This window comes from Streptomyces sp. NPDC006516 (genome assembly GCF_040611875.1).
In the GTDB taxonomy this organism is placed as follows: Bacteria; Actinomycetota; Actinomycetes; order Streptomycetales; family Streptomycetaceae; genus Streptomyces.
In genome coordinates this window covers 221,802-323,363 of sequence record NZ_JBEXPD010000006.1, presented here as the reverse complement: position 1 = coordinate 323,363, position 101,562 = coordinate 221,802, and the positions used below count along the sequence as shown (strand labels likewise).

The 101,562-nt window shown below is 67.7% G+C and carries 79 protein-coding genes and 17 pseudogenes (1 of these 96 cut by a window edge); 47 read left to right on the top strand and 49 right to left on the bottom strand.

What is annotated here, in order from left to right; genetic code table 11:
* The first annotated feature begins 308 nt into the window (after window positions 1-308).
* Window positions 309-518, top strand: a complete 210-nt coding sequence (locus tag ABZY45_RS19790) for a hypothetical protein (protein WP_356741564.1) — start codon at window positions 309-311, stop codon at window positions 516-518.
* 374 nt (window positions 519-892) lie between these two features.
* Window positions 893-1,210, top strand: coding sequence for a hypothetical protein (locus ABZY45_RS19785; protein ID WP_356741563.1), 318 nt, complete (start codon window positions 893-895; stop codon window positions 1,208-1,210).
* Between the two features lie 38 nt (window positions 1,211-1,248).
* Here ABZY45_RS19785 and ABZY45_RS19780 read toward each other — a convergent pair whose 3' ends face one another.
* Window positions 1,249-3,960, bottom strand: a complete 2,712-nt coding sequence (locus ABZY45_RS19780; RefSeq protein WP_356741561.1) for a hypothetical protein — start codon at window positions 3,958-3,960, stop codon at window positions 1,249-1,251.
* A gap of 297 nt (window positions 3,961-4,257) precedes the next feature.
* Between ABZY45_RS19780 and ABZY45_RS19775 the strand changes: the two genes are divergently transcribed.
* Both ABZY45_RS19775 and ABZY45_RS19770 read left to right on the top strand, forming a co-directional pair.
* Window positions 4,258-4,449, top strand: a complete 192-nt coding sequence (locus ABZY45_RS19775; protein WP_356741559.1) for a hypothetical protein — start codon at window positions 4,258-4,260, stop codon at window positions 4,447-4,449.
* A gap of 108 nt (window positions 4,450-4,557) precedes the next feature.
* Window positions 4,558-4,713, top strand: coding sequence for a hypothetical protein (locus tag ABZY45_RS19770; RefSeq protein WP_356741558.1), 156 nt, complete (start codon window positions 4,558-4,560; stop codon window positions 4,711-4,713).
* A gap of 216 nt (window positions 4,714-4,929) precedes the next feature.
* Here ABZY45_RS19770 and ABZY45_RS19765 read toward each other — a convergent pair whose 3' ends face one another.
* Entirely contained in the window at window positions 4,930-5,832 is a 903-nt protein-coding gene (locus ABZY45_RS19765; protein ID WP_356741556.1) for a zeta toxin family protein, read from the bottom strand.
* Between the two features lie 81 nt (window positions 5,833-5,913).
* Between ABZY45_RS19765 and ABZY45_RS19760 the strand changes: the two are divergent.
* Together ABZY45_RS19760 and ABZY45_RS19755 are read left to right on the top strand one after the other, a co-directional pair.
* A pseudogene (locus ABZY45_RS19760) lies at window positions 5,914-8,085 on the top strand (helix-turn-helix transcriptional regulator).
* Between the two features lie 3 nt (window positions 8,086-8,088).
* Window positions 8,089-8,646, top strand: a complete 558-nt coding sequence (locus tag ABZY45_RS19755) for an XRE family transcriptional regulator (RefSeq protein WP_356741554.1) — start codon at window positions 8,089-8,091, stop codon at window positions 8,644-8,646.
* On the opposite strand, the gene ABZY45_RS19750 is transcribed toward ABZY45_RS19755, so the two are convergent.
* The 6 genes from ABZY45_RS19750 to ABZY45_RS19725 all read right to left on the bottom strand — a co-directional run bounded on the left by ABZY45_RS19750 (window position 8,612) and on the right by ABZY45_RS19725 (window position 10,982).
* Window positions 8,612-9,082, bottom strand: a complete 471-nt coding sequence (locus ABZY45_RS19750) for a hypothetical protein (protein WP_356741553.1) — start codon at window positions 9,080-9,082, stop codon at window positions 8,612-8,614. The genes ABZY45_RS19755 and ABZY45_RS19750 overlap by 35 nt on opposite strands.
* Window positions 9,083-9,089: 7 nt before the next feature.
* Window positions 9,090-9,350 carry a hypothetical protein gene (locus tag ABZY45_RS19745; RefSeq protein WP_356741551.1) on the bottom strand — a complete coding sequence of 87 codons (261 nt, stop codon included), beginning with the start codon at window positions 9,348-9,350 and terminating at the stop codon, window positions 9,090-9,092.
* A gap of 50 nt (window positions 9,351-9,400) precedes the next feature.
* Complete coding sequence (locus ABZY45_RS19740; protein WP_356741550.1) at window positions 9,401-9,559, bottom strand: hypothetical protein; 159 nt, start codon at window positions 9,557-9,559, stop codon at window positions 9,401-9,403.
* Between the two features lie 201 nt (window positions 9,560-9,760).
* On the bottom strand, window positions 9,761-9,991 hold the full coding sequence (locus ABZY45_RS19735) for a hypothetical protein (protein ID WP_356741548.1): 231 nt from the start codon (window positions 9,989-9,991) through the stop codon (window positions 9,761-9,763).
* Between the two features lie 72 nt (window positions 9,992-10,063).
* On the bottom strand, window positions 10,064-10,525 hold the full coding sequence (locus ABZY45_RS19730) for an RRQRL motif-containing zinc-binding protein (RefSeq protein WP_356741547.1): 462 nt from the start codon (window positions 10,523-10,525) through the stop codon (window positions 10,064-10,066).
* A gap of 316 nt (window positions 10,526-10,841) precedes the next feature.
* Complete coding sequence (locus ABZY45_RS19725; RefSeq protein ID WP_356741546.1) at window positions 10,842-10,982, bottom strand: hypothetical protein; 141 nt, start codon at window positions 10,980-10,982, stop codon at window positions 10,842-10,844.
* Window positions 10,983-10,991: 9 nt separating this feature from the next.
* Between ABZY45_RS19725 and ABZY45_RS19720 the strand changes: the two are divergent.
* Window positions 10,992-11,677: pseudogene (locus ABZY45_RS19720) on the top strand (IS5 family transposase); the annotation flags it as partial.
* A gap of 76 nt (window positions 11,678-11,753) precedes the next feature.
* On the opposite strand, the gene ABZY45_RS19715 reads toward ABZY45_RS19720, so the two are convergent.
* Window positions 11,754-12,161 carry a hypothetical protein gene (locus tag ABZY45_RS19715; RefSeq protein ID WP_356741544.1) on the bottom strand — a complete coding sequence of 136 codons (408 nt, stop codon included), beginning with the start codon at window positions 12,159-12,161 and terminating at the stop codon, window positions 11,754-11,756.
* Window positions 12,162-12,234: 73 nt separating this feature from the next.
* Here ABZY45_RS19715 and ABZY45_RS19710 point away from each other — a divergent pair, with 73 nt between their 5' ends.
* A complete protein-coding gene (locus ABZY45_RS19710; protein ID WP_356741543.1) occupies window positions 12,235-13,473 on the top strand; it encodes an IS701 family transposase in 1,239 nt (412 codons plus the stop codon).
* A gap of 265 nt (window positions 13,474-13,738) precedes the next feature.
* Entirely contained in the window at window positions 13,739-14,608 is an 870-nt protein-coding gene (locus tag ABZY45_RS19705; protein ID WP_356741641.1) for a squalene/phytoene synthase family protein, read from the top strand.
* A 128-nt stretch (window positions 14,609-14,736) separates the two neighbouring features.
* Here ABZY45_RS19705 and ABZY45_RS19700 read toward each other — a convergent pair whose 3' ends face one another.
* The 6 genes from ABZY45_RS19700 to ABZY45_RS19675 form a co-directional block, all read right to left on the bottom strand.
* Window positions 14,737-16,011 (bottom strand): beta-ketoacyl-[acyl-carrier-protein] synthase family protein, encoded by a 1,275-nt coding sequence (locus ABZY45_RS19700; RefSeq protein ID WP_356741541.1) that lies wholly within the window; start codon window positions 16,009-16,011, stop codon window positions 14,737-14,739.
* Window positions 16,012-16,234: 223 nt separating this feature from the next.
* Window positions 16,235-17,206, bottom strand: a complete 972-nt coding sequence (locus tag ABZY45_RS19695) for a beta-ketoacyl-ACP synthase 3 (RefSeq protein ID WP_356741539.1) — start codon at window positions 17,204-17,206, stop codon at window positions 16,235-16,237.
* Window positions 17,203-18,423: a cytochrome P450 gene (locus tag ABZY45_RS19690; RefSeq protein WP_356741537.1), complete on the bottom strand. Its 1,221-nt coding sequence runs from the start codon at window positions 18,421-18,423 to the stop codon at window positions 17,203-17,205. Before ABZY45_RS19690 ends, ABZY45_RS19695 begins: the two co-directional genes overlap by 4 nt.
* Complete coding sequence (locus ABZY45_RS19685; RefSeq protein ID WP_356741535.1) at window positions 18,420-18,710, bottom strand: acyl carrier protein; 291 nt, start codon at window positions 18,708-18,710, stop codon at window positions 18,420-18,422. Before ABZY45_RS19685 ends, ABZY45_RS19690 begins: the two co-directional genes overlap by 4 nt.
* A gap of 60 nt (window positions 18,711-18,770) precedes the next feature.
* Window positions 18,771-20,477, bottom strand: a complete 1,707-nt coding sequence (locus ABZY45_RS19680) for an AMP-binding protein (RefSeq protein ID WP_356741533.1) — start codon at window positions 20,475-20,477, stop codon at window positions 18,771-18,773.
* The gene (locus ABZY45_RS19675; RefSeq protein ID WP_356741531.1) at window positions 20,474-21,508 is read right to left on the bottom strand and encodes a 3-oxoacyl-[acyl-carrier-protein] synthase III C-terminal domain-containing protein; all 1,035 of its coding nucleotides are present in this window, start codon (window positions 21,506-21,508) and stop codon (window positions 20,474-20,476) included. The genes ABZY45_RS19680 and ABZY45_RS19675 overlap by 4 nt, the downstream gene beginning before the upstream one ends.
* 694 nt (window positions 21,509-22,202) lie before the next feature.
* Here ABZY45_RS19675 and ABZY45_RS19670 point away from each other — a divergent pair.
* A complete protein-coding gene (locus tag ABZY45_RS19670; protein ID WP_356741530.1) occupies window positions 22,203-22,436 on the top strand; it encodes a hypothetical protein in 234 nt (77 codons plus the stop codon).
* 34 nt (window positions 22,437-22,470) lie between these two features.
* Complete coding sequence (locus ABZY45_RS19665) at window positions 22,471-23,910, top strand: AarF/UbiB family protein (protein ID WP_356741528.1); 1,440 nt, start codon at window positions 22,471-22,473, stop codon at window positions 23,908-23,910.
* A gap of 147 nt (window positions 23,911-24,057) precedes the next feature.
* Here ABZY45_RS19665 and ABZY45_RS19660 read toward each other — a convergent pair.
* From ABZY45_RS19660 to ABZY45_RS19650, 3 genes and pseudogenes are all read right to left on the bottom strand, one after another.
* Window positions 24,058-24,255, bottom strand: a pseudogene (locus ABZY45_RS19660) (integrase core domain-containing protein); the annotation flags it as partial.
* Window positions 24,256-25,503: 1,248 nt separating this feature from the next.
* Entirely contained in the window at window positions 25,504-26,034 is a 531-nt protein-coding gene (locus tag ABZY45_RS19655) for a GNAT family N-acetyltransferase (RefSeq protein ID WP_356741526.1), read from the bottom strand.
* Window positions 26,031-27,284, bottom strand: coding sequence for a helix-turn-helix transcriptional regulator (locus ABZY45_RS19650; protein ID WP_356741524.1), 1,254 nt, complete (start codon window positions 27,282-27,284; stop codon window positions 26,031-26,033). Before ABZY45_RS19650 ends, ABZY45_RS19655 begins: the two co-directional genes overlap by 4 nt.
* Window positions 27,285-27,511: 227 nt before the next feature.
* On the opposite strand from ABZY45_RS19650, the gene ABZY45_RS19645 reads away from it, so the two are divergent.
* The 6 genes and pseudogenes from ABZY45_RS19645 to ABZY45_RS19620 all read left to right on the top strand — a co-directional run bounded on the left by ABZY45_RS19645 (window position 27,512) and on the right by ABZY45_RS19620 (window position 32,817).
* The gene (locus ABZY45_RS19645; RefSeq protein WP_356741522.1) at window positions 27,512-28,432 is read left to right on the top strand and encodes a hypothetical protein; all 921 of its coding nucleotides are present in this window, start codon (window positions 27,512-27,514) and stop codon (window positions 28,430-28,432) included.
* 45 nt (window positions 28,433-28,477) lie between these two features.
* A complete protein-coding gene (locus ABZY45_RS19640; protein ID WP_356741520.1) occupies window positions 28,478-28,657 on the top strand; it encodes a DUF5999 family protein in 180 nt (59 codons plus the stop codon).
* A 100-nt stretch (window positions 28,658-28,757) separates the two neighbouring features.
* A complete protein-coding gene (locus tag ABZY45_RS19635) occupies window positions 28,758-29,354 on the top strand; it encodes a hypothetical protein (RefSeq protein ID WP_356741519.1) in 597 nt (198 codons plus the stop codon).
* A gap of 438 nt (window positions 29,355-29,792) precedes the next feature.
* A complete protein-coding gene (locus ABZY45_RS19630) occupies window positions 29,793-30,980 on the top strand; it encodes a transcriptional regulator (protein WP_356741517.1) in 1,188 nt (395 codons plus the stop codon).
* 214 nt (window positions 30,981-31,194) lie between these two features.
* Window positions 31,195-31,335, top strand: coding sequence for a hypothetical protein (locus ABZY45_RS19625; RefSeq protein ID WP_356741515.1), 141 nt, complete (start codon window positions 31,195-31,197; stop codon window positions 31,333-31,335).
* 265 nt (window positions 31,336-31,600) lie between these two features.
* Window positions 31,601-32,817: pseudogene (locus ABZY45_RS19620) on the top strand (IS110 family transposase).
* A 173-nt stretch (window positions 32,818-32,990) separates the two neighbouring features.
* On the opposite strand, the gene ABZY45_RS19615 reads toward ABZY45_RS19620, so the two are convergent.
* Window positions 32,991-33,251 carry a hypothetical protein gene (locus tag ABZY45_RS19615; protein ID WP_356741513.1) on the bottom strand — a complete coding sequence of 87 codons (261 nt, stop codon included), beginning with the start codon at window positions 33,249-33,251 and terminating at the stop codon, window positions 32,991-32,993.
* Window positions 33,251-39,955 (bottom strand): polymorphic toxin-type HINT domain-containing protein, encoded by a 6,705-nt coding sequence (locus tag ABZY45_RS19610; protein ID WP_356741511.1) that lies wholly within the window; start codon window positions 39,953-39,955, stop codon window positions 33,251-33,253. The genes ABZY45_RS19615 and ABZY45_RS19610 overlap by 1 nt, the downstream gene beginning before the upstream one ends.
* Before the next feature lie 541 nt (window positions 39,956-40,496).
* On the opposite strand from ABZY45_RS19610, the gene ABZY45_RS19605 reads away from it, so the two are divergent.
* The 3 genes from ABZY45_RS19605 (at window position 40,497) to ABZY45_RS19595 (ending at window position 48,015) form a co-directional block, all read left to right on the top strand.
* Window positions 40,497-44,660 (top strand): FG-GAP-like repeat-containing protein, encoded by a 4,164-nt coding sequence (locus ABZY45_RS19605; RefSeq protein WP_356741510.1) that lies wholly within the window; start codon window positions 40,497-40,499, stop codon window positions 44,658-44,660.
* A gap of 262 nt (window positions 44,661-44,922) precedes the next feature.
* The gene (locus ABZY45_RS19600; protein WP_356741509.1) at window positions 44,923-46,443 is read left to right on the top strand and encodes a N,N-dimethylformamidase beta subunit family domain-containing protein; all 1,521 of its coding nucleotides are present in this window, start codon (window positions 44,923-44,925) and stop codon (window positions 46,441-46,443) included.
* Between the two features lie 237 nt (window positions 46,444-46,680).
* The gene (locus ABZY45_RS19595; RefSeq protein ID WP_356741508.1) at window positions 46,681-48,015 is read left to right on the top strand and encodes a VanZ family protein; all 1,335 of its coding nucleotides are present in this window, start codon (window positions 46,681-46,683) and stop codon (window positions 48,013-48,015) included.
* A gap of 124 nt (window positions 48,016-48,139) precedes the next feature.
* Here the strand turns inward: ABZY45_RS19595 and ABZY45_RS19590 are convergent, their stop codons facing one another.
* A complete protein-coding gene (locus ABZY45_RS19590) occupies window positions 48,140-48,661 on the bottom strand; it encodes a WD40 repeat domain-containing protein (protein ID WP_356741507.1) in 522 nt (173 codons plus the stop codon).
* Window positions 48,662-48,784: 123 nt separating this feature from the next.
* On the opposite strand from ABZY45_RS19590, the gene ABZY45_RS19585 reads away from it, so the two are divergent.
* A complete protein-coding gene (locus ABZY45_RS19585; protein WP_356741505.1) occupies window positions 48,785-49,114 on the top strand; it encodes a helix-turn-helix transcriptional regulator in 330 nt (109 codons plus the stop codon).
* Window positions 49,115-49,277: 163 nt separating this feature from the next.
* The gene (locus tag ABZY45_RS19580) at window positions 49,278-49,523 is read left to right on the top strand and encodes a hypothetical protein (protein WP_356741504.1); all 246 of its coding nucleotides are present in this window, start codon (window positions 49,278-49,280) and stop codon (window positions 49,521-49,523) included.
* Window positions 49,524-49,620: 97 nt separating this feature from the next.
* Here ABZY45_RS19580 and ABZY45_RS19575 read toward each other — a convergent pair whose 3' ends face one another.
* The gene (locus ABZY45_RS19575; RefSeq protein ID WP_356741639.1) at window positions 49,621-49,818 is read right to left on the bottom strand and encodes a hypothetical protein; all 198 of its coding nucleotides are present in this window, start codon (window positions 49,816-49,818) and stop codon (window positions 49,621-49,623) included.
* A 118-nt stretch (window positions 49,819-49,936) separates the two neighbouring features.
* Here ABZY45_RS19575 and ABZY45_RS19570 point away from each other — a divergent pair, with 118 nt between their 5' ends.
* Both ABZY45_RS19570 and ABZY45_RS19565 read left to right on the top strand, forming a co-directional pair.
* Window positions 49,937-50,455, top strand: coding sequence for a DUF2716 domain-containing protein (locus ABZY45_RS19570; RefSeq protein ID WP_356741502.1), 519 nt, complete (start codon window positions 49,937-49,939; stop codon window positions 50,453-50,455).
* 308 nt (window positions 50,456-50,763) lie between these two features.
* Window positions 50,764-50,960 (top strand): annotated as a pseudogene (locus ABZY45_RS19565) (hypothetical protein); the annotation flags it as partial.
* A 15-nt stretch (window positions 50,961-50,975) separates the two neighbouring features.
* On the opposite strand, the pseudogene ABZY45_RS19560 reads toward ABZY45_RS19565, so the two are convergent.
* The 4 genes and pseudogenes from ABZY45_RS19560 to ABZY45_RS19545 form a co-directional block, all read right to left on the bottom strand.
* Window positions 50,976-51,345 (bottom strand): annotated as a pseudogene (locus ABZY45_RS19560) (DUF6415 family natural product biosynthesis protein); the annotation flags it as partial.
* A gap of 44 nt (window positions 51,346-51,389) precedes the next feature.
* Window positions 51,390-51,515: a hypothetical protein gene (locus ABZY45_RS19555; protein WP_356741501.1), complete on the bottom strand. Its 126-nt coding sequence runs from the start codon at window positions 51,513-51,515 to the stop codon at window positions 51,390-51,392.
* Between the two features lie 202 nt (window positions 51,516-51,717).
* Entirely contained in the window at window positions 51,718-53,898 is a 2,181-nt protein-coding gene (locus tag ABZY45_RS19550) for a HEAT repeat domain-containing protein (RefSeq protein ID WP_356741499.1), read from the bottom strand.
* A 203-nt stretch (window positions 53,899-54,101) separates the two neighbouring features.
* Complete coding sequence (locus tag ABZY45_RS19545) at window positions 54,102-54,785, bottom strand: TetR/AcrR family transcriptional regulator C-terminal domain-containing protein (protein WP_356741497.1); 684 nt, start codon at window positions 54,783-54,785, stop codon at window positions 54,102-54,104.
* 128 nt (window positions 54,786-54,913) lie between these two features.
* On the opposite strand from ABZY45_RS19545, the gene ABZY45_RS19540 reads away from it, so the two are divergent.
* A complete protein-coding gene (locus tag ABZY45_RS19540; protein ID WP_356741495.1) occupies window positions 54,914-55,618 on the top strand; it encodes a DUF4386 domain-containing protein in 705 nt (234 codons plus the stop codon).
* Between the two features lie 283 nt (window positions 55,619-55,901).
* On the opposite strand, the pseudogene ABZY45_RS19535 reads toward ABZY45_RS19540, so the two are convergent.
* Window positions 55,902-56,048: pseudogene (locus ABZY45_RS19535) on the bottom strand (fic family toxin-antitoxin system, toxin component); the annotation flags it as partial.
* A 198-nt stretch (window positions 56,049-56,246) separates the two neighbouring features.
* Window positions 56,247-56,603 (bottom strand): hypothetical protein, encoded by a 357-nt coding sequence (locus ABZY45_RS19530; RefSeq protein ID WP_356741493.1) that lies wholly within the window; start codon window positions 56,601-56,603, stop codon window positions 56,247-56,249.
* A gap of 555 nt (window positions 56,604-57,158) precedes the next feature.
* Between ABZY45_RS19530 and ABZY45_RS19525 the strand changes: the two genes are divergently transcribed.
* From ABZY45_RS19525 to ABZY45_RS19495, 7 genes are all read left to right on the top strand, one after another.
* Window positions 57,159-59,459 (top strand): glycoside hydrolase family 9 protein, encoded by a 2,301-nt coding sequence (locus ABZY45_RS19525; protein WP_356741491.1) that lies wholly within the window; start codon window positions 57,159-57,161, stop codon window positions 59,457-59,459.
* Window positions 59,460-60,781: 1,322 nt separating this feature from the next.
* Complete coding sequence (locus tag ABZY45_RS19520) at window positions 60,782-61,522, top strand: DUF1684 domain-containing protein (protein WP_356741489.1); 741 nt, start codon at window positions 60,782-60,784, stop codon at window positions 61,520-61,522.
* 40 nt (window positions 61,523-61,562) lie between these two features.
* The gene (locus ABZY45_RS19515) at window positions 61,563-63,080 is read left to right on the top strand and encodes an ABC transporter substrate-binding protein (protein ID WP_356741487.1); all 1,518 of its coding nucleotides are present in this window, start codon (window positions 61,563-61,565) and stop codon (window positions 63,078-63,080) included.
* Entirely contained in the window at window positions 63,080-64,045 is a 966-nt protein-coding gene (locus ABZY45_RS19510) for an ABC transporter permease (protein WP_356741486.1), read from the top strand. Before ABZY45_RS19515 ends, ABZY45_RS19510 begins: the two co-directional genes overlap by 1 nt.
* On the top strand, window positions 64,042-64,920 hold the full coding sequence (locus tag ABZY45_RS19505; RefSeq protein WP_356741485.1) for an ABC transporter permease: 879 nt from the start codon (window positions 64,042-64,044) through the stop codon (window positions 64,918-64,920). Before ABZY45_RS19510 ends, ABZY45_RS19505 begins: the two co-directional genes overlap by 4 nt.
* On the top strand, window positions 64,917-65,717 hold the full coding sequence (locus tag ABZY45_RS19500) for an ABC transporter ATP-binding protein (RefSeq protein WP_356741484.1): 801 nt from the start codon (window positions 64,917-64,919) through the stop codon (window positions 65,715-65,717). Before ABZY45_RS19505 ends, ABZY45_RS19500 begins: the two co-directional genes overlap by 4 nt.
* Window positions 65,718-65,738: 21 nt before the next feature.
* Window positions 65,739-66,479 carry an ABC transporter ATP-binding protein gene (locus ABZY45_RS19495; protein ID WP_356741482.1) on the top strand — a complete coding sequence of 247 codons (741 nt, stop codon included), beginning with the start codon at window positions 65,739-65,741 and terminating at the stop codon, window positions 66,477-66,479.
* Between the two features lie 964 nt (window positions 66,480-67,443).
* On the opposite strand, the gene ABZY45_RS19490 is transcribed toward ABZY45_RS19495, so the two are convergent.
* Window positions 67,444-69,231: a serine/threonine-protein kinase gene (locus tag ABZY45_RS19490; RefSeq protein WP_356741480.1), complete on the bottom strand. Its 1,788-nt coding sequence runs from the start codon at window positions 69,229-69,231 to the stop codon at window positions 67,444-67,446.
* A gap of 987 nt (window positions 69,232-70,218) precedes the next feature.
* Here ABZY45_RS19490 and ABZY45_RS19485 point away from each other — a divergent pair.
* The gene (locus ABZY45_RS19485) at window positions 70,219-70,788 is read left to right on the top strand and encodes a dihydrofolate reductase family protein (RefSeq protein WP_356741479.1); all 570 of its coding nucleotides are present in this window, start codon (window positions 70,219-70,221) and stop codon (window positions 70,786-70,788) included.
* Window positions 70,789-71,021: 233 nt separating this feature from the next.
* Window positions 71,022-71,510 (top strand): hypothetical protein, encoded by a 489-nt coding sequence (locus tag ABZY45_RS19480; protein WP_356741477.1) that lies wholly within the window; start codon window positions 71,022-71,024, stop codon window positions 71,508-71,510.
* A 165-nt stretch (window positions 71,511-71,675) separates the two neighbouring features.
* Here the strand turns inward: ABZY45_RS19480 and ABZY45_RS19475 are convergent, their stop codons facing one another.
* The 3 genes and pseudogenes from ABZY45_RS19475 to ABZY45_RS19465 all read right to left on the bottom strand — a co-directional run.
* Entirely contained in the window at window positions 71,676-72,164 is a 489-nt protein-coding gene (locus ABZY45_RS19475; protein WP_356741475.1) for a hypothetical protein, read from the bottom strand.
* A gap of 144 nt (window positions 72,165-72,308) precedes the next feature.
* Window positions 72,309-72,788, bottom strand: a pseudogene (locus tag ABZY45_RS19470) (IS5 family transposase); the annotation flags it as partial.
* Between the two features lie 136 nt (window positions 72,789-72,924).
* Window positions 72,925-73,044, bottom strand: a pseudogene (locus ABZY45_RS19465) (IS5/IS1182 family transposase); the annotation flags it as partial.
* A gap of 4 nt (window positions 73,045-73,048) precedes the next feature.
* Here ABZY45_RS19465 and ABZY45_RS19460 point away from each other — a divergent pair.
* The 3 genes and pseudogenes from ABZY45_RS19460 to ABZY45_RS19450 all read left to right on the top strand — a co-directional run.
* Window positions 73,049-73,303: pseudogene (locus ABZY45_RS19460) on the top strand (transposase); the annotation flags it as partial.
* A 337-nt stretch (window positions 73,304-73,640) separates the two neighbouring features.
* Window positions 73,641-74,774 carry a cellulose binding domain-containing protein gene (locus ABZY45_RS19455; RefSeq protein WP_356741473.1) on the top strand — a complete coding sequence of 378 codons (1,134 nt, stop codon included), beginning with the start codon at window positions 73,641-73,643 and terminating at the stop codon, window positions 74,772-74,774.
* Between the two features lie 250 nt (window positions 74,775-75,024).
* The gene (locus tag ABZY45_RS19450) at window positions 75,025-76,131 is read left to right on the top strand and encodes a lytic polysaccharide monooxygenase (protein WP_356741471.1); all 1,107 of its coding nucleotides are present in this window, start codon (window positions 75,025-75,027) and stop codon (window positions 76,129-76,131) included.
* A gap of 120 nt (window positions 76,132-76,251) precedes the next feature.
* Here ABZY45_RS19450 and ABZY45_RS19445 read toward each other — a convergent pair whose 3' ends face one another.
* On the bottom strand, window positions 76,252-76,449 hold the full coding sequence (locus ABZY45_RS19445; RefSeq protein ID WP_356741470.1) for a hypothetical protein: 198 nt from the start codon (window positions 76,447-76,449) through the stop codon (window positions 76,252-76,254).
* Between the two features lie 74 nt (window positions 76,450-76,523).
* Here ABZY45_RS19445 and ABZY45_RS19440 point away from each other — a divergent pair.
* Window positions 76,524-76,724 (top strand): annotated as a pseudogene (locus ABZY45_RS19440) (IS5/IS1182 family transposase); the annotation flags it as partial.
* A gap of 281 nt (window positions 76,725-77,005) precedes the next feature.
* Here ABZY45_RS19440 and ABZY45_RS19435 read toward each other — a convergent pair.
* The 4 genes and pseudogenes from ABZY45_RS19435 to ABZY45_RS19420 all read right to left on the bottom strand — a co-directional run bounded on the left by ABZY45_RS19435 (window position 77,006) and on the right by ABZY45_RS19420 (window position 80,169).
* Window positions 77,006-77,203, bottom strand: a complete 198-nt coding sequence (locus ABZY45_RS19435; RefSeq protein WP_356741469.1) for a hypothetical protein — start codon at window positions 77,201-77,203, stop codon at window positions 77,006-77,008.
* A gap of 488 nt (window positions 77,204-77,691) precedes the next feature.
* Window positions 77,692-78,348, bottom strand: coding sequence for a hypothetical protein (locus tag ABZY45_RS19430; RefSeq protein ID WP_356741467.1), 657 nt, complete (start codon window positions 78,346-78,348; stop codon window positions 77,692-77,694).
* Window positions 78,349-78,858: 510 nt separating this feature from the next.
* Window positions 78,859-79,088: pseudogene (locus ABZY45_RS19425) on the bottom strand (AraC family transcriptional regulator); the annotation flags it as partial.
* 340 nt (window positions 79,089-79,428) lie between these two features.
* Window positions 79,429-80,169, bottom strand: a pseudogene (locus tag ABZY45_RS19420) (transposase family protein).
* A 308-nt stretch (window positions 80,170-80,477) separates the two neighbouring features.
* Here ABZY45_RS19420 and ABZY45_RS19415 point away from each other — a divergent pair.
* The gene (locus ABZY45_RS19415; protein ID WP_356741466.1) at window positions 80,478-81,335 is read left to right on the top strand and encodes a MerR family transcriptional regulator; all 858 of its coding nucleotides are present in this window, start codon (window positions 80,478-80,480) and stop codon (window positions 81,333-81,335) included.
* A 350-nt stretch (window positions 81,336-81,685) separates the two neighbouring features.
* On the opposite strand, the pseudogene ABZY45_RS19410 reads toward ABZY45_RS19415, so the two are convergent.
* Window positions 81,686-81,965: pseudogene (locus ABZY45_RS19410) on the bottom strand (transposase); the annotation flags it as partial.
* On the opposite strand from ABZY45_RS19410, the pseudogene ABZY45_RS19405 reads away from it, so the two are divergent.
* Together ABZY45_RS19405 and ABZY45_RS19400 are read left to right on the top strand one after the other, a co-directional pair.
* Window positions 81,965-82,404, top strand: a pseudogene (locus ABZY45_RS19405) (transposase); the annotation flags it as partial. The pseudogenes ABZY45_RS19410 and ABZY45_RS19405 overlap by 1 nt on opposite strands.
* Window positions 82,405-82,558: 154 nt before the next feature.
* A complete protein-coding gene (locus tag ABZY45_RS19400) occupies window positions 82,559-83,914 on the top strand; it encodes a hypothetical protein (RefSeq protein WP_356741465.1) in 1,356 nt (451 codons plus the stop codon).
* Between the two features lie 484 nt (window positions 83,915-84,398).
* On the opposite strand, the gene ABZY45_RS19395 is transcribed toward ABZY45_RS19400, so the two are convergent.
* Window positions 84,399-85,286 carry a serine hydrolase gene (locus ABZY45_RS19395; protein ID WP_356741463.1) on the bottom strand — a complete coding sequence of 296 codons (888 nt, stop codon included), beginning with the start codon at window positions 85,284-85,286 and terminating at the stop codon, window positions 84,399-84,401.
* A gap of 23 nt (window positions 85,287-85,309) precedes the next feature.
* Window positions 85,310-86,182 carry a LysR family transcriptional regulator gene (locus tag ABZY45_RS19390; RefSeq protein ID WP_356741461.1) on the bottom strand — a complete coding sequence of 291 codons (873 nt, stop codon included), beginning with the start codon at window positions 86,180-86,182 and terminating at the stop codon, window positions 85,310-85,312.
* 372 nt (window positions 86,183-86,554) lie between these two features.
* Between ABZY45_RS19390 and ABZY45_RS19385 the strand changes: the two genes are divergently transcribed.
* Window positions 86,555-88,054 (top strand): penicillin-binding transpeptidase domain-containing protein, encoded by a 1,500-nt coding sequence (locus ABZY45_RS19385; RefSeq protein ID WP_356741459.1) that lies wholly within the window; start codon window positions 86,555-86,557, stop codon window positions 88,052-88,054.
* 52 nt (window positions 88,055-88,106) lie between these two features.
* Window positions 88,107-89,048, top strand: a complete 942-nt coding sequence (gene bla / locus ABZY45_RS19380; RefSeq protein WP_356741456.1) for a class A beta-lactamase — start codon at window positions 88,107-88,109, stop codon at window positions 89,046-89,048.
* Window positions 89,049-89,730: 682 nt separating this feature from the next.
* Here bla and ABZY45_RS19375 read toward each other — a convergent pair.
* On the bottom strand, window positions 89,731-90,585 hold the full coding sequence (locus ABZY45_RS19375) for an MBL fold metallo-hydrolase (protein ID WP_356741454.1): 855 nt from the start codon (window positions 90,583-90,585) through the stop codon (window positions 89,731-89,733).
* Between the two features lie 47 nt (window positions 90,586-90,632).
* Here ABZY45_RS19375 and ABZY45_RS19370 point away from each other — a divergent pair, with 47 nt between their 5' ends.
* Window positions 90,633-91,088 carry a MerR family transcriptional regulator gene (locus tag ABZY45_RS19370; RefSeq protein ID WP_356741452.1) on the top strand — a complete coding sequence of 152 codons (456 nt, stop codon included), beginning with the start codon at window positions 90,633-90,635 and terminating at the stop codon, window positions 91,086-91,088.
* A gap of 295 nt (window positions 91,089-91,383) precedes the next feature.
* On the opposite strand, the gene ABZY45_RS19365 is transcribed toward ABZY45_RS19370, so the two are convergent.
* The 3 genes from ABZY45_RS19365 to ABZY45_RS19355 form a co-directional block, all read right to left on the bottom strand.
* Window positions 91,384-91,845: a hypothetical protein gene (locus ABZY45_RS19365; RefSeq protein WP_356741450.1), complete on the bottom strand. Its 462-nt coding sequence runs from the start codon at window positions 91,843-91,845 to the stop codon at window positions 91,384-91,386.
* Between the two features lie 227 nt (window positions 91,846-92,072).
* The gene (locus tag ABZY45_RS19360; RefSeq protein WP_356741448.1) at window positions 92,073-92,834 is read right to left on the bottom strand and encodes a MerR family transcriptional regulator; all 762 of its coding nucleotides are present in this window, start codon (window positions 92,832-92,834) and stop codon (window positions 92,073-92,075) included.
* Between the two features lie 204 nt (window positions 92,835-93,038).
* Window positions 93,039-93,902 (bottom strand): sigma-70 family RNA polymerase sigma factor, encoded by an 864-nt coding sequence (locus ABZY45_RS19355; RefSeq protein ID WP_356741446.1) that lies wholly within the window; start codon window positions 93,900-93,902, stop codon window positions 93,039-93,041.
* A 271-nt stretch (window positions 93,903-94,173) separates the two neighbouring features.
* Between ABZY45_RS19355 and ABZY45_RS19350 the strand changes: the two genes are divergently transcribed.
* Window positions 94,174-94,536: a DoxX family protein gene (locus tag ABZY45_RS19350; RefSeq protein WP_356741444.1), complete on the top strand. Its 363-nt coding sequence runs from the start codon at window positions 94,174-94,176 to the stop codon at window positions 94,534-94,536.
* A 47-nt stretch (window positions 94,537-94,583) separates the two neighbouring features.
* On the opposite strand, the pseudogene ABZY45_RS19345 reads toward ABZY45_RS19350, so the two are convergent.
* Window positions 94,584-94,715: pseudogene (locus ABZY45_RS19345) on the bottom strand (hypothetical protein); the annotation flags it as partial.
* A gap of 163 nt (window positions 94,716-94,878) precedes the next feature.
* Window positions 94,879-96,165 (bottom strand): NtaA/DmoA family FMN-dependent monooxygenase, encoded by a 1,287-nt coding sequence (locus ABZY45_RS19340; protein WP_356741442.1) that lies wholly within the window; start codon window positions 96,163-96,165, stop codon window positions 94,879-94,881.
* Between the two features lie 67 nt (window positions 96,166-96,232).
* On the opposite strand from ABZY45_RS19340, the pseudogene ABZY45_RS19335 reads away from it, so the two are divergent.
* Window positions 96,233-97,164 (top strand): annotated as a pseudogene (locus ABZY45_RS19335) (LysR family transcriptional regulator).
* 83 nt (window positions 97,165-97,247) lie between these two features.
* On the opposite strand, the gene ABZY45_RS19330 reads toward ABZY45_RS19335, so the two are convergent.
* Window positions 97,248-97,433 (bottom strand): hypothetical protein, encoded by a 186-nt coding sequence (locus ABZY45_RS19330; protein ID WP_356741440.1) that lies wholly within the window; start codon window positions 97,431-97,433, stop codon window positions 97,248-97,250.
* Between the two features lie 222 nt (window positions 97,434-97,655).
* Here ABZY45_RS19330 and ABZY45_RS19325 point away from each other — a divergent pair, with 222 nt between their 5' ends.
* Window positions 97,656-98,147 carry a nucleoside deaminase gene (locus ABZY45_RS19325; protein WP_356741438.1) on the top strand — a complete coding sequence of 164 codons (492 nt, stop codon included), beginning with the start codon at window positions 97,656-97,658 and terminating at the stop codon, window positions 98,145-98,147.
* 511 nt (window positions 98,148-98,658) lie between these two features.
* On the opposite strand, the gene ABZY45_RS19320 is transcribed toward ABZY45_RS19325, so the two are convergent.
* Window positions 98,659-99,651 (bottom strand): helix-turn-helix domain-containing protein, encoded by a 993-nt coding sequence (locus ABZY45_RS19320; RefSeq protein WP_356741437.1) that lies wholly within the window; start codon window positions 99,649-99,651, stop codon window positions 98,659-98,661.
* Between the two features lie 137 nt (window positions 99,652-99,788).
* A protein-coding gene (locus ABZY45_RS19315) for a S8 family serine peptidase (RefSeq protein WP_356741435.1) crosses the window boundary here: on the bottom strand, window positions 99,789-101,562 show its 3' end. Its footprint extends 1,913 nt past the window's final position; only the last 1,774 of its 3,687 coding nucleotides appear in the window; the start codon falls outside the window, past its right edge — the gene reads right to left on this strand; the stop codon is at window positions 99,789-99,791.

The window sequence follows — 101,562 nt, the reverse complement described above, 5'->3', positions numbered from 1 at the left end:
CGTACGCGCCGGCCCACCTCACCCAGGCGGATGGAGAGGTTGTTGAGCGACGTAGCGAGGGCGGGCAGGTAGGCGTCCGGGTTGACCTCAGCCAGGGTGCGGTAATGGCCGACGGCCTCCTCGACGGCCGCCAGACCTTCCGCCCGCCGGCCCACCTCACCCAGGCGGATGGAGAGGTTGTTGAGCGACGTAGCGAGGGCGGGCAGGTAGGCGTCCGGGTTGACCTCAGCCAGGGTGCGGCAGTGGCCGGTGAGGGTGTGGGTGAGGTGGGCCGCAGAGGCGGCGAGGCGGTGGCTAGAGCGGGGGAAATGACCGTAGAGAGTGTCGAGAGTGTCGAGCGGGGTCGCGGGGTCGGTGGCGAGGGTGTCGAGGGCAGTGGTGAGAGGGGCCGGGTGGTCCGTGCGGGTGGCGGTGGTGATGATGTGCGCGGCCAGCTTGCGATGATGGCGGATGCAGAGGTCGGTGAGCTGGGTGTCGAGGCGGCTCCGGAAGACGGGGTGGCGGCAGCGCGGCTGTAGACGGTGAGGAGCTGTTCGGTCTGGGTGTCGTCGGCGCCGTCGAGGAGTTGGTCGGCGAGACGGGGGTCGGCTTCGAGGGCGTGGCCGGTGTGGCGTTCGGCGAGTCGGTCGGGCTGCAGCGCACCCCACGGTGGTCCGCCGGGAGCGGCCAGGGTCGGGGGGTAGAGGGTGGTGAGCCAGGCGGTAACGGTGTTGCGGCGGTCGCGGGGCTGGTCGGCGAGTGCGGGCAGGCGTCGCCACAGCAGGTCGGCCTGGTCGCGGTCGGCAGCGCCTGCCAGGTGGGCGGCCGCGAGCGCGGTCTCCAAAGTGGTGATGCTGAGGACGGGAGGGGTGAGGCCGAGGATGGTGGCGCTGCCCTCCCAGTAGCGGCTCTCGTGCTCGAGGAGTCGGTCCTCGACGTCCTGCGCGTCCTCGTCCTCGTCGTCGGTGCGGCTCGTGGGGTCGGGTTGTGTGGTGTCGAGGAGGTCGGCGAGGGCGGTCATATGGAGGGTGAGCGCGTTCCCGTAAGCGCCCTCTCCGAGCCGCCGGGGTGGCTGCAGGTCCGCGGCAGCCGCGCTCCAGTCGCGGCCGGCCAGGCCGGGGACGGTCGGGAGCGCGAGCGCGAGGGCGAGGGCGGCATCGCGGTAGTGGCCGGCGCGCCGGTTGGGCTCGTCCTCCAGCGGGGTGAGACGGCGGGTGCGGGCGCGCCGTGACCAGCACCGGGCAACGAACCGCGAAGTGACAGCTTTGTCTATGGCGATGAATCGGCGGATGGTGTGAGTGGGCTGTACGGAGTATCCACCGTCGGTTGCCAGGGAGTCGTCGGAGTGCCGTCCGGGTCCATACCGTGTGGCCATCGCATGCGGAGCATCGATGCCCAGGCCGTGTGCTCGTATTCGCCAGAGGCTCCGCCGTAGTCGGCAACTTCCCGGGCCAGGATTGTCGCGTTCGCCCGGTCCCCGGCAGACTCCCGCATCACCGCCAGTTGGCTCAAAACGTCGGTGTCGCCGTGGTCGGCGGCCTGCCGGGCCAGGGTTTCCGCGCTTGCCCGGTCCCCGGCAGACTCCCGCATCAGCGCCAGCCGGCACAGGGCGATGGTGTCACCGCGGTCGGCGGCCTGCTGGCTCAGCGCTTCGGCGCCATCCCGGTCTCCGGCTTTCTCCCGCATCATCGCCAACTGACGCAAGGCATCGGTGTCGCCGTGGTCGGCGGCCTGCCGGGCCAGGGTTTCCGCGCTTGCCCGGTCCCCGGCAGACTCCCGCATCAGCGCCAGCCGGCACAGGGCGATGGCGTCACCGTAGACGAGGGTCTTCCGGGCCAGGGCTTCGGCACCGTCCCGGTCCCCGGCAAGTTCGTGTGTCACCGCCAGTTGGTGCAGGGCGTCGGTATCGCCGTGGTCGGCGGCCTGCTGAATCAACGCTTCGGCGCCGTCCCGGTCCCCGGCTTCCTCCCGCGTCTCGGCCAGTTGGCGCAGGGCGTCAGTGTCTCCGAGGCCAGCGGCTTGACGAAGCAGGGCTTCGGCACCATCCCAGTCCCCAGCGAGTTCGCGTGTCACCGCCAGTTGGCGCAGGGCGTCGGTATCGCCGTGGTCGGCGGCCTGCTGAATCAACGCTTCGGCGCCGTCCCGGTCCCCGGCTTCCTCCCGCATCTCGGCCAGTTGGCACAGGGCGTCGGTATCGCCGAGGCCGACGGCTTGACGAAGCAGGGCTTCGGCACCATCCCGGTCCCCGGCTTCCTCCCGCATCTCGGCCAGTTGGCACAGGGCGTCGGTATCGCCGAGGCCGACGGCTTGACGAAGCAGGGCTTCGGCGCCGTCCCCGTCCCCGGCTTCCTCCCGCATCCTCGCCAACTGGCGCGAGGCGTCGGTATCGCCGAGGCCGACGGCTTGACGAAGCAGGGCTTCGGCGCCGTCCCCGTCCCCAGCGAGTTCGCGTGTCACCGCCAGTTGGCGCAGGGCGTCGGTATCGCCGAGGCCAGCGGCCTCCTGGGCCAGGGCTTCAGCACCGTCCCGGTCCCCGGCTTCCTCCCGCATCTCGACCAGTTGGCGCATGACGTCTGTGTCGCCATGGCCAGCGGCCTGCCGGGCTAAGACTTCGGCGCCGTCCGGGTCCCCGGCCTCCGCACGCATCACCGCTAGGAAGGCCAGGGCCACAGGGCTTCCGTGGGCGGCGGCTTGGTGGCGCAAGTGGTGAGCCCACTGCAGCCGAAGGCGTTTCTCGGCTTCATCCGCGATGCGGTTCAGGTGATCGGGGTGAGCGAGATGGGTGAGGGCGGCATGCCAGAAAGACGCAGGTGGGCATAGGTGACGGCGGCTGGTGCGACCGTGTTGCTCGAGGTAGTCGGCGAGCCGGAACTGAGGTCCCTTCCCTGCCTCTGCACCCGTGGTGGCGGCGGAGGCAGGGGCGAGCGGACGTCGCACGGGGCGGGGGGAGGTCTGGCGTAAGGGAGCTTGTTTGCCGTGGACAGGCTTGGCGAGTTCGGCGTATGCCTGTTCTGCCCAACCGTCGGAGAGCTGGTCGTAGTCGCTCTGGCTGAGGTAGTCAGTGGCGGCATCAGTGAGGAAGGCCTGGGGAAGGTGCAAGCCGACGCCGAGGCGGCGCGCGTCCATCGCGGTCTGCAGCACAGCCTTGGCGGCTGGACCGGCATGCTGGTAGCGGTTAAGGAGCTCGGGAGCACCGGCCAGGTCCTGGGTGATCCGGCCGTCGGCGTGTGCACGGGTGAGGGCGTCGGCCAGCAGCCAGTCGCCATCCTTGGCGAGGGCCCTGGCCGCGGCCAGGGCCGGGGCGTCAAAGGCATCGGGTACTGCCAAGAGGTGGCCGGCGAGTAATTCTCGTACTCGACTGTGCAGATCCGGCTCGGCCGGTGTGGGCAGAGCCGTGTATTGGGTGGCGTACTCGGGCCAGAGCGTGCCCAGCACCAGCACGGGCCCGCGCTCCCGGCTGACCAGTAGACGGTGCACGGCTGCTGCGATCTGCTCACCTACTGCCCGGTCGCCGAGGTAATGCTGGGCCTCGTTCAGCCACACCACCGTGCGGGGCCCGACGCGGTGCAGCTGCTCCAACGCGGCCTGCGCTCTGGTCGGGTCGAAGGGATGCCACAACCGCCACCCCTGATCGGCTAGGGGTTGGACGGCCTCCCAGCAGGCCCGTGTCTTGCCCGTCGAGGAGGCGCCCACCAGCACCATGATCCGACTGCGGCCGGCCATGGTGTCGTCGACTGTTTTGTCCAGCACCCGGTCATGCTCGCGACGCACATAGGCGGGCCAAGCCCGCTCTGCAGACAGGTCGGATCCTGCGGCGTTCGGGCCGGGTCCGGCCCGGTGGACCTCCAGGTCATGCGGCGCCCACTCTCCAATGGGGCGGCCCGGCCCTTCGGTCGTACTCATGCCCGCTTGCTGCACCGCGGTGCGCTGCAACGCCAGCATTTCTGCCTCGGGCAGCCGCAGCGCGCGTGACAGGGCCACCACCGTCTCCGCGGACGGCACCGGCTTCTGGGAGAGAGCGCCTCCGAGACGGTGGTCCGTCCCAGACCCGCCCGCCGGGCCAGCTGGGTCTGGTTCAACCGGGCCCGGGCCAGCCCGTCGGCCAGTCTCTCACGCAGTTTGGATAGTTGCGGGCTGTGGCCGGTCTGCTCGTCCATGCACCTTCCCCGAGGCCCAGATGTGTTCGCCGGTGTCCATTCTCGTCCCGGCGAACACCGGCGAACACCGGTTCCATGACCTTCGACCACGTCAGCACTTCACCACTTCCCGGGAGTCCTCGTGGCCGTCGTCCTTCTGTCCATCGCGCTGGTGATCGTCGTCGCACTGCTGGCCGCCGCTGGCGCGGGCAAACTCGCCCGCATGGAGGGGGCCACGTACCCCACCGCGCTCACCCGAGCCGCTGTCGCCTTCACAGCGGTCCTCACTCTCGCCGCGACCGTGACCGCGGCCCTCGCAGCACTGCTCGTCTGAATCGCCAGACGGATGTTGTCCTACTCGTACGGAGCACGTACAGCTCCAGGCCAGCACGCGGCGTCCCTGCGATTCGCGGAGAACGGTCCGTTCACCACGGCGCACGCAGTGGATGCGATGGACTGGAAAGACGTGGACTGGCCATTTGCCCACGCCGCCGCGATCGCCTGGCACGCGGCAAAGGCGGGCGAGCCGCTGACGCTCCTGTCGCTGGAACCCGAGCCGTACGCAGGGACCGACATCATTCCGCTAATCCCCATCTGACGCGTCGGCCTCGCACGCAGGGGGCGTTTCCCGCAGAGGAAGCGGCTTCAGCACCTTTGGTCGATGCGCGGCGTGCAGGTGCGCCCGGTTCGTGCCGGGCCGCATCGCGCGGCGGACCATCCGGGCGCCAGCAGCTTGCCCGCCCCGGGCTGCCCCAGGACGTAGACGGCGCGCGGCTCGTTCCGGGTGACGATGCAGTTGAGGAGGACGGGACGATCAGCTCGTCGAAGACCCACCAGTGCTCCGCGGTGTAAGAGCCGGTGGTAGTCGACGCCCGGGGCGCACCGTCGGAGCTGGGTGATGCGGCGGACTGACGGCGAGCGCGGCGTCCCGCCGCCCGTCCCGTACGACGGCCGGGCGCTCGTCCTCGCCCGGCACGTCGCGGTGCACGCGCACCTCGGCAAGGGCTATCTCCTGCTGGAACACGGTCGTCTCCCGGGCCGTCCAGGCGCGCGAGCGGCCTCGGGCGACCGCCTTGTCGGCGGCGGGCCGGCGCCGCCACGCGCCGTCGACGAGCTCGTTGTCGTACAGCACCGTGCCGTCGCGGGTCACCACGGTGATGCGGTCGGCGAGCTGCTCGGCGTCGATCACCGCGAGCGTCGTGAGCATGTTCTTCGCGCACGAGTCGTGGTTCGCCCAGGTCACGAACCGTCCGCCCGTGCCGACGGAGGTCTCGGTGAGGAAGCGGTCGATGATGCCCAGCTGGCTTAACGCCCCGGGCGTCGCGAGCGCGACTGCCTCGATCCGGTGCTGGGAGCGGCAGGACGCCTCCGACGACGCACGGAAGTCGTCCGGGTTGGCGCGGGCGGATTCGACGACCGTGTCCTGGCCGTGGTTCCGGACGTACTCCTCGACGGCTGCCTGCCAGGAGCTGGTGTCCGGCCGGACCTTCGAGCCGGCGGTCCGGATGTCGACGGCCAGCGCTGCGGCGTAGTGGCTGTGGGCGGCCTGCCGCCGCCAAACACCACGACCGGGCGGGCCTGGGGCACGGCGCTCACGGCGGCTGCAGGCAGGATCACAGCACGGCCCGGCTCTCGCGGGCCGGAAGCACGGCGTAGTCGTCCACGTCGTCCACAGAGCCTCCAGTGCTTCCCGGTCTGGATCGTCCCGGGAGACCACAGCACAATGAGTAATCCATGTGAAATTCAATGTGAAATCCGACGCTCAATTGAGGTATGTGGTGTTGTGGAGGTGAGCTCTGTGCCCACTGAGGACGAGCTGTTTAGCGCCGTCGATGCGCTGCTGGAAGAGGTCGCTCAGGACGATCTCCCGACACCCGAGGAGCGCAAGCGTCTGCGCGAGGCCGCCGGGCTGAGCCAGGAACAGATCGCCAAGGCCTTGAAGAGCCGGCGGGAGACCATCGGGAACTGGGAGTCAGGCGAGACCGAGCCGCGGCCACCGAAGCGCGCCGCCTACGCCCGGCTGCTCGAGGGCCTCGCCGCCCGCTTCCCCGCTCCGGCCGCCGACGCGCCCGCCACTGCCCCGCCGCCGACGGTGCCCGAGGCGTTCACCGGCCCCGCGACCGTTCCCGCCCCGGCGGCCAAAGCGCCGGCCCCGGCTGCTGCCGTACGCCCGCCGCGTCGTCGCGGCGCCCGGGTGCGAAGAAGGCTGAGGCGAAGAAGACCACGGCGACCGCCGAAGCCGACCCGCGCTTCGAGAACGGGCCGCTCGCGGTCATCGACTGCGAGGACGGGCAGGTGTCGGCGTACTGCGTCGGCGGCCTGGTCCTGGACGTGCCCGCCAAGACGATCCCGGCGCTGGTCGACTGGACGCTGACCAAGGCCCGGCTCGGGCAGGCCCGGCTGCACCGCAACGGCCGCGACGCCGACCCGATCCTCGTCCTCACCGCGTCCGCGCTGGCGCGCTTCGGCCTGCCGGTCGCCTTGTCGGAGGAGGAGCGGCACGCGGGCCGCATCCCGGCCGGCCACAAGGTGGTCAAGCAGATCGAACGGGCCGGGCTCAAGATGAGCCAGCGGGGCTTCGGCCCGTGGGCCCGGGTCTACCGCGACCCCGAGGGCTCCAAGCGTCGCTGCGTCCAGCTGTGCATCCTGCCCTGGAACGCCCTGGACGCCCGGGAGTGGGACAAGAAGGACAACCCGCAGCTGTCGACGATGCACCCGGCCGAACTCGTCCAGTACCTCGGTCTGTACGCGGCCCGGGTCATCACCCCACGCGGCTCCACCGCGACGACCGGCCTGGAGCTGATGACCGCGCTGCGCCCGCCCACCCGCGCCCAGAAGGACGAGGCCACCGGGGAGTTCAAGCCGCGTTCAACGATGACGCGATCACCGCCACTACGACGTCGTGCCGTGCGAGGTCCCGGACGAGCACCCGATCCTGAAGGACGCGGGGTTCGCCCGCCACCACATCCGTACTCCTGCAGAGATGCTGATGGAGGAGCCCTACGACTGGTGCCGGCCGCTGACCGATGAGGAGTGCGCCAACCCGTACCTGGTCGTCGTCGACGTCAACATGTCGTTCGCCGCGGCCGCGAACGGGCTCACGGTCGGACTGAACGGGCCGACCCACCTGACTGGCAACCCTCAGTTCGATCCGGCGCTGCCCGGCTCGTGGCTGGTCGACCTCTCCCACGTCGACCTGTCCCGCGTGCGGGTCAACGGCCGTACGGTCGACGGCTCCCGGCTGCCGTCCCCGTTCACGCCGAAGGGCGACTACCCCGAGGGGCCGGCCTGGTACGCCACGCCCACCGTGCGGTACGCGGTGGAGCTCGGCTTCGACGTCGCGCCGATCGAGGCGTATGTGCGAACCCAGACCGGCTGCTACCTCGACTCCTGGTACAAGCGGCTGCGCGACGCGTACGTGGAGACGATGGCCGACATGGGCGTCACCACCGACCTCCAGGGCGAGGAGTTCCTCGAGGCGATGGCGCGGCGCAAGGAGGTCGACCCGACGATGGCGCTGCTGGAGACCGCGATCAAGGCGACGGCGAAGGGCGCGATCGGGAAGCTGCGCCAGCGCTCCCGGGGGCAGGTGCCGTACTACGAGCCGTACCCTGCGCTGGACCGATGGACGTGGCGCCCGGACATCCGGGCCGCCGTGCTGGCAAACCAGCGGACCGGCCTGCACCGCAAGCTGATGAAGACGGCGGCCGCCGACCTGTACCCGGTCGCGATCGGCACCGACGCGATCGTCTACCCCTCTTCCGGGCCGTCGCCGCTGGACGTCCTGCCGCTCACGCCCGAGGGCAAGCCGGCGCCGGGCACGTTCCGGCTCGGGGTCTCGCCGGGGATGGTGAAGCACCAGGGGACGCAAACCGTGCTGTGGGCGGAGCAGCAGTTCGAGGAGCGCGGCGGCGTCTTCAACATCTCCAACCTGATCAAGACCGACCAGAAGGCCGGAGAAGGGGAGTAGGCCGTGGTGGACTCGCTCGGGGACAGCCTGGACCGCGCCCTGGAGGGGGCGTTCACCCGCCGCATCCCGCAGAGCGCCCAGGCGCAGATGAAATACCTCGTCAAGCAGCTCAAGGGCACCAAGGCCGCCGCCCAGGCGCTCGGGATCTCCCAGCGCACCGTGGAGCGGTACGTCTCGGGCAAGCTCAAGCGGCCCCGCCAAGACCTGCGCGGCCGCCTGGAGCGCGAGGTGAAGAAGAGGTGGCAGCCGCAGATCCGCGCGAAGGCGCGGAAGCAGGCAGCGTCCACGGGCGGGCTGGTCGTCTCCACCCGGGCCCGCTTCGGCTTCAAGGCCGCCGGCGGTACGACCGACGACGCCCGCATCCGGGACATCAGCCAGGCCCTGCCGCCCGAGTACGCCGACAAGCTGTTCACCGCACGGGAGCAGGGCAAGACCGAGGACCAGCTCCGGCAGATCGCGGCCGACGGTCTGGCCCGGATGTACTTCCGCGCCAACAACAGCAGAGCGCCCGGCCTAGGAGTGGAGTTCACCGACGTGGAGCGGCTCGACATCGAGCTGTAGGCCAGCTTCCATACGCGCGCAGCGTCCCCGGCATTGGAGCTGTCGGGGGCGTGGCGCTTCGCATCCGGCCCCCGCGGTGCTCGAAGTCCAGCTCGAACGGCTGGCCCAGCACGTCCGCGATCCGCACGAAGACCAGCGCGACGACATCGTCGGGCAGACGGAGGGTGTCGATGCCGGGGTGGTGTGCCTCGATGTCCGCCCAGAACACGCCGGCCAGTTCGCGTACCAGTCCTCGGAAGGTGCCGTAGTCGATCCCGGGCCGGCGTTCTTCGAGGTAGCGGACGAGCAGGTTGCGGACCTGCGTGGACTGGATGTTGTAGGCGTCGACCAGCTCGGCCGTTGGCCGCTGCCCGTGCCGCAGCGCGTCCTTGAGGGTGTCCTTCGAGTCGATGACACCGGCGCCCCGCAGCAGGTCCCAGGCGCTGTGGGTGCCCACGTATGCCTCACCGGTCTCCCGTCGTCCGACGGGCGTAGTCGGCGAGGTTGGAGAGGAGTTCGCGGGCGCCGGGGGTGGTGAGGACGATGTCTTGGACGCGGGGGTGGTGGCCGTCGAGGTCGAGGATGGCCCGGGCGGCGGCGGGGTCACGGAGCCGGTCGCGGACGTCTTCGACCCGGCCGGCGGCGGGCGGGATGGGCTGGCCGTCCGGTCCGGTGGGCAGGTGCAGGTAGCCGAATGAGATCAGGCGGATGGGGTGAACAGTCACGAAGTCTCCTCAGGTTGAAGCACGGGATGGAGCGGCCCGGGGCGTTTCGGTCACCTCTTCGGGCGGGAGCGTGCGACGTACCGCATGCGGCTGCCGTGGCCCTCGATGCGCAGCGCTTGCGGCTCGTCGGCAGCCAGTTGCCGGAGCGTCGCGTAGATCCACTCGTTGGTGCGCTGGAGAGTCAGACGGTGCGTGTCGAGAGCGGACACCCGCAGCTCTACGTCCTCGCCCTGTCGGCGTGTGCCGCTGACCCAGCGGCACATGAGTGCGTGCGCGGCGGCATCGTCCGGTCGGGCAGGAATGTCGCGGGGCAGGGCGCGGCAGGTAGCGGCGTGGTCGTTCGCAGCGGTCGCGGCGGCGGAGAGGTCGAACCGGCAGGCGTAGGAGTGCCGTACGGAGGAGGTGTCGATTTAGTGGCAGCCCAGGCAGACGACCGTGTGGCGGTTCATGGCGATCATGTCGTCGGTGGTCTCGTCGGTGGTCTCGTCGGTGCTGTAGACGAGGACGACGGCCGTAGCGAGGTTGTAGTAGCGCTGGGCGATGGTGACACCCTCGGGCTGCCAGGTCTCGCCGATCGTCGGCCACGGTTGCGGCTCGGGCTCAGCGACGGCGGGGCGGCGGGTGAAGAGAGCGAACGCCATGATGGATGCTCCTTGGTGGCGTGCGAGGCCGGGCAGCAGCTGCTGCCACGGGGTAGTGCTGATGCCCGGGGGTCAGGCGGCCAGGTCGTGGCCGGCCAGGGGTGCGGTGTAGTTGGCCGGGTCGGCCGGGGTGCCGTCCCAGCACTCCAGGCAGCAGCCCAGGGCGCGCAACGGCAGTGTGTAGACGTACCTGCGTCGGCAGGTCGGGCAGGTCTGCCTGGCTGCCATCGCACGGTCGAGCGCCCATTCCTGAGCGAGCCTCGGGGTGCGCTTCGGCTTCGCCAGGTCGGCGCGGAGGAGGTATCCGCGGGTGGGGTGGGTGCACGACCATTGCGGCCGGTACAGGCACCCTTTGCAGTGCAGGACCGCGACCGGGCCGTCATTGTCACCAGGGCTGAGGGACAGGTCCCTCAGCTGTCGCCGGGTGAGCAGCCCTTCGGGGACGGCGCTCCGGTCGTACTCGGGTAACAGGGCCTCGCTGCGCGGTATGCGGATCACCTCGCGGCGGCGCCGGCTCTTCCGGGGGCGGGGCATCACCCGCTCCACGGGGCGGGGAGCCGGCCGGGCCGGTGCGGGTAGCGAAGGCCGGGGCGCTGCGGGCGGGGCCGGCCAATCCGGCGGCGCGGGCATGACGAAAGCACGTGTGTCCTCCAACGGATGGTGGGCAGTGCTACGCCCCGCCACGGTGTCCGTGGCGGGGCGCGGGGTGTGTCAGGTGGCCAGGCCGGTCCTCGACAACTGTGTCAGCTGTCGAGGACCGGGCAGGCCAACAGGTCAAAGGGAAGCGACGCTCTCTGTCGCTTCAGCGACGCTCGGGCGGGCACTATAGGGCGCCTGCCCGGGCATGTGTTCACGGGCTGCCGAAGTTGAATTCCTCTCCGGTCTTCGCGTCGTAGGCGAGGCCGGTGACCGGGGAGAGTCGAAGCTCACGGGATTCTGCCCGCGAGCCCTTCGTCCATGTGGCACCGCCGATCGCAGCCCGGACCGTCACGTCTGCACGGTGATCCTTCACCGGCAAAACGATTGGAAGTTCCAGACGGGATCGCAATGGATCCACCTTCCCGAGAAATTCGGCAACTGGCGAGGTGTCTACAACCGGCTGCGGATGTGGGCGATCGACGGCACCTGGGGGCGGGTGTTCACTGCGCTGATCGCGCAGGCCGACGCCGACAGCGATCTCACCTGGGCAGTCTCGGTCGACTCGACCATCGTGCGCGCTCACCAACATGCGGCCGGAGCCCGCAAAAAAGTGCCCCGGCCGGCGAACCGACAGACCATGCCATCGGCCGGTCCCGCAGCGGGCTGACCACAAAGATCCATCTGGCCTCCGACACTCAGTGCCGGCCCTTGGCCTTCGTGCTCACCGCCGGACAAGCTGGTGACGCACCTGCCTTCGCTCACGTCATGGCTGGTCTTCGCGTTCCTCGACGCCGAGGACGGCCACGCACCAGGCCAGACGTGGTCCTGGCCGATGAGGCGTACTCCTCCCGCGCGATCCGCGAGCACCTGCGCAAACGTAGGATCCGGGCGGTCATCCCCATCCCAGCCGACCAACGCGGCCACCGTCTGCGACGAGGAAGGCGGGGTGGCAGACCACCAGCCTTCGACCGCGAGACATACAAGCAGCGCAACACCATCGAACGCTGCATCAACCGCCTCATGCAATGGCGCGGCCTGGCCACCCGCTACAGCCACGGTCTACCGCGCCGGCCTCCTCATCGCGGGCATCTTCCTCTGGTCCGCCCGCTGAAGAACAGCCGACTCAAGAGCGGAGATATTCTCCCTGCGGATCGAAGCAGACGAGACCATGCTCGCGTGCCAGTTCAGCGGCGTACTCGGACACTTCCTCGGCCTTGCCGTAAGACATGAGCAGGTACACGATCGGTCCCGATGCCTCTTCGATGACCGGTGTCGACGCCCACACGACGTTGTGGTCGACGTCATCGGGGTACTGCGCGACGAGAGCTTCGATGTACGCCACGATGCGCGGCGCCGGAGGCACGACGACATCGTCCGACTCCAGGTAGCGTTCGTAGAGCTCGTCATACATCGAGCCCGCTTGGCGGTTGTCGAATGGACGGTCGCCGTCCCACACAGCAAGGTCAAGACGCATCGTTGCAGGCAGCAGTTCTGCCAACGCGAGCAGGTCTGCACTCGGATCTCCCCTCATGATCCGTAAGAGAGCTCCTAGTAGTGCTTCGTTACCTTGGGTGATCTTGCCTGGTGGTGGGCACTCTTTGGGTGTGAAACTGGGGGATGTCGAGCGACTCCCGGGTGAGTTGGCGGAGTTCGTGGGTGATGTGTTCGGGTCGTTGCCGCGGCGGGATCAGCGGCGGTGGGGTGCGTGTTATCTGCGCGGTCTGATGCTGGACGGCCGACGTAAGTCGATCCAGCCGATGGCCGAGCGGTTGCCGGACGGGAACATGCAGGCTCTGCAGCAGTTCGTGAATCAGTCGCCGTGGGATCCGTTGCCGGTGCGGCGGCGGATCGCCCGGCGGTTGTCCAAGGTGATCACACCGCAGGTGTGGGTGATCGACGATGTGTCGTTTCCCAAGTGCGGCCGCGCCTCTGCCGGGGTGGCCCGCCAATACTGCGGAGCCCTGGGGAAGCGGGCGAACTGCCAGGTCGCGGTCAGTGTCCATGCCGCTACCGACACCGCGTCGTGTCCGTTGGACTGGCAGTTGTATCTGCCCCGGGAGTGGACGGACGAGCCGGACCGCTGCCGCCGGGCAGGCGTCCCTGACGGCATCGTCCGTCAGGAGAAATGGCGGCTCGCGCTCGGGCTGCTGGACAACGTGACCGAGTGGGGGCTGAAGGCCCCCATCGTGGTCGCGGATGCGGGTTACGGCGTCAGCACCCCCTTCCGCCACGGCCTTCAGGAGCGGGGCCTGGCCTACGTCCTGGCACTGACCGGGAAGGAAGTCGCCCACGAGCTGGACATCGAGCCCCACCAGCCGGATTACGGAGGACTGGGCCCGCCGACGCTTGCCCGATACCGGACGGCACCGCGGGCGCTCACCGTCCACGCAGCCACGGCCGCTGCCGCCGGCCACTTTGCCGAGGTGGCCCGGCGGCAGGGCAGTAGAGGCACGATGACCTCAAGGTTCGCGGTCCTGGCTCTTCGGACGGCGGGCAAGCAGTCCCTGGCCGCAGCCCAGACCGCAGGCGGCGGGCGCAACCACTGGGACGGTGTCCTGCCCGCTTCCACCGTGCTGGTCGAATGGCCCGCGGACCAGGACGCCCCGACCGGCTACTGGATATCGAACCTGCCGCGAGACACCCCGGTCGCTGACCTGGTGCGTTGGGCGAAGATGCGCTGGCGCATCGAACACGACTACCGCGAACTCAAGCACGGTCTGGGACTGGACCACTTCGAGGGACGCACCTGGCGCGGCTGGCACCACCACGTCACCCTCGTCACCGCCGCCCAAGCCTTTCTCACCCTCAGGCGGCTCGACCCAAAAGCCCACACGCCGGCCTGACCCTCTACCAGGTCCTGGACCTCCTCCAGGGCCTGCTGAAGGGCTGGACCGGCACATGCACCACCTGCAAGCGACCCCTGCCCCGCAACCGAACCAGACACAGAACCTAACGAAGCATGACTAGGCCGCCGCCCACTACGCAGCAACCTGGGCACCTCCGACGGTACGGAACCGTTGGCCAGTCCACTCGTTGGTTCTCCGTGCCTACTTCGCTCCTTCCGGCTCCGCTTCCCTGTCCGCGCGGGCTGCTGCTGCGCCCTCTGTTGTGGGGGCATGTCCTGTCCGCTGCCGGGGTGCAGAGTCTGGGTCTCCGGCAGGACTACACCCACGCGGCACGGTGTATGGCTCGCCGCGACACCGCGGCGGATGTCGCCGTCCGAAGCCTGCTGCCGGCGGAGCACCAGCCTCACGCCATCGCAACCTTCGTCTTTGGGACCTACACGGACGATTCTGCCGACCGCGGCCCCACCGCCGACCACCGCCGGGCCTCCCTCGCCTGCTGGACTCAGAGAACGCTCACCGCACTGCAGACGCAGCAGTCCGCGTCACCGCTTCTGCGTGCCTTGCTCCACACCCTCCCTCGCGCGACGTAGACCCCCAGGCCGTCGTCGCTGTTCTGGTCGGAATGAGCCGCCACCAGCGCACGGCAGGTTTCCGGAGCGAGGCCGAGTATCAGCAGTTCGTCTCCGACGTCACTCTGCCCGGCACGCTGCTCACCTGGGCACCTATCGACGCAGAAGCACTCCAGAAGAATCCGGGGGCTTGGCGGAGTCTGGGCGACGCGATCCAGCGCCTGGACTTCCTGGACGACCTGCCCCAAGACCTCGCGGACGGTCGGCCGATGCTGATCCACGAGGACCTGGCAGCATATGGCATCGACTACGCATGCCTGGGCGACGCGTCTGGCACCAACGCCTTGCGTGCCTTCGTCCAGCACACCTGCAGCCGGATCAGTACCTCGCTACATGACACCCGCGGCATCATCCCCAGCACCCGCCGCTTCCCCAAAGCCATACTGATCTCCCTCATGGCCCGGACCCGTTCCGTCAGCCGTAAGGGAGCCGCGCTTACCCGCTCCAACTCCGGGTTCGGGTCGGGTTCCGTTCTGCGCGGGCTCCTTGCAGCCCGAACCTGACCAGGCGCCGAGGCCGTATCAGGTACAGCTCCGCGCTCTTCCTTCCCAGCGCTGGGAAGTGAGCTGCCCCGAGTTCCGTAGAGTCCGGTGATCTTGTTTCAGGCGGACTCAACGGAACTCGGGACAGCTCAACGTTCAGGTTCGGTGTCGCTCTTGAAGATGAGGGCGATGTTGTGTCCTCCGAAACCGAAGGAGGTGCTCAGGGCGCTGATTGGACCTGGCGCAAGGGGACGGGGAGCCTGTTTGACGATATCCAGCGCCATGGCCGCATCGACAGCGTTCAGGTTTATGGTTGGCGGGGCGAGTCTGTCAACGAGGGCCAAGACGGTGAAGACTGCTTCGAGCGCGCCGGCTGCGCCGAGGAGATGCCCGGTCATCGATTTGGTTGCGGAGATGGCGATCTTCTGGGAATGGTCGCCGAATGCCTTTGTGTAGGCGAGCGCTTCAGCCAAGTCGCCGGCTGGCGTTGAGGTTGCGTGTGCGTTGGCGTGGGCGATGTCGTGAGGGGCCAGATTGCCTCGGGACAGGGCGAGTTCAATGGATCGTGCCGATTGGATGGCGTGCGGGGCAGGCAGTGCGACGTGGTAGCTGTCGGTGGTGAGCGCTCCGGCGGTAAAGGTGCAGTAGCCCGGGGCGCCTCGGGCTCGGGCGGACTGCTCGGACTCAAGGATGAGAGCCGCAGCACCCTCGCCGATGACGAATCCGTCACGGTTCACGTCGAAGGGGCGGGAAGCCTTAGTGGGATGTTCGTTGTTCCTGGACAAGGCGCGCATGGCTGCGAAGCCTGCGATGGTAAGCGGCATGATGGGTGCTTCCGCGGCGACGGCGACCACGATGTCTGCCTCGTCGGCTCGGATGAGCTGGCTCGCGCGGAGTATGGCTTCGGCACCTGAAGCACAGGCGCTTGCGACGCTGAGGGCTCCGGCCTGCGCGCCGATCTCGATGCTGATGTGCGCCGCAGGTCCGCTGGGAATGAGCATGGTCACGGCGTGAGGGCTGATCCCGCGTGGGCCGACGGTGCGTAGCGTTTCCTGCTGGTCCAGTGTGGTGCTCAGGCCTCCGATCCCGACACCGGCGACTACCGCCACGCGCCGTGGATCGTGCGCTCGGCGGTTGGTGGCGTCTTCCAGTCCTGCGTTTCGCCAGGCTTCGCGAGTGGCGACGATGGCGAGTTGGCTGCATCGGTCCATGCGTCGGGCTTCCACACGGGACAGCGGCAGTTCGGTGGTCACTTGTGCAGCTATTCGTACCTGCAGATCGTCCGCCCATGGTTGGTCAAGCGCGCGTACGCCGGAGTGGCCGGTGAGGGCGGCTCGCCAGGTCGTTTCGACGTCGGAACCAAGCGGAGTGATGGCTCCTAGGCCGGTGATCAGGATCCGAGTGCTAGCCAGGGGGGCCGTCATGCAGGGCTCGCCGATGTCGTCCTGTGAGCGAGGGAAGCGAAGAGGTGTTTTTGGCACCTGGCGTGTTCTTGTAGCCTCGCGAGGGTGGAGGCGAGCCATTCGCGTACGCGTTCGGTTTGGCCGTCCAGGTGCGGCGGGTCGAAGAAACCCCAGTGTCGGAGCCGGGGTTGTATTACGGCGTCGAGGTGCACGGCTTCCTCCTTCTGCTGAGTGCTTCGGGCCGTTATGGCAGTTGCACGACCTGTGCAGCGAATGTGATTCCCGCTCCGTAGCCGAGGAGGAGGGCGAGTTTCCCGGACAGGTCGGGTCGGGTGTGCAGGAGCGTGTCCATGGCCATCGGGATGGAGGCTGCTGCGGTGTTGCCGCTGCGGGTGATGTCGCGAGCCACAGTCACGTGCGGCGGCAGGTCCAAAGCCACACTCAGCGCGGTGATGATGCGGTCATTGGACTGGTGCGGGATAAAGGCCGCGAGGTCACGGACGTCAACCCCGGCTCTCTGCAGCGCTGTCGCGGCGACGTCGGGGAGATGGTCGATGACCCACCGGTACACCTGTGGCCCGTGCATCTGGAGCATGGCGGGTCCGCCGTCATCCTGGGTCGGGTCGGGGCGGGTGATCAGGTGCCGGAATGCTGGGTCGCTGCCCCAGGCAGGAGCCCCTATGCCGGGCTCTGGCGCGCCGTGGAGAAGTACCGCTCCCGCGCCGTCGGCGAAGACGGGTGCGGTGGCGCGGTCGTCGTCGGCGATGATGTCTCTCATCCGCTCGGAGCCGACTACAAGGACCGTGTTGTAGGTGTGCCCTTGGATGAGGCAGCGGGCGAGTTCCAGTGCTACGCAGAATCCTGCGCAGGCGGCATTCACGTCCAGGGCGGCACGGGGCGGTTGCGGCAGGAGATCCGCGATCGACCGGGCCAGGGAAGCGTCGGGGTCTTGGTGCGTCATGGACGCGGCTATCAGGCAGTCCACGGTATCGGCGCCTGGGCCTGCCCGTCGCGTTGCTGCGTTGGCGGCCTGCGCCCCCATGTACGCGAGTGTTTCTTCGTCACCGGCGACTCCTCGTGTGCGGATCCCGGTGCGCCGATGAACCCAGGTTTCGTTCACTTCCAGGTGGGCTACCACTGCTTCGTTGGTCAGGACGCGAGAGGGCCGGTAGGAACCTACTGACAGAAGCCGCGCATAGGTGGAGGCACTGCTCATGGGCTTGTCTGTGTGATCACGGGGAGGGAGTTGATGGTGCGGTCGAGCAGAAGCCCACGCCAGGTGGTCTGTTTATGGGGGTTGATGAGCTGTAGATCCGGCAGCCGCTCGAACAGGGTCTGGAGCCCGATTTTGATCTCCAGACGAGCGAGGTGGACGCCGATGCAGTAATGCGGGCCGCGTCCGAAGGTCAGGTGCGCGGGTTTGGCTGGTCGGTCGGGAATGAGTTCGTCGGGGGCGGGGAAGGCTGCGGGGTCGCGGTTGGCCGACGCGAGCAGGATCAGGACCAGTGAACCTGCCGGGATCGTCGTCGGTCCCACAGGGACGTCATGCGGTGCGAAGCGCCAGGAGGCGAACTGGATAGGGGGATGAAGCCGAAGGGTTTCGTCGATCAGGGACGCGGCGCCCTCGGCCGAGCCGAGCAGGGGACGCAGCACGGCGTGGGTGCACATGAGCGTCGCGGCCGCGTGTCCTAGTCCGGTTGCCGTGGTGGAGATTCCGGCAGCGAAGAGGACCATGAGGGTGGAAGCCGCTTCGCGTCGGCTCAGGTCACCGCGGGCGACCGCCTTTTGCAGGCCGTTGATCACGGTCCGGGGATCGGTTGCTGGGTGGGCGGTCAAGTCGCGCACCAGGTCGACGAGGTCGCTGTAGGCGCGGCGCATGGGCGCGGTGGCAGGGTTTTCGCGGCTGGACAGTTGCCGGCTGAGGCGGCCGATCACGGGCATGGTGTCGTCGGGGACACCGATGATGCGTCCGATGACCAGTTCGGGGAGGGGCTGGGCATAGGTACTCATCAGATCGACCCGCTCCTGCGACGCCACCTTCTCTGAGAGCGTGGCTGCGATCTGCCTGACCTCTGCCTCGTGTCCGGCCGAGGCTTGTGCCGTGAAATAGGGAGCCACGGCGGAGCGGAGACGGGCGTGTTCGGCTCCGTCGCTGTTGAGCACATGACGGCCCTCAACGGCCAGGACGTCTTCGGCGTACCGCTGGCCGGCGAAGCCATGCCCAGGGTCCTGCAGACTGCGCATGTCTTTGACGAAGCGCGGGTCCGTCAGGGCCTTGCGGCCCTCCTGGTAGCGGGTGATGACCCAGACCCGCAGCCCTTCGGGCAGGTCGACCGGCACCACGGCGCCGTGCTTCCTCAGTGCGCGGAGGGCAGCTTCGGCTTGGGCATCCAGATCCGCGAGCTCAAGTCGTATGGACTCGGGGCCGCTCATAAGGTGCCCTCCTGCGCGTTGGCGGTGCGCCGGATGAGGGCGCACAGGTCGTCGCCGGTGCGGACATCGAAGAGTTCCTCTTCGTCAAGTTGGATGTTCCACTGCCTCTCACAGGTAACAACTGTCTGGACCAGGTGCAGGGAATCCATTCCCGGCAGAGCAGTCAGCCGCTGGGTCATGTCCACCTCAGTGGACGGGCGTTGCAGGACTTCTGCGAGGAGGGTGCGTACGCTTTCGCTGACCTGTTCCGCGGTTGGGGGCGGACCGGGGGTGGGGGGAGTGGGCATGGCTGATGGGCCTCCTGGCTCGGGGGTTTGCTGAACCGGTCTGCTAGCAAGGGGACCGTGTCAGCGCTCGGGAGAGTCTTCGGCTTGGGCAGGCGGGGCGAGCACTTCGCGTACGCGGGAGCGCTGCCATTTGCCGCTGGTGGTTTTCGGGAGGGTGCGCGGAGCGACCAGATACACGCGGACGGCGGACAGGCCCAGCTCCGTTGTTACCGTGCCCTCGATGGTGCGCAGGAGTTGTTCATGCTGCGCAGTGCCTGGTCGGGCGGTGGATTCGGCGACCAGGACTATGTGTTCTGTATCCGGGTCCGCAATGGCTACGACGCGCTGGCGGTATATGCCCGACAGGTCCCGCACAAGCTCTTCGACGTCGTCGGGGAAGTAGTTGCGCCCCTGGACCACGATCATGTCCTTGAGCCGGCCTGCCACAAAGAGTTCTCCGTGGTGAAAGAAGCCCAGGTCGCCTGTGTGTAGCCAGCCGTGCTTCAGGACTGTCTCTGTGGCCTCTGGTTGGTGCAGGTATCCAGGGGTCACGGGGATGCCCTGGATGCAGATCTCTCCCAGATGGCCCTGGCCGAGGCCGGTAATGCCATCCGGTGCGGTGATTCTGACCTTGATGTCGGTGATGGGAGTGCCGGCACCGACCAGGGCCAAGCCGCTGCCCGGGTGGTCCACGAAGGACACCTGCTGCCCCGGAATGAGCGTGTCCCGGTCCACGTACACACGCCGGGGCGTCGCGCCTGGCTGCGGCAGGCAGACCGCCAGTACCGCCTCCGCCAGGCCGTACGAGGGGTACATCGTTCCCGCGGAAACTCCCAGCGGACCGAATGCCGCCAGAAAGGCGTCCACAGTGCGCGCCTGCACCATTTCGCCGCCGTTGAACGCCACTCGCCACTGCGAGAGTCCATCGGATGCCGTGAGGGCAGGTGACACCCCATCCGAGAGGGCTGCGATCTTGTCGTAGGCGAAGTTGGGACTGGTGGTCACCGTTCCGCCGTGACGGGCAATGTGCTTGACGATTTCGGCTGGTTTGCGGATGAAGGCCATCGGGCTGAACAGATGGGCGTCGGCGTGCGCGTGCAGGGAGCAGAGCAGGGAAACGAGTCCCATGTCGTGGAACAGCGGTATCCACTGGACGAGCACATCTCGGGAGTTCCCCCTAATCCGCTCATTGATCGCGCTCACCCCGGCGAGAAGACCCCGGTGGGTATGCATCACGCCCCGGGGCCAGCTGGTACTTCCCGAGGTGAACTGCACCAACGCCAGGTCCTGTGGCCTGGGCGGCGCTCCGCCCGCAGTCGGTTGAACGGCCTTCGTACCCGTCCCCGCCGCGTCGGCCAGCTTGGCGGAAGCGTCCACAAGGCAAAGTTCCGGATGGGCCTTGGCGAGGTGCTCCCCGATCGCCCGCCCGGTACCGTGCACCACCAGATGCCGCATGCAAGCGGTATCCACCATGGGCGCCAGGTGACGTGCGGCGGCAGCCGGATCCAGGACTACCGGGGGCAGGGGCAGGATGCTCACTGCGGCGCCCGCGCAAGTAACTGAGAAGAAGGCGGGCAGGAACTCCGGCGTCGTGGGCATGAGCAGGCCCACGACGTCCCCGCGCCGTACCCCCTTTTCGAGCAGCTTCCGGGCGAGCCTCTCGGCCTGCAGCGGAAGAACTCTGTGCGGCAGCACCGTGTCCTGCTCCGGGAACACCACCTTGGCGGCACTGGTGTGAAGGGAGTCGAGCAGCGTGCTGAGAGTTGCCGAAGTGCCATCCCTGTTCATGACGTCGCCACGCCCTTCTGATGTAGTTCTGCGTCCGTGAGCGGGGATACCGCCTGCACTACCAGGCAGGTGGCCGTGAAGCCGCTTCCCACACTCACCAGAAGCGCGTATTGGCCCGCCTCCAGGGCATCCTCCCGCAGCAGGTGATCGAGATTGGCCGTCATGTCGCCGGCGAAAAGGTGACCGGTCCGCGCAGTGAGGCGCAGTTGCTCCGCCTTGAGCGCCTCAGGCAGCAGGCCGGTCATCAGAACGTCCAAGAGCCACGGCGCCAGACGTGGCAGCATCACTATTCGCAGCCGCGCATCATCGGTGTCCAACCCGGCATCAGCCAGCGCTCCCTGCAGGGCATCGCGGACGCAGCGGCGCAGGAGAAACGATCCGCTGCCAGCTTTGGCAGGTGCAGCCGACGCTGATAGCGGGGGGGCGAGCAGCGGATTGACCGTGGGAAAATCGGCCTCGTGGTCGCAGTGGCCACTCGATGCGATGGATCTCACCGCGAGGCGCCCCCGGGTTCGCGACAGCAGCAACGCCGTAGCTGCGTCGCCCATGAACGCGCCCTCCCCTTCGGCCCACCGCCCTGGCGCATCCGGCCCGAGCGCATCCCCTGTCAGTACGAGCGCTGCCCGGAGCGACGCTTCCGCCGTCATCTGCGCAGCTGCGATCTGCACCCCCATGGCACCGCCGTTCGACAGCTGACGTACGCCGATGGCCACAGCACGCCTCGCCCCGGCTTTGCGTGCGAGACGTGGGGCAAGTTTCCAGTCGGTGTCGGCGTCGAGTACCCACGCACAGACCACGAGCCCGACGTCCTGTGCCGCACGGGGACTCGCGAGGACATCATGGGCGGCAGCCAGCGCCATCGACTCCCTGCATTGCGCATGATCAGCAACGGAAACCTCTGTCACACCTGACAGTTCCTCGGCCTGTTCCAAGGGCAGGCCCCCCAGTCGGACGGCCTGGCGGACCGTCTGACGGCGAATGGGCAGAACGACGCTTGTAGCTTCGACGAACACCTCGTCGTGTATTCGCAAAGCGCGCTCCCTTCGCAGCGACTCGATACCCTCTGTGTGCCCACTGCCAGGCGCCTGCAAAGGGGCGTGCGAAATCACCAAAGCCAGTGCGAGGTACACCGGCGCTCGTCAAAGTGCGGGCCAGCGCCAAGCGGGCGCCCAATCATGCCGCTGAGTCGCTTGTAAGTGAGGGATGGTGTGAAAGTGGCTGGGCAGTGGACAGCAGTGAAATCATCTGCCGGATGATGGACGCACCGGAAAAGCCCAGCCGTGCAGGCGCTGTAGATGCCGTAATCGTGCGGTGACTGTCACCCCGGTGCTCGGCCAGCCGCTTTCGGGCGTCCGGGCCGCGCTCCTCCTATGCGCCGGAGCGCACGGCGTGTTCAACACCATCCGAGCGCCTCTGTGCTTCCAATTCCCGGATACATCTTCTCCGACTCAAAAGCCCGGGTCCAAAGGTTCTCCTCGAATCTATTCTCCACGTGACCTGGGCCTTCGTGCTCCTGTGTGGTCGCTCGGCCTTCCGTGCGGGGGCAGCCCAAGCCGCACAGGCCCGGTTGACGCTTCCGGATCCGAGCGTTCCTATGAAGGAGTCGCGCGCCGCTCGGCTCAGTTCCCGCAGCACGGCGCGTGCATACCGAGTGCTCGCGCAGGCGCTGCACCCTGCTTCTGCGTGCGTCCCTCTGAGAACACCGATCCCGGCAAGGAGAACCACGTGGGTAAACGCGACAACCCCATCGACCGGCTCGCCGATATGGTCGAGGGCTTCGACAAGACCCTGGTCCGAGGACTGCGCAACAAGAAGGGCAAGGGCTCTACCAAGCGCCAACGCCGAAACGAACGGCAGATCGCCGAACTGAGCACCCAGGTCACAGCACTGACCCACATAGTGGCCGCGCTCACCGGTAACGCCGGCCAGAAGAACCCTCTGCAAACGAGCGGCGAGTAGGTGGCCTGCCTCTTGCCCCGGCAGGCCGCGCCTGATGGCTGACGGACGCGGGCGCCGGGCGACCGGCATCGTCGTGCGGGCCGCCTCGCAAGAGGTCATGCACACCCTGCGGCTCGCACGGCAGCCTCCCGGCGCTGACGCCTTGGGACGCGCTCGCCGAGTGAGGCGAACGCTGGAAGAACTCGGCCCCTTCTACATCAAAGTCGGCCAGATCCTGGCCACGCGCCCAGACTTCGTTCCCGACCACGTTCGCAGCGAACTCGGCCTGCTCAACGACGACGCGACCGCACAACCCTTCAGCGCCTTCTCCCCCGTTCTGGAGCAGGAACTAGGGCCCGCCTGGCGCGAGCGATTCTCCTCGGTACGCACCGAGCGGCCTCTCGGATCCGCTTCGCTGGCCCAGGTCTACCGCGCAACCCTTGCCGACGGCACACCCTGCGTCATCAAGGTGCAGCGGCCCGGCGCCGACCGGGCCGTACTGGGCGACATGCGCGCTCTGCGCAAAGCAGTGAGCGTCGTCACACGCTTCACGCCGCACTTCAACGAAGTCATCGGTACCGACGCCATGATGGAGGTCCTGTTCGACGCCATGCGCGACGAGCTCGACTTCACCCGGGAAGCCTCCAACATGAAGGCTGCCCGCAAACTTGCCCAGGACTATCGGCGCATCAGCGTCCCCAAAGTGCTGCATGCCGCTCCCCGGGTGCTCGTGCAGAGCCTTGCCGACGGCGTCGCCATCAACCATGTCAAGGACGATGCGCTCACCGTCAAGCAGCGCAAGCAGATAGCCCGTCAGCTCATGGAGTTCATGTTCCGTTCCTACTTCGTCACCGGCCGCTTTCACGCCGACCCGCACCCCGGCAACATCCTCATCAGCCAGGACGGCACCGCCCATGTCATCGACTGGGGCATGGTGGGCCGCCTCGACCGCAGCACGCGGATGGCCATGCTGGGGGTTCTGATCGGCATGATGTGCAACGACGCAGAAGCCGTCGCCCGCCAGTGGATCCACATGGGAGCCGCCACCCCGTGGAGCAACATCACCGGCTTCGTCCAAGATCTCTCCCGCAAGGTGCCTCTATGGTCCAACGCCACCCTCGATGAGCTCCACTACGGCGTGGCCCTCATGTCTGTGCTGCAGTACTCCAGTAAACGGGGCATCCAGGTCTCCCCCAGTGTCTCCGTCATTGGCAAATCCCTGGCCAACATCGAAGGCTCCGTGCGCTGCTTGTACCCCCAGCTGAAACTCATCAAGAGCCTCAGCAGCACCCTCAACGGCATCATGCACGACCTGCTGCGGGAGGAAGTCGCACCCGAGCGGCTTGCCCAGCATCTCTTGGACCTCCTCGTCTTCACCAACAAAAGCGCCGGCCACCTGGAAGCACTCCTCCGAGACCTTGCATCTCGCCAGTTCACCGTGCAGGCACGCACCAACCTCGGGGACCCAATCACCGCAGGCCGCTCACACCGCTGACGGGGCGCGGTGCAACGATGCTCGTGACGATGACGCAGCCCGCTGAGGCAGCCGAACGGACGGGTTCTTGATCGGGAGGAGCTGAGTTGCGTCCCCACGGGGGGGGCTGATCATGCCCAGACTTCCGTGCAACCGGCGGTTGTTCTACCACTCGAGCCATGAGGCGGTGGCGTACTGGACGTCCGAGACTGTTCTCCAGGGCCCGTCGTGAAAGACCTTGGTGCGTATGCACTCAGCCTTGTAGAGGCCGTTGATCGTCTCCGCGAGCGCGTTGTCATACGCGCCCCCGACGCTGCCGATCGAGGGGCGGATGCCCTCGATGCTCAGGTGCTCGGTGAAGCGCACACCGCGTTGGCGGTGAAGGCAAGTCGGCGGACCGCGTTCTCGCCCAGTGCGTCGGTCACAGTTCGGGCCGCGGCCACATTGGTCGGGCCTGCTGGGGCACACCAGGCCCGCAAGGTTCGTGCCCCGATCTTCAGCCCTGTCTGTCTCAGAGCGGTGAGGATCGACTCGACGGCATACCCGGTGGCCCGCATCTGATCGGCGAACGCCACGATCAGCGGTTTCGGGGGTCGAGCTCCCCGGCGAAGAGAATCGTCGCGGACTTCAGTACCTCGTTGACCTCGCGCAGGCGCTTGTTCTCCGCCCGAAGCCGACGCAGATACTCCCCGCACGGACTCCCGGGAGACGCCGAGGGATTCGGTGGCCTGGATGTGCAGTGCACGCTCGGAGGAGAACTCCACTCGATGCTCGGTCACCAGCCTCACGGCCTGGCTGCGAAGGGCTGTGTCAATCTTCTTGGGCACGAGACCCATCCTCTCTAATGGCTCACAACGGAGCGGCAGAGACGTTGGATCCGCCACCCAAATCCGGCTACCGTGCTCTCCGCGTGAGCGGAGGCGCGCCACCAGATGAGCGAGTTGGTCCTGTTGCCGCAGCCGCACTCCAGGCAGTCACGCATGTCGCCTGACCTCCGCTCGCGCGGAGAGGACATCGCGCCGAGGTCGGAAACCTTGTCGATCTTCGACTCACCGCCGCTCAAGCGGAGGTGAACCGACGGGGCTGGGCGGGGTGGCCTTGGTCCAGACGTGCTCTCTGCGCGATCGGAGGTGAACCGGCGACGAGCACCCACCACCGCCCCCGGACACACAAAAGACCGGCAACGCCAGGCCGAAGCCCAGACGCCCCCGAGGGGACGCTCGCGAAACGCTGTCGGTCACACCCAGCCACCAAGGCCAGACCACCATGGTAGCCAACCCACCCGCCGACGGAGCTCGCCGGAATCTCCGCCGCCACGAGCCGCGCGGTTGTCTCCAAGGGCAGGTGGCAGGCCCCCGACGACACTGAAGGGCCGGCGAACCGCTGGACCAGCAGGACCGTCACCGCCGCCCTCCAGGGTCGCCGCAGGTACCGACGAGGATGAGGGCAGGACTACGGCTTGTAAGTCGCCCGGAGCTGCACACCCAGCCGTTCCTGAAGGGCCTGTGAACCGGAACCTTCGTGCGGTCGGGTACCGGAGACGGCCTTCAGGCCGACGGCTGACCATGGTGGTGCAGTACCGCGCTCCTGCGGCAGAGATGCGGGGGCGGTCCGTCAGGGGTGCAGCCGTTTCACCATCACCGCGTACACCGGCGAGTCGGCGAAAGGCTGCTGCTCGCCCACCCTTTCGTATTCCCATGTTTCATAGAGGGCTTGTACTTTCGGATGAGCGACGTCGACCAGGAGCACGGCAAGGTCCTCACTTCGCTCCTCCAGCAACGCCTCGTGGAGGCGTTCGGAGATGCCTTGTTTCCGCCACTGCGGGCGCACCATGACCTCGGAGACGGCAAAGGTGCCTGTGTAGCCGGCGTTTGGCTCGAACTTGGTTGAGCGCCACCACTCCCGGCCCGCTTGAAGCGGCGCGCCGTAGGCGAATCCGGTCGCTTCGTCGCCGTCGAAGGCGACGACACAGGTGAAGCCTTCCATGGTGGACCAGTGGTCGACGAACCAGGGAAAACGCTGGTGGAACTCGTCGTTCATGGCATCGGCGTAGGAGTCGGCGTGTACGTCGATGAGCATCTGCTTGAAGTCTGGCGGGAGGCCTTCACGGCCGCCGTACTGCTGCAGGTCGATCACCCTGTTCACGCTCGACTCCATTCATCTCGCGTACGGTCTGCCCAGTCGCGGGCGTACATCGTTGACGGTGCCAGCCGGAGCAGGTCTCGGTGGAAATCTCCGATCAGGGTCCGCATTCGTCCGGGCATCGGGGCGCCGTCCATGATCGCAAAGACGTTGGATACGGTCTCTGTGGCCTGTTCAGGGTCTCCCTGTCGGAGTTGCGCGGTGGCGAGCTGGCACGTGGCCAGAGCGCGGTTGCGCTTGAACTCGGCTGGGATCTTGGCCAGGGCACGATGTGCCATGGCTTCGGCGTTGGCGGACTCGCCGTTTCGATTAAGGATGATGGCCGCGAGGTGATTCAGTTCAGCCTGCCCGTAGAAGGCGGTCCATCGGGGGCGGGGTTCGTTGCCGGCCTTCTGCAGGGTGTCCTGGGCGGCGCCCAGAGCTTGTTGGGCCGCACGTGGGTCCCCCAGGTAGGCATGGGCCAGGGCGAGGCGGACCCGGCCCATGGAACTGAACAGCGGGTCCTTTCGGGCGGCCGGGGAGGCGCTGGCCGCTTGGGCGGCAGCCAGCTGCTCTGGCCAGTTCTTGCGCTGGTAGGCCAGCATGGCCATGTTGATCCAGACCCGCATGCCCGTGGCGGGGTCCTGAGACAGGCCGGCGAAGGTCGCTGACTCGTTCAGATGCCTCTGAGCTGTGTCCAGGTCCCGCAGGTCAATGCACGCCCAGGCCGCGATGGTGGTGTATTCGGCCGCGAGCGCATACAGGCTGCGGCGCACACGCTCGCTCGCGTTGCGCTGCTGCAGCTCAAGGACTTCGGCTCGTCCGTCAAGGGCTTCGGCCGCAAGGGTTGCGTGGCCGCCCTGACGGTCGTCGGCTTCTACGAGCTGATCGATTCCTGCTGCGGCACGAGTCACGTCGGTCATGCCCACCGCGCGCCGCTGTTTGGCGAGGGGGATGGCAGCCGCTGCCGTTCCAGTTGTGGAAGCGATGAAATCGCGACGCCGCACGGGGTCCTCCGGGGGATGCTGCATGGAGCTGGGTGCACTGAGCCCTAATTCAGCCACTGGGCAGCCGAACACACGCTCAAGTGCAGCGCAAGTGCGGCCGATTGGCCGTCTACTTGACCCGTTGAGCAGGTTGCGCACCGTCCGCGATGAGACGTCCCCTGACCGGCCGGTGATCTCCTGAAGCGCCCTGTTGAGCCTTGCAGCCAACTCCTCCTGGGTGAGTCCGAGTTGAGTCATGCGGCTCTGGAGGGCGAGATTGGCTCCCATGTACTGAAAATAGTGCCCTCATCACCCTGACGCCAGATTCTTGGCAATGGCGACGCAAAGTCTTCCGGTTGGTCGGAGCACACAAACTTGGAACCTTCCTGTCGTTGCCTGGCTGCAACTCGTTGACTGGACATCAGCGGCCGGCCCGGGTTCGGTGCGGCGGTTTCGAGGAGAGTCGGCCCTGCCCCCTGTCAGGGCCGGTGCCCCACGCCGGAGGGAATGATCTCGTGACCATGATCATTGAAAGGCCGGGCCTGCAGAGCCCATCCAATCTGCAGCCGACGGCCGACGCGGCTCCGATCGTGGCCGAGTGGTCGGGCAAGCTGCCCACACCCAGCGTTAACGCGGACGTGGCAGCAGCTCAGAGTGCACGTGTGCGCTGCAACCTCTGGCTCACCATCCTCCGGTGGCCCGGCCCCATCGACCATGCCGCGGCCGTCGCGCATGAGCTGGTGCACAACGCCGTGCTCCACGGCTCAACCGAGCAGCACCAGGACGTCACACTCGGGTTCGCGCTTACACAGCACAGTGCTCTGCTCATCGAGGTCACGGACGAACGTCCTCTGTTCCCGGGCTTCGATGCCACAGGCGGCGGCTTGGCTCGGGTACGACAGCGCGGCGCCGCACTCTCCTGGTTTCCCACCCCCATCGGGAAGACCGTCCAAGCGCGATTCATGGCTCCCACGGTGCAGTCACGACACAGGTCGCGGACACGAACACCGGTGGCTCACGGCGCCTCGCTGCCGGCCTGCAATGGGTGGCGCCACCAGCGCTCACCCCCCGAGGTCGTAGAGATGATCGTCGACGACGTCGAGAGCGTGCTCGGCCCCGGTAGCCCCGTTGCGGGTTTCTCCTCCTGGTCCGGCAATGAACGACCCGACACGAGGGCTCAGCAGCCGCTCGCACTCACGGTCGCGGACCTCCGCCTGCGGCTCGACTTCCTCATCTTCGAGGCAGCGTCCTGGGACCCCCAGCCCGCAGCCGAGGAGATCGAGCGGGCCGAGAGCCTCGCGGACACAGACCTCCCGGCCGATGTCGATGAAGCCCATGGACTGCTCAACCTGATGGCTCTTGCCGCCATGGACCTACCCGAGCGGCTTGCCCCATCCCCCCGGACTGCCGTGCTCTGTCGTCGCCTTCCCCCGTAGGCACTTCAGGGCACGGCTCCCCCAACCAACGGAGAGAAACGACAGATGTGCGCCCACACACCTCAGTGCCCGCCAGCCACGGACCCCGACGGGGAGGCCGCCGCGGTCGTCACAAGGGCTGACGCTCAGGGCTGGGCGCTGCTCTGCAACGGTCTGCTCGTTTTCGAGGACACCGGAGCGCTCCTGCCGAACGGCAGCATCCTCGCACCCCACCGTCCCACATAGCCGAGAGACGACCTGACCCGTGCGTTCGACCACCCAGCCGGCCGTCATTCCCTACATCACTCAGCGGAAAGGCGAAGTCGCGGCCCCTGACAATCTGATCTTGAAGCCCGCCAGAAACAGCCGGGGCCGGGCCCGCTCTCGCCTGTTCTACGAGGACGAGGAACCCATGGACCGCGGTCCGCGGTCAGCTCTCTGGAGCCGGGTGTCGTTCAACCCCTACGACGCGAAAAAGTTCCCCACCGGGGAACCCGAGTGGAAGCTCATGCACCCCTTCCGCCAGCGGATCACGATGGAAAGGATGCGCTGCCAGGTCTGCACGAACCCCGCGCGCACCCCCTCGGGCACCATCTTTCTGGCCGGCGCGCGCGACTACCCGGACACGACACCACCGCTGCTCACGAACCAGCCCCCTGTGTGCGCGAAGCACGTCCGCACCGCTACCGCGCTGTGCGACCACCTCCAGGAGGACCCCGTCGTGTTCCTGGCGACGAGCGCCCCCCTGTACGGAGTCCTAGGGACCCTCTACGGCGTGGTCGACGGCGAGGTACAGGTTGTGGCGCAGCCCCAGGAGCCGCTCCCCCTCGCCCACCCGAACCTGCCCACCCTTCTCGCCTCTCAGCTCGTCCGCCGCCTCGCGACCTTCCATGTCCTCACCGTGCCGGAGTTGACCCGGGCGCTGGCCAAGCTGAGTACCTAAACCGCTGTCTGGCAGCCAAACGGATCCGGTCCGCCCGCCAGACTGCACAGACGCCCGGCGCGGGAGCAGCCTGACTCGCTCACCCGCGGCCTGGAAGAACCCCGCGCCGGACTCTTCAGCCCCAGGCCTCGGCTCACGTGCGATCCCCGGCAAGACCGTCACGTGAGCCGCGGCCTGGCCCAGACCACCGTTCGATGCCCCCGGTTGCGCCCTCGAGCGGCTTCGTCATTGTTCGGCAACGCTCGCGCAAGGCTCGTCCCAACCAGGGAGGCGCACAGCCCCATGCCCGCCACACACCGTCATCTTCTGGCATCCGTCCGCGCACTGGCGGGTCGCTCCCTGGCCACCTACGCGGCTGTCCTTCAACAGCACGCACCGACTCTCGGCCACGGCGGAATGGCCTGGCAACGAGCCAAGATTCACCGATGGGAACGTGGAGTGGAGCCCGAACTGGCGGCACAGATCGTCATGGCGGACTTCCACGGGGTTCCGCAGGCTGAGGTACTGGCGCGAGGATGGCCGGATTGGCTGTTACTCGCTCTGCCCGGACCTGACGTTCAGGCACCCTTCACACCGGAGGCCACACTGCTCGCCCTCGACGACCTGGCCGCCGATCCGACCCTCGCCATGAACGCCGGCGCCCCGCTGCTTCCCCCGGAAGTCCTCAGCGATCTCACCACCCGATGGACCACCCACGTCCAGCAGAGCATCGAGAAGGGCTTCACCGGCGCCTACATCGGCGTAGAGGTTGCAGACGCCTTACACGCTCGCCTGGCTGCTCTGTGGCACCTCGATGACTCCATGGGCGGGGCGCCTTGCACCACCACCGCCCGGGCCGATCTGCGCATGGTGACGCGTCTCCTGCGACATGCCCGTCGCTCCCCTCAGCTCACCACCGATCTCCACTACCTCGCTTCCGAGTACGCCCGGTTCATCGGGTGGGCCGAGTTCGACGCTGGGAATCGAGCGAAAGCGCAACGCGGCTGGCACGCGGCGCTACGAGCCTCAGCGGAAGTCCACGACCCTGCCCACAGCGCCTACCTCTTGTCCAACCTCGCGCTGACCGCCATCTACGAAAATGACGCCGGCCGAGCGATCAGCCTGCTCACAACCGCCCGGGACATCGCCGGCACGCGGACCACACCGCTCGTCGCCGCGATGGTCGACACCTGGAGAGTCCGCGCAGCCGCGGCCGAAGGCGACGCGAAGAGCGCCGCACGCCTCCTTCTGCAAGCCGAATCAGAGTTCGAGCGCGTGCGGCACAGCGATGAGGATCCTCCGTGGGCTTACTGGATGTGCCGGCCCAGCCATATGGCCGAGACGGGGCGGGCCTTCCTGGATCTGAACGACGCCGTGACAGCCGAAGCGCTGCTCACCGAAGGTCTGCAAGCGTTGCCCGCGGAGGCCGTTCGCGACCGAGTTCTGTACCTCACGTGGATCACGACCGCGCAGGCACGTCAGCATGCCCTTGACGCCGCCGTCGCCACCGCCAGTACCGCCCTTGACCTCACGCCCCTTGTCGAGTCGGCGCGCTGTGCTGACGTGCTCAACGAGATGGCCGCGGAGTTGGCACCACACCGGTCCGTTCCCCAGGTGGCCGATGTGCTGGACCGCCTGCACGCCTAGCCGACCGCCCGCCCGAACCACGTAGCCCCGGCGCCGTCTGCATCGCGCCGGGGCTCTGCACTGCCCTGTTTCACCAGGTCAGAGGCGACAGAAGCAAGAGGCTACAGCTGTGCCCTTCCTCCGCCGCTCGCACCGGTGTTCCATGGTTTCAGGCCGGAAGGCACCGCGGGCCAGAGGCCAGCACAACACCAATCCCTCACAAGGAAAGGGGTGCGTGATGGACCCCGTTGACGACCTGATCGTAAACGGCCAGTACGTCACTCCGGGTGTGAGTGACCTGCGAACCGTCACCGAGAGCACGCTGGGAACCGCCGGCCTCGACCAGCCAGACGACACCCAGTACTTCGAGGACTGAGCCCTCGTTATGTTCTTCGCGGTCCTGCAAGAGGGCCGCTGGCTTCCGGGCTCGGCATGACTGTGTCCCCCTGTCGAAGGCATGACCTGGGGGGTGGTGTCACCGAGCCCGGGGGTGTTCGTCGGAGACGCTGATCAGAGGTCCGGCCACCGTCCGGTCCGGCGCAATGCCGGACAGTTCGCGGGCGGCAGGTCTGCATAACGTGGATGCGCGAGCACGACACCCGAGCCGAGGCCGGCACCGTCAACACTCCGGAAAGGGACCGATGTTCGAGATCGGAGACGTAGGCGTGTTCCTTGGCCTGGACGTCGGCAAGTCCGCTCACCACGGCCATGGGCTGACACCGGCGGGCAAGAAGGTTCTCGACAAGCAGCTGCCCAACAGCGAGCCGAAACTGCGGGCCGTCTTCGACAAACTGACCGCGAAGTTCGGCACTGTCCTGGTCATCGTGGACCAGCCCGCCTCCATCGGCGCCCTGCCCCTGACCGTCGCCCGCGACGCAGGCTGCCGCGTCGCCTACCTGCCCGGCCTGGCCATGCGCCGGATCGCCGACCTTTATCCCGGCGAGGCCAAGACTGACGCCAAGGACGCGGCCGTCATCGCCGATGCCGCGCGGACCATGCCGCACACCCTGCGCTCCCTGGAACTGACCGACGAGCTCACCGCCGAGCTCACCGTCTTGACCAGCTTCGACCAGGACCTGGCCGCCGAAGCCACCCGCACCAGCAACCGGATACGCGGCCTGCTCACCCAATTCCACCCCTCCCTGGAACGCGTCCTGGGACCGCGCCTGGACCACAAGGCCGTCACCTGGCTCCTGGAGCGTTACGGCTCCCCATCCGCCCTGCGCAAGACCGGCCGCCGCAGGCTCGTGGAACTGATCCGCCCCAAAGCTCCGCGCATGGCCGCCCGACTGATCGACGAGGTCTTCGACGCCCTCGACGAGCAAACCGTCGTCGTCCCAGGCACGGGCACCCTGGACATCGTCGCCCCCTCCCTGGCCGCCTCCCTGACCGCCGTGCACACCCAGCGCAGAGCCATGGAAGTCCAGATCAACACCCTGCTGGAGGCCCACCCTCTTTCCCAGGTCCTGACCTCGATGCCCGGCGTCGGCGTCAGGACCGCCGCAGTCCTGCTGACCACCGTCGGCGACGGCACCAGCTTCCCCACCGCCGCCCACCTCGCCTCCTACGCCGGACTCGCACCGACGACAAAGTCGTCGGGCACCTCGATCCACGGCGAACACGCACCCCGAGGCGGCAACCGGCAGCTCAAACGGGCGATGTTCCTGTCCGCCTTCGCCTGCATGAACGCCGATCCGGCCTCCCGCGCCTACTACGACAAGCAACGCGCCCGCGGAAAGACCCATACCCAAGCCCTCCTCCGCCTTGCCCGCCAGCGCATCAGCGTCCTGTTCGCCATGCTCCGCGACGGCACCTTCTACGAGCCCGGACGCCGAAGGACGTCGAGCTCGCTGCATAACCCCAGCAACCCCGAACCACCCCAAACACGACAGGGGTGCCTTGACGAAAGACATAGAGGCCCCCCGCAGAAGCCCCGCCAGGACTCGCCCGACGGGGCTTTAACTTTGCTACTGCTAACCAGCGCGACGGTTGCAGAATCGAGCGAAGAAGTTACGCCTCGCTTCCCGCTGATCAGTCTTCATCGAGAAGACCAATGGCTTCCGGAAGCCCCAGAATTACCCTCCTGCGCTCCGGGTTCTCTTCCAGTTCGGCGCACTCAAGAACCAGGGAAGTAACTTCCCGACGCCCCTCTTCCGAGAGATCACGAAACAGGGCGGCAGCAGGTTCGAGAATGTCCGTCGCGATATCCGGATCAATATCTTCATCATCCGTCAAGTCGATCGAGACGACGAGGCTTACGAATGCGTGAACCAGGACCTTGTTGACATCCATTAGGGCACGACCCTCACTCGAATGTTGGTGATCAGGAGGCCGCCGAGGACTTTTCGAGCCCGCGCGGCCTCAGCCGCAGTGGGGACTTCCCACCGACCGCTGTAACCGTTCTGCTCAAGTGCCAGAGATTGATTCATGGCTTGTCGGTATGTCTTGTTGAAGGTTGTGACGCTCACCTTTCGGTCGATCATCACGCCATTGGTCGCATCAAACCCATCGAATTTGATCTGAGACAGCCGATTCCCGCCAGCCTTGTAGTACTGCAACGCCGGGGCCACGCCAGCCCTGGAACCCGCCGCCCCAGCATCATAAGCCCGTGCTGCGGCACTCATATTCGCGTTCTCGTTGACCCAACCGACGCTGCCATCGCAGTTGTGAACGAGAATCGGCGTAGCCCCCGCCAGCACATAGTACGTGTGCATGTCGTCGACGGTTAGATTGTACGTGCGCGCCTGCTGGTTGTAACTCCGGTTGCCTGTGACTGTCGCCGTCCCACTCGAGCCGGTAAGCAGTGTCATGCCAGGCTTCAGTTGGTCCGCTGCGATCCAGCGGTTTGCAGACGGGGACCAGAAGGGGTGCTCGTGCGTAGCAGTGAGCTTACTGGCGCCGGAGTTCGAAGTTATCGAGAGCTCGTTGAAGTGTTTGTCGTCGTCCGTGACTATGAGGGCGGTGACCCGACGGGCTCCCGTTTTCCCTGTCTCGGGGTCCGCGGCCTGGACCTCGTCTCCCGGTTTCACGTCCTCGATGGTCTTTGTTGTGCCGTCAGCCATCAGGACTTCGGTTCCCGCGAGGAAGCATTTCCCGCAGCTGCCGCGGCCGAGGACCTTGGCCATGATGAGTTGGAATCCTACGTTCCCACAGATGGGGCATGTGTCAGGAATCGGGATTTTGTCGACATGCTTCCAGCCGTCGTAAAATCTCCTGAATTCCTCGCAGCCGCCACCGACGGCACTGAAGGAGCACTGCTCGCGCAGGAAGAACTCCGTATTGAGTTCAATGCTCATGCCAGGTTGGTAATACTGCCACCTCGTCACCATCCCGAGGAGGTTCGTCAGATCCCTTTTCTTACCGACGTAACGCTGAATATCTTTGAGCGGTGGAAAGCTCGACTCTCCGTCACCAAGGTTAGTGGTCGGCAGGTGCGAATTGTCGATGCCGTCATCTGGGTTAGTGTTGATCGGGAAACCCGGGTCAGGCTTTCCGCCGCTCTTACCTCCGTCGTCCGGCTCGCATCGCCCGTTTCCGGGGTCCATGCACAGTCCGCTGGGGTCGGAGTAGGTGACCGGGTTGTTGTTGGAGTAGGTGTAGCCGTGCATCTGCTGGGCGTCGGCTACGTCCATGACCGGGTCGACGCTGATGAAGCGGCCGGTAGCTGGGTCGTACTCGCGGGCGCCCAGGTGAGTGAGGCCGGTATCGGTATCTCGGGTTCCGCCCACGAACCCCTTGTCGCCGGCCCAGGTCGTCGGCTCGCCGCCACGGGGCGCTCCGAAGATGGTGCTCTGGCGCCGGGTGACTGTCTGATTGCTGTCGGCGGTGACCTGGGTGGTGCTGGTTTGGTTGTGGTCGCTGATCAGGAAGGTGATCTTGCCGCCGGTGCGTATGGCTGCCGTTTCATCGGCGGCGGTGTAGTAGCGGGTGCCGGTGACCTTGCCGGCCTTGTCCAGGTGGAGTTCGTTGCCCTTGGGCAGGTAGAGCGTGGTTCCGGTGGAGTCTCGGCGGATGAGGCGCTGTCCTGCTGTGTCGTAGAGGTAGCTGGTGGTGTCGGTTACCTCGGTGACGGATGCGAGGTGGCCCTCAGCGTCCCACTTGAGGTTCTGGGTGGCGTCGTTGCCGATCTTCCGGGTTTCGGTGTTGCCCGCGGCGTCGTAGGTGTAGGTCTCGGTGCGGGCAGCGGATCCGCTCTGCGTGATGCCGGGCAGATTGTGCGTTCCGGTTTCCGGCGCGGCATAGGTGCGGACGGTGTCGGTTGCAGGTCCTGCGGCGGCGGTGTGCTGGGTTTCGGTCTTTCGATTGCCTACGGCGTCGTAGGAGTACGAGGTCCAGTACGGGTCGGGTCCTCCGACCGTAGTGGCGGTTGCGGGCGCGGCACAGTTGTCGGTTGCGGTCCAGGCTTCGGTGATGCGGCGCAGGGCGTCGAGTGCGAAGCACTGGGTGTCGTTGAGGGCGGTGGCGTCCTGGCCGGTTGCGGTCTGGATGCGTTTGATGTTGCCGGCGGGGTCGTAGGTGTAGCGGACGTCGTCGATGCGCTGGGGGGTGACTTCGCGGTCGGTGAACGCGCGTGTCAGCGCGCCGGTGTGCTGGTCGTATTCGTTGGTCTTCCAAAGGTGTTCGGCGAATGCTCCGAACTGCTGCTCCGCAGGGCGTCCGTAGTGGTCGTACTTGACTGATGCCAGGAGTGTGTCGTCTCCGGCGGAGACTGACATGGGCAGGCTGGATCCGTAGGCGTAAGCGTTGACGACGTCCTCTTCCGGGAGGCCGCCGGCGGCTGGTTGTGCCGTCTCCATGAGCTGCCCGGTGTGGGGGTTGTAGACGTCGGTCCAGGCGTAGGTTCCTGCCAAGGCGCCTTCGGCTGCCGGGATCGTGACGGTGGTGCCTACAGGTGCGTAGGTAGCGTTGTAATTGATGATGGTGCTGGTGTAAGCGTCGGCCCCGTTGTAGCGGGTGGTCTTGTAGAGCTGACCGAGGCCCTTGGTGGCCTTGTCGTACTCCCAGGAGGCGCGCTTCGTGGTGCCCTGCATCAGGGCGGTGAGGCGTCCCAGCTCGTCGAAGTCGGTGTGCAGCGTGATCTTCTTGCCGTCGGTGACGTCCGTGGCGCGGCCGCCCTTGTCGTAGGCGGTTGTGGTCTCGCCTGCGTCGGGGTCGTCCACGTAGTCCTGGCGGCCCGCTGCGTCGTAGCCGTAGACCCATTTGGCGCCTGAGGGGTCGGTGACTTGTTCGAGGCGGCCTTGCTTGTTGTAGGTGTACTTCGTCGACTGGGATGCGGTGCGGTCAGCGTTGGTGTACTGCTTCAGTTCCGCGGTCCGGCCCAGGGCGTCGGCTACCGTCGTGGTGGCGGTTCCTCCGGACGGGGGCACGACGGTGGTGGTGTCTCCGGTGTATGTGGTGGTGGTGCGCTTCGTTTCATCACCGAACTTTTTCGCGATGACGGCGGTGACGCGTCCGGCTCCGTCGAAGAGGGTTTCGGTGGCGGAGGGGTAGTTGAGCTCCTGGCCTGTGACGGGCACCGGCTCGGCGGCTCCGGTGGCGTAGTAGACGCCCGAGTTGTGCCAGGCCTGTCCGCGGCTGTCGTAGGAGGTCTCGGTGATCAGGCGCCCGGCGTCGTCCGGGGAGGGTGCTTGGGTTTCGATCTCCCGCATGAGCCCGTCGTAGAAGGTGTACGAAGGCTGGTAGGCACCGTTGTGGTTGAGTGCGGTGGTGGTGACGAGGACGGGACCGTCGTTACGGATCTGGTAGGCGAAGGTCTGGCTGGGGCTGGCCGGGTAGGTCACTGCGGAGCGGGTGGGCTGCCACACCTTGGTCACCCGGCCCAGGGGGTCGTAGGTCGCAGAGGTGACACGGGCATTGGCGTCAGTCACCTTGAGCGGCTGTCCGCGCAGAGGATCGAGCTCGGTAGTGATGGTGTGGCCGAGCGGGTTGACGACCCGCTTTACGGTCGGTGCCTGTCCTGTGGCGGGGGTGTAACTCGTCTTCGTCGTCTTGCCGTAGACGTCGGTGAGGGAGAGTGGCCGGCCGTAGGCGTCGAAGTCGGCCACGGGCGTCGATCCCACGGTTTCGTAGCCGGTGCCCGCCCCGTTGATGGTTTCGACCTTGGTGGCGTTCCCCTTGGTGGGTGCGGCGGTCAGCGACGTGGCTCCGTCGTAGTAGGTCCGCTGATCACTGATCACGCCGTCGGCGCCTGGGTCAGCGGCCCCGCACAGGGTGGCGACGGTCCTCTTCTGTGTGACGAGGCTGAGCAGATTGGTCGCGGTGTTGGCCGCGTACGTCGTGGTGGAGCACTTCTCGTCGTTCGTCTTGGCCGTGTCACCCGTTTCTGACTCCGTGGTGACTTGCCCGTTTTTGTTGAAGGTCCGCGTGATTGAGGTCTTGTATTCCCCTGTGGCGGTCTTGGTGCGTGTCTCGTCCTTCTCGGTGCCGCTGAGGTATGCCTGCAGGTCGGGCAGGCCTGTGCGGGGCCGGCTGGCCGTCACTGCGGAGCGCCAGGGTGTGTAGGAGATGGCTGAGACGAGTTTGCTGGTGTCGTCGCCGTTGTAGGTGATGGTTTCGCGGGCTCTGCCGGCGAACTGTTCCCGGTCGGTGACCGCTACTCCGGTGGAGTCTTTGACGGCTGCCCCGTCGACTCCGCGGAAGTAGCGTGTCTCGGTCAGGGTCGGGCCCTCTTCGGTTCCGCCCTTGCGTGTCTGCACGCGGCTGTAGCCTCGCGCGACGGAGTAGGTGCGGTCCTTTTCCTTGGTGAATTCGTCGGTGCTCTTCGTCCAGGCGGCACCGTCGAGGTAGGTGTACTGGGTGGTTGTGTCGGGGGTTTCGGTGACGTTGTCACCCTCGAGAACCTTGGTCACCACGTAGGAGTTGAACCAGTCCTCCTTCGCGGTGTCCCCTTCGAAGGCCCACTTGACCGGGTAGCAGCGTGTCTTGTTGGTCTCGTCCGAGGGGGGCAGGGTGCTCGCGGTGCAGCCGGGCTGGGAGTACTCGGCGCCGACTGTGCCGCCGGTCTCGTTGGTAACCTGGTACATGCGCAGGCGGATGAAGGGTGCGAGGCCGTCGCCGGTCTTGTCCACGCGGTTTGCCATCTGGACGCCGGCGAAGGTGATCGGGGGCAGGGCGGTGTTGCCTCCTGCTTTTCCGGTGTGCTGGATGGACTCGAGCCACATCGGGGTGGAGATGCCGTCGCCTGATGCGGGGAAGCCCTGCTTGAGCGTCCAGGTGTCGACCGGTGCGTAGGAGCCGCCGTTGAGGAGGCTGGTGCTGATGCTGGTGAGCCTCTTGCGGGACCAGAAGCTGGGCGAGTACTGGTCCTTGCAGTCGGTCGCGTCTTCCTTGCAGTACAGGTCGAAGGGGACATCGGGCCAGTTGGCGGCGTTCGCTGCGTTGAACGTCCCGCAAGTGGTCAGGCAGCGCTCGGCCACCCCGAAGTCGACGCGGGCCATGGCCTTGGCCGTGTAGACGCTTTCGTCTCGCAGTCCGTACTCGATGTGGTCGAGGTACCCGGCCCGCTGGTAGGGGGTAGCGGTTGCGGTTCCGGTGGTGGTGGAGACGTTGCGGCCGTAGTTGTTGTTCTCGGTCTTCCAGTAGTAGGCCATCGCGTTGCCATGGGGGTCGACTACGTAGTCGAGCTGCCAGCGCCAGGCTTGCTGGCACCAGGCGGAGGCGAAGGACGCGTTGTAGCAGGGTTCCCCTGTTTGGTTGCCGAAGACCGGCATGCTGAGGGTGGCGTTGGTGAGGGGGTCGTCTGCCTCGGTGCCGTGGTCGCTCCAGCCCTTGAGCTTGTTGAGCCCGAAGAAGTACTGGGTTCCGTCGGTGGCGGTGATCTTCCAGTGTTCGCCTACGCCGTCGACGCCGGCTGTTCCCTTGTCGCCGTTGTCTGCTCCGGTGAGTTTTTCGACCTTTTCGCCGTTGTCCTGCTCAGGGTGCCAGCCTTTGGCAGCGTCGTAGATCAGTTCGGTGGTCTTGCCGCCGAGGGACAGGACAGCGTTGTTGTTGTACCAGCACTGGTCGCCGACCTTGGTAGCGCTGCCCTGGTCCTTGTCGTCGTTGCACGACTTGTAGCGCCGTTCGATGTAGCCGGGCTCCATCGACCAGCCGTCGCCGAGCCACCCCGCTTGGTTGTTCGAGGCTGCTGTCCGCCCGTCGACGCTCTGGGAGGAGTAGCTCAGCTCGACTTTGGGCACCAGGTCGCCCGGCACCGCGGGCATTCCGAGGTTCGTGGACCAGTTGAAGGATCCGGTCGAGTTGCCGGCGTTCCAGGCGCCCGACGGCTGCAGGGGGGTCGCCTTGAAGGTGCCGGAGGTTCCTTCGGCGCCGGCGACGGCCGCCAGGACCACGGGGGTGGCAGCCGTCGCTGTGGCTGTTGCGGTGAGCGTCTTGCGTTCCGTGTCGTTCGAGGATTTCAGCGGCTGAGCGTTGCGGCACTCGCTCTTGTCCGGTGTCGTCAGCGAGCAGTTGGGCAGCTGGACCAGCCGCAGTCGGGCTGCCCAGTCTCCGCCGTAGGCGTCTTTGAAGGTGTCGTAGTCGACCGTGACCTTGACGGACTGATTGGGTGCCGTCGTCTTGTCTGGCGTTACGGAGAGCAGCAGGCCGTCGACACCCGCCTGGTCTGCCTTCGACCGGCTTGCCACGGTCACCCTGAGTTTGGAGGGTGCGCTGGTCTCGCCAAGACGTTCTGTTCTCTTGGCAGGCGCGAGGGAGACGGGAAGCCGGCCTGCGGGCGCAGATTTCGCCTTGGCGGGATCCAGTACGACGTCAGCGCTGGCCGCGGTGGGCCAGACGACGTCGGGTGAGCGCCATGGGGAGCGCTCGGCGTCGTTCTTGCGCTTGTTGGACCCGAATTTGACGGGTTCCACTGGCACGGCTTTGGGTTGCTTTATTGCTGCGCGGGCGTTCGTTGGGATCGCGTCAGGGTCTGCCGCGTTCGCGGCTGCGGGCAGCAGCCCCAACAAGAGTGCAGCGGACAATGGCGCAGCCATCAATGACCTGCCGAACCAACGCATGACCCACCCCTTGCCCACCCCGTGAATGACCGTCGGAAACTAACAGAGCCTTCACGAAAAAGTCACTGCCTCCCTCTTGCACCAACGAGCAAAGCGGAACAGGGAGGGGCATAGGGGGGCAAGTTCGGTGCGGCTGACCCGCGTTGACAGCGACCCGGTATGGGGCTTTTCTGGCAACAGGTGCCCTTATTGATTAATTGCATTAATGACCGCCCCTTTAGTTGCCTAGGTGAGCATTTCTATCGGCTCTTGACCCGACAGAAGGCGGCTATATGGTCTGGGGCGAAAATCCTTTACTCCTGGGGGGAGCAAAATGAGTCGATTTACGAGACGGGATGGGCGAAGGCCCAGACCCCTCTTTCAAGCCATATTTTTGGCTTTGGTGACAGCCTTCGGGGCGGTCGGCGTGGTGGTGCCGACGGGGTCCGCGTCTGCCGCACCGCCTCGGTCTGCCGCGGCAGATACGCCGCTGGACGACGGCTCGGTGAGCGAGGAGGACAAAGCGCTTCAGGCGGCGAAGTCCACTGGGAAGCCAGCGGAGTTGGAGTCTGCACGCACCGAGACGTCTGACACCTGGGCGCTGCCTGACGGCTCCTTCTCCGTGAAGCGCTACGGCTCGGCCGTGCGGCTGCTGCGGAACGGTGCTTGGGTGGCGACGGATCCCAGCCTGGTGTTCGCGGCGGACGGCTCGGTCGTCCCGAAAGCTTCCACGGTGAGCGTCACGTTTTCAGGGGGTGGGTCAGGCCCGCTGCTGTCCGGGGTGAAGGACGGCCGCACCCTGACGCTGTCCTGGCCCACTGCGTTGCCCAAGCCCGCTCTCGCTGGGAACGTGGCTACTTACAGTGAGGTGCTGCCCGGCGTCGATCTGCAGCTCAAGGCAGAGGTGGAAGGGTTCTCCCAGCTGTTCGTGGTCAAGACTCCCGCAGCGGCCGCCAACCCCGCTCTGAGCAAGCTGACCTACCAGATGAAGACGGTCGGGCTGACTGTCTCCAAGGACGCCGAGACCGGAAGCCTGGCTGCCGTCGACCCGGCCGGCCAGACCGTTTTCACGAGCCCCACTCCCCTGATGTGGGACTCGACTACGGCGTCGTCAGCGCCTTCCGCCAGGTCCTCGCTCAGCTCGCAGGAGAGCCCTCTTCCCTCTGAGCTGTTCGAGCCGCCCCCGGGGTCGACCGACGCGCAGATGGAGACCACCGTCGGGTCCGACACCATTGAGATCAAGCCTGACCAGGCGCTCCTGCAGGCGGCCGACACCACCTACCCCGTCTTCATCGACCCCTCGTGGGCGTGGGGCAAGAAGGAGAACTGGACCCGGATCTACAAGGAGTACCCCACCTCCTCCTTCTGGAACGCGAACGAAGTGGCACGCGTCGGGTACGAAGCTCAGACCTGCTGCCAGAACCGGGTCTCACGGTCCTTCTTCCAGGTCGACACGGACAACATCAAGGGCGCCCTGGTCAAGTCCTCGACGTTCCGGATCAAGAACGTCTGGTCCTGGTCGTGCCAGGCCCGGGAGGTCGAGCTGTGGCATACCACGCCCATCTCGAAGAAGACGACATGGGCCAACCGTCCCGATGAGATCGGGACCGCCCCGCTGAAGACGGTGAACGACTCCAAGGGGTGGAGCAACGACTGCGGCGCCGGCAGCCTCGAGTTCGACATCACCTCCAAGGTGCGCGAGGCGGCCGCCGGCAAGTGGTCGAGCCTCACGCTGGGCCTGTACGCCGCGGACGAGGAAGACACGTTCGGTTGGAAGAAGTTCGACCCCAAGACCGCCGTCCTGGAGACCACGTACAACAACCCGCCCAAGACCCCCTACGGCCTGGGCACGAACCCGAAGTCGTCCTGCTCTTCGGGCGGTCTCATCGGCAACACCAGGGTGAGTGTCCACGCCACCGTGGACGACCCGGACGCAGGCAACCTCACCGCTCAGTTCCAGGTCTTCTCCACCAGCAGTACGACCGCCGTGGTCGACCAGTCGCTTTCGGCGCTCAAGAAGCGCGTCGTGACGCTGCCGGTAGCCGATGGGAAGCTTCCGACCGGTTCCTACACCTGGCGAGTACGGGCGAAGGACGCCGACGGCGCCACCTCGGCGTGGAGCGCCACCTGCAAGTTCTCCGTGGACCGCACGCGCCCCGGACTGCCTCCCACGATCACTTCGAAGGACGGCATCTTCCCTCCGGGTGACAGCGGCTGGCCGGCAGTGACCGGCAAGGCCCGCCAGACAGGCTGGTTCACCCTCGGCGCCAACGGCGTGGCGGACGTCGACCACTACGTGTGGTGGACGGACTCCGAACCGCAGATCAGCGAGGCCGACCCCGGCGTCCCGGTCCCCGTGCTCCCGCCCGGGTACGGCCCGCACTTCGTCTACGCGTACAGCGTCGACAAGGCCGGCAACAGGTCCGACACCGCAAGCTACGTCTTCTACGCCACCCGTTCCGCGGAGCGTGACGCGCCGGGCGATCTGAACGGCGACGGGAACAAGGACCTCTGGAGCATCGACTCCAACGGCACCCTGCTCACCTACTCCGGGCAGCAGAACGGCACCTTCGCCTCAGCGGCCAACGGCGGTCAGGCCTTTAGCGACGCGCAGGTGACCTACCGCACCGACTGGGGCCAGGACGGCTACACTGACCTGGTCGCCCTCGAGTACGACACCGTGGCCAAGCGGAAGAACCTGTGGACCTACACCAACAACGGGCTCGGCATCGCCACCACGGACTACGAGGAGGGCAAGCAGGCGCTGACCGTCAAGTGCCCCGTGATCGACGAGGACTACGGCTGCGTCGGCGAACCGGGGTGGACGGGTAACGACCACTGGAGCGACGCGGACCAGATCGTGGCCCCGGGCGACATCAACTCCGACGGGAAGCCAGACCTGCTGGTCAAGCAGGGCAAGCTGCTGTGGGCCTACTACGGCAGTTACACCAAGCGGCTGAGCACACCGGTTCTCGTGGGAGCCAGCGACTGGGACAAGTACACCGTCATCGCTCCCGGCGACCTCAACGGTGACAGCGTCGCTGACCTGTGGCTCCGCGACAATGCATCAGGAGACATGTACCGGGCGCTGGGCCGCAAGGGGGAGACCGGAACTCTCGACCCCACCACCTGGGGCAACGCTGCCAGCCGCGTGAAGATCGGTGTGGGCTACCCTGCCTCCCTCTACCCGACCGTCGACTCCGTGGGCGACGTCACCGGCGACGGCCTGGCTGACCTCTGGGGCCGCAAACCCGACAACACCATGATCGGCTGGCCGGGCAAAACCCCCGGCGCGGACAACATGTCCTTCGCCTCCTACTTCTCCATCGACGGCGCTGTAGGCGGCACACGCATCCCCGCCGGCACCACCCTCGCCAGCGGACAGTCCTACACTTCCCGATCCGCCACCCTCACCATGCAGGCAGACGGCGACCTCGCCATCACCTCCAAGGCCGGCAGCGTCCTGTGGTCGACCAAGACCGCAGGAAATGTCGGAGCCAAAGCCGTCATGCAGGCCAGCGGCAACCTTGTGGTCATCGGAGCAGACGGCAGCACCGTTCTGTGGGACTCCAAGACCACTGGCGCCGAGGGATACGCGGTCCTCCAGGACCGTGGCAGCCTCGTCATCCACAACGTCAGAGGCCAGTCGCTGTGGAGCAGCGGCACAGCTCAACGGCATGACTACAACGGCGACGGCCGAAGCGACATGGCCGACTGGTACGACCATGCAGACGAGTCGGACACGATCCATACTTTCCTGACGAACTCAGACGGGACGTTCAAAAACCCGCTCACCGGGTGGAACGTGCCAACAGGGTGGACGGCAAGCAAGATGAAGCGCACGACAGGCGATTTCAACGGCGACGGAATCGGTGACGTGGCCGCTGTCTACGGCTATTCCGACGGGCAGGTCGCCCTGTGGACGTGGCTGGGAACCACAACCGGTAAGTTCTCCGCGCCCTCCAAGTCGTGGCAGGTAGCGGCCGGCAACTGGAGCTTTGCGCGGATGACGGTCAGCAGCGGAGACTTCAACGGCGACGGACGGGACGATGTCGCCGCTTGGTACGACTACGCCGACGGCCGGGACACGCTGTGGACCTTCACCGCGAATGTCCGGGGAGGCTTCAACGCTCCGTTCGAGTCCATGACCCGTCCCACCGGCGGCTGGGAAGCCCCCAGGGACAAGCCCGTGACCGGAGACTTCAACGGTGACGGCCGGGACGACATGGCCGTCTTCCATGGCTACACCGATGGCAGCAACAAGATCTGGACATTCCTCGCCACGCCCACAGGAGGCTTCAGCAACCCTGTCGGTTCGTGGAGCAGTACCACGTGGGGCAGTTGGGACCGGACATCTGTGCACGCCGGCGACTTCGACGGGGACGGCCGGGACGACATCGCCGCATGGTACGACTACGCCGACGGACACGACAGCATCTACATCTTCCCGAGCAGCGCGACAGGCACGTTCAGCTCCGTGGCCGAGGCGTGGACCACGCCTGCGGACAGTATGTGGCGAGACCACATGTCGATCGTCGTCGGTGACTACAACGGTGACGGTCTCGACGACCTCGGGGCTCTGTACGGATACGACGACGGCAACATCAAGGCCTGGACCTGGCCGACGACCGCTGGCCGTAAGTTCGCCAAGCCGGTGAGCAGTTGGGGGGCCGCCTCCGGCTACAGCTACCCACGCTCCTACGTGGTGGAGCGGTACGGCAGCTGACCTCGTGGTGGTGACGGGCCTCGTGACACAGGCCCGTCACCACCCCCAGAGCAGGTCGCCCCCGACGCGGCAGCGCTGCCTGTGGCTGAAACGTGGCGTGTGTCTCACCGCACATCTCTGTGCCTGTTCATCATGGCCATTACATACATATGATGAACAGCTGCTGACACAAGAGGCGCACAGGTATCTATGTGCCCTCCAGTCGCACCTTGAATCGACGCGAGAGGCGTGAAGCCTGGCGTCCAGGCTTCGGAGTATCCCTGTGTCGAAGGTGACTCGTCGGACAGCGCTCGGCGCTATCAGCCTCGGAGCCGTCGGCTTCGCCGGCTACCAGCTGCGCGGACAAGCCGACCCCCTCCCCTCTCGCCCGCCCGCCCGCACCGGCAACAACCCTGTCGTGCGGGAGAACGGCGCAGCCGGTTCGGACCAGTGGCCTGTGGGCCGCGACGGCACGAAGGGTGTTACCGACGCCCTCGCCCAGATCCAGGGTTTCGCCTCGACGACGTCAGTCAGCCACGGCGAATCCATCGATTTTCACATTTCGTCCCATACCGCCCAAATGTGCTCCATAGAGGTCTATCGCATCGGTCACTACGGGAGCCTGGGCGCCCGGCACCTACTGACCAGCAAGTCGGTGAGCGTGACGCCGCAGGCAAAGCCGGACCCGATGCCGGAGACCGGCCTCATCGCGTGCGACTGGCCCGTCTCCTGGTCCCTGGAGATACCGAAGACGTGGGTGTCGGGGATATTCCTTGCCGTCTTCACCTCACAGGACGGCTACCGCAGCTACACACCCTTCGTCGTGCGCGATATTCGCCGCAGCTCCGACATCCTGATGATCGTCCCTTTCACCACATACCAGGCGTACAACATGTGGCCGCTCGACGGACGCACCGGGAAAAACCTGTACAAGGGGTACACCGCCGACGGAGAGATGGGCGGAAACCCGGAACGCGCCTACAAGGTCTCCTTCGACCGGCCCTACATGCAAAGCGGCTTCCCCCGCTGGTTCGACATGGACGCCAGCGCCGCCCGGTGGGCCGAGAGCGCCGGCTACGACATCACCTACGCCAGCAGTATCGATCTCCACGAGGGCAGGATCGATCCCTCCCAGTACACCGCGATCATCTTCTCCGGACACGACGAGTACTGGTCCAAAGAGATGCGGGACTGCGCAGAAGACGCCGTGGCTGTCGGGACACACCTGGCGTTCCTCGCCTCGAACAACATCTACTTCCACATACGGGTCGAAGCAGCGGCCAACGGCGCGGCAGGACGCGTGGTGACCTGCTACAAGGAAGCTCCCGATCCGGAGCCTGGTGAAGCCGGACCCACCGTGCGCTGGCGCAACCTCGGCAAGAAGCATCGCAAGGCCGAGCAAGGGCTGATGGGGGTCCAGTACAACGGCATCCTCAAAGAGCCCGCACCCCTCATAGTCCGCGAAAGCAAGCACTGGTTCTGGGCCGGAACCGGACTGCGCGACGGCGACAAAATCCCGGATCTGATCGCAGTCGAGGCAGACGGCTTCAACCCCTCCATGCCCTCCCCTGCCGACAGCCAGCAGACCCTGCTCTCGGCATCCCCCTACATCGACAGCTGGGGACGAGGACGCACCCTACAAAACACCAGCCTCTGCGAAGACTCCCAAGGCACCCTCGTCTTCGTCGCAGGCACCTTCCACTGGCCACTCGCACTCAACGACCCCAAGCACCTCTCACCCCATGTCCAGCGCGCCACCAGCAACCTCATCGATCGCATGCTGACCCCCCGCCAAAAGAAGTAGAGCAGCCGACCACCACAGGCTCCCGCGCGCATGCAGCCGGAAGGACGCCAGTTGCGGCTGCACGCCGACCGAATTGCCAACCTGGTGGAGCACCATTTCTACCTGACACGGCACAGCAGGTCAGATAGAGACCGCCCCTGCCACGACCGCGGCGCCCCTCAACCCGAGCACCTGGTCCGGTGGGAAAGCGCCGGACCACCGGGGCGGGGTGTTCCCGTTTGAAGGTGTTGCGCCACCATGCTGCAAGCTGTTTTCAATGGTCGAGGTGAATTCGTTTTCCTCGCCTTGGCTGCGGTGACCATCGCCGCCCTCGTCGGTTATTTCGCCGCGAAGAGGTTCCTGAATCGTCCGTGGGCATACGCGGGACTCGCTGCCGTCGTGGCAGCGGAGCTGAGCGTCACCGTATTTTTCCCGTCACCTGGGCACGTGTCCGGCCAGTGCGTTGTCAACCGAAACCTCGGGGAACCTTTCGCGACAGAGCAGGGGCTGCTCAATGTGGCAATGTTCCTGCCTATCGGATTTCTTGGAATTGTTGCTGTTCGACGCGTTATCCCGGTCTTTCTAGGTGGGGCGCTGCTGTCAGTGGTGACCGAGCTCAGCCAGGCGCTCGCCCCATGGGTGGGACGGAGCTGCGACAGCAGCGACGTGCTGACGAATGCCATCGGTGCGGGACTCGGGGCACTTGCCGGCTGGACTGTCCTCCGTGCTGTCCGAGGCGAGCTTCACCCCCTACGCTCTGCGATGAAACCGGCCGCCGTCACCTTCGTGACAGCGTTTGTCGTATGCGCGGTGGTGTGGAAAGCCTGGATCACTCCATTGGCCGTGGACTCCACGAGCCTACAGATCGCGGGGGGCGACGAGAGATCTCAGGCGCAGCAGGTCCTCGCTGCCGCCTTCGACGACCACTTCGATATCGCGAACGTGCAGCTCCAGCCCGGGCAAAACGGTGCCTCCGACCTGCTGTTGATCACTTTGGAGACGGGGTTCGCCGAGTTGAGCTGGCCGGACAAAGAGCAGCTCACAGCCAGTCTGGAAAGCTCAAGCGAGCCCGGACCCGGCAGCTTTGCCGTGGCAGGAGCCGGAGCTGCCCCCGAAACCGCCGACGACGCGCTCCGTATCGCCACGAAGTATGCGAAGGAGCGCTTTCCGTGGGGCCTCAAAGACTCGCACGTAAAGTCCTTTCCAGTCGGCGATGACGCGGAGTTCGGCTGGATGGTCAGCTGGCGGAGCCGTGTCGACGGGGTGCTCATGCCGATGCGTCTGGATGTGCAGATCAACCGAGCCGGCCGTCTATCAGCACTGCTGACCCGGCATACGGAGGACGCCGTTTCTCTACCGCCGCGCCGAGTGAGCGAGAAGCAGGCCGCGGCCACCGCGTCCGAGTTCGCGGGTGGGGCAAAGACGGACCCGGGTAACTTGCTGGCCATCCAACGAGGAGGGGAGTGGCGGGCGCAATGGGCCATTCCCGTCTCAGCCGGCAGTGACCTCTACCCGGTCTATGTCGACGCCGAAACAGGAAAAGTAGATGAAAGGGCCTCCCCCACTCAAGGCCTGCCCACCACACCCAACTGACCCCCTCAGCGGTCAAGCCGTGCGATCGGGCCCCCTCCGAAGGAGGCTGGGGGCCCTATGCCGGAGCCGCTAGGGAACCATTGCTCAGAAGCCACCCACGCCCCGTTGTGCTGTGATTGCGGCTCTATATCCCTGGTAGGCGGGCAAGCTCCCACAGCCGCACCGCCTGGGCGCCGTTGGCAATCGCGAGCAGGCGGCCGTCGGAAGAGAACGCCACCGAGCACACGGCGCCGGAGTGACCGACGAGAGGTTGGCCTGCGAGCTGGCGGCTGGCCGGGTCCCACAGCCGGATTGTTTTGTCGTTGCTCGCGCTGGCCAGCAGCTCGCCGTCGGGAGAGAACACCACCGAGCGCACGGCACCCGTGTGCCCGGCCAAGAGCCGGTCCACGCGCGAGCCGGTCGATGTGTCCCACAGCCAGATTCTCCTGGCGTCGTCAGCGCTGGCGAGCAGGCTGGCGGTGGGAGAGAACGCCACCGCTGAGACGCCGCCAGGCATGCCCGTTAGGGGTCGGCCGATGGCCTGGCCGGACTCGGTGTCCCACAGGCGCACCTGCATGTCGTCTCCGCCGCTCGCGAGCAGGCGGCCGTCGGAAGAGAACGCCACCGAGCGCACGGCGCCGAAGTGGCCGTCCGTGGTTTGTAGCAACGTATAGCCCTCCGCCGCAGGCTCCTTGAGGGCTGCAGGGGGGCGACGTCGTGGAACGGGGGCGCCCGGAACCGTCTGGGGCCGGACTATCGGAACAGCCGATGGCGGTGCGACGGTTTCAGCTTGCAGCTCTTTCGTACCCGCCAGGACGTGGCGGCCGAGGCTGGGGTGCATCCCTCCTACCTCTCCCGGATCATCGTGGGCAAGCGGCGTCCGTCCTGGGCGACGGCCTACCGCCTCACCGTGGTGTGCGATGGGGACGTCTCCGCCATCCGGTCCCTGTGGGAAACGGCCGCCTACTCCGACAGCACCCAGAAGGCCGACCCCGCCAGCGTGACGGCCCAGCGACCCTCCACGCTCCAGGACCTGCTGCGCGGCCTGTTCCTCGCCGCGGGACAGCCCACGGAGTGGGCCATCGCCAGACAAGGCGGCGGTGAAGTGGAGGACATCTAGGCCATCCTCGAGGGTCGCGTCGTCAGCTGGGAGCCGTGAGCAAGTTCTCCACCGCGCTCGGTCCTCGATCCCAGCCCCCGTACCCCCTGTGGGCGCTCGCGCAGAGCAGCGAGCCCCGTCCCCCCGACAGTGACCTGCCGGCAGCCGCGGACGGGAAGAGCTGATGACCTTCTACGTCAGTCCCGTCATCGGGGTGCTGTTCGTGCTCAGCGTGCTGATCGGCGTCTTGGTCTACCGCACTGCCTCCCCGGCACCACCGACAGCGTCCGGGCGGCGCACCGGTGATCTGGCCGCGGCCATCACCGCAACCGCGGCGGCCTTCGCCGTGCTGTGCATCGCCTTCACCACGCCGCAGGGAGCCGCACAGCATCAGCCACCCCCCGCACAGCAAACACCCACCACACCCTGACCGCGCCCTGTGCCGACCGACCTGTGGGCACACGCATTGCCCGCAGGCCGCGTACGCCCTGGGAGACATTCTCAACCGGGGCGCTCACGTCTCGGCGCTACGTGCTCGTCCGCAGACCGAACCGGGCATCAGCGGTACCTGGCCCCCTCCAGTGGCTGGTCGTTCCGGTCGACGGCTCAGAGCTGTTGACGGTTACAGAGCCTGTCCGGCCACTGCTGCTGGACAGGCCGACCCGTTCTCCGATCTGCCTGACCGAGGGGCCCTCGCCGTGATCCGCGATCCAGTTTCTGATCACCCGCAGTTTGCCGACCACAAGAGCATCCGTGTCGTCTGTGACCGGCAATGATGCGCGGTGGGGCGTCCGGAACGTACTGGGTCGAGGTCGGCACCAGCGAAGGTCATAGGATCGGCGGATGAGTGATGGGGTGGTTGCCGAACTGAAGGACGCCGAGTACCGCCGCGTCTGGGATCGCTTCTACGAGGAGTTCCGCTTCCGTGCGAGCGTGTATCCGGCCCACTGGCCAGCCATCGTGGAGCCTGCGGACTCAGCCACCTGGAGCTTGAGGTCCCTCCCCGATGAGCCGAGCTATGAGCGTCTCGACCGTCTGGTCGAGGTCGTCAAGCAAGGGTTGGCCTCGTCCGTCGGGCCGCATGGCCGGTTGTTCGCCCTGGACTGGCAGCATCCCTCGTACCAGTTCTCGCCGCAGGACGCTGGTGGCCCCGAACAGCCGGATTGGCCACTGAGCCCTTATCCCAACGGCGACTACTTCATCTTCCTGTCCGAGGACTTCCGCGTCGGAAGCTTCGGACACCCCTGGGAGGAGTCGCTGTGCCTCTTCGGGCAGCAACTGCTGGACGTCGTTTCATCCGATGTTGAGCAGATCCTCGGTGCACCGGTCCGCCGTTCAGGACGACGTCTCTCCTCTCCGTAGAGAGAATCCCTCGGTCTCAAGGGTTGAGGGCCTCGAGGTCGGCGATCCGCCTCTCGGAGAAGCGGAGGTTGGACCGAGCCCTTCGAGTCGTTCTCGAAGTCGGCGATGCTCCTGGGTGAGCTGATGAAACCGGTGCTTCAGTGCGGTGTTCTGGGTGACGAGTCGTTGGACAGATTCGCCTGGGACCATCTGGTCGAAGTCACGCTGGTGTTGCACATGCATGGGCTGCACAGCGGGCAGGAACTCTTCGCGGTGCAGTCGCACCGATTCCCGTCCAGGTGGATCCCGTGGCGCACCAGACTGGTCGCATGACACAGGGGCCGAGGGTGTACGGCAGCGAGCATGACGACCCGGGGCCCGGGCCACAGCCAGGCCGCGACTACCGCGAACTGTCCGGTGGGCCCTGGACGGGCAGCTGATCGAGGTGACCGGCTGAACGGAAGAGCAGATCACCACCGGCACGTACTTGATCACCCCTCACCACGCATACGGGCCGGGCGGCCGGCTGACCAGTTGTGGTCTCCAGGCGGTCCAGGCGTGCGTAGAGGGCACGGACAAGCCGAGCGCGGTTCTGGGCGCAGCCGACGGCGCCCTCGATCGTGGTGGACAGTCGGCCTTCTGCCTCTCGCAGGACGACGTCGGCGAGCGCTTTGGGTCCCCTGTCCTTGGGCAGCTGGTCGGCGCGGCGGCGAACGTCCGCGGCGACGGCGCGGGCGTGGCCGGTGAGCTGGAGGGCCATCTGCTCCAGGTCGCGGGTGGTGAGCATGTCCTCGCCCGTCCATGTCGAGGACGGCCGTGACGAGGCACGCATACGGTCCGCGGTCGAGCGGGAGCTCGGCTTCGATCAGGCCGTCGGGGTCGTGCAGGACCGTGTGGGTGCTGGTGTGCATGGCGGGCCTCGATGCCGGGAGCGTCGCGTGCGGGTGGCCGGCGGTCACCGCTGGGGGTCCTCGCCGCCGTCTGCTCCGTCGTCCTGGTCCTCGCTGTGCTGACCGAGGAACCGGGTGCGGATGTCAGCGTCTGAGGGCGCAGCCGCGCCCTTCTGAATGCGGGTGGGCACGCCGGGCATGCTGCCGACCACCCTTCTGTTCAGCTCGCCGCCCTCCTGGCCGGGGCGGCCTCGGCCGTCACCGAGCTCCACGCAGGCAACAACTCCCCCGCTGCGTCGCCGCTCTGGCCCGCCGTTGTCTCCTTCTCAGACACGTCCTCCCTGTTGCCCTACGACGCTTCGGCTGCTCAGTTGCGCGCAATGGACGAGCGGCTCACATGCCGCTGACTGCCGGGTCCGGAAGGTCTGTCAGGCGGGCGAGGATGACACGGCAGGTGTGCTCGACCTCAAGGTCGAATGCGATGGCGCCTGACCACATCTGGTCGCCGCGATGAGGTTGCTCAAGTGCGGCCTGGATCTGGGGCAGGGCGGGACGTGCGGCCCTACCCATGCGGTCGAGACAGGCGACGATGTCGCGTGCGGTGGAGTCGTTGTGCTTCCAGGCGGCCAGCAGCGCCGGCACGACGATGCCGGCCTCGCTCGTGCCGCCTATGTCCCACAGGGCGGATGCGACGTGGACGAGGGTCCACGAGTCGTTCAGTACGGCCGAGCCGTTCTGCTCGTTGCGCGCGTTCTGCTCGACCCGCTCGCTCAGGATCTGCCGCAGCCGGGGCAGGACGGCTGCGGCGCCAGGGCCGATGCGGCCGGCGAGGTCGATCGCATGAAGGTTCCGGTGGTCGTCGAGGAGGCGCTCCAGCAGCGGCATGACGCTGTCGGGGCGGCGTTCGAGTTCCCAGACGGCGCCCGCCGCAGCAGTGCGGAGGGAGACATCGTCTGCGTCGGTGAGGGGGCGGACGACGTCCAGGGCGGATGCGGCGCGGGGACCGAACGACGCGAGCGCCTTCAGGACAGGCTCCGCGGTACGCCATTGCTTGTGCCGGACGGCGGCTTGGACCGCTTCGGTAAGGGCGGGTACGGCCGCCGGATCACCGAGCTTGGCCAGGACGGAGGCGAGCGTCTCAGGGCTGACATCGGGCCACTCCCCGGAGTGGCCGACGTCGGCGAGACGCCGGATCAGCCGGGGCGTGAGTTCCACGGCGCACTGGGGCAGATGGCCCACCGCGCCCAGGGCGCGCCAGGCATCGGTGTCGGTGTCCAGCGCGGTCAGCAGGCTGGGCAGGGCTCGCGCGTCCTTGAGCCCGGCCAGCGCCACGACGGCCGTCTGGTGGGCTCGGCGCACGGTGCGGTGCGGGCTCGCCCACGCATCCGGCCGGTGGGTGGTGACGTAGGCGGCGAGGGCTTCGCGGGCCGGTTCGGCAAGGGTGGCCAGGGAGCCGAACGCCTCGGCCGCGGCCTCGGCGGTGTAGGCGTCGTCCGGGAGCAGGCAGTTGCCGATGAGCCGCACCAGGCCGGTGTGATCGCCCCGCCAGGAGATGATCACACTGCGTGCCATGGCGATGGCGTCGTAACGGGTCCCCGGGTCCGGGCTGCACAGCTGCGCAGTGAGCAGAGCCGTCCGGTCCTCGACACGTACTCCCAGGGCCGTGTGGAGAGCCGTCAGCAAAGGGGTGGTGGCGGCATGGATGCGCCCATGCCGTTCGAGATCGGCGAAGGCGGCCGCCACGTACCCAGGGACGTCCGGGTCCGGGTCCGGTTCGGCCTCGCACGCACACGGACGGGACGGATCCTGGTGCCCCTGCTCGTCCTCCTCGGGCCGGGGCGCGGGGGTGACCTGGCGAAGCAGTTCGATCGCGGTCGGCACCGTCTGCTCATCGATGGAATCAGGAGCGCAGCGGGCCCGGTGGACGAGCGCCGCCAGACGGGTGTCCGGATCGGTGATGTCGTTGTCGGCCAGCGCATCCAGCCACGCCCGCGCCGGCGCAGCCGCCGCGGGCAGACGGATCGCCAGGTCGGCCATCGTCCGCACCACCAGGCCTCGCTCAGCAGTCCCGCTCTCTGCCACGAGACGGTCCCGCAGGAGCCTTGCCGCCCGTCCCGCGTCGTCCAGGAAGAGCCCGAGACCCTCGATCGACGCCCGGCGCACCCGCGGGTCGGGGTCACCGGCGTAGGCGACGAAGGCGTCGGCGTGCTTGCGCATCAGGTTCGCGGTGTCCGGGTAGATCGTGGACTCTTCACCGTCCTCGCCGCAGATGACGGCGTACATCTCTTCGGCGTCGACCGCTTCCCGCCCGATACTGAGCAGCAGCGCGACGACGTGCCCGCGGTCAGGAGTCGCGGGGTCGTCCGCCATCGCGAACAGGATCGGCACACTGGCCACCGTGCTGGAATACACGCTCCCTTGATGGAGTGCCGCGCTGTAGAAGTTGCCGAACGCTTCCTCGCGTACGTGGGGGTCGGGCGACACCATGCCGCGCAGCCACCCCGGCACGTCGTCGGCCGCCCCGTAGGCGTGCCCAAGGGACGCCCAGTCGGTCCTGTCCAAGTCGTTGATCATGACCGGCACTATGCACGGCAGCACTGACACCCGGGACAGAACCGACCCTGACAACGTCCTGCGGCAGGGACGGTCTGACTCAGGCCCGCGTGACGACGCTTGAGCAGGTGGAAGCGCTGATCCTTAAGGTCTGCACCGTCGGAACGAGGAGGGCCCCGAGGTATTCGGGGCCCTCCTCGTTCCTTCCCTGCCAGCGGCACCCGCTACGCCTTCCGTGCGGACGTCCAGCCTTGGCAGCGGAGGCTTTCGAAACCGTCCAGGAGGAGGTCGAGGGCGAATTCGAACTCGAACTGGTCATCGCAGCCGCCACCGACCAGGGAGCTCCCGTCGTGTGCGGCCGTCGAGGCCAGCTCCGCGATGTGCGGGTAGCGCGCCGCCAGCTCGGGGCTCGGCGGGCCGGAGGGGCCCGGGGTGTCGAACAGTTCCTGGCTGAAGCCGAGCAGGCGGCTGCCCATCGCGTGCATGACGTGGTGCGTAAGGTCGGCGGAGAGGCCGCCGTCCCGGAAGCTCCCGGCCATGGAGTCCAGATACGCCAGCACGGCCGGGGTGGGGCCGGTCCGCGACTCGATGACCCGGGCCGCCCAGGGGTGGCGCAGCAGGACCCGTCGGGCCGAGAGGATCCGCCCGCGGACCGCACTCTGCCAGTCGGGGCCCGTAGCTGGCGGGTCGATCTCGCCGACCACTGTGTCGACCATGCCGTCGAGCAGCTCCTCCTTGTTGGCCACGTGCTTGTAGAGGGCCATCGGTACGACGTCCAGCTCCTGCGCGAGCCTGCGCATGCTGAGCGCGTCGATGCCGGTGGCGTCGGCGAGCGCGATGGCGGCGCGCAGGACGCGGTCCTTGTTCAGGGGGGTCCGGTGCGTGTGTGTGGCTTTCTGTCGGGTCATTCCGGTCGGCCCCTTCCCTTCTCGACGACGCCCTCTCCTTGACGAGTGTACGCCGTACACCTATGCTTCCGCCAGGCTTCCGCCAGGTGTACGGCGTACACCACTACCGAGCGAGAGGTACCGAGAAGATGAGTCCGGATCGAAGAACCGCAGTGGCCACCGGGTCGCTGTTCCTGCTGACCGAGGCCGCCGCGATAGCCGGGGCCGTTCTGTACCGCCCCCTGCTCGGAGCGGCGGACGGCCGGCTCGCGCAAGGTGCCGACATGCGGGCGCTGCTCGGGGTGCTCTGCGAGGTGGTGCTGGTGGTGGCGGTGGCCGGTACCGGGGCGGCACTGTTCCCCGTCCTGCGGCGCCACGGCGAGGGGCTCGCGCTCGGGTACGCCTTCGGGCGGCTGCTGGAGGCGGCCGTCATCACCCTCGGGATCGTCGCCGTCCTGGCGCTCGTCACCCTGCGGCGGGACACGGAGGCGGCGGCAGGGGCGGACGTCGCGCTGGTGGCCGTGCACGGCTGGACGTTCCTGCTCGGACCCAACATCGCCCTCGGCCTGAACAGCGCCCTGCTTGCCTACCTTGCCTACCGCACACGGCTCGTGCCGCGCTTCATCGCCGTGCTCGGCCTGGTTGGCGGGCCGCTGATCTGCACCTCGGCCGTCGCCGTGATGTTCGGGGCCTACCCGCAGCTCTCCCTGGCGGGGGCGGCCGCCGCACTCCCGGTGTTCGCGTGGGAGCTGGCGCTGGCCGGGTGGCTGATCGCCAAGGGGTTCGGGCCCGGCTCAGGCGCCGCGTCCCGGGCAGACGGAGAGGTGGCTGATCCGGCAGGTGTCCGTCTGTGAGGTCGGCCCGAGCTTGACGACAGAGCCGTCCGGGGACGCGCCAGCCCTGCCCGGGCAGGGGAACGTCATGATCTGCGAGAAACAACGACCAACACGCGCTCGAACGGCGTCAGCGGCCGCCGACGGTGGTCAGCACCGGAGGCATGACGAACAAGCTGGATGAGGAGCACCAACTCGGACGCGAAAGCACCGCATCCGCTCCTCACCACTTCCGGCAGGCGCTTGCCGCAGGCGCCTGCCCTTCCGCGCCCCATCCTTGCCTGGAGTGCGCGTCCCGCAAGGGTCAGGTGGCAGTCCAGTCGCACAGTTGCCGGGCGATCCGGGCGACGCCGAGGGCTCCGCAGGCCGCGTCGCCTACCAGCGCGACGGCGGCCTTGGGCGGGTAGTCCAGGGCGTGCGCGTTGAGGGCCAGGTAGGCCTCGGTCGCGTGGGACGAGCATCGGCTCGACAGTCGGGCGCAGAACCATCCCTTCAGACGTCCAGAAGGGCTTCAGTCCGCAACGACCAAGAGCCGCCGGTGCAATCGGGCGAGAAGCGCCCTGCTCCTGCCAGTCGCCCGTACTCCCTGCCCGGTGTCCCACCTGCCGCCGCCCCGGCGGCCGGCATCGCCTTGCTACGGCATGGCTGGTCAGACGGGCGCAGGTCGCGACACATCACGACGCGGCGCCAGAAGTGTCGTCGCCGCGATTCCTGCGGCGAGCAGGAGCAGGGAGGTGGTGGCGGCTAGAGGGGAGGTCGCTTCGTGCAGGGGCCAGGTCCAGGGGAAGGGGCGCCCGCCGGGGCCGAGGCCGATGAGTGCGCAGAGGGCGGGCACGAGGGCGACCGTCAGGGGACCGTACACGTGGCCGGCGAGGTATTGGACGATGAGCCCGGTACCCAGGTATCCGATGAAGTTCCTTGCCGCGGCAAGGGACATGGAGGAGTCAGCCGCGTAAGTGGCACCGAGGCCCATGGTGGTGGCCAGGAGGGCGGCTGCTGCCAGCATGCCTGCCTGGTATCGGGCTACGGGGCGGACGGCGGTGGTGTCGTAGAGGCGGGGAACCCGGTTGAGCGTGTAAAGAGTGAGCGCCGGACCCAGCTCGAACCACGCCCGCCGAGCTCCGGCCAAGGGCGCCCTGCCCCCGCAATTCCCCTCTCGCCCTACGCGCCCCGTTGACAGGGCGGGCCTGCGCTGGCTTCATGAACACGTCCGTGGAAGCGCTCCCACGCCCGTCGCGCCGGACATCGCTCCGGGCTGCCGACGCTTCCGTGCGGGCCGGTGTCACTCCGCCCCGGCCCCGTCGCACGAGCCGCACATCTGCACCGTTCAGCACCCGCGCACGCCACACTTCCGCACGAGCCGCACCACCGCCCCGTCGGCCCGGGCCCGGCATGTCATCCGCCGGTCCGGTACGACCACGGGCGCCACACGCCGCCCGCCGCACCGAAGGACGATCCGTTGCGACTGCCCTCCCTTCCCCGCGCGTTCCACAGATCGATATCCCGCCACTCTCCGCCGAGCACCGCCGGCCGCTCCCGCCTGGGAGTCACCCTCGCCGGCGTGGCCGCGCTGCTCGCCGCCGGACTCCTGCCCCCGGCCGCCACCCCGGCGCAGGCAGCCCCGGCGTTCGCCTACGGCGAGGCCCTGCAGAAGTCGCTCTTCTTCTACGAGGCCCAGCGCTCGGGCAAGCTTCCCGAGGACAACCGTGTCTCCTGGCGTGGCGACTCCGGCATGGACGACGGCAAGGACGTCGGGCTCGATCTGACCGGCGGCTGGTACGACGCCGGCGACCACGTGAAGTTCGGCCTGCCGATGGCCTACAGCGCCACTGTGCTGGCCTGGGGCGGTATCGAGCAGAAGAACGCCTACGCCGCGTCCGGGCAACTGGCTCGCCTGAAGGACAACCTGCGCTTCGTCAACGACTACTTCGTCAAGGCCCACCCCTCCGCCAACGTGCTCTACGGGCAGGTCGGCAACGGCGGCGACGACCACAAGTGGTGGGGTCCCGCCGAAGTGATGTCCATGGCCCGGCCCGCGTACAAGATCGACGCCTCCTGCCCCGGCACCGACCTCGCCGGGCAGACGGCCGCCGCGATGGCGTCCTCCTCGATGCTCTTCGCCGACGACGACCCTGCGTACGCGGCGAAGCTCCTCACCCACGCGAAGCAGCTCTACTCGTTCGCCGACACCTACCGCGGCAAGTACAGCGACTGCATCACTGACGCGAAGTCGTACTACAACTCCTGGAGCGGCTACCAGGACGAGCTGGTGTGGGGCGCGATCTGGCTCCATAAAGCCACCGGTGACGCCTCCTACCTGGCCAAGGCCGAGACGTACTACGACGGCCTGTCGACGGAGCCGCAGACCTCCACCCGCTCATACCGGTGGACGCTCTCCTGGGACGACACCTCGTACGGCTCGTACGTGATGCTCGCCAAGCTCACCGGGAAGCAGAGGTACGTCGACGACTCCAACCGCTGGCTCGACTGGTGGACGACCGGGGTGAACGGCGCCAAGGTGGCCTACTCCCCCGGCGGCCAGGCCGTGCTGGACTCCTGGGGATCACTGCGTTACGCGGCGAACACGGCCTTCGCCGCGCTCTCCTACAGCGACTGGCTCTCTGGTGACGCGACCCGCAAGGCCCGCTACCACGACTTCGCGGTACGCCAGATCAACTACGCCCTCGGGGACAACCCGCGCAAGGCCAGCTATGTCGTCGGCTTCGGCGCCACCCCTCCCACCAAACCGCACCACCGGACCGCGCACGGGTCGTGGACCGACCAGATGACCAACCCCGTCGAGACCCGCCACGTCCTGTACGGCGCACTCGTCGGCGGGCCGGGCGCGGCGGACGACTCCTACACCGACGACCGGCAGAACTACGTCAACAACGAGGTCGCCACCGACTACAACGCCGCCTTCACCGGTGCCCTCGCCCGGCTGTACGCCGAGTACGGCGGCGCCCCGCTCGCCTCGTTCCCCAAGGCCGAGACACCGGACGGGCCCGAGGTGCTGGCCCAGGCCTCGGTGAACGCTTCCGGAGCGAACTTCACCGAGATCAAGGCGTACCTGGTCAACAAGTCGGCCTGGCCGGCCAGGCCGCTGGCCAAGGCCTCGCTGCGCTACTACTTCACCCTGGAGCCCGGGGTCTCGCCGGCGGACATCACGGTGACCACCAACTACAACCAGTGCGGCACGGCCTCCGGCGCCAAGCAGTACGAGGGGAACGTCCACTACATCAGCGTGGACTGCTCGAACAGCGTGATCGCCCCGGCCGGGCAGTCGGCCTACCGCAAGGAGGTGCAGTTCCGGGTCGCCTCCTCGGGCGCCTGGGACCCGTCGAACGACTGGTCGTACGCCGGCCTGCCGGCGGCACCGGGCTCCACCCCGGCGGACGCGCCAAGGCTCGTGCTGCTGGACGGAACGTCACAGCAGTGGGGTGAGCTGCCCGACGGCGATCCCGGTGAGTCTCCCTCCCCGACTCCCACTCCCACGCCGACCCCGACCCCCACTCCGACGCCTACGCCGACTGCGACTCCGTCCGCTGGTGCCGCCTGCTCGGTGACCTACAAGGTCGGCTCGTCGTGGGGCAGCGGGTTCACCGCCGACGTGACCGTCAAGAACACCGGCAGCACAGCTGTGGACGGATGGCGCCTCAACTGGACCTTCAACGGTTCCGAGAAGGTGGCCGGCGCCTGGAACGCCATCGCCACCCAGTCCGGAGCTGTTGTGACCGCCACCGACGCCGGTCACAACGGGAAGGTCCCGCCCGGCGGTTCGGCCTCCTTCGGCTTCCAGGGATCAGGGGCACCCGGTTCCGCGCCCACCGGGTTCACCCTGAACGGCGTCAACTGCTCCTGACAACCAGAACCGTGCGGGGCGGAGTCCGTTCCGCCGGCCTCCGCCCCGCACGATCGCGGTCTCAGGGCACACGGTGCACCGGGACCGCGTAGTCCCCGCCCGGGGTGGGCGGCAGTGCCGTCAGGGCTCCCGACGAGCCGCCCGTCCCGTTCGCCGAGAGGAGGGGCATGCCGCTGGCCCCGCGCCGGCATTGCACCACCGCCCATGCCGGGTCACCACCTCAGCTCGCGTGCCGGGTCCGACCGGCTGGTCCTCCAGCCGGACTTCGGTGTATGTCCTGGTCAACGGCTTGAGTGTGGGGATTGTAGCGGGGTGGTGCCGGGTGCGGGGTGGGTTCGCACGGTCTGGTCCGCGCACGAGTGCTGCGGCTACAGGCGACAGTTCGGCCGCCGTGCCGATGCTGAGTGCCGGCCTCACCATGACCCCGGCGGCGAGTGATCATCATGTGACGGACCAAGACTTGTGGGCGGTGCTTCCGGACGGGGAGCGCGATCAGTGGGAGTACGTGTCGGAGCAAGTACCTGGGCCATTGTATTTTGGGATGAGCTGGACGGACTGCATCGCCGCCATGGCCGGGCCGAACATAACGGGGGTGTTCAAGGTGTTCGCGAGGCGTTCGGCCATGGCGTTTCCGTAACACGGGTCCGCGATGCCCACCGCTGACGGCAGGCCCGCACCCGGCAACGGTCCGAGCAGTACACCGCAGACCTCCACCGCTGCACCCCCACCGTCCCGACCGACCGCAGGCCGGGCACTCCGCATGCTCCCCGCGCTACATCGCAGCCACCCGCTGCCGGGTCCGCTGAAGCCTCCGCCGCTGCCGTGACCTGCACCGACCCGGACAGAACACTGCCTCTGCCGCCATCGTCTGCGCCAGCGGCAGCGGATCACCACACTCCCTGCAGTACCTCCGAGCCGCCCCGCCAGCCCCCACGACACGTCTTGGCGCTCTCCACGCGGTCGACGTCCTGTGCGGCCTGCTTGGCGATCACGGAAGCCTGTCTCGACCACCGGCGTGCCCGCCCTCGCTGCCCGGCCCCGAAGCCCCTACGGAAGGTCATTGGGATTGTCGCCGACGACGGCCAGCAGGTGGTTTGAGGCTGCGGCGTCCGATCTGTCGCCGCTGATGGGGAGTTGGAGAACGCATCCGTTGATCTTGCCTTCTCCGGGACAGGTGCCCGCCACCCTCACCCCGGAGATCCGTCTCACAATGTGGCACGGACGTTTGACATTAGATGAGCTTATGGTCAATAAAGGTGATACTTTGGCCACTTATTCACACCCTGTTGCCCAGGGATTGTGAGGGCTGCCCGCCTAGACGAATGAGTACTGCCGTGTCCCAGCCCGCCCCCGACCACGTATCCATCGACCCTGCGGCGGAATGGGACGCCTGGCGTGCCGAGCGCCACCGCGCGCTCACGTCCCCGACCGGCAATCTAGCCCTGGTCGAAACCCGCTGGGCTCCGGCGGGCGAGCTCCCGGACGCGGCGGACGCGCGGACGGGCCTGGCGGACACTGTGACCGTCACCACACTCCAGCGCACCGACCGGGTCACCGGCGAGGACGAGCACGGTCTGCGGTTCTGGGACGCCGACTCACCCGCCATCCGCCACTTCGACCGGGTCGACACCTTCCCCTACGACCCCGCCTGGGTCCTGGAGGCCTCGTACAAGCCCGTCGCCGATGCCCGGCGCATCGCCTTCGAGCACATCCGGGACAACGGCGGCAGCCGCGACCTGGTCGTCCCCGGCGACATCACGCTCACTGTCGACGGCCGCGCCTACACGCTCAGTGCCTTCGACGACGACGGCACCCTGCTGCTCGTCTTCGGTGACCCGACCAACGGCGACGTCACCTACGGGGCCGGCCGCTTCCTCTTCGTGCGGCGTACGGACGACGAGAGCCGGGTCGTCCTCGACTTCAACCAGGCCTTCGTGCCGCCCTGCGGATTCTCCGATCAGTACAACTGTCCGATGCCGCCGCGGCAGAACCGCTTCCACTTGCCCGTCGAGGCCGGCGAGAAGCTCCCTGTCTTCCGTGACGGCTTCGACGCCCAGCACTGATCGCCCCGCAGCTCACCGCACCGAAAGAGCCCTCACCTCAATGAACATCAAGAAGAACGTCCTGTACGGCACCGCCACCGCCGCCGCTCTCGCCCTGACCCTGACCGCCTGCGGCGGCTCAGGGGGGTCCAGCGCCTCGGGCGGAACCTGGGACAAGGACGCGGTTGTCAACATCGGGTCCCTCTACGAGCCGCAGAACCTCGACAACACCGCGGGCGGCGGCCAAGGGGTCACCGAGGCGCTCAACGGCAATGTCTACGAGGGCTTGTTCAGACTCGCCGACGACGGCAAGGTCGACAAGCTCCTCGCCCAGGATTACGAAATCAGCGCCGACGGTCTGACCTACACCTTCACCCTCCGTGACGGTGTGAAGTTCCACAGCGGCAAGGAACTCACCAGCCAGGACGTCAAGTACAGCCTGGAGAAGGTACTGGCGGACGACTCCCAGTCCGCCCGCAAGAGCAATCTCGAGGTCGTCAAGGACATCGCCGCCCCGGACGCGCGGACCGTGAAGATCACGTTGTCCAAGAAGTCCATCTCCTTCGTCTACAACCTCTCCTACGTCTGGATCATCAACTCCCAGGCGAAGGACCTGAAGACGACCGAGGACGGCACCGGCCCGTACACCCTGAACAAGTGGACTCGTGGTTCCGCGCTGAGCCTGAACCGCTTCGCCGGTTACTGGGGCGACGCCGCAGCCAACAAGCAGGTCGTCTTCCACTACTACAAGGACGCCACGGCGCTGAACAACGCGCTGCTGACGAACGCCGTCGACGTGGTCACGAGCGAGCAGTCGCCCGACGCCCTGCAGCAGTTCAAGAGCAACGGCAACTACAAGGTGAACGACGGCGACTCCACCACCAAGCTGCTGCTGGCGTTCAACGACAAGGCCAAGCCTTTCACCGACGTCAAGGTGCGGCAGGCCGTGGCCGCCGCCATCGACGACAAGAAGCTCCTGGAGTCCGTCTGGGGCGGCTACGGCAAGCAGATCGGCTCGATGGTGCCACCCACCGACCCCTGGTACGAGGACCTCACCGACGTCGACGCCCACGACGTGGCGAAGGCCAAGAAGCTGCTCGCCGAGGCCGGTTACGCCAAGGGCTTCAGCTTCACCCTCGACACCCCCAACTACGACCCGCACCCGACAGCGGCGACCTTCATCAAGTCCCAGCTCGCCAAGGTCGGCATCACGGTCAAGATCAACACGATCACCCCGGACGAGTGGTACACGAAGGTCTACAAGAACCACGACTTCACGGCCACGCTCCAGGAACACGTCAACGACCGCGACCTGGTCTGGTACGGCAACCCCGACTTCTACTGGGGCTACGACAACCCGCAGGTCACCAAGTGGGTGGAGCAGGCCGAGGAAGCCTCCAGCACCACCGAGCAGACCGATCTGCTCAAGAAGGTGAACCGGCAGACCGCCGAGGACGCCGCCAGCGACTGGCTGTACCTCTACCCCCAGATCGTCGTGGCGAACGACAAGCTCTCCGGCTACCCGCTCAACGGCCTGAACTCGCAGTTCTTCGCCTACGACATCAAGAAGACGGGCTGATGGCGCGCTATCTGCTGCGCCGGCTGGCCTTCCTCGCCGTATCGCTGGCCCTGGCCAGCGTGGTGCTGTTCGTCCTGCTGCGCATGCTGCCCGGCGACCCGGCCAACGCGCTCACCGCAGTGGGCGCCAGCCCCGAGCAGATAGCCGCGGCCCGCCACTCCATCGGTTCCGACCGCCCGCTGCCCGAACAGTTCACCCACTGGCTCGGGCAGCTGGCGAGCGGTGACCTCGGCACCTCGTTCGTCAGTTCACTGCCCGTGGGACCCGAGGTCACCGCTCGGCTGAACGTCACCGTGCCGCTCACCCTGGCCGCGTTCGTCCTCGCGGTCCTGGTCGCCGTACCCGCGGGGTTCACGGCCGCGTACAAGCGGCACACCTGGTACGGCGCGCTGCTAAGCGGCGTGTCCCAATTGGGCATCGCGATACCCGTGTTCTGGCTCGGCATGATCCTCATCGCGGTGTTCGCGCTGAACGCGGGCTGGCTGCCCTCCGGCGGCTTCCCGCAGGACGGCTGGTCCGACCCCGCCGAGGCGTTCCGCGCCCTCGTCCTGCCGGTCGTGACCATCGCCCTCGTGATGAGCGCGTCCCTGATCCGTTACGTCCGCTCCGCCACCCTCGACGTCCTCGGCAGCGACTACCTGCGGACCGCACGCGCCCTCGGGTCTTCCTTCGGCCGCGCCATGTGGCGGCATGGTCTGCGCAACGGCGCCGTGCCGGTGATATCCGTCCTCGGCATCGAACTCGCCTCGACGCTGCTCGGCGCGGTCGTCGTGGAGTCGGTGTACGCGCTACCGGGCCTAGGCTCCCTCCTCGCCACCGGCATCGCGCAGCACGACTACCCGGTCATCCAGGGCGTGCTGTTCGTATCCACCCTCGCGGTGCTGGTGATCGGCTTCGTGGCCGACCTGGTCCAGCGGATCATCGACCCGCGGCTGCGCGGCCGACTCTCGGGAGGTGCCCGATGACCGGCGCGGACCTGCTCACCCCCACCGAGCCGCCCACGAACCCCACCGCGAGGAGGCGCTCACGGCGCTCCGCCACCCTCGCCGTCGGGTGCGTACTGGCCGGCCTGATCGCCCTGCTGGCCGTGGTGTCGTTCTTCTGGCTGCCCTACGACGCCGATGACACCTCCGGCGGACGGCTCGCCGGGCCCGGCGGCGGTCACCTGCTCGGTACCGACAAGCTCGGGCGCGACCTGTTCACCCAGGTGATGACGGGCTCCCGCATCGCCGTCGAGGCAGGGCTCGGCTCGGTGACCATCGCCGCCGTCATCGGGGTCACCCTGGGCGTGCTCGCGGCGTTCGCGCAGGGCTGGATCGACGACACGCTCTCGGCGTTCCTGGACATCCTCATCGCCTTCCCGACGCTGCTTCTGGCGATGCTCATCGTCGCCGCACGGTCGGCGACGCTCGGCTCGGCGGTCATGGCGATCGGCCTGGCGCAGAGCGCGGTCGTGGCACGGCTGGTGCGCATTCTGGTGAAGCGGGTGCTGGCCCAGGACTACATCACCGCCGCCCATACCTCCGGCACCTCATGGCCGCGTACGGTCCTCTCTCACGTCCTGCCCAACATCTGGCCCACACTGGTGGTCAACCTCGCCCTGCAGTTCGGCCTCGCCGTGCTCGCCGAGGCCGGGCTCTCCTACCTGGGTCTCGGAGCGCCGCCGCCCAACGCGTCCTGGGGCCGCATGCTCCAGGAGGCCCAGGCCACCTTCACCACGGCGCCGGCCGGTGCGCTCGCGCCCGGCATCCTGCTCGTACTGCTCGTCATCGGTGTGAACCTCGTCGCCGACGGCCTGCGTGACACCCTCGACCCGGCTGCCCGGCGGAGGCGCACGTGACTCTCCTCGACGTACGCGGACTGACCGTCCAGGCCCCCGACGGGCGGACCTTGGTCGAGAACCTGTCCTTCGCGGTGTCCGGCGGCGAACGGCTCGGTCTCATCGGCGAATCCGGCTCCGGCAAGTCTCTGACCACGCTCGCCGTGCTCGGGCTGCTGCCCGACGGCATGACCTCGACCGGCAGCGTGGAGCTGGCCGGGACGCAGACCGTGGGCGCCGCCGAGAGACGGCTCACCGCTGTACGCGGGCGGGACGCGGCCGTGGTCTTCCAGGAGCCGCTGACCGCACTGGACCCGCTGATGCGGCTGGGCCGCCAGATCGCCGAACCGCTCGCCCGCCGTACAGGCCTCAGGGGCAAGCAGCTCCGCGGGGCCGTGCACGCCGCGCTCGAACAGGTACGGCTGCCCGAACCCGACCGCATCGCCCGCGCCTTCGCACATGAGATCTCCGGCGGCCAGCGTCAGCGCGTCGCCCTCGCGATGGCGCTGGCCTGCGAGCCGAAGCTGCTCATCGCCGACGAGCCCACCACCGCTCTGGACGTGTCCGTGCAGGCGGAGATGCTGGAGCTGATCGACGTCCTGGTACGGGAGCGGCAGATGGCCGTGCTGTTCGTCAGCCACGACCTCGCCGTCGTGGCCAAGGTCACCGACCGGGTGCTGGTCATGAAGGACGGCCGGGCCGTCGAACAGGGCGCGGTCCACGACATCGTGCGCGCGCCACGCGAGGAGTACACCAGGGCTCTGGTCGCCAGTGCCCGGAAGCTGGAGTCCGCCTTGGACCTGAGGAGCGCGCGATGACACCGGTGCTGGAGCTGAAGGATGCCTCGGTGCGCTACCGGGGGGGCCGCCACGGACGTGGTGCGGGACGTCTCCCTCGCCGTCGAGGCGGGAGAGAGCCTCGCGTTGGTCGGCGAGTCCGGCGCGGGCAAGACGACGCTGCTGCGCCTGCTGCTGGGCCTGGCCCGCCCCACGGCCGGCACGGTCCGATTCGACGGGGCGGACCTGAACCCGCGCGACCGCGAGCAGATACGCCGCTTCCGGCGCAGCGTGCAGTGCGTCTTCCAGGACCCGTACTCCTCCCTCGACCCCAGCCGGAAGGTCGGCGCGATCGTCGCTGAACCGTTGCGCTCTCTCGGGCTCGCCACCCGCGCCTCGGCGGCGCCCGAGGTGGCCGCAGCGCTGGAGCGCGTCGGCCTCCAGCCGGACGCAGTCGACCGCTACCCGCACGAGTTCTCCGGCGGCCAGCGCCAGCGCATCGCGATCGCCCGGGCCACGGTCTGCGACCCACGCGTCCTGCTGGCCGACGAGCCGGTCAGCGCGCTGGACGTCACCACTCGAGTGAGGGTCGTCGACCTGCTGGCCGAACTGAAGGAGGAGCGGGGGCTGACGATGGTGATGGTCTCCCACGACCTGTCGGTCGTGGCCTCCTTGTGCGAGCGCACCGCCGTGCTGGAGCACGGCCGGGTCGTCGAGCAGGGAGCCACCTCCCAGGTGCTCGGTGAACCGGTGCATTCCTACACCCGCCGCCTGATCGAGAGCGTGCCGCGGCTGCCCAGCTGACCCCCGGACCGCCGGGTCGCCGCACCCGCAACGATCGAGGCGGCCCGCAACACGCAACGCGGCAGCGATCTTCCGGTACTTGTCGCCGCCCTCGAAGCCGACCACGGCCCGGAGCCGGACCCGCTCCCGCGCCGCCCTCCGGCGTCGGCCAAGCCTGAGTCTCCCACCCGTGGGGTCGCAGGTGCTGGTTCTGTACGACCCTCGTCGGCCCGTCGGTCGATGCTGCGGTCGTAAGCGGATGAACACCGGGGATTTCACGACGGCTTGTGGTGCGTCAGTATCGTGGGCGCGATTTACGCCGTAACCCGGTACGCCTGATCGTGGTGCTATCCCGCAGTGCTTTTGCGGGTCCCCGTCCGGGACGTACGCGGGTGCGCCGTTCACTTTTCGTCGGAAGTGGAGAGCTCACCAGCCAACATCACCTAGATGGTACAAGTTCTTAGCGTCACCATTCACAGAAGTTGGCCCAGAACCCATTCTCGTGGGCAAAGCCACCTGTAGGTGTGTCACCAGCCCTGTGGCCCGGATTTCCGGATGGCCTTCTGGTCCGCCATTCGGTCCCGAGCACGTTCTGGGAATCCCGCCACGGGGTCATCCCTTCCGTTTCTTGTTCCAGATCCCGTATCCGAACATGGCAAGGATCCCAACCAGGATCAGGATCGCGACGACGGATCCGTCGGTCCCTTCCGGAATCCAGCTCCCACGACCGTCAGCGGCCAGAAACATCAGAGTTCTCCTCCTTGTGCGAGCCTGCGCGTGTGGCGACTTCGGGGCAACCGGGCGCCGCAGCCGACCGGTTGATGCAGAACCGCAGGGTCGATCAAGGATCGGCACTGTGCGAATGGAGCGCTATTGAGTGGACTCGACGGCCGTGTCGGCATCGCTTGAGGGTTTCACGAACCGGCCTCCTACCCCGCAACTGAGCCCACTCCGCGACAGAACTGGCCCAAAACCAGACGAGGTGCTACTCGTTGTCCTTGGCTTCCGCTGCGTTACGCCAGATGCGCAAGTCGATGGTCACGTACGAGCCTGGGTCGCTCTCGCCCGACCGCCCTCGGTAGGTGGCCACCGCCACATGGCCGGCATCGCTGAGCACGCAGATCTCCGAACCGTTGCTCAGCTGATCCAGGCCGATCTTCTTGGCGTAACGCGTCTCGGTGCGGCAGGTCTCCAGGGATCCCTTCTGCGTGTTGTTCAACAGGACGAGTTTGCCGTTGGCGGTGCCGATCGATGCTTCGTCCAGGAAGCGCACGACGCCGAAGTAGAGATCTCCGCCGTCGTAAGCGGCGTCCTCGCTCTCGAGCGGGCGGGGCGGGCTGTCGGCGAGCATGATCTTGTAGCCTTCTGGCACATCGACGCCGCTGTACGAGAACGGCTTCGGGTCTGCCGTGGGCTGTTTCCCACCTGAGGACTCACCATCCCCCGACCCGCTACTGCTGGTGCTACGCGGAGAGTTCGCTCCGCTGCTTCTGTCGTTGTCTCCGTCAGGCAGAAGAGACCCGATGACTCCCAGCACGACGAGGGCGCCCACGACGGATGCGGCCACGATGAGCCCCGTCCGCTTCGGCTTCCGAGGTGCCGGTGGCACGTAGGGAGCCCCGGTGACGGGGTGCGGTGTGTGATACCCCGGCCCGAGCGGGGAGTACGTCGGCGAGCCGGGCGCCGGGGCGGGGTAGCCGGGGCGCATCGGGTGGCCCGGCGGAGGCACCGGTCCCGGCAGTCCGGGCGCACTCTGGGTCGGGGCGGAGGACATAGTGGAACCGGTCGGTGTGGACGGGGCGCCCGGCGGGGTGAACTCGGTCGGCGTCGGAGCGGCGGCGGGAGGCGGTGGGGTTTTCGCCGGTTCGGGCAGTTGAAGCCTCTCGGTGATCGATCCAGCAACCGCCTGCGGCAGCCAGTCCTCACCCTGGCGCAGAGCGACGGGTGACAACTCGTGGCACAGCTCGATGATTTCGGTCAGGCTCGGCCTGCCGACCGGGTCACGGATGAGGCAACGGGACACCAGCGGCAGCAGCTCTGCGGGCAACTGGCTGAGGTCGGGATCCTCGTGGACGATCCGATAGAGCACCCCGTGTGACGGCCCGTCGCCGTAAGCGGGAGACCCGAGCGCCGCGAAGGCCGTGATCTGTCCGAGGGCGAAGATGTCGGTGGCCGGAGTGATCGTGCCGGCCGAGGCCTGTTCGGGAGCCATGAACGCCGGGGTGCCCACGCTGACGCCGGTGCCGGTCAGCGCGGTGGCGTCAGCCGCGCGGGCGATGCCGAAGTCGATCACGCGAGGGCCGTCGAAGGCCAGGAGCACATTGGCGGGCTTCAGATCCCGGTGGACAATGCCCGCTCCATGGATCACATGGAGCGCTTCGGCCACCCCCACGGTCAGCAACAGTACGCTGCGCAGAGGCAGTCCACCGTGCTGGGCCACGGCGTGCGCGAGGGAAGGGCCCGGCACATAGGCGGTGGCGAGCCAGGGCTGAGCACCGTCGGTGTCGGAGTCGATGACCGGCGCCGTGTACAGACCCTGCACCCGTTGCGCGGCTTGGACCTCCTGTTTGAACCGCCGCCGGAATTCAGGGTCCTCGCTGAACTCGGGCCGGATCACCTTGAGCGCAAGGGGACGGCCGCCCGGCGTGTAGGAGAGATACACCTTGCCCATACCCCCGGAACCGAGCACGGCAGCCAGGCGATATCCGCCCACAACCACAGGATCGCTCTCCTGAAGCGGCTTGAAAAGGTTGGCAGAAGGTGTACTGCTCATGATGGATCATCCTCTGTTTACGCCAGGTCGGCCCCTGCCGAAGCCGCGAAGTCAAGGGGAGCGTATCGACTTCCCTGGGCCCCCTCGGCCGCTTCGCGCAACGTTTCCGCCACGGATCAGCCTGTATCCGGCACCTCGTGTGGGGCTGACGGGCGGTCAGCCTTTCGGCCGGCTGGACGCAGAGCGCTACGACCGCGCCCCTGCTACCGGTTTACCCCTCAAGTGGGGCAGGGGCTGGTGGGTGCGCGGTGACGTTCCAGGTCACGGACATTGCTCCCCGTGCATGTGGGGACACTGTTCGGCCCCGCTGCGATCGGCTGAGCCGCCGAGTTCGCCGGCCGGACCTGGGCACTGGCCGCGCTGAGCCCTGTGCTGTGTGCTGTGGCGTTCCTGAGCCGACTGCCCGGCTGCCCACAGCGCTGAGGCCGCTGCACGCTCACCGTCGGAGTCTGGCCGAGCGGCTCCGGACTGTTCGTCGTCGGACACCTGTTGGTGCTCCCCATCTCCTGGATGGCGATCGGCTGAGTGATAGGGCTGCTGGCTCCCCGCGCCGTAGCCGGGCTGGTCGCCGCGGTCGGCAGCTTGGCATGGCTGGCCCTTCCGCGATCCATGAGTTGACCGCGCAGATCATTACCTCATCCGACGCCCTCAGCCTGCTCGCCGAACAGGGTGGAGCCCGCCGCGTCCGCAACGCGGCAGGCCGACGGATAGAAACGTTCGTCGTTGACGCTTGAGCCGACGGTAGGTGACGCGGCACTGTGCATCGAAGTCGAGCGTCAAAGGCGTCGTCCCGTTGCGAACCTGAACGCCCGAGCGCCGAATCGGTCGCGCGCTCGGTCTGCGGTCTGGTTGCATCACGACGACGTTAGCGTTCGCATCATGACGGCGTCGAAGTAGGTGCGCTCGGGGCGCCGATAAGAAGGGGCGCCGACAGTCGTCGGAGTACAGTCCGGTGAACGCGGGGCGCGCATCGAGGGAGAGCAAAAGATGAGACCACTTCGATACTCGATCAACGTCACGCTCGACGGCTGCTGCCATCACGAGGCAGGGCTCCCCCCGGACGAGGAGTCGATGCGCTACTGGACCGCTGAGATGGAGCAAGCCGATGCCCTGCTATTCGGCCGGGTGACCTACGAGATGATGGAGTCGGCGTGGCGGAAGCCGGCCACGGGCACGTGGCCTGACTGGATGGATGAGTGGCAGATCCCGTTCGCCGAGACCATCGACAGCGCAAAGAAGTACGTCGTGTCGAGCACGCTGAGCGGGGTCGATTGGAATGCCGACCTGGTGCGAGGCGATTTGGGGCAAGCGGTCCAGCGGCTCAAGCAGGAGTCAGGCGAGGGCCTGTGGGTGGGTGGCGTGACGCTCCCCCTGGCGTTGGCAGATCTGGGACTGATCGACGAGTACGAGTTCCTTGTTCAGCCGGTCCTTGCCGGACACGGGCCGACGTTGCTCGCCGGTCTGCGCGAGCGCATCCAGCTCGAGCTCGTGGACCGCCATGAGTTCCGGTCGGGGGCGGTAGCCCTGCGATACCGGTCCACACCAATTACGGCTTGACGTGATTTGTCCTGGCACGTTGGCCGCTCCCTCGCGACGGACGACGGCTCGGGATTGCGTTGCCCCGCGCTGTCCGCGCCCCCGAACGGCGGACATATCGACGGGGACATCGCCCCGAGGTGCCTGTGGCAGACAGGGCAAACGTTGCCTGACGCGGGGCCCTGGCTTGCCTTTTAGCCTCAGGGCCCGGGAGTCCGGGTCGTCAGGGTAGGGCACAGTGGATGGGACATGTCGTGCTGATCGCGTCTGTCAGGTACCCGGCACAGTGTTCGGGCTGCGGCTCGGAGCTGGAGTGCGTCGGCGTACAGGCGTTGGTTGGGCAGAGCCTTGAATGGGACATCGGCTACCACTGCTCCGGCTGCGGTGACGCTTTGTACGAGTGTGGACCAGGAGGAAGCTCCGTACCGGACGACCTGCGCCGGCGTCTTCTGGCCGAGCACGGCGAGGCACGGCTCATACTCAGTGATCCTCTCGCCAGTCCGGTCCACGTGATGAAGGTTCTTCGCGCCGAACTTGCCGGAGATCTGGCTCAGACGAAGAGAACGCTCCAGCAGATCCGGGCTGGCATGTTCGCAGGGACGATGCCCGAGATGACTCTTCTCGTCGACCGGCTGCGTGCCGCTGGTGTCGAGGCTGAGGTCGGGTATCAGCAACAGCCTGATGAGGCGCCAGATGGTCAGCCTGCGGCTGAAATCGAGGTCCGAACGGCCCGTCGTACTTGATCACTCGGATTGGTAACTTCCGTACGTGCAGGCGTCCTTCCGCTGTCCGGCCGGATCCGTTTGCGGGACTGTCACGCTTCCGGGGTGAGTTCCACTCCTGTCTGACCAGGCGTGCCGGCGCGCTGTTCGAACTCGCGGACGCGGTCTTGCCTGCTTGCTGAGGGGCTACAGAGGCGCCAACTCCACCCTGCCTGTGAATCGGCCACCCACTTGATCGGCGAGCCAGTGGACGCGGGCGATCTGGTCGCCGTTCCGATCCCGGACGTGAACGTGGACGGTGTGGTCCCGCGACGGTTCGTCCTGGTAGAGGTCCCGGGAATTCACTGTCAGCGTGAGGTACGCGTACTTCTGCGAGATCGCTTCCAGCCCGGCTTCGGGAACCGCAGGCCATGCGTTCAGATCCCATCGAACAGCCGCGGGGTCCGGCCCCAAAGCGGCGACGAAGGGCTCAGCGCGGTCCAGCGGACGCCCCCAGTCGAACACTCGGATCGGCAGACAGTCTGCAGGGTTGTCGTTGGCCTTCGAAGACCCATGCTGTTCGCCGGCCAACGCCCACCATTCGAGGTCGGGCAGTACGTGACGTACTCGCGCCAGGACGTCCGGCGACCTGATCACGGCTTCGAAGTCGACCTCCCCCTGATCGATGTCTGCCATGCCCAGCAAGGTACGCACCGCACGTACCGCTTCAGATAGATCGGTGGTTGTAAGGACCGCGGCCGCAGCAGAGTTACTCATTCCGGAACCCTAAGACGGCAGCCACAGAGTGGCCCGAGCGGGTGCTGACCTGCCTCGCATTTGTCAGGACCGGAGCCATATTGCAAGTGACGCTGCGGTGCCAGTGCCGAGGAAGACGCAACCGCGCTTGTCGTACCGCGTGGCCACCGCTCGGGACTGCTTGAGTCGGTTGATCGCCCGCTCGACAGTGTTGCGCTTCTTGTAGCGGTCCTCATCAAAGCCGGGCGGCCGTCCACCGCGTGCGCCCTTGCGCAGGCGGGCCGCCTGGCTGTCGGCTTTCTCCGGGATGGCGTGGCGGACTCCCCTCCGTCGCAGGTACCGCGGATGGGGCCGTTGCTGTAAGCCCTGTCGGCCGCAAGACTGTCGGGCTTCTTGCGCGGCCTGCCCAGACCAGATCCAGGCACCCGGATCTTCTCCAGGGACCGGCTTGAACTGAGTGCAGTCCGCCCGCTGACCTGCAGTCACGACCAGGGACAGCGGGCGGCAGCGGCCGTCCGCGCTCAGGTGGAGCTTGCTGGTGAACCCACCGCGCGAGCCGCCCAGGCCCTCGCCTCCAGCACCACCTCCACCAGGCGGGCGACCAGGCTCTGCCAGGGCGTCTCAGCCTGGTGTTCCATCCCTGCTACCCCTTTTGCTCCCGGACGGCGATGTGAAGTCGATTGCCAGGGGTCTGCGGCTGCCTGTTGATGGCCCTCTCGACGGTATTGCGCTTCTTGTACCGCTCCTCGTCAGGGCCCGGAGGCCGTCCGCCTCGCGATCCTTTGCGCAGGCGGGCGGCCTCGCTGTCGACCTTCTCCGGGATCGTCGTCGAGCATGCCGCCACCCCCGGCGGCGTCGACATGGAGATCACCGCCCGCAAGCCCGGGAGCAGGGGCTTCACCCCGATCCCGAAACGGTGGGCGGTCGAGCGAACCTACGGCTGGCTCACGCTCCACCGCCGCCTGGCCCGCTACTACGAAACCCTGCCCATCCGCTCCGAAGCCGCGATCCACATCGCCATGACCGACCTCATGGCCCGCCGCCTCACCAGCGAGAGCACCATCTCCTTGCGCGACACCAAGACAACCACAGAACATGCCATCCCGGGATGCAACATCGGACGAAAACGACCCCTTAACGCCTCAGAGGACAGGTGCCTGCGGCGGGTGGAACAGCGCCGACCGTTAACACCGTCAGTAACGAGGGCCCGCTCGCTCGACCGGCTCAACCCCTGCCCCTGACCTGCCCCTTCGGAAGCCGTTTGCCTCATTCCGTCCCGATGGGTTGTCAGGGACACACCGACGCTCCTACAGTCCCCTACGAACCAGCGGGTGGGAGCGCTCCCAATTGAAAGTGGCTGGGCGCTCCCGATTCCCTGATCGCCCCACCCGGTCATCCCTCCTGGAGAGGCCCCGCATGCAAGCGTCACCGCACGGCCCCAGAACCTCCCGCAGCCTGCTCGGCGCGCTGCTCCTCGCTCTCGCCACCGTGGCGGCTGTCCTGGCCGCTGCTCCGGCGGCCCACGCGGACACCCTGATCTGCGAACAGTACGGTTCGACGACGATCCAGGGCCGCTACGTGGTCCAGAACAACCGATGGGGCACCAGCGCCCCCCAGTGCGTGACCGCTACCGACAGCGGCTTCAGGGTGACCCAGGCCGACGGCTCCGTCCCCACGAACGGCGCCCCGAAGTCCTATCCCTCGGTCTTCAACGGCTGTCACTACACCAACTGTTCGCCCGGGACGAACCTCCCGGCGCAGGTCAGCGGTATCGCCAGCGCCCCCAGCAGCATCTCCTACGGCTATGTCGGTGACGCCGTGTACAACGCGTCGTACGACATCTGGCTGGACCCCACGCCCAAGAAGGACGGGGTGAGCCGCACCGAGATCATGATCTGGTTCAACAAGGTCGGCCCGATCCAGCCGATCGGCTCGCAGGTCGGCACCGCCCCCGTGGGCGGGCGCACCTGGCAGGTGTGGACGGGCAGCAACGGCTCCAACGACGTCATCTCCTTCGTCGCCCCGTCGGCCGTCTCCAGCTGGAGCTTCGACGTCATGGACTTCGTCCGGAACACCGTCTCCCGCGGCATGGCCCAGAACAACTGGTATCTCACCAGTGTCCAGGCCGGCTTCGAGCCGTGGCAGAACGGTGCCGGGCTTGCGGTGAACTCCTTCTCCTCGGCCGTAAACCTCGGGACCCCGGGCACCGGCGATCCTGGTGGGCCCGGGGACCCCGTGACGGCCTGCAAGGTGACCTACGCGACGAACGTCTGGACCGGCGGCTTCACCGCCGACGTCACGGTGACCAACACCGGTTCGACGCCCGTCGACTCCTGGAAGCTGTCCTTCACCCTGCCCTCCGGCCAACGCGTCACCAACGCGTGGAACGCCACCGTCAGCGGGACGTCCGGAGCGGTGACGGCGACCGGCCTCGCGCACAGCGCCCGGATAGCGGCCGGCGCCAGCCAGGCGTTCGGTTTCCAGGGGACCTACAGCGGCACGTTCTCGCAGCCGTCCGGATTCAGCCTCAACGGCGCCCGCTGCGCCTGAGTCCGGCGCACGACCACGTCCCGCCCCCCTCACCTCCCCGCACGTACGGGGCGGGCCCCGCGCTCCCCGCCCGCCTCGCCGCCGACCGCCCCGGGCCTACCGCCTCCCCGGTCCGCGCACGGTACCCCCCCAGATCCCTCGCCTCTCAAGGCGGGCGCCTCCCCCGCCGGGCGAGGGTTTCCTCACCGGACGGTGGCAGAGGGAGACAGGCGCAATCGGAAGAAATCCCCACACAGGCACAGGAGACACCATGGCTCGACGCAAGAGACAACTTGTTTCCCTGGCGGCGGTGTTCGCGACCCTGCTCGGCGGCATCGTCCTGACCCTGCTGGGCCAGGGCAACGCGCAGGCCCACGGCGTGACGATGACTCCGGGCTCGCGTACCTACCTCTGCTGGCTGGACGCCAAGACCAGCACCGGCTCCCTGGACCCGACCAACCCGGCGTGCAAGGCCGCGCTCAACGAGAGCGGCTCGACGGCGCTGTACAACTGGTTCGCCGTGCTCGACTCCAACGCGGGAGGACGAGGGGCCGGTTACGTCCCGGACGGAAAGCTGTGCAGCGCCGGCGACCGGTCGCCGTACAACTTCACCGGATACAACGCCGCCCGCTCCGACTGGCCCCGGACGCACCTGACGGCCGGCCGGACGATCCAGGTCAAGCACAGCAACTGGGCCGCGCACCCGGGCTCCTTCCGGGTGTACCTGTCCAAGCCCGGCTACTCGCCCAGCACCGAGCTCGGCTGGGACGACCTGGACCTGATCGAGACCGTCACCAACCCGCCCCAGACGGGCTCTCCGGGCACGGACGGCGGCCACTACTACTGGGATCTGGACCTGCCTTCGGGCCGCTCGGGTGACGCGGTGATGTTCATACAGTGGGTGCGCTCGGACAGCCAGGAGAACTTCTTCTCCTGCTCCGACGTCGTCTTCGACGGCGGTAACGGCGAGGTCACCGGCATCCGGGGCTCGGGCAGCACCCCGAACCCCACGCCCACACCGGACCCCACACCGACCCCGGACCCGACTCCCACGCCGACCGACCCGCACAGTGGGTGCATGGCCGTCTACCGCGTGACCAACTACTGGAGCGGTGGCTTCCAGGGGTCCGTCGAGGTCATGAACCACGGCACGACGGCGCGTGACGGCTGGGCGGTGAAGTGGACGCCCGGCGCCGGAGCCAAGATCGGCAGCGTGTGGAACGGCGCACTGACCACTGGGTCCGACGGAACGGTCACGGTCAGGAGTCTCGACTACAACCGGTCCATCCCACCGGACGGCAGCGTCACCTTCGGATTCACAGCGACATCGACCGGCAACAACCTCCCGGTCGGCTCGATCGGCTGCGTCAACCCTTAGCCGTGGACAGAGGCAGCGCCGACTCCCGCAACCGGGGAGCCGGCGCTGTCGTGCTTCCCTGCTGACAGCGCCACCGTGACGGCGGCCGGCGGGCGACACCGCCGCCACCGCCACCGCCGGTCAATGTGAGTGAAGCTCCTGGTGGACCCCGTACGTGCCTTCCCGAGGGGTGAGGTCGCCGGTCGCGATACTGCGCACGGCCTTCAGGTTGCCCGAGGTGAGACTGCCGGGGTGCGCGCGCTCACCGAAGCGGATCTCTCCGCTGAACTCCCAGGTGGTGCCGTCGTTCGGTGCGAAACGGCAACGACGTTGCGCCACCGACACGGGAGCCCGGGATGCACCGGCCTGGCTATCCGCGCGCTCGGCCCATGCCTTGAGGGCCTGGGCCTCGGCCGTTCCGCTCCCGCCGAGGCCCCCGTCGACGCCGACCCGGCAAGCTCCACGCCGACACAGGCTACGACTACCACCACCTGCGGCAATGGCTATCCGTGCGTGGAATCCGGCACCGCATCGCCCGCAAAGGCATCGAGACCTCGCCGCGACTCAGCCGAGACCGCTGGACCATCGAACGCACCATGTCTTTCCGGCAACTACTTCTCCGTGCCGGCTGCTGGAACCAGGGCGTGCGGAAGCGCGGGCGCGAGTCCACCTCACAGGCTCACCCCCTTACAGGTCGACGCTTCTACCTGGGAAACGGCCTGGGAACCTCATAGACCTCACAGGCTGGGGCTGGGGCTGACGTGACACAGGTGTGTGTCCGGTGACATCCATACCGGATCGTCTGCGGTCGAAGCCGGACTGCTCGGCAGCACGGCGCGGGAACCTTCTGCACTACGTCCAGCACGGTTCCAGGCTGCGCTGTGCAACAGGGCTCCTACAGACGCGCGTTGCGCTCCTCATTTCGCCGATAGATGTCATGTACCGCCTGAGTGACGAACCCAGCGAGGAAAGCGACCGGGCTGCCATAAAGCAAAGGAGGACCCAGATCGGAAATCCAGTCCCCAATGGCGAGAACAGCGACAACGTCGAGGTAGTAGAACAGGAAAAGTGCCCCTTGGCCGAGCTTCGCCATCGCCCATCCCCCTTGTGGTCACGTCACCGCTCTTTCGCCCATGGCATGCCCGGTCCGTTACGGTCCAACACCGCAGAGGGCAGCCCGCACCACCCTGCCCAGCAGTGTGCCGATCTCGCGAGATCGCTTCTTTCCCCAGCCCACGGCCCCGCCCCTTCGGCATCCGCGATCTTCCTTGGTCACGCCCCGCCAGGGCAGCCCGCGGGGAAGGGTGGGAAGCGGTGGCCCTTCACGTCCGTGCTCCAGTGGTGGGCTGCCCCGCAGGCACACTCGTAACCGGCGACGCCTCGCCACCTGGACAATGCACTCGTCGCCCTCGGAAAGTCAGCGCGCTGCGCCGCCGTCAGCATCGAATAGTCCGTCGGCCACAGCCACGTCTCGCTCCGACCCGCTGGTTCAGCTCGCCCTGGACAGCAGTGAGCAAACTCTCCCTCGTCCGATCAGCCCCCGCAGTCACACAAGATCGCGTCATCCTCTGCAGAGACCGGCTATGGCTTGGTGAACGTCTCTGCGTACGAGTAGACCGGGAGACGCCCCGGGCCTGTAACGCGAAGTACCGGCGCGCCATCGGCCACCGTTTCGCTGTGGGCCTCACCTTCGGAGATCCAGTTGACCTCGACGCTGAAACGGACATCGTGACTCCCCGGCAGCAGCTTCAGGCTGAGCTGCTCCGGATCGCTGTCGGAGACCTTGAGCGGGAAGCCGACGGCTTTGCTGCCGTCTGAGCTGACCGGCCGCAGACGGATCTGTGTGGCCATGAGGTCTACATCGAATACGCGGGGACTCATAGAGCCACCGCACTCCATATTCACGATGGATCCCGCACGCGGTACGGGGCCGGCGGATAGCCGGCGGACCGTGACGCCCGTGACGACGATGGCCTGGGACGTCTTAGCCTGCAAGGTCAGCGCAAGGTCTGCCGGGTCGTCGTCGGAGGAGGTCACGGCAACACCTTGCCGCAGTTTGTCGCTGCTCGGGTCCTGACGAAGCTCATCAAGCGACTTGTCCGTGTAAACGGGGCAAGACCCCAGAGCTGCATGAACCGTCAGCCCAGGCGGATCCGACCATTGCCCTTGCAGCCAACCCCATCCGCCCGTGACCATGGCCGTCGTGACCGCGGCGGCCACGGCGAACACGGCGGGCACCAGATATATGGGATTCCTCAAGTGCGAGGGCCTCCGGGGCGGACGTGTCGGCATGGCCGGTACAGGTCCCAGCCCGGGCGAGGGCCCACTCGGCCTAGTGTTGTTTCCCGGCTGAGATCCTGTCTGTCCGGCCAAGTCGGCACCCCCGAAAAAACGCGGCTGAATGATCGAAGATCATCTCAGCGCACTTTGTGATCTGTTGGCAACCGGGACCTGGTCTCCGCTCAAACCTGCGGACAGGGGCTCAGGCTGACTTTCAGCGAGGACTCTCCCGGACAGCGCCTTCGGTGAGGTCCCGATCAGCGGTTGGGTGGACGGGAGTGGGTGGACGTCAGCTGCGGGCCATACTGGAGCCGTTGAGCAGGAAGCTGGTCAGGCTGGCCGACCGCGGCTGGCTTCGGAACCTGCCCGGCGGCCGGTTCACCACTCGCCTGTGACCAGGGACGCTGCCGCCCTGATGGCACTCATTGAGCCTTTTCAAGGTGGCCACGATCGAGTGACGCCGGGGTCACGACGGCTCATGTACGCCCGCGCCGCCAGCCTCTCCACGTCGAACTGCTCGTGGAGGTGCTCCAGCGCCCAGGCGACGACCTCGGTGAGCGGGTCGGCGCCGATCTCCTTTGGTAAAGAGCTGTCGAGGTAGCGCCCTCCTGACCGCCCGAGCGGCGCGGCGGGACCACCAGTCGGCGGGCCAGGACCCCTGCCGCCTCGTTGCCGCGGTCCGTTCGCATGATGTGGAGAGAATCATCCGGATCGATGGAGGCCCGGGTGAGGCTTCGCGCTGACAGCGGTGGGTACATCCGCACGTATGGACGCCGGCGCATGGATATCGCTGATAGCTACGGGGATCGTCCTGCTCATCGGGGCGGGGCTCATCTGCTACGAGCATTGGGGATCCGGCGCGAACCAGAGCCGGGAGTATGACCTCGGTCCGGACAACACCAGCGGCGGAGGCGGGGGCGGCTGACGCCCACGGTTCGGCCAAACCGCCTCAGCCCGAACCTGCCGCCGATCAGGACCGCGCTGCAGCAGGGCCTGGATCTCGTCGGCCTCCCCTCGCGATAGATCGGCGCCTTGGGTTCAGCGTTGCCGCTCCAGGGTGAGGACGGCTGCAGCGATTGACGATTCGGGCTGCACCTGGCCTTGCGGAAGATCCGCCACGACTTCAGCCGTGCGACACCACGCTCGACCGGAGCCCGTGCCGCGGACAGCGCGCGGTTGACAGTCTGTTGGGTGGGCGTGAGGCCACGGCCCGGTGGGCGCCTGAGGGGCGTGGCCTCACGGTCCGGCTCCCATGTAGGCGCGGTCGGCCAGGACTGGAACGCCCTGACGCTCGCAGATCCGGATGATCCGGTGAGTGCGGGCCGCGGTCAGGTCATGCGTGCGGCCGGGCAGTGCAGGCGAGATCCACAGCAGCCGCCCAACCGGGTCGGTCACCACCTGCACGTTCACCCCGTGCCGGTGGTGCTTGTGGGAGTAGTCGGCCCGGCTGTCGCCGACCCGGTCGCACTCCGCCAGAGTGCCATCGAGCAGAACGTGGTCAGGGTCGGCCTCGCGCAGAGTGCGCAGCAGGCCGGGCGCGTGGTCGACCAGCATGTCGACGACGGCTGCCTCGTGGGCGTGCGCGGTGCCGACGGAGATGCCGAACCCGGCAGCGAGCTGGGCGAGAGTGTCGTGCCGTCGCAGGTACACCAGGCCGACCAGGGCACGCTGGTGCGGCGGGAGCTTGCAGCGGCGGTCACCCTCGCGGGTGGATATGAGCATGGTGACCCACTCGACCAGGGCATGAGGCAGGTCGAGTGCGGCTGCATAGGGAACCAACTCGGCTCCTGAGCTTGTGGGTTGAGACTTCGAACACCTCCCCCAACGGCACGGGAGCCTCGTGCGTTGCGCACACCGCCGGCATCACCCGATCAGTGGCGACTCTGAAACAGCTCATTGACTGAATTCCCCACCCCCTGTTCTGTTCCCAAGTCTGCTCATCCGGGCCGTTTTCTGCCCGTGCAGCAATCCGTACGCCCCTTGATGGTGCGGGAGCGCGGGGCGAGCCTGCGGCAGCGGGGTTTGCATGTGCCGTAGCGGCACGTGGTCCAGTAGGTGGCAAGTACGACATTGAGAGGTTCCCTCGCATGCACTTTCCTGCGATTCCCCGCCGGGTCAAGATCGGCGATGCCGCCGCGTTCGCCGGGACGACACCCCGTGCCATCCGCCACTACCACGCCATCGGGCTCCTCGCCGAACCGGAACGCGGCAGCGACGACCGCCGCCGCTACGGATACGACGACATGATCCGCCTGCTGTGGATCCGCAAGATGGCTGATGCGGGTATCTCCCTGGATGACATCCGGGCCGGCTTTGAGGGCGCCACCGGCATCGAGCAGTCCCTGGCCCGGCTGGAGGAATCCCTTGCCTCCAAGGCGGCCGCCGTCGAAGCCCAGCAGGCCGCCGTGCACCGCCTCCGCGAGGCGGGCAGCCCCCTGGGTCTGCTCTCACCGCTGGTCAGTGGCCGCCTGCACGATCTGCCGCCTGGATCCCTGCGCTCGGCCGATCTCGATACCCTTCTGGTCACGGAGCGTACCTTCGGTCCCGAGGGGGCCGCCGCCCAGGCCAACCGGTTCATCGCCCTGGCCACCCACCCCGAACTGCGGGCCGAGGAAGACCGCCTGGCCGAGGCCGAGGGGGCCCTGGACGACACCATGTCCCCCGACGACCCCGGCATCGAAGACCTGGCTGCCCAGCGGTGTGCTCATGAGACCGCCTTGGGAGCCACCATCGACAGATCCGGCCTGGACGAGGCCCTCGACGACCTCCTGGACCAGGACGGCGAGCTCGCTGGTGAGGAGGAAGGCGAGGCGAGGATGAGCGTGGTGGAGGCCATAGGCAAGATGCCGTACGACTTCTCCCCGGCCCGCGTCCGGTACGAGGAACGTGTCATCGAGCTGCTTTACTCGGCCGATCAGGGCGGCGATACCCCACGGACCTGCTGACTGACATCGGCGCTCGGGGCGAGACCGACAGGAGCAGCCTGGAATGGTGCAACATGAACGTAACGACGGTGCCCCTGGGGGCCGTTGGGCTCTGTGTGAAGAGAGCCGAAGAGCACGCCGAGGGCACCTGCCCGCTTGTCCACCAGTGCCGTCTGCCGCTGTCGACACGCCCCGCCAGCCACCTCGCCGGTCTGCTGCGGCGCCGTCTGAAGGCGATCGGTCCCGGTGGCGGATCCTGCCGCCCGGGAAGATCCAGGTCGATCCGGTACTGCGGAAACTGGCCGCCCGACTGTAGGCGCGGCGGGCGATCACCCAGTGCCTGCGGTCCTCTCGGCGCCAGGGCCGGACACGCGGTCGAGCAGGAACAGGACAGCTGGGTGATCCAGGCGAGGACCTAGGACCCGCTTGAGCGCGGGATGAATCTGCGTCAGCAGGCCACGCAGACGGTTCTTGGTGCGGGTGACCTCGTCGGCCAGGTCGTCGTCGAGGCCCACGAGCATGTTCAGCTCGGCAACGGTCTCGGCGTCCGGCGCCAGGTCCCGCAGTGTGCGGCATGGTGCGGGCGGCATACGCGATCACCGGAGCGTCCCGGAGATCGGTCTTCGACTCACCGGGGTAGAGGTCGGCGATCGCCCGGCAACGTCAACGACTCCACCGTCTTCGACACGGTCATGGACGACCTAAGGGTGCCCCGGACCGGTCCCGGGCGGCCCCGCCGCAGACTCGACCCGAGGCGGTCATCGCGCACAAGGCGCACTCGTCCCGCGCGATCCGCCAGGTCCTGCGCAGGCGAGGCATCCAGGGCGTGATCCCGGAACGGGCTGACCAGACGGCCAACCGCCTGCGGCGAGGGAAGGCCGGCGGCAGACCGCCGGCCTTCGACCGGTAGCTCTACAAAACCCGCAACGTGGTCGAACGCTGCTTCGCTCGGCTCAAGCAGTTCCGGGCGATCGCGACCCGCCCCGACAAGCTCGCCGCTCGTTACCACGCCGGACTTCACCTCGCCGCACTCATCCTCTGGCTCCGCGAGCCGATAACGCAGCCCCGGAGGGTCTCGACTGCTGGTTGAATGTTGGCCGCCCTCGGCAGCGGCAGCCGCGCCCGACTCGGCTACCTCATCGCCCGCTCGGGCATCCTCGACGACCGCACGGCTGACCCGGCGGACTGAAACCGGCCCTCCTCCCCCGTACAACCATCCGCCGATCTCCGCTGTCTTGATCCCCGTGAAGAAGACGCTCATCGCCACCGCCGCCGCACTCGGCGCGCTCGCCGCCGTCACCGGCCCGGCCGCGGCCCCCGCCGCGGCCGCCTCCGACGCCCTGTGGCTCTGGTCCGACCCGTACGAGATCACCCTCGCGGGCCCGTCCGAGGACGGCTCCCCCGCACCGTCGCAGTCGCTGACCGTGCAGATCAGCCACGACAACACGGCGACCACCGTCCCGGCCGGCACGCTCACCGTCGACGCCTCCGGAGTCGCCTCGTTCGCCGAGGTCACCTGGCCCGCGAACTGCCGCCCGGAGAACGAGACCACCGCCGTCTGTACCACCCCCGAACTCCCCGGCGGCGCCAACGCCCCCGCCGCGCGGATCGGCCTGACCACCAAGCCGGGCGCCACCGACGGCAACGACGGCTACGTCCGCTACACCGCCCAGGCCGGCGGCATGAACGCCTACCCGGGCGAGACCTACGTCGCCGTCAACGACGGCCCCGCGCTCGGCCTCACCCAGGCCGAGTACCGCACCGGCATGGCACCCGACCAGCCCTTCGACTCCTCCGTCGTCCTCGGCAACCAGGGCAACCGCACCGCCGACCGCACCCTGCTGACCGTCTTCACCTCCCGCGGCATCCGCCTCGGCATGTCCGTCCCCTCCAACTGCGAGTCCACGAACGCCGTCACCGGCCGTACGTTCCTCTGCGTCCTGGACGAGCGGACGACCCCGGGCTCGTACCACTCCCTCCCGCTGAAGTTCCGCACCAAGGACATGGCCCTCTTCGACCGCGTCGACTATTCGGCGCAGCCCTACTCCGAGCAGGCGCTCGCCGAGGCCCGCGCCGGCCGCGCCTTCACCCCGGGCGCCGGCCCGGAGCTGAACCTCACCCCGACCGCCGCCCCCTCCGACGAGCTCCAGCCGTACCGCAGCTTCACGGTGAAGACCGTCAACCAGGCCGATTACCGGCTGACCGCCTCCACCGTCTCCGGCGCGGCCGGCGACACCGTGCCCGCCACCGTCACCGTCCACAACGCGGGCCCCGCCTGGGTCGCCTCCCTCGGCGCGGGCGAACCCGCCGCGATCGTCGACATCGACATCCCCGCCGGCACCTCGGTCGCCTCCGCCCCCGACGCCTGCTGGTCCCAGTCCGAGACCCGCTACCGCTGCAACACCCCCATCTACCTCACCGAATCCGGCAAGCCCGCCACCCACACCTTCCCCTTCACCCTCCACATCGACGAGGTCATCCCGAACGCCACCGCCCGCGCCGCCCTCTACAACGACGCCTACGAACCCGCCGTCCGCACCTTCGACCCCGACCTGACGAACAACGCGGCCACCCTCACCGTCAACCCCTCGACGAGCTGACGCACGCCCCTCCGGCTGCCCGGCCCGACCCCTGCGCCAGCCCTGTACGAGCCGGGCAGCCGACCCCCACCCCCCTATGCACAACCTCGCCATGACAGGCTGAACCACCAGGTCAAACACCACATCGACCTGCCCACACCCGCCCTTCTGCAACAACTTTTAGTAGGGCTTTGTCAGGGGGTGCCGTATGTCTGCCGAGGGGCGGGTGCCGGCAGGCGGGGCAGGTGCCGGTCCAGGTGGCCGGCAGGTGTCGGAGGATGGCCGGGGCCAGGCAGACAGTCGGCTCCGGAAAGGACTTGTAGGCGAAATCTCTGTTCCCTCAGGAAGATTCGGGCGACGGCGACTGGGCTACGTCGCGGTGCCGACGGGTGAACGAGCGGCCCCCGAAGTGTTCGAGTTCTTCGGCGCGGCAGCCGGTGTCGTCGGCGTGGCGCGGGCGTGGCCCGATGCCCGGCGCATCCCCCGCCACGGCGACTCGCCTCCGTCACGTGCCCTGGCGTCCCCGTAGTTCCTCCACTGCGGCCCGGGCCGCAGCGCCGATGACCGCGTCTGCGCGTGGGAGCTTGTTGTCCGAACGGGCTGCCTGGGTGAGGACGACGGCGGTGTAGGTGGTGCCGTCGGCGAGTTCTACGACGCCCGCTTCGTGGCGCAGTGAGCCGAAGGTGCCGGTCTTGCCGTAGACAGTGACGTCGTCGTAGGGAAATCCGGAGCCGAGCCGGTGTGTCCAGGGCTGTTGGCGCATCACCCCGCGCATGAAGGCGCAGTGTTCCTCGGAGGCGGCCTGTCCGGTCCAGATCGCTCGCAGGAGCCGTGCCATGTCCGATGGTGTGGTGGAGGCCTTGTACGCGGGGTCGTACACGCCTGGTGGCACGACCGTGTCGTTGTCCGCCACGCGCGCCAGGGCCGCGTCCAGGGAGTGGGTGCCTGTTTCGGCGACCAGTTGGCTGAAAGTGTTGACGACGCCTCCGTGGATTCGGGTGTCGGGCATGCCCAGGCTGCGGCAAACGGCGTCGACCACGTCCGGGCCGACCGCTCGGAGTACGGCGTCGGCCGAGGTGTTGTCCGAGATGGTCATCATCAGCACCACCATGTCGCGCAGCGACATGGTGACGGCGTCGCGCAGGATGGAGATGCCGGTCGGCCCGGGAACGCGTTCGCCGGGCTCCAGCGTCACCCTTCGCACCGGGTCGATCAGCCCCGCATCCGCGAGCCGGCAGAAGGCGACCATCACAGGAATTTTGTACACCGAACCCATGGGCAGTTGTTCGTCGGGATCGACCGTCACCCGGGCCGACGGCCGGTGAAGTTCCGCCACATGCAGCCAACCGCGGACACCCGCGTCGTCGAACATGCCGCGGATGGTGCTTTCCACGCCCTTGCCTCGCAGTCTCCCGCTCACGGTGTCGCCTTCCGGGTCAGCGCGCGCTCCAGCAGTTGTGCTGTCCTGGCGGCCTCCTCCGCTCCGGGGCGACGCGGGTCCCAGGCCACCCGAAGGCGCAGTGGCAGCGGTGGGTCCGTGGTCGGCCGCCGTTCGACGCCGGAGGCGGTGAGCGTGTCGTCCGCTGTGACCAGCACTGCCTGGCCGGCCGCGACGAGTGCGAGGCCCGCACGCTCGTCGGAGACCACCACGGTTTCCACTCGGCGGCCGCGGCTGGCCAGGGTGTCGATGAACAGGTCATGGGCCGCAGGGGCTTCGGCGCGGGGACGTACGGCAACGGGCAGACGCGGCGCACATGCGTCACGTACATCCCCGCGACCGGCGGGGGCGAGGATCCAGGTCGGCAGAAGGATCACGCGCCCGGCGGCGAGACCGTGCAGCACGGAGGGGTGCCGGATCACGGCGATGTCCAGCCGCCCGGCGGCGACGTCGCCGAGCAACACGGACGTCGACGCCGTCACCATACCGATCCGCGTCCGCTCGCCTGCGCGGACCGGCGCGGCCGCCACGCCTGCTGCGAGGGGCGTCGGTACTTCGGGAGCCAGCCCGAGCCGCAGCCGTCGGCCGTCGGCCTGCTCGCGAGCCCCGGTCTCACGGAGTGCCACGAGCGCGGCCAGTGCTTTGCGGGCGTGTGGAAGCAGCTGAGTCCCCTCCTCGGTGAGGGAGACTCCTCTGTCACGGTCGAACAAACGGACGCCGAGCAGCGTTTCCAGTCGCCGCAGACCCTGGGACAGCGGCGGCTGGGTGATGCCCACCCTCTGCGCCGCAGCTCCAAAGTGTTCCTCCTCCGCCACCGCGACAAAGATTTCCAGATGCCGTTCTGTCAGCACCCCGCACCCCCTGTCCTGTATTGATACGAGCTGCGAATCGTGTAGTCGCCGAGATCGTATTCGACATGCAGTCCGGCAGCGGGCTTGACTCCTGAAGGAAACCGGTTTCGGCCGCGCCGGCACCGAGCTCTGCCGAGCCGAGGTACCTCGCCCACACCGAGACCGCATCCGGCCGACCATCCGGTGCGGACCGCACGACCCGAGACGGAGATCATCTTGAGGCGTACTCACAGCCCGAACAGTTCCGCCCCGCGCCGCCGCCGAACGCGAAGCGTGCGGCGGCCTCTGGTCGTGGTCCTGTCCGTTCTCGTGCTGGCAGGAGGCGGGTATGCCGCGTTCGGTCTCCGGGGCGGCGACGCGAAGGAAGGCGACATGGACGTGGCGGCCGCCCGCGAGCCCATGGCCGCGTTCCTCGCCGCATGGGCCGGGCACGACGCACGGAGGGCGGCAGGCTATACCGACACACCCGACGACGCCGCGTCGCTCCTCACGTCGGTCCTGACCAATCTCAAGCCCTCCAAGACCACCATCGTCGAAGGCAAGGGGGCGAGGAAAGGTGAGGGGGAGGTTCACTTCCCCTTCACGGTGACCATGGCGGTACCGGGCGCCGGAGACGTCATCTGGCGCTCCGGCGCGCAGGTGGTCGACTCGTCGGGCACCTGGAAGGTCGAGTTCAGTTCGCCAGTGATCCACCCGGAGCTGAAGCCGGGGCAGACCCTTGCGCTCAAGAGCGTGAACACCAGGGCGAAGGTGCTCGACTCCAAGGGGGACCCGCTCCGCGCGGAGAGTCTCACCGGAACCGTCGATCCCGTCAGCGGCAAGGGCACGTCCGGCCTGGAGGCCCGCTACGACGACCTCCTCTCCGGGGGCAGGACCGCAGCCAAGTCCGTCGTGGTCGCGGACCGGCAGAGCGGACGCGCCGTCAAGGACCTCACCACTGCCGCAGGGGTCGAGGGCCGCCCGGTGCGCACCACCATCGATCCTCACGTCCAGGCGGCGGCGGCCGATGCCCTGACCGGGGTCGAGGTCAATGCTGCGATCGTCGCGATAGACCCGCGCAACGGGCACGTTCTTGCCGCCGCCAACCGTCCCGGCGGTTTCAACCGCGCCCTCGAAGGGCGCTATCCGCCCGGTTCCGTCTTCAAGGTCGTGACCGCGGCGGCTCTTCTGGAAGGCGGGATGGAACCCGGCGACTTGGCGGCCTGTCCGAAGTTCGCGCGTGTCGACGGGCAACGTTTCGAGAACCAGAAGCAGTTCGAACTGCCTGCCGGTTCGACCTTCACGGACGTCTTCGCCCAGTCCTGCAACACTTACTTCGTCAACGCCCGCAACCGGCTCTCCGGCACCGCCCTGAGGGACGCGGCGCAGGCGTTCGGCATAGGCGGCAGCTGGGACGTGGGCACGACCACCTATGACGGCAGCGTTCCCGTCTCCACGAGCGACAACGACAAGGCCGCCGCGACCATCGGCCAGGCACGCGTTCAGGCGTCACCGCTGGTCATGGCGTCCATCGCGGCCACCGTCAAAAACGGGACGTTTCACCAGCCCGTACTGGTGCCGGACGCGGTGAAGAAGAAGTACCAGGCACCGAAGACGCTGGGCCCCGAGGTCGCAGACCGGCTCCGCGCCATGCTGCGCACCACCGTGACCGCCGGTTCCGCCCGCGCCCTCAAGGACCTGCCCGGCCAACCGCACGCGAAGACCGGAACCGCCGAATTCGGCAGTGAAACCCCTCCGCGCACCCACGCCTGGATGATCGGTTACCAGGGCGCCACCGACCTCGCGTGGGCGGTGCTCCTCGAGGACGGCGGTTCGGGTGGCGCTGACGCGGGCCCGGTCGCCGCGCGGTTCCTGAGCAACCTCGCGCGGTAAGCAGAGACCGGCCTGCCCGAACGACTGCTACAGAAGGGAACGTCCGCACCTCATGCACCGTCGAATCCATGTCTCTCGTCGTGCAGCCCTTGCCGTGCTGGCCGGAGCCGTGACCCTGCCCCTCGGGGGGTGTACCACCACCCCGGACGGCACCGCTCCCACAACATCCGGTCCGGCGAAGTCCTCCGCATCACCACCGTCCGCCGATTCCCCTGCGGAGCGCGCCTTCACCGAACTGGAGCGCGAGTTCGACGCCCGGCTGGGGGTCTACGCGCTCGACACCGGCAGCGGCCGGACCGTCACCCACCGGTCCGACGAACGCTTCGCCTACGCCTCCACCTGCAAGGCGCTGCTCGCCGGCGCCGTTCTCGGCAGGAAATCGCTGCGGCAGATGGACCGGCTCGTGCGTTACGGCCGCGACGACCTCATCAGCAACTCACCGGTCACCGAGCAGCACCTCGCCACCGGACTGACCCTGCGTGAGTTGTGCGACGCAGCCGTCCGTTACAGCGACAACGCCGCGGCCAACCTCCTCTTCCGTGAACTCGGCGGCCCCCAGGGCCTTCAGGACGCCCTGCGCGCGCTGGGCGACAGCATCACCCGTTGTGACCGCTACGAGACCGCGCTCAGTGACGCGGTCCCAGGTGATCTCCGCGACACCAGCACGCCCCGCGCCCTCGCCGAAGATCTGCGCGCGTACGTCCTCGGCACCACCCTCCCGGCGGACAGGCGTGCCGTACTTACCGACTGGCTCAGGCGCAACACCACCGGCGACCACACCATCCGCGCCGGCACTCCCCGTGGGTGGCAGGTCGCGGACAAGACCGGCTCCGGGGGCTACGGCACCCGCAACGACATCGCGGTCATCTGGCCACCCCACGGCGATCCCCTCGTTCTGGCCGTCCTCTCGCGCCGCGACACCAAGGATGCCGAACGGGACGACGCCCTCATCGCTCACGCTGCCGAGGCCGCACTCCGTGCGGTTGCCCGGTAGGGCGGGCTTTGTCAGGTGGCGTCGTAGGTCTGCCATGCGGTGGGTTGTCGGCAGGCGGGGCAGGTGCCGGTCCAGGCGGCCAACAGGTGCGAGAGAAGGGCCAGGGCCAGGGCCTGGTAGACGGTCAGGCCCTGGCAGGGGCTTTTGGGCAGGATCGTTGTTCGGCCAGGAAGAGGTGGGCGGCGGTGACAGAGGCGATATGGCGGTGCCGGCCGGTGAACGAGCGGCCCTCGAAGTGGTCGAGTCCGAGCGTCGTCTCAGCTCGCGGTAGTCGTGTTCGATATACCAGCGCAGTTTCGCGAGTCGGACCATGTCCCGGGCCGGGACGTCGGCAAGCAGGTTGGAAGTTCAGTACTTGACCGGCTCGTTCTCTCCTTCGGGCCACGGGGCGATCAGCCACCGCAGACCTATGACACCGCCCGGGGCGGGTTGCGGCCGGCGGCCGGCGAGGCGGACCCGCAAGAACCAAAACGGCGGACATGGCAGCCTTCGAGCCCTTGCGCCAGGTGACCGCGACTGCTTTGTCGCGGCCCGCTGCCGACTGTGGGGGGCGGCTGGTCCAGGACGCGGTGAAGCGGCCGCCGGTCTGCGGTGCGGCGGTCGGCGAGCTCGCGGGCGGGGCCGGGTTTCAGGCGGCCCCGTGGCCGGCCCCGGCAAGCCCACCCGCGCCTGGTATGCCCGGTCAGTAGGCCCCGGTGGCACCGGGAAACGGGCCCGTCCGCGCCGTCGGCCCGCCGTCATCCACATAGCGGGCGAACTCCCATGGGTCGTGTGCCGAGAAGACCTCGACCTGGTCGCCGTGGTCACGGATCAGCTCACGCAAGCGGGCCTGGGTCCCCAGCCGCAGATCGGGGGCGACCTGCGAAAGGGTCTGAACGGTGTCGAGCACGGGGTGCACTTCCTTCCGGGCACCCAGTTCGCGGTGGTAGTAGTAGGCGTCGCCGCAGTGGAGAAGCCAGCGTTCGCCGTTTCGCACGGCGACCCCGGTGTGTCCCTCGGTGTGGCCTCCGAGCGGGATGAGCTTGATCTCCTGCGGCAGCCCCTTCGCCTGGAACGCTGTGAAGCCGTACCACTGTTCATCGGATTCGGGCCCGTAGGGAACCCAGCGAGGTTCGTGGGCCCAGTGGGCCGGCCGGTAGCGGAAACTGGGCGACTGGGCACGTGCCGCGCTCAGTTCCGAGGCAAGCAGATGGACATGTGCGTCGGGAAAGTCAGGGAGTCCGCCGCTGTGGTCCACGTCCAGGTGGGTAACGATGATGTGGCGGACGTCGGACGGGGCGTACCCCAGCCGGGCGATCTGCCGGACGGCCGTCTCCGCCTCGTCGAGCGTGGGCTGGGCCATGGCGACCCAGCCGTCGCCGAGCGTGCCTGCCGGGTCCCGAACGTCGCCGAGGCCCAGTCCCGTCTCGATCAGGACCAGACCGTGGGCGTCGGTCTCCACCAGCAGGCAGTGGTTGACAGCGGGAGCGGGCCGCGGGCCCTCGTAGGTCGCTTCGATCGTGCGGACCGAGCCGCAGTTCAAGTGATGAATTCTCATATCGCCTAGACTGCAACTTAAAGCACGCTTCAAGTCAAGGAGACTTCATGGACGCTGCGTTGCTGGACATCGGCGAAGTCGCTCAGCGATCCGGGCTTGCGCCCTCGGCTCTGCGGTTCTACGAGAAGAAGGGGCTGATCGCCGCGGCGGGCCGTAACGGCCTGCGCCGTACGTACCAGCCGGATGTACTCAGCCGGTTGGCGCTGATCACCTGCGCTCGCAGCGCCGGACTCTCGATCGCCGAGATCGGCCGCTTCCTCGTGGCGCGGCCCTCCGACGCCGACCTGCGCATTCGCATGGCCGCCAGAGCCCGCGCACTCGATGAGCAGGTGGGCCAGCTCACGCGACTTCGTGACAGCCTGCGCCACGCGGCCGCATGCGACCACGAGCCGCTCGTCGACTGCCCCGACTTCAAGCTCGCCGTCGGTAACGTGGCCACTCCCGAACCGACAACGCTTCCCACCTCGCCCGCCCAGCACCGGAGTCATCCACACGCCACGTAGGGGTCGTGGACCAAGGAGTTTGCGAGCGCGGGACTCACATGCGTTTCGTTGCTTCCCGGAGACGCAGTGGGTGGCCGCCGGCGCGATGTCGAGGGGACACGGGGCGGTGAGACCGCCACGGAATCCTCGTGGGCAGTCGCCATACCCATCCTCACCTGCCGTGGTGAGTAGCCGCCAAAGAAACTCACCACGGACCGGACCGGCGCTCACCACGCCAGGTCAGTGGCCTGCTGGTCAATCGATGTTGCCGACCTGGATCTCATGGACGTCGAGGGTGAGCGCCGTGGGACCGTGATCAGCAAGCGTCATAGGTCCAGGCGTCGCCCTCCCACGTCCAGGGCTGTGCCTTTTTGTCGAACTTCGGCAAGCCGGTCACCTTGTACGAGACGCGAGCCGAGTCCCCCGACACGCTCGCGCCGATGTCCGCCGCCTCGTGATCCGGACCGTAATCCTTCGTGGCCTGGCCAACAACCGCGCTGTACGCCTCCGGTGTGATCTCGGCCCGGCAGCGCTCCGACAGGGCACCGTAGGCGGTGCCGACGTCGCCCTCGAAGTAGGCCTTGGTGTAAGACGCCACAGCCTCGCTCAATTCGGCGGCAACGTCGCGGGGCGGCTCGACGCTCTCCTCGGCGGAAGAGCTAGCGGCAGACGAGGACGGCCTGTCCACAGCCGAGTCGTCGTCGCCCGAAGCGCAGGAGGTAAGCGGAGCAAGCAGCAAAGCAGCGGTCGTGAGCGTAGCGGCGGCGCGGGTGTACATGGGTCCCCCAGACGATGCGGTCAGGGGGGCATGCTGACACAGGGGACGGCAGGCAGTCCGCCGGTACGGGACAGCCGCAACACCATCGTGAAGGAGCTCGGGCACACGGGCAGGACGATCAGTGAGATCGCGAAGGTGGCCCGACCCGGTTCTCCTTCAGGGCTGGGCTCGATGTTCACGAGAACGGGCAGCACCTCGGTCCGGCCGAGGTGCTGCCCGTTCCTGGGTCAGCTGAGCCGGGTGGTGACGTACGCCTCGATGGCGTCCCGCTGGTACGCGGCCAGGCCGGGTGCGATGGCCTCGTACGCCGCGCGCCACGCCTCGTTGTCCACGCAGGAGCGTCCGATGGTGCGGTACTCCTCGGCGGACACGGGTCGCAGTTCGGTCAAGGCCCGGTACTGGGCGTCGATCTGCGCCTGTACGGGCGCGGCGTCAACCGGGTGGTTGGCAGCCATGAGGTCGGCCAGCAGGATCATCTGTGTCGTGCGCTCGCGCTGCCCGGCCTCGATGTCCTGCGGTGTCATCACCGCGACCCTGCGGGCGACTTCCTCTGCATGCCCGGGGAAGTCACGCAGGCTCTCCTGGTACTGGGTGGGCTGGATGCCCTCGAACAGGTTCTCCGGTCGGTTGACAGCGGTCATGGGTGTGCCGTCCTTCCTGGACTGCTCCAGTTCGGCGATCGTGTGGGAGACGGTGCCGGCCAGGACGTCGATCCGGTCCCGCTCAGCAAGCAGTCGCCGGTGGTGTCCGCGCAGGGCTTCCACCTCGTCGATCTGCTCAGCCAGGATCCGGCCGACCTCGGGAAGCCCTACGCCCAGCGCCCGCAGGACGAGGATCTGCTGCAGCCGCAGCAGCTGGGGCTCCCCGTAGTAGCGGTGGCCGCTGGCCCCGACCCTGGCAGGCGGCAGCAGGCCGATCTCGTCGTAGTGCCGCAGGGTCCGGGCGGTCACGCCCGACATCCGAGCGACCTCCGCAATCGGCCAGTCCATCGCCGTTCCCTCACGATCGCGTCACCGGGCCGGTCTCTCCGGCCCTGTTCAGGACGGTAGAAGCTGCCGCTGCGACAACCGCAACCCCCGCACTCACCCGGTTCCTGCTCTGCGACCAGGCGGAAAACCTCCACGGCAGGCCCAGCCAAGGACGGCTGCTGCTGAAACCCGTGAACATGCCGCTGCCGCCCTGGCTGATGCGGGTCAGGAGGGCACTGACGCGTCCCATGCTGCGTACTCGTGACCCGGTCGTGCGGAGCGCAACGTGATTCTGTTGATCTTCTGCCCGGCGGTGGCGATTTCGAGCGTCGCGAGTGGGTGCCCGCCGGGAGCGATGAGGTGCATGCTCTTGCCGTTGACGGCGATGGGGCAGATGACTCGAATCCGGTCGCGGAAGTGTCTGGTTTCGCTCGCGATCCCCATCGGGCCGACGACGCGAGTGCGGGCGTCACGCGGCAGCAGCGCTGCGTCGGCGTCACGGACAACGTCCGGAGCAAGCATCCTGATCATCGCGCGTGTGTCTCCTGTTTCGGCCGCGGCCAGGAACGCTTCAACGATCGGCCGGTCAGCACGGTCGGTGTGCTCGGCGGGCTGAGCGCTTCCGATGCGTTGTCGGGCTCGGCTGGCGTGCTTCTTAGCTGCGGGCACCGTCCCACCCAGCACGTCCGCGATGTGATCGAACGGCACCGAGAACAGGTCGTGCAGGACATACGCGACTCGCTGCGGCGGCGTCAGGTGGTTCAGCAGCACCATGAGTGCACGAGAGATGCCTTCTTTCCGTAGGAGTTTTTCGTCTGCCGTGAGCTGTTCGGCAGGAATGACGGCTGCCGGCAGCCCTGCTTCGTTACGGCGGCGCCGGATCCGCAGCTCGTCCAGGCACACGCTGGCGATGACTGTCCGTAGCCAGCCTGCGGGGTTCTCGATCTCCGAGTGAGATCGCGTGGTCGCGGCCCGTACCCACGCCGTCTGGACCGCGTCCTGCGCATCATGCGACGAGCCGAGCATGCGATACGCGACCGACAACAGGTGTGGTCTAGCGGCCTCGAACTCTCCGATGGTGATTGGCATCGGGGTGTCACCTTTTCGAGCTAGCGGACGTCAGGAGGTCGGTTCAGAACCATTCCTGTTCACATCCCAAAGGAGATGACAGCACTATGAGCCTACAGATGGTGCACATCGGCGCCGACTCCGTCATCGCGCCCACGCTGCGTTCGCTCCTGACCTGCGTGTTCACCGCCCCTGGCGAGACATCCGCGCCCGGTGAGCCCTACGCGGCCTGTGTCAGCGACCGAGCAGCCGGTGGCGCGATTGCGTCTGAGGCGTTCACGGGCGTTGAGTCATGCAGCTCGTGAACCTTGCCTTGCTGATCGCCACGATCACGTGCGTTGCCGCGAACGGGTTCATAGCCGTCGCGGACTATGTCCGCGCCTCGTTCGTCCTCGCCAATTCAGAGGAAGTGCGGCTCCCAGCAGCGACGCTGCCGTATCTCGCGACTCTCAAGCTCGCAGGCGCCGTAGGTCTTGCCGTCGGGCTCCTTGGAGTTCCTTCGCTCGGCCTGGCGGCAGGAGTGGGACTCATCGGCTTCTTCATCGGAGCAGTCGTCGCCCACGCCCGTGCTCGCGTGTTCTACAACATCGCGTTTCCAGGTGTCTACCTGTTGCTCGCGGTGGCCAGCACAGTCTTCTTTGCGAGCGAACTATGACTCATGCCGACTCGCCACTGTCGGTCAAGGGCCCCGGCGCCTGATCGGCCGCCACACCCGCCGTTGCCCCCGTCGGGGCCGCCCAGCGGCTTGAACTTCTCACGGTGTGCGGAGGCCACGCCGTGGCCTCCGTTACCCGCGGCGGCATGCAACTCGACGCGGTCCACGAAGGTGGTCATGGTGGGGCAGGTACTACGGAAAAATACGGAATCATCTCGCCTCCCCGGAAACCGGGGAAGCTGAGATCCGCCCTCGGAAGGTGCTGTGACGTTCAGCGGTGCGTTGCCTGCTCAAGCGTCCGTCAAAGCGGAACAAGCCCAGACGGACCCCAGTGGCTGGTCGTCACCTCACCCTGCCGTTCGTGATGCGGGGGTCGGGACCGTACTGCCTGGGTACGCCGAGGTTCTCACGCAAGGTTGCGCCGACGTAGTGCTCGGGGTAGATGCCGCGTGCGCGCAGAACGGGCACGACCTCGTCGACGAAAGCGTCGACGCCGTCCTCGTAGATGTCGGGTGAGACCCAGAACCCGTCGGCGGCGCCCGCCTCGAACCACTCCTGCAGGTGATCGGCGTGCACCTTGGCGGGACCGACCGTCGTGGGGTGGTAGTCGATCACGCCGTGGGCGAGGATGTCGCGGGGCGACCAGCCCCCGCGCGCGACGCCCAAGGCGATGGGGGAACGCGGATCCATGGGGGACGCGTGAGCAGCGGCCAGCTGATGGGGTGTGAGGGGCTCGTCGTATCGGCTCGGTTCGATGTGCAGTCCCAGCAGCGCGCCGAGGTGCGGCAGGCGCGCCTCGATGACGTCGCCGGCCAGGGTGAGGCGGCGGTCGAGGCCCTCGCGCACCGTCGGGGCAACTGTCGTCATCAGTCCGGCGAAGTACTTGATGTCGTCGGGGTCGCGCCCGGCCTCCCGCGCGGCGTTGCGCACCATCTCCCGCTGGGCGCGGGCTTCCTCGATCGTCCACACCTCGGCGATGAAGCCGCTCGCGTAGCGGCCGGCGAGTTGGAGGAGGTGGGGGCTGGGCCCTCCGGAGGTGAAGATCACCGGCTGGCCCTGCTCCGATGGCGGGATCGCGAGAGGCCCGCGTGAGGCGACGTACTCGCCCTCCAGGTTGACGGGCCGAAGCTTCGAGGCGTCGATGAAGCGGCCGGAGGTCTGGTTTTTGATCCAGGCGTCCTTCTGCCAGCTGCCCCAGAGTGCCTCGACGACCTGGATCGACTCATGTGCGCGCTGGTAGCGCATGCCGCGATCCGCGACGGGTCTGCCGTAGTTCGCTGATACGGCCGGATCACTCGTCGTGACGGCGTTCCACCCGGCGCGGCCGTGACTCATCACGTCGAGCGCCTTGAACTGGCGTGCGGTGTTGAACGGCTCCTGGAAGGTGGTGGTACCCGTCGCGACAAAGCCGATCCTGGAGGTGGCTTGTGAGATGGCGGCCAGCTGCATCATCGGGTCCATGATGTTGCTGAGCGTCGAGTGCTCGACATCCCCACGTACGGCGGGGAAGTCCGGGGTGAACAGGAACGTGAATCCTCCTCGCTCGGCGGCCTGCGCGTAGCGGATGTTCGCCTCGATCCTGGCGTAGTTGTCGGCGTCGACATGGGGTGCACGCCAGGCTCCGGCCACGGCAGGGGTGTTGCCTGCGACCGGCGCACGGTGAGCCTGTCGATGTGGAACGTTAGGCTCCGGCTCCGTGCGGAACTTCGACCTCAACCTGGCCCGGCTGTTCGTCCTGCTGTACGAGACCAGCAGTGTCACGGCCACCGCGGACGCGCTGCACGTCACACAGCCGACGGTCAGCTACAGCCTGGCCAAGCTGCGGCGGCACTTCGACGACGAGCTGTTCCGGCGCAGCGGCCGCGGCTTGACCCCGACGGCGGGCGCCCGGCGGCTGTGCGAGCCGCTCCAGCGGGCGGTGGCGCAGATCGACGCGGCGACGCGGCAGTCCGCCGACTTCGACCCGGCCACCATGTCGGCCAACTTCACCCTCGCCCTCTCCGACCTGGGCGAGGCCACGCTCCTCCCCCGCCTGGTGGCCTCCGCGCGGCGAGCGGCCCCGGCGTCTCCTTCACGGTCCGCCCGCTGGACGTGGAGGACGCCGAGCGGCAGCTGAGCCGGGGCGAGCTGGACGCGTTCGTCGCCACCCCGGTCCTCGCCTCGCACCGCACGGAGCGGGTGCCGCTGTACCGGGAGCGCTACGTCGGCATGGTGGCGTCCTCGCATCCGCGGATCACGGGCCAGGAGGTGACGCCGGAGCAGCTGGCGGCGGAGCACCACGCCACGGTCTTCGGCCCCAGCGGGCACAGCGTGCCGCGCGCGCTGCTGGTCACACACGGGCTGATGGACCGGGTCGCCCTGGAGGTGACCCGGTTCTCGGTCCTGCCCTACCTGCTGGAGCAGACCGACCTGATCGCCGTGGTGCCCGAGCACGTCGGCGAGGTCTTCGCCGTCTCCCACCAGGTCCGCACGGTTCGACTCCCGTTCCGCACCGACCCGATCGAGATCGCCCTCTACGCCCGCCCCGAGTCCTCGCGGACGCCCTCGCAGAGGTGGCTGGTCCGATTCCTGGCCGACGTCCTCGGCGAACAGGTCAGCCCGGCCCAACTCCCGCTCGCGGAGGGGTGATCGGGGCGCTCAGGCCTACTCGTAGGTGAGGCGGCCGACCTGCTCCTGCTCGGAGCCGACGGCGATCGCCGGGGCGTGGCACTTCAGGCGTCGTTGTGCCGGCAGTCAGCCCTCTTGCAGGCGCCGACGGGGCCGGTAGCGGTCGGCTTCCCGCCCTGTACATCGGCGGTCATGAAGGTGTAGCAGACGGGTTCGGTGGCATCACCGATCGTGACCACGGTGGCGTGACAGATGTGGTCGCTGTTGTCGGCGCAACTCCCGGCCGACATTCGCTGATGACCGGCAGTTGCATGACGGGGGCTGCTGCCATGGCGGTTGCCTGCTTCCGCTTCCTGGAGGTGTCCGGCGGAGCCCTCCTCCGCGGCCGGGCTCCTCTACACGGCGACGGTGCGCACGAGGGCTGCCGGAACGCATCCCTTCCCTGCCTCCACGCTCCGCGACCTCGGCGGCGGGCGCACCTCGGCGGGGCGGCGAGCGGCTAGGCTGACCCGATGATCAGTGACGTGGACCTGCGGCACCTGCGCCGCTGTGTGGAACTGGCGGCCCAGGCCCTCGACGCGGAGGACGAGCCCTTCGGCTCGGTGCTGGTGGCAGGCGACGGCTCGGTCCTGCGCGAGGACCACAACCACGTGGCCTCCGGCGACCACACCCAGCATCCCGAGTTCGCCCTGGCCCGTTGGTCGGCACAGCACCTCTCGCCGGAGGAGCGCGCGGCGGCCACCGTGTACACCTCCGGCGAGCACTGCCCGATGTGCGCCGCCGCGCACGGCTGGGTGGGCCTCGGCCGCATCGTGTACGTCGCCTCCGGCGCGCAGCTCGCGGCCTGGCTCGCCGAGTGGGGTGTACCCGCGGCCCCGGTCGCCGCCCTGCCCGTCACCGCGGTCGTCCCGGACGCGGTGGTGGAGGGGCCTGTGCCGGAACTGGTCGATGACATCCGCGCCCTGCACCACCGGCTGCACGGAGCGGCCGACGGGAGCAAGTAGCCGCGGCTCGGCCAAGGCTGCGGCCTTGGAAGGGCGGTGCGCCTGCTCACGGTCACAGGAGGTCGGTGAGGTCGGGCGCCAGGCCGTCGATCAACTCGGCATACGCAGGCCGTACCCGTCGGCGCAGCCGAAGCATGTCGGACCGCCCGGGCGCATCGACCGGCCCAGCAGCGCTTCGAGCGCATCGACCGGCCCAGCAGCGCTTCGAGCGCACGGAGCGCCGGGCGGCCAGGCGGGGGCGTTCCGCTTCTCGACCTCCGGGAGCGGCACGCCCTGGAAGTCGCGATGCCCCCAGATGTCGTGGGACACCGACACCTCAGCCACCAGTTCCCGTTCGTCGGGGTAAACGCTCAATTCGACCAGTCCATCCTCCCGTCGCCGTGAGCCGCCCGCGTCCGGGCGGAGTTGGACCTGCTGCGTGAATCGGTGACAGGTGCGTTCCCCGATCCGGCGCGCCGCGCCGTCGCGCAGACGGCCGACAGCCAGGGCGTGGAAGGCATGTTTCGCCCGTTCACTTCTGCTCCACCCAGCCGTGCCGGACGGCATGACCGCCCAGCTGGATACGGGTCCGGACTCCGGCTATGTCCATGAGGCGGCGTAGGCGTCGGTGCAGTGTGCGCGGTGAGAGGCCGAGCTGTGCGGCGGCCGTCGGGTCGGTCAGGCCGGCCAGCAGCAGGGCGAGGATCCGCCGGTCCAGGTCGGTCGGGCCCTCCGCGCCGAGCTCGACGGTGGCCGCAGCCGCTTCACCGCGGGCCGACAGTTCGAGCGGGTGCGCCGTGCGCCATACCGTCTCGAACAGCGCGTCCAGCGCGTCCAGCAGGCCGCTGCGGTGCAACAGTACGGCGCCGGGCTCCCCCGCGGGTGTGACGGCGAGCGGGACAAGACCCAGGTCGGCGTCGGCCAGCACGAGCTTCATCGGCAACTGATCGGCGACCCGCAGCTGCACGCCGTTGCGCAGGGAGTCGATCGCATCGGTGATGATGCCCGGCTCTGCCAGCACAGCACGGTCCAGTACGGCCCGGAAGTGCACGCCCCGGCCGAGTGCAATGGGTTCGGCCGAGTTCTCGCCGGGCGGCACGGCGACGAACGGTGCGGTGATGAATGTGCGGACCTGCGTGCGGGCCGCCTGTTGCACCTGGAGGAAGCGATGGCGGATGGCGTCGACGCCCGTCACGACTTCGATCAGATCACTGATGCTGTTCCCGGTCATCGCCGCCCGGTGCTCCTCGGCGAAGGTCACCAGCGCCTGCTCGGCCATGCGCAGGCCGTCCTGGCGTCGGCTGATGAGAGCGCCGAGCGCCACGGCCGGCGGCGCGGCGGTGAAGCGATCGTGCGCCGACCTGATCACCAGTCCCCACTCGACCAGATGGCGCAGGGCTCTGTCGATGTCGGCCTGCGGGGCATCGAGCAGATCCGCCAGCAGCACCGCGGTGGAGTTCGGCCGTCCGAGCAGCGCGCGGTAGACGCGCTCGTCATCGGGTTCGAGGCCCAGAACATCCAGCATCGGCGACCGACTCTCCCTTGCTTGCCGCAGCGGGGAGAGTATGCGCCATGGTGGCAGTCCCTGAATAGTCCCAGCTGGGAGCAGGTGCGACGGGAAGGGCCCCGGGGAGTCGCCTCCCCGGGGCCCGTCTGTGCTGTTCATCGCAGGCCGTACGCCCGGATGATCTCGTTCTTGACGCTGAAGCCGCGGTCCGTCGCGGCGCTCGCGCGGACCGACACGAAACCACCGGGCTTCTTGGCCGTCCTGAACGAACCGGTCCAGTAGCCGCCGGAGCCCTTGGACAGGGTCACCTTCTGCCAGGTGGCGCCGTCGTCGTACGAGACGTCCAGCTTCACGGTGGTGACCTTGCCCGGCACTGTGTCGAGGTTCATCGACACCGGCTCGAGCGCGATCCGCTGGGTCGCGCCGGCCTTGACGTCACCGTGCAGGTCGGACTCCAGCTCGTAGTCCAGGTTCAGCACCGAGAACGGCTCGAAGAAGTCCGAGTCGACGGTGTCGGACACGAACGTCCACTCGGTGTGGGTGCGGGTCGACAGCCGGAAGACGTCACCGGGCCGCTCCACGTCGAGGACGGTGCGGTAGGGAAGGTTGCCCGCCGGTACCTCCATCCACTGCATGTCTCCGCTGACCGGGTTGTCGTGGATCAGCTTGTCACCCTGGAAGACCTGCAGGTGGGACGGTGTCTCCCCCCACGGCAGGTAGCCGCCCAGCCGCATGTTGTCGCTGGCGGAGGCCCATGCCTGCACGTTCCAGGTCATGTAGTTCTGCCAACGGGAGTTGTACACACCGAAGGACTCGCTCTGCGCGGGGCGGGTCAATGGAGCGAACCAGTTCAGGCGGCTGGTGCTGCCCTTGGCGTACGTGTTGTCACCCGACACCATCGTCCACGGCAGGGCCCTGTCGACGCCCTGCGTATGGAACTCCCTCCAGACCTGGCCCGGAGTCACCCACTCGGTGCGGGTGCCCGGGTGCCACTCGATCTCGGGCATGTTGAACGACGGGCTGAGGGTGAAGTCGGACCGGTACCCTTCGGCCCGGCCGCCGTCGGTCGCCGAGTAGTAGCGGGCATCGATCCGGGCGAGGTCCCGCTGGGACGGCTTGTAGACCATGGCCCGGTCCGGGACCTGGCCGGGGTAGTCCCGGGTCAGGTCGTAGACGAACGGCGTGTGTTCGGTCTGCTTCACGGTCAGCTTGGAGGTGCCGGTCTTGGCAGCTGCGATGAGGGCCTTGCCCGCGTCGCGGTGCACGGTGGCGACAGGGATGGCCGACTCGCCGACGTACTCCATCAGGCCGCCGACACCGTCGTTGACCACGATCAGCGCCTTCGCACCGGCCGCGGCCGCTGCCTCGGCGCGCTCCTGCGGCGAGACCTCGTCGCTGCGCGTGGTGACGACGACCTTGCCCTTGGCGTTGATCTTCTCGTACGCGGTCGCCGCGCCGTTGCCCGCGTGGACGGCGGTCAGCGTGTCCGTCGCGGTGCCCAGGGCGCTGCCCGCCTGCACCGTGGCGTCGAAGCGGAGCCGGCCGCCCAAGGTGCTCAGGCCGAGCTGCGGCTCACCCTTGCGCCAGCGGGTGATCAGCATGAACTCGCCCTGTTTCATGGGCTCCGTCGGGGCGACGTAGATGTCGTCGTACGTCGGCGGCACCACGTACGCGCTCCGGTAGTCCATGTACGGGTCGAGGCCCTTGTAGTGGACGTTGAAGTCGACCTTGCGCTGGCGGTCCTCGGTCCGCTGTGGCGCCTCGGTCTGCAGAAGGTTTGCCTTGCTCGCGTCGAGCACCACATTCGCTGAGCCGTCCTTGAGCACGGTCTCCGGGTCCACCAGCACGGCCACGCCCGAGCGGTCAGCCTTCTCGCCAGGGACGTCGAGGTACCCCGCGACGGTGTACAGACCGGGTGCCATACGCATC

Coding starts and splice junctions, on each gene's coding strand:
- bla (WP_356741456.1), top strand. CDS start 88,107: ATGCACCGTCGAATCCATGTCTCTCGTCGTGCAGCCCTTGCCGTGCTG.
- ABZY45_RS19570 (WP_356741502.1), top strand. CDS start 49,937: ATGAGTGATGGGGTGGTTGCCGAACTGAAGGACGCCGAGTACCGCCGC.
- ABZY45_RS19545 (WP_356741497.1), bottom strand. CDS start 54,785: ATGACCCGACAGAAAGCCACACACACGCACCGGACCCCCCTGAACAAG.
- ABZY45_RS19350 (WP_356741444.1), top strand. CDS start 94,174: ATGCAGCTCGTGAACCTTGCCTTGCTGATCGCCACGATCACGTGCGTT.
- ABZY45_RS19650 (WP_356741524.1), bottom strand. CDS start 27,284: ATGGGAGCCAATCTCGCCCTCCAGAGCCGCATGACTCAACTCGGACTC.
- ABZY45_RS19325 (WP_356741438.1), top strand. CDS start 97,656: ATGATCAGTGACGTGGACCTGCGGCACCTGCGCCGCTGTGTGGAACTG.
- ABZY45_RS19385 (WP_356741459.1), top strand. CDS start 86,555: ATGGACGTGGCGGCCGCCCGCGAGCCCATGGCCGCGTTCCTCGCCGCA.
- ABZY45_RS19450 (WP_356741471.1), top strand. CDS start 75,025: ATGGCTCGACGCAAGAGACAACTTGTTTCCCTGGCGGCGGTGTTCGCG.
- ABZY45_RS19735 (WP_356741548.1), bottom strand. CDS start 9,991: ATGGCGTTCGCTCTCTTCACCCGCCGCCCCGCCGTCGCTGAGCCCGAG.
- ABZY45_RS19415 (WP_356741466.1), top strand. CDS start 80,478: ATGCACTTTCCTGCGATTCCCCGCCGGGTCAAGATCGGCGATGCCGCC.
- ABZY45_RS19715 (WP_356741544.1), bottom strand. CDS start 12,161: ATGAGGGGAGATCCGAGTGCAGACCTGCTCGCGTTGGCAGAACTGCTG.
- ABZY45_RS19510 (WP_356741486.1), top strand. CDS start 63,080: ATGGCGCGCTATCTGCTGCGCCGGCTGGCCTTCCTCGCCGTATCGCTG.
- ABZY45_RS19320 (WP_356741437.1), bottom strand. CDS start 99,651: ATGCTGGATGTTCTGGGCCTCGAACCCGATGACGAGCGCGTCTACCGC.
- ABZY45_RS19540 (WP_356741495.1), top strand. CDS start 54,914: ATGAGTCCGGATCGAAGAACCGCAGTGGCCACCGGGTCGCTGTTCCTG.
- ABZY45_RS19330 (WP_356741440.1), bottom strand. CDS start 97,433: ATGTCGGCCGGGAGTTGCGCCGACAACAGCGACCACATCTGTCACGCC.
- ABZY45_RS19595 (WP_356741508.1), top strand. CDS start 46,681: ATGCTGCAAGCTGTTTTCAATGGTCGAGGTGAATTCGTTTTCCTCGCC.
- ABZY45_RS19665 (WP_356741528.1), top strand. CDS start 22,471: ATGGCTGACGGACGCGGGCGCCGGGCGACCGGCATCGTCGTGCGGGCC.
- ABZY45_RS19695 (WP_356741539.1), bottom strand. CDS start 17,206: ATGAGCAGTGCCTCCACCTATGCGCGGCTTCTGTCAGTAGGTTCCTAC.
- ABZY45_RS19360 (WP_356741448.1), bottom strand. CDS start 92,834: ATGGACTGGCCGATTGCGGAGGTCGCTCGGATGTCGGGCGTGACCGCC.
- ABZY45_RS19515 (WP_356741487.1), top strand. CDS start 61,563: ATGAACATCAAGAAGAACGTCCTGTACGGCACCGCCACCGCCGCCGCT.
- ABZY45_RS19365 (WP_356741450.1), bottom strand. CDS start 91,845: ATGTACACCCGCGCCGCCGCTACGCTCACGACCGCTGCTTTGCTGCTT.
- ABZY45_RS19730 (WP_356741547.1), bottom strand. CDS start 10,525: ATGCCCCGCCCCCGGAAGAGCCGGCGCCGCCGCGAGGTGATCCGCATA.
- ABZY45_RS19485 (WP_356741479.1), top strand. CDS start 70,219: ATGAGACCACTTCGATACTCGATCAACGTCACGCTCGACGGCTGCTGC.
- ABZY45_RS19610 (WP_356741511.1), bottom strand. CDS start 39,955: ATGCGTTGGTTCGGCAGGTCATTGATGGCTGCGCCATTGTCCGCTGCA.
- ABZY45_RS19520 (WP_356741489.1), top strand. CDS start 60,782: ATGAGTACTGCCGTGTCCCAGCCCGCCCCCGACCACGTATCCATCGAC.
- ABZY45_RS19690 (WP_356741537.1), bottom strand. CDS start 18,423: ATGAGCGGCCCCGAGTCCATACGACTTGAGCTCGCGGATCTGGATGCC.
- ABZY45_RS19455 (WP_356741473.1), top strand. CDS start 73,641: ATGCAAGCGTCACCGCACGGCCCCAGAACCTCCCGCAGCCTGCTCGGC.
- ABZY45_RS19370 (WP_356741452.1), top strand. CDS start 90,633: ATGGACGCTGCGTTGCTGGACATCGGCGAAGTCGCTCAGCGATCCGGG.
- ABZY45_RS19615 (WP_356741513.1), bottom strand. CDS start 33,251: ATGGATGTCAACAAGGTCCTGGTTCACGCATTCGTAAGCCTCGTCGTC.
- ABZY45_RS19550 (WP_356741499.1), bottom strand. CDS start 53,898: ATGATCAACGACTTGGACAGGACCGACTGGGCGTCCCTTGGGCACGCC.
- ABZY45_RS19580 (WP_356741504.1), top strand. CDS start 49,278: ATGACCTTCTACGTCAGTCCCGTCATCGGGGTGCTGTTCGTGCTCAGC.
- ABZY45_RS19640 (WP_356741520.1), top strand. CDS start 28,478: ATGTGCGCCCACACACCTCAGTGCCCGCCAGCCACGGACCCCGACGGG.
- ABZY45_RS19505 (WP_356741485.1), top strand. CDS start 64,042: ATGACCGGCGCGGACCTGCTCACCCCCACCGAGCCGCCCACGAACCCC.
- ABZY45_RS19790 (WP_356741564.1), top strand. CDS start 309: ATGACCGTAGAGAGTGTCGAGAGTGTCGAGCGGGGTCGCGGGGTCGGT.
- ABZY45_RS19530 (WP_356741493.1), bottom strand. CDS start 56,603: ATGCTGGCAGCAGCCGCCCTCCTGGCCACCACCATGGGCCTCGGTGCC.
- ABZY45_RS19490 (WP_356741480.1), bottom strand. CDS start 69,231: ATGAGCAGTACACCTTCTGCCAACCTTTTCAAGCCGCTTCAGGAGAGC.
- ABZY45_RS19475 (WP_356741475.1), bottom strand. CDS start 72,164: ATGGCAGACATCGATCAGGGGGAGGTCGACTTCGAAGCCGTGATCAGG.
- ABZY45_RS19375 (WP_356741454.1), bottom strand. CDS start 90,585: ATGAGAATTCATCACTTGAACTGCGGCTCGGTCCGCACGATCGAAGCG.
- ABZY45_RS19495 (WP_356741482.1), top strand. CDS start 65,739: ATGCCTCGGTGCGCTACCGGGGGGGCCGCCACGGACGTGGTGCGGGAC.
- ABZY45_RS19700 (WP_356741541.1), bottom strand. CDS start 16,011: ATGACGGCCCCCCTGGCTAGCACTCGGATCCTGATCACCGGCCTAGGA.
- ABZY45_RS19435 (WP_356741469.1), bottom strand. CDS start 77,203: ATGGCGAAGCTCGGCCAAGGGGCACTTTTCCTGTTCTACTACCTCGAC.
- ABZY45_RS19355 (WP_356741446.1), bottom strand. CDS start 93,902: ATGCCAATCACCATCGGAGAGTTCGAGGCCGCTAGACCACACCTGTTG.
- ABZY45_RS19685 (WP_356741535.1), bottom strand. CDS start 18,710: ATGCCCACTCCCCCCACCCCCGGTCCGCCCCCAACCGCGGAACAGGTC.
- ABZY45_RS19680 (WP_356741533.1), bottom strand. CDS start 20,477: ATGAACAGGGATGGCACTTCGGCAACTCTCAGCACGCTGCTCGACTCC.